This window comes from Conexibacter sp. CPCC 205762 (assembly GCF_030646155.1).
Lineage (GTDB): Bacteria > Actinomycetota > Thermoleophilia > Solirubrobacterales > Solirubrobacteraceae > Conexibacter.
The window spans coordinates 1-115343 of sequence record NZ_JAUTDN010000004.1 but is presented as its reverse complement, the minus strand read 5'-3'; the positions used below and the strand labels follow the sequence as shown (position 1 = coordinate 115343).

At 72.9% G+C, this 115343-nt stretch carries 95 protein-coding genes and 1 pseudogene (1 of these 96 running past the window's edge); 42 read left to right on the top strand and 54 right to left on the bottom strand.

Annotated elements, in window-relative coordinates:
* Together Q7L73_RS05840 and Q7L73_RS05835 are read right to left on the bottom strand one after the other, a co-directional pair.
* A protein-coding gene (locus Q7L73_RS05840) for an alpha/beta fold hydrolase (RefSeq protein ID WP_304686690.1) crosses the window boundary here: on the bottom strand, positions 1-480 show its 5' portion. Its footprint begins 360 nt before the window's first position; 480 of the gene's 840 nt are visible here — the first part of the coding sequence; its start codon is at positions 478-480; the stop codon falls past the left edge of the window.
* Positions 477-878, bottom strand: coding sequence for a hypothetical protein (locus Q7L73_RS05835; RefSeq protein WP_304686688.1), 402 nt, complete (start codon positions 876-878; stop codon positions 477-479). Before Q7L73_RS05835 ends, Q7L73_RS05840 begins: the two co-directional genes overlap by 4 nt.
* Before the next feature lie 189 nt (positions 879-1067).
* On the opposite strand from Q7L73_RS05835, the gene Q7L73_RS05830 reads away from it, so the two are divergent.
* Positions 1068-1316 carry a helix-turn-helix domain-containing protein gene (locus tag Q7L73_RS05830; RefSeq protein ID WP_304686685.1) on the top strand — a complete coding sequence of 83 codons (249 nt, stop codon included), beginning with the start codon at positions 1068-1070 and terminating at the stop codon, positions 1314-1316.
* A 164-nt stretch (positions 1317-1480) separates the two neighbouring features.
* Here Q7L73_RS05830 and Q7L73_RS05825 read toward each other — a convergent pair whose 3' ends face one another.
* Positions 1481-2713, bottom strand: coding sequence for an HD-GYP domain-containing protein (locus tag Q7L73_RS05825; protein WP_304686684.1), 1233 nt, complete (start codon positions 2711-2713; stop codon positions 1481-1483).
* A 385-nt stretch (positions 2714-3098) separates the two neighbouring features.
* Here Q7L73_RS05825 and Q7L73_RS05820 point away from each other — a divergent pair, with 385 nt between their 5' ends.
* From Q7L73_RS05820 to ileS, 4 genes are all read left to right on the top strand, one after another.
* Entirely contained in the window at positions 3099-3989 is an 891-nt protein-coding gene (locus Q7L73_RS05820; RefSeq protein WP_304686683.1) for a MerR family DNA-binding transcriptional regulator, read from the top strand.
* Between the two features lie 33 nt (positions 3990-4022).
* Positions 4023-4523, top strand: coding sequence for a hypothetical protein (locus Q7L73_RS05815; protein ID WP_304686682.1), 501 nt, complete (start codon positions 4023-4025; stop codon positions 4521-4523).
* A gap of 168 nt (positions 4524-4691) precedes the next feature.
* The gene (locus tag Q7L73_RS05810; RefSeq protein WP_304686681.1) at positions 4692-5582 is read left to right on the top strand and encodes a MerR family transcriptional regulator; all 891 of its coding nucleotides are present in this window, start codon (positions 4692-4694) and stop codon (positions 5580-5582) included.
* A gap of 68 nt (positions 5583-5650) precedes the next feature.
* Positions 5651-8830, top strand: a complete 3180-nt coding sequence (ileS, locus tag Q7L73_RS05805; protein ID WP_304686680.1) for an isoleucine--tRNA ligase — start codon at positions 5651-5653, stop codon at positions 8828-8830.
* A 24-nt stretch (positions 8831-8854) separates the two neighbouring features.
* Here ileS and Q7L73_RS05800 read toward each other — a convergent pair whose 3' ends face one another.
* A complete protein-coding gene (locus Q7L73_RS05800) occupies positions 8855-9223 on the bottom strand; it encodes an FCD domain-containing protein (RefSeq protein ID WP_304686679.1) in 369 nt (122 codons plus the stop codon).
* Between Q7L73_RS05800 and Q7L73_RS05795 the strand changes: the two genes are divergently transcribed.
* Positions 9119-9739 (top strand): FadR/GntR family transcriptional regulator, encoded by a 621-nt coding sequence (locus Q7L73_RS05795; RefSeq protein ID WP_304686678.1) that lies wholly within the window; start codon positions 9119-9121, stop codon positions 9737-9739. The two genes, Q7L73_RS05800 and Q7L73_RS05795, sit on opposite strands and share 105 nt — an antisense overlap.
* Before the next feature lie 33 nt (positions 9740-9772).
* Here the strand turns inward: Q7L73_RS05795 and Q7L73_RS05790 are convergent, their stop codons facing one another.
* Positions 9773-10363 carry an ATP-dependent Clp protease proteolytic subunit gene (locus Q7L73_RS05790; RefSeq protein WP_304686677.1) on the bottom strand — a complete coding sequence of 197 codons (591 nt, stop codon included), beginning with the start codon at positions 10361-10363 and terminating at the stop codon, positions 9773-9775.
* Positions 10364-10467: 104 nt separating this feature from the next.
* On the opposite strand from Q7L73_RS05790, the gene Q7L73_RS05785 reads away from it, so the two are divergent.
* On the top strand, positions 10468-10962 hold the full coding sequence (locus tag Q7L73_RS05785; RefSeq protein ID WP_304686676.1) for an SRPBCC domain-containing protein: 495 nt from the start codon (positions 10468-10470) through the stop codon (positions 10960-10962).
* Complete coding sequence (locus Q7L73_RS05780) at positions 10959-11330, top strand: helix-turn-helix transcriptional regulator (protein ID WP_304686675.1); 372 nt, start codon at positions 10959-10961, stop codon at positions 11328-11330. Before Q7L73_RS05785 ends, Q7L73_RS05780 begins: the two co-directional genes overlap by 4 nt.
* On the opposite strand, the gene Q7L73_RS05775 is transcribed toward Q7L73_RS05780, so the two are convergent.
* Together Q7L73_RS05775 and trxA are read right to left on the bottom strand one after the other, a co-directional pair.
* On the bottom strand, positions 11227-12003 hold the full coding sequence (locus tag Q7L73_RS05775) for a 4'-phosphopantetheinyl transferase superfamily protein (RefSeq protein WP_304686674.1): 777 nt from the start codon (positions 12001-12003) through the stop codon (positions 11227-11229). The two genes, Q7L73_RS05780 and Q7L73_RS05775, sit on opposite strands and share 104 nt — an antisense overlap.
* Before the next feature lie 70 nt (positions 12004-12073).
* The gene (trxA, locus tag Q7L73_RS05770; protein WP_304686673.1) at positions 12074-12406 is read right to left on the bottom strand and encodes a thioredoxin; all 333 of its coding nucleotides are present in this window, start codon (positions 12404-12406) and stop codon (positions 12074-12076) included.
* A 111-nt stretch (positions 12407-12517) separates the two neighbouring features.
* Here trxA and polX point away from each other — a divergent pair, with 111 nt between their 5' ends.
* The 4 genes from polX (at position 12518) to Q7L73_RS05750 (ending at position 23606) form a co-directional block, all read left to right on the top strand.
* On the top strand, positions 12518-14284 hold the full coding sequence (gene polX, locus Q7L73_RS05765) for a DNA polymerase/3'-5' exonuclease PolX (protein WP_304686672.1): 1767 nt from the start codon (positions 12518-12520) through the stop codon (positions 14282-14284).
* A 36-nt stretch (positions 14285-14320) separates the two neighbouring features.
* Positions 14321-14869 (top strand): HdeD family acid-resistance protein, encoded by a 549-nt coding sequence (locus Q7L73_RS05760; RefSeq protein WP_304686671.1) that lies wholly within the window; start codon positions 14321-14323, stop codon positions 14867-14869.
* Positions 14870-15062: 193 nt separating this feature from the next.
* Entirely contained in the window at positions 15063-19277 is a 4215-nt protein-coding gene (locus Q7L73_RS05755) for a phosphodiester glycosidase family protein (RefSeq protein ID WP_304686670.1), read from the top strand.
* A 93-nt stretch (positions 19278-19370) separates the two neighbouring features.
* Entirely contained in the window at positions 19371-23606 is a 4236-nt protein-coding gene (locus Q7L73_RS05750) for a phosphodiester glycosidase family protein (RefSeq protein ID WP_304686669.1), read from the top strand.
* Here the strand turns inward: Q7L73_RS05750 and Q7L73_RS05745 are convergent.
* The 5 genes from Q7L73_RS05745 to Q7L73_RS05725 form a co-directional block, all read right to left on the bottom strand.
* Positions 23603-24643: a hypothetical protein gene (locus Q7L73_RS05745; RefSeq protein ID WP_304686668.1), complete on the bottom strand. Its 1041-nt coding sequence runs from the start codon at positions 24641-24643 to the stop codon at positions 23603-23605. The two genes, Q7L73_RS05750 and Q7L73_RS05745, sit on opposite strands and share 4 nt — an antisense overlap.
* Positions 24644-24707: 64 nt before the next feature.
* Positions 24708-25244 carry a hypothetical protein gene (locus tag Q7L73_RS05740; protein WP_304686667.1) on the bottom strand — a complete coding sequence of 179 codons (537 nt, stop codon included), beginning with the start codon at positions 25242-25244 and terminating at the stop codon, positions 24708-24710.
* Positions 25245-25257: 13 nt separating this feature from the next.
* Complete coding sequence (gene otsB / locus Q7L73_RS05735) at positions 25258-26103, bottom strand: trehalose-phosphatase (protein ID WP_304686666.1); 846 nt, start codon at positions 26101-26103, stop codon at positions 25258-25260.
* A gap of 18 nt (positions 26104-26121) precedes the next feature.
* On the bottom strand, positions 26122-26751 hold the full coding sequence (locus Q7L73_RS05730; protein WP_304686665.1) for a CAP domain-containing protein: 630 nt from the start codon (positions 26749-26751) through the stop codon (positions 26122-26124).
* Positions 26752-26878: 127 nt separating this feature from the next.
* Positions 26879-27349, bottom strand: a complete 471-nt coding sequence (locus Q7L73_RS05725) for a winged helix-turn-helix transcriptional regulator (RefSeq protein ID WP_304686664.1) — start codon at positions 27347-27349, stop codon at positions 26879-26881.
* Between the two features lie 100 nt (positions 27350-27449).
* Between Q7L73_RS05725 and Q7L73_RS05720 the strand changes: the two genes are divergently transcribed.
* Both Q7L73_RS05720 and Q7L73_RS05715 read left to right on the top strand, forming a co-directional pair.
* Positions 27450-28865: a DHA2 family efflux MFS transporter permease subunit gene (locus tag Q7L73_RS05720; RefSeq protein WP_304686663.1), complete on the top strand. Its 1416-nt coding sequence runs from the start codon at positions 27450-27452 to the stop codon at positions 28863-28865.
* Positions 28866-28980: 115 nt separating this feature from the next.
* Positions 28981-29718 carry a hypothetical protein gene (locus tag Q7L73_RS05715; protein ID WP_304686662.1) on the top strand — a complete coding sequence of 246 codons (738 nt, stop codon included), beginning with the start codon at positions 28981-28983 and terminating at the stop codon, positions 29716-29718.
* A 3-nt stretch (positions 29719-29721) separates the two neighbouring features.
* Here the strand turns inward: Q7L73_RS05715 and Q7L73_RS05710 are convergent, their stop codons facing one another.
* The gene (locus Q7L73_RS05710; protein WP_304686661.1) at positions 29722-32568 is read right to left on the bottom strand and encodes a LuxR family transcriptional regulator; all 2847 of its coding nucleotides are present in this window, start codon (positions 32566-32568) and stop codon (positions 29722-29724) included.
* 51 nt (positions 32569-32619) lie between these two features.
* The gene (locus tag Q7L73_RS05705) at positions 32620-34404 is read right to left on the bottom strand and encodes a potassium/proton antiporter (RefSeq protein WP_304686660.1); all 1785 of its coding nucleotides are present in this window, start codon (positions 34402-34404) and stop codon (positions 32620-32622) included.
* A 51-nt stretch (positions 34405-34455) separates the two neighbouring features.
* On the opposite strand from Q7L73_RS05705, the gene Q7L73_RS05700 reads away from it, so the two are divergent.
* The gene (locus Q7L73_RS05700) at positions 34456-35004 is read left to right on the top strand and encodes a pentapeptide repeat-containing protein (RefSeq protein ID WP_304686659.1); all 549 of its coding nucleotides are present in this window, start codon (positions 34456-34458) and stop codon (positions 35002-35004) included.
* Between the two features lie 10 nt (positions 35005-35014).
* On the opposite strand, the gene Q7L73_RS05695 is transcribed toward Q7L73_RS05700, so the two are convergent.
* A complete protein-coding gene (locus Q7L73_RS05695; RefSeq protein ID WP_304686658.1) occupies positions 35015-35920 on the bottom strand; it encodes a 3'-5' exoribonuclease YhaM family protein in 906 nt (301 codons plus the stop codon).
* A gap of 27 nt (positions 35921-35947) precedes the next feature.
* Here Q7L73_RS05695 and Q7L73_RS05690 point away from each other — a divergent pair, with 27 nt between their 5' ends.
* Positions 35948-36850, top strand: a complete 903-nt coding sequence (locus tag Q7L73_RS05690) for a PAC2 family protein (RefSeq protein ID WP_304686657.1) — start codon at positions 35948-35950, stop codon at positions 36848-36850.
* 12 nt (positions 36851-36862) lie between these two features.
* On the opposite strand, the gene Q7L73_RS05685 is transcribed toward Q7L73_RS05690, so the two are convergent.
* On the bottom strand, positions 36863-37882 hold the full coding sequence (locus tag Q7L73_RS05685) for a hypothetical protein (RefSeq protein ID WP_304686656.1): 1020 nt from the start codon (positions 37880-37882) through the stop codon (positions 36863-36865).
* Positions 37883-37963: 81 nt separating this feature from the next.
* Positions 37964-41167 (bottom strand): ATP-dependent DNA helicase, encoded by a 3204-nt coding sequence (locus Q7L73_RS05680; RefSeq protein ID WP_304686655.1) that lies wholly within the window; start codon positions 41165-41167, stop codon positions 37964-37966.
* 18 nt (positions 41168-41185) lie between these two features.
* Between Q7L73_RS05680 and Q7L73_RS05675 the strand changes: the two genes are divergently transcribed.
* From Q7L73_RS05675 to Q7L73_RS05655, 5 genes are all read left to right on the top strand, one after another.
* Positions 41186-42034 carry an inositol monophosphatase family protein gene (locus tag Q7L73_RS05675; RefSeq protein WP_304686654.1) on the top strand — a complete coding sequence of 283 codons (849 nt, stop codon included), beginning with the start codon at positions 41186-41188 and terminating at the stop codon, positions 42032-42034.
* Positions 42035-42186: 152 nt separating this feature from the next.
* Entirely contained in the window at positions 42187-45201 is a 3015-nt protein-coding gene (locus Q7L73_RS05670) for an FG-GAP-like repeat-containing protein (protein ID WP_304686653.1), read from the top strand.
* 93 nt (positions 45202-45294) lie between these two features.
* On the top strand, positions 45295-46350 hold the full coding sequence (locus Q7L73_RS05665) for a zinc-dependent metalloprotease (RefSeq protein ID WP_304686652.1): 1056 nt from the start codon (positions 45295-45297) through the stop codon (positions 46348-46350).
* Between the two features lie 97 nt (positions 46351-46447).
* Entirely contained in the window at positions 46448-47194 is a 747-nt protein-coding gene (locus Q7L73_RS05660) for a hypothetical protein (protein ID WP_304686651.1), read from the top strand.
* 183 nt (positions 47195-47377) lie between these two features.
* On the top strand, positions 47378-48547 hold the full coding sequence (locus Q7L73_RS05655; protein WP_370552348.1) for an Mrp/NBP35 family ATP-binding protein: 1170 nt from the start codon (positions 47378-47380) through the stop codon (positions 48545-48547).
* A 51-nt stretch (positions 48548-48598) separates the two neighbouring features.
* Here Q7L73_RS05655 and Q7L73_RS05650 read toward each other — a convergent pair whose 3' ends face one another.
* The 4 genes from Q7L73_RS05650 to Q7L73_RS05635 all read right to left on the bottom strand — a co-directional run bounded on the left by Q7L73_RS05650 (position 48599) and on the right by Q7L73_RS05635 (position 51985).
* Entirely contained in the window at positions 48599-48862 is a 264-nt protein-coding gene (locus Q7L73_RS05650) for a ferredoxin family protein (RefSeq protein ID WP_304686649.1), read from the bottom strand.
* Positions 48863-48945: 83 nt separating this feature from the next.
* Positions 48946-49512 (bottom strand): hypothetical protein, encoded by a 567-nt coding sequence (locus Q7L73_RS05645; RefSeq protein WP_304715503.1) that lies wholly within the window; start codon positions 49510-49512, stop codon positions 48946-48948.
* A complete protein-coding gene (locus tag Q7L73_RS05640) occupies positions 49509-50516 on the bottom strand; it encodes a hypothetical protein (RefSeq protein WP_304686647.1) in 1008 nt (335 codons plus the stop codon). Before Q7L73_RS05640 ends, Q7L73_RS05645 begins: the two co-directional genes overlap by 4 nt.
* Before the next feature lie 41 nt (positions 50517-50557).
* Positions 50558-51985, bottom strand: a complete 1428-nt coding sequence (locus Q7L73_RS05635) for an amidase (RefSeq protein ID WP_304686646.1) — start codon at positions 51983-51985, stop codon at positions 50558-50560.
* A gap of 109 nt (positions 51986-52094) precedes the next feature.
* Between Q7L73_RS05635 and Q7L73_RS05630 the strand changes: the two genes are divergently transcribed.
* The gene (locus Q7L73_RS05630; RefSeq protein ID WP_304686645.1) at positions 52095-53186 is read left to right on the top strand and encodes a citrate synthase 2; all 1092 of its coding nucleotides are present in this window, start codon (positions 52095-52097) and stop codon (positions 53184-53186) included.
* Positions 53187-53208: 22 nt separating this feature from the next.
* Here the strand turns inward: Q7L73_RS05630 and Q7L73_RS05625 are convergent, their stop codons facing one another.
* From Q7L73_RS05625 to Q7L73_RS05590, 8 genes are all read right to left on the bottom strand, one after another.
* The gene (locus Q7L73_RS05625; RefSeq protein ID WP_304686644.1) at positions 53209-54087 is read right to left on the bottom strand and encodes an aldolase; all 879 of its coding nucleotides are present in this window, start codon (positions 54085-54087) and stop codon (positions 53209-53211) included.
* Positions 54087-55595, bottom strand: a complete 1509-nt coding sequence (locus tag Q7L73_RS05620) for a CoA-acylating methylmalonate-semialdehyde dehydrogenase (RefSeq protein WP_304686643.1) — start codon at positions 55593-55595, stop codon at positions 54087-54089. Before Q7L73_RS05620 ends, Q7L73_RS05625 begins: the two co-directional genes overlap by 1 nt.
* A complete protein-coding gene (gene iolB, locus Q7L73_RS05615) occupies positions 55592-56446 on the bottom strand; it encodes a 5-deoxy-glucuronate isomerase (RefSeq protein WP_304686642.1) in 855 nt (284 codons plus the stop codon). The genes Q7L73_RS05620 and iolB overlap by 4 nt, the downstream gene beginning before the upstream one ends.
* On the bottom strand, positions 56436-58373 hold the full coding sequence (iolD, locus tag Q7L73_RS05610) for a 3D-(3,5/4)-trihydroxycyclohexane-1,2-dione acylhydrolase (decyclizing) (protein WP_304686641.1): 1938 nt from the start codon (positions 58371-58373) through the stop codon (positions 56436-56438). Before iolD ends, iolB begins: the two co-directional genes overlap by 11 nt.
* A complete protein-coding gene (gene iolC / locus Q7L73_RS05605) occupies positions 58370-59353 on the bottom strand; it encodes a 5-dehydro-2-deoxygluconokinase (RefSeq protein ID WP_304686640.1) in 984 nt (327 codons plus the stop codon). The genes iolD and iolC overlap by 4 nt, the downstream gene beginning before the upstream one ends.
* Positions 59350-60405: an inositol 2-dehydrogenase gene (iolG, locus tag Q7L73_RS05600; RefSeq protein ID WP_304686639.1), complete on the bottom strand. Its 1056-nt coding sequence runs from the start codon at positions 60403-60405 to the stop codon at positions 59350-59352. Before iolG ends, iolC begins: the two co-directional genes overlap by 4 nt.
* Positions 60402-61376 (bottom strand): sugar phosphate isomerase/epimerase, encoded by a 975-nt coding sequence (locus tag Q7L73_RS05595; RefSeq protein ID WP_304687250.1) that lies wholly within the window; start codon positions 61374-61376, stop codon positions 60402-60404. Before Q7L73_RS05595 ends, iolG begins: the two co-directional genes overlap by 4 nt.
* 216 nt (positions 61377-61592) lie before the next feature.
* A complete protein-coding gene (locus Q7L73_RS05590) occupies positions 61593-62603 on the bottom strand; it encodes a LacI family DNA-binding transcriptional regulator (RefSeq protein ID WP_304686638.1) in 1011 nt (336 codons plus the stop codon).
* A gap of 278 nt (positions 62604-62881) precedes the next feature.
* Here Q7L73_RS05590 and Q7L73_RS05585 point away from each other — a divergent pair, with 278 nt between their 5' ends.
* The 10 genes from Q7L73_RS05585 (at position 62882) to Q7L73_RS05540 (ending at position 76029) form a co-directional block, all read left to right on the top strand.
* A complete protein-coding gene (locus Q7L73_RS05585) occupies positions 62882-63628 on the top strand; it encodes a DeoR/GlpR family DNA-binding transcription regulator (protein WP_304686637.1) in 747 nt (248 codons plus the stop codon).
* On the top strand, positions 63625-64974 hold the full coding sequence (locus Q7L73_RS05580; RefSeq protein ID WP_304686636.1) for a 6-phospho-beta-glucosidase: 1350 nt from the start codon (positions 63625-63627) through the stop codon (positions 64972-64974). Before Q7L73_RS05585 ends, Q7L73_RS05580 begins: the two co-directional genes overlap by 4 nt.
* Positions 64971-65897, top strand: a complete 927-nt coding sequence (locus Q7L73_RS05575; RefSeq protein WP_304686635.1) for a carbohydrate kinase family protein — start codon at positions 64971-64973, stop codon at positions 65895-65897. The genes Q7L73_RS05580 and Q7L73_RS05575 overlap by 4 nt, the downstream gene beginning before the upstream one ends.
* The gene (locus tag Q7L73_RS05570) at positions 65894-67243 is read left to right on the top strand and encodes an extracellular solute-binding protein (protein WP_304686634.1); all 1350 of its coding nucleotides are present in this window, start codon (positions 65894-65896) and stop codon (positions 67241-67243) included. The genes Q7L73_RS05575 and Q7L73_RS05570 overlap by 4 nt, the downstream gene beginning before the upstream one ends.
* A gap of 3 nt (positions 67244-67246) precedes the next feature.
* Positions 67247-68152, top strand: coding sequence for a carbohydrate ABC transporter permease (locus Q7L73_RS05565; RefSeq protein ID WP_304686633.1), 906 nt, complete (start codon positions 67247-67249; stop codon positions 68150-68152).
* A complete protein-coding gene (locus tag Q7L73_RS05560) occupies positions 68149-68967 on the top strand; it encodes a carbohydrate ABC transporter permease (protein ID WP_304686632.1) in 819 nt (272 codons plus the stop codon). Before Q7L73_RS05565 ends, Q7L73_RS05560 begins: the two co-directional genes overlap by 4 nt.
* A 4-nt stretch (positions 68968-68971) precedes the next feature.
* Positions 68972-70069 (top strand): ABC transporter ATP-binding protein, encoded by a 1098-nt coding sequence (locus Q7L73_RS05555; protein WP_304686631.1) that lies wholly within the window; start codon positions 68972-68974, stop codon positions 70067-70069.
* Positions 70066-71115 (top strand): SIS domain-containing protein, encoded by a 1050-nt coding sequence (locus Q7L73_RS05550; protein WP_304686630.1) that lies wholly within the window; start codon positions 70066-70068, stop codon positions 71113-71115. The genes Q7L73_RS05555 and Q7L73_RS05550 overlap by 4 nt, the downstream gene beginning before the upstream one ends.
* Positions 71116-71483: 368 nt before the next feature.
* A complete protein-coding gene (locus Q7L73_RS05545; protein ID WP_304686629.1) occupies positions 71484-75182 on the top strand; it encodes an Ig-like domain repeat protein in 3699 nt (1232 codons plus the stop codon).
* 76 nt (positions 75183-75258) lie between these two features.
* Positions 75259-76029 carry a DeoR/GlpR family DNA-binding transcription regulator gene (locus Q7L73_RS05540; protein ID WP_304686628.1) on the top strand — a complete coding sequence of 257 codons (771 nt, stop codon included), beginning with the start codon at positions 75259-75261 and terminating at the stop codon, positions 76027-76029.
* Between the two features lie 81 nt (positions 76030-76110).
* Here Q7L73_RS05540 and groL read toward each other — a convergent pair whose 3' ends face one another.
* The 10 genes from groL to Q7L73_RS05490 all read right to left on the bottom strand — a co-directional run bounded on the left by groL (position 76111) and on the right by Q7L73_RS05490 (position 84100).
* Positions 76111-77748, bottom strand: coding sequence for a chaperonin GroEL (gene groL, locus Q7L73_RS05535; protein WP_304686627.1), 1638 nt, complete (start codon positions 77746-77748; stop codon positions 76111-76113).
* Positions 77749-77796: 48 nt separating this feature from the next.
* Entirely contained in the window at positions 77797-78093 is a 297-nt protein-coding gene (gene groES / locus Q7L73_RS05530) for a co-chaperone GroES (protein ID WP_304686626.1), read from the bottom strand.
* A gap of 148 nt (positions 78094-78241) precedes the next feature.
* Entirely contained in the window at positions 78242-78640 is a 399-nt protein-coding gene (locus Q7L73_RS05525) for an ASCH domain-containing protein (RefSeq protein ID WP_304686625.1), read from the bottom strand.
* 12 nt (positions 78641-78652) lie between these two features.
* A complete protein-coding gene (locus tag Q7L73_RS05520) occupies positions 78653-79090 on the bottom strand; it encodes an NUDIX hydrolase (RefSeq protein WP_304686624.1) in 438 nt (145 codons plus the stop codon).
* Positions 79080-79775, bottom strand: coding sequence for a Crp/Fnr family transcriptional regulator (locus Q7L73_RS05515; protein ID WP_304686623.1), 696 nt, complete (start codon positions 79773-79775; stop codon positions 79080-79082). The genes Q7L73_RS05520 and Q7L73_RS05515 overlap by 11 nt, the downstream gene beginning before the upstream one ends.
* A gap of 75 nt (positions 79776-79850) precedes the next feature.
* A complete protein-coding gene (locus tag Q7L73_RS05510; protein WP_304686622.1) occupies positions 79851-81071 on the bottom strand; it encodes a DUF4349 domain-containing protein in 1221 nt (406 codons plus the stop codon).
* Positions 81058-81558: an RNA polymerase sigma factor gene (locus Q7L73_RS05505; RefSeq protein ID WP_304686621.1), complete on the bottom strand. Its 501-nt coding sequence runs from the start codon at positions 81556-81558 to the stop codon at positions 81058-81060. Before Q7L73_RS05505 ends, Q7L73_RS05510 begins: the two co-directional genes overlap by 14 nt.
* Before the next feature lie 112 nt (positions 81559-81670).
* Positions 81671-82405 carry a glycerophosphodiester phosphodiesterase gene (locus tag Q7L73_RS05500; protein WP_304686620.1) on the bottom strand — a complete coding sequence of 245 codons (735 nt, stop codon included), beginning with the start codon at positions 82403-82405 and terminating at the stop codon, positions 81671-81673.
* Positions 82393-83181, bottom strand: coding sequence for an Fpg/Nei family DNA glycosylase (locus tag Q7L73_RS05495; RefSeq protein WP_304686619.1), 789 nt, complete (start codon positions 83179-83181; stop codon positions 82393-82395). The genes Q7L73_RS05500 and Q7L73_RS05495 overlap by 13 nt, the downstream gene beginning before the upstream one ends.
* A 70-nt stretch (positions 83182-83251) precedes the next feature.
* Positions 83252-84100 carry an endo alpha-1,4 polygalactosaminidase gene (locus Q7L73_RS05490; protein ID WP_304686618.1) on the bottom strand — a complete coding sequence of 283 codons (849 nt, stop codon included), beginning with the start codon at positions 84098-84100 and terminating at the stop codon, positions 83252-83254.
* Positions 84101-84243: 143 nt separating this feature from the next.
* Here Q7L73_RS05490 and Q7L73_RS05485 point away from each other — a divergent pair, with 143 nt between their 5' ends.
* From Q7L73_RS05485 to Q7L73_RS05460, 6 genes are all read left to right on the top strand, one after another.
* On the top strand, positions 84244-85317 hold the full coding sequence (locus Q7L73_RS05485; protein ID WP_304686617.1) for an amidohydrolase family protein: 1074 nt from the start codon (positions 84244-84246) through the stop codon (positions 85315-85317).
* 58 nt (positions 85318-85375) lie between these two features.
* Positions 85376-86278: an SIS domain-containing protein gene (locus tag Q7L73_RS05480; RefSeq protein WP_304686616.1), complete on the top strand. Its 903-nt coding sequence runs from the start codon at positions 85376-85378 to the stop codon at positions 86276-86278.
* Positions 86279-86343: 65 nt separating this feature from the next.
* Positions 86344-87663, top strand: coding sequence for an ABC transporter substrate-binding protein (locus Q7L73_RS05475; protein ID WP_304686615.1), 1320 nt, complete (start codon positions 86344-86346; stop codon positions 87661-87663).
* A 59-nt stretch (positions 87664-87722) separates the two neighbouring features.
* The gene (locus Q7L73_RS05470) at positions 87723-88643 is read left to right on the top strand and encodes a carbohydrate ABC transporter permease (protein ID WP_304686614.1); all 921 of its coding nucleotides are present in this window, start codon (positions 87723-87725) and stop codon (positions 88641-88643) included.
* Entirely contained in the window at positions 88640-89545 is a 906-nt protein-coding gene (locus Q7L73_RS05465; RefSeq protein ID WP_304686613.1) for a carbohydrate ABC transporter permease, read from the top strand. Before Q7L73_RS05470 ends, Q7L73_RS05465 begins: the two co-directional genes overlap by 4 nt.
* A 37-nt stretch (positions 89546-89582) precedes the next feature.
* Positions 89583-90779 carry an ABC transporter ATP-binding protein gene (locus Q7L73_RS05460; protein ID WP_304686612.1) on the top strand — a complete coding sequence of 399 codons (1197 nt, stop codon included), beginning with the start codon at positions 89583-89585 and terminating at the stop codon, positions 90777-90779.
* Here Q7L73_RS05460 and Q7L73_RS05455 read toward each other — a convergent pair.
* The 4 genes from Q7L73_RS05455 to Q7L73_RS05440 are packed head-to-tail and all read right to left on the bottom strand — an operon-like array spanning position 90776 to position 94819.
* Positions 90776-91534, bottom strand: a complete 759-nt coding sequence (locus Q7L73_RS05455; RefSeq protein WP_304686611.1) for a DeoR/GlpR family DNA-binding transcription regulator — start codon at positions 91532-91534, stop codon at positions 90776-90778. The two genes, Q7L73_RS05460 and Q7L73_RS05455, sit on opposite strands and share 4 nt — an antisense overlap.
* 29 nt (positions 91535-91563) lie before the next feature.
* The gene (locus tag Q7L73_RS05450) at positions 91564-92535 is read right to left on the bottom strand and encodes a 1-phosphofructokinase family hexose kinase (protein ID WP_304686610.1); all 972 of its coding nucleotides are present in this window, start codon (positions 92533-92535) and stop codon (positions 91564-91566) included.
* Positions 92532-93530 (bottom strand): carbohydrate kinase family protein, encoded by a 999-nt coding sequence (locus Q7L73_RS05445; protein WP_304686609.1) that lies wholly within the window; start codon positions 93528-93530, stop codon positions 92532-92534. Before Q7L73_RS05445 ends, Q7L73_RS05450 begins: the two co-directional genes overlap by 4 nt.
* A complete protein-coding gene (locus Q7L73_RS05440; RefSeq protein WP_304686608.1) occupies positions 93527-94819 on the bottom strand; it encodes an alpha-glucosidase/alpha-galactosidase in 1293 nt (430 codons plus the stop codon). Before Q7L73_RS05440 ends, Q7L73_RS05445 begins: the two co-directional genes overlap by 4 nt.
* 110 nt (positions 94820-94929) lie before the next feature.
* Here Q7L73_RS05440 and Q7L73_RS05435 point away from each other — a divergent pair, with 110 nt between their 5' ends.
* On the top strand, positions 94930-95868 hold the full coding sequence (locus Q7L73_RS05435) for a 2-deoxy-5-keto-D-gluconate 6-phosphate aldolase domain-containing protein (RefSeq protein ID WP_304686607.1): 939 nt from the start codon (positions 94930-94932) through the stop codon (positions 95866-95868).
* A gap of 91 nt (positions 95869-95959) precedes the next feature.
* Here Q7L73_RS05435 and Q7L73_RS05430 read toward each other — a convergent pair whose 3' ends face one another.
* The 10 genes from Q7L73_RS05430 to Q7L73_RS05385 form a co-directional block, all read right to left on the bottom strand.
* Positions 95960-100498: a DEAD/DEAH box helicase gene (locus Q7L73_RS05430; protein WP_304686606.1), complete on the bottom strand. Its 4539-nt coding sequence runs from the start codon at positions 100496-100498 to the stop codon at positions 95960-95962.
* 57 nt (positions 100499-100555) lie between these two features.
* Positions 100556-101308, bottom strand: a complete 753-nt coding sequence (locus tag Q7L73_RS05425; protein ID WP_304686605.1) for a uracil-DNA glycosylase — start codon at positions 101306-101308, stop codon at positions 100556-100558.
* A gap of 17 nt (positions 101309-101325) precedes the next feature.
* On the bottom strand, positions 101326-101994 hold the full coding sequence (locus tag Q7L73_RS05420) for a TetR/AcrR family transcriptional regulator (RefSeq protein ID WP_304686604.1): 669 nt from the start codon (positions 101992-101994) through the stop codon (positions 101326-101328).
* 95 nt (positions 101995-102089) lie between these two features.
* Positions 102090-103082 (bottom strand): dTDP-glucose 4,6-dehydratase, encoded by a 993-nt coding sequence (rfbB, locus tag Q7L73_RS05415; RefSeq protein ID WP_304686603.1) that lies wholly within the window; start codon positions 103080-103082, stop codon positions 102090-102092.
* Complete coding sequence (rfbD, locus tag Q7L73_RS05410) at positions 103079-103948, bottom strand: dTDP-4-dehydrorhamnose reductase (protein WP_304686602.1); 870 nt, start codon at positions 103946-103948, stop codon at positions 103079-103081. The genes rfbB and rfbD overlap by 4 nt, the downstream gene beginning before the upstream one ends.
* Positions 103945-105021, bottom strand: coding sequence for a glucose-1-phosphate thymidylyltransferase (locus Q7L73_RS05405; protein WP_304686601.1), 1077 nt, complete (start codon positions 105019-105021; stop codon positions 103945-103947). The genes rfbD and Q7L73_RS05405 overlap by 4 nt, the downstream gene beginning before the upstream one ends.
* Before the next feature lie 67 nt (positions 105022-105088).
* Positions 105089-105556 (bottom strand): pyridoxamine 5'-phosphate oxidase family protein, encoded by a 468-nt coding sequence (locus tag Q7L73_RS05400; protein WP_304686600.1) that lies wholly within the window; start codon positions 105554-105556, stop codon positions 105089-105091.
* Positions 105557-105598: 42 nt separating this feature from the next.
* Positions 105599-107665: a YafY family protein gene (locus tag Q7L73_RS05395; protein ID WP_304686599.1), complete on the bottom strand. Its 2067-nt coding sequence runs from the start codon at positions 107663-107665 to the stop codon at positions 105599-105601.
* Positions 107666-107728: 63 nt separating this feature from the next.
* Positions 107729-108409, bottom strand: coding sequence for an HD domain-containing protein (locus Q7L73_RS05390; RefSeq protein WP_304686598.1), 681 nt, complete (start codon positions 108407-108409; stop codon positions 107729-107731).
* 38 nt (positions 108410-108447) lie between these two features.
* Positions 108448-111348: an AAA family ATPase gene (locus Q7L73_RS05385; RefSeq protein ID WP_304686597.1), complete on the bottom strand. Its 2901-nt coding sequence runs from the start codon at positions 111346-111348 to the stop codon at positions 108448-108450.
* Positions 111349-111823: 475 nt separating this feature from the next.
* On the opposite strand from Q7L73_RS05385, the gene Q7L73_RS05380 reads away from it, so the two are divergent.
* Together Q7L73_RS05380 and Q7L73_RS05375 are read left to right on the top strand one after the other, a co-directional pair.
* A complete protein-coding gene (locus Q7L73_RS05380; protein ID WP_304686596.1) occupies positions 111824-112762 on the top strand; it encodes an alpha/beta fold hydrolase in 939 nt (312 codons plus the stop codon).
* A 73-nt stretch (positions 112763-112835) separates the two neighbouring features.
* The gene (locus Q7L73_RS05375) at positions 112836-113960 is read left to right on the top strand and encodes an alpha/beta fold hydrolase (protein WP_304686595.1); all 1125 of its coding nucleotides are present in this window, start codon (positions 112836-112838) and stop codon (positions 113958-113960) included.
* 4 nt (positions 113961-113964) lie between these two features.
* Here the strand turns inward: Q7L73_RS05375 and Q7L73_RS05370 are convergent, their stop codons facing one another.
* Positions 113965-114705 carry a hypothetical protein gene (locus Q7L73_RS05370; protein ID WP_304686594.1) on the bottom strand — a complete coding sequence of 247 codons (741 nt, stop codon included), beginning with the start codon at positions 114703-114705 and terminating at the stop codon, positions 113965-113967.
* Between the two features lie 68 nt (positions 114706-114773).
* Between Q7L73_RS05370 and Q7L73_RS05365 the strand changes: the two are divergent.
* Positions 114774-115343: pseudogene (locus Q7L73_RS05365) on the top strand (hypothetical protein); the annotation flags it as partial.

Below are 115343 nucleotides of genomic sequence, written 5' to 3'. Positions count from 1 at the left end.
CAGCAGCGTCGCCCCGCGGGCCAGCACGCGGTCGAGCCCCGGCAGCGCGGCCGCCTTGCAGGCGCCCCGCCACAGCGCGCGCTTGCGGGCGTGCTCGTCCGGGCGGTGGAGGCGGTTCGGCATCAGCACCAGCCGGCGTGGCTCCAGCAGCCCGTCGGCGACGGCGCGCAGCAGCAGCTCGGCGCCGACGTCGTGGCCGCCGACGAGCGGCCGCGGCCCCGCCGTCTCGGCGCAGAAGCCGGCGATCACCTGCGCGAACCAGTCGGGGCTGTAGGGATGGCGCGGCCGGTCCTCGCTGTCGCCGTGCAGCGGCAGGTCGGGCAGCACGAGCCGGAAGCGCTCCGACAGCGGCTCGACGACCGGCTCCCATTCGCGGTGCGAGAGGCCGAGCGAGTGCAGCAGCACCAGCGGCGGGCCGGTGCCGGTCTCGCGGTAGGCGACGCGGGTGCCGTCGCGGTGGTGGTAGAGGCGCAGTCTCATCCGTCGGTTCTGCCGGCCGCGATCCCCCGCTCGACCTCGGCCTGCACGGCCGGGGTGACGTTGAACGCGATCGTCTGCTGCAGCCTCTGCACGAGTTCGCCCTGGACGCCGCCGGTCGGCCCCGCGCCGCGTTCGGCGGCGCCGATCAGAAAGCCGAGCTCGTAGGCGGCCCGCGCATCATGACGGCTCCGCGCCACGAGTCTGTCGGCGACCGCGACGAAGACGATGCCGAGGTTCTGCAGCTCCGCGTCGCTCTCGGCACGGTCGACGCACGCCGACAGCGGGGTTCCGCCGCTGAGCGTGGCATCCTCCGGTGCCGCGTGCAGCAGCCTCGCGACCGCGCCGGCATCGGCCTGGAGACAGGCTTGAGGCAGCGGCTCCTCTCCGCATCCTGCCACGATGAGGAGCGTGGAGAGCGCCGTCGCCAGCATGGCCGGATGGGGCCGAACGCGAGCCGGTGGTCGCACTGACACCATCCTCTCAGTTCGTGCCGCTTGCATCACCTTCATGGGCAGAGGTTGTGCAAAAGCTCCGCATCGCTCCGCACGAGGGGCGAAACGGTCACAAATGCATCCATGCCTTTGCAGATGCACGGGATGAACTCGCGTCCACTGGGTCTCTCGACCTCGCAGGCTGCGCGTGAGCTCGGCGTGTCGCTCGGCACCGTTCGTCGCTGGTCGGACATGGGGTATCTCCAGTCCTACCGCACGCCCGGTGGTCAGCGGCGCTTCAGCGTCGAGCACATCGAGCAGTTCGTGCGCTCACTGCAGCAGAACGGCATGGCCTCGCGCAACGAGCGCGACGACCAGACGTTCCAGCAGCGCGCCGCGGGGTAGCGAAACCGCAGCAGGACCGCAGGGTTCAGACCAGACAGGGGAAGTCCATGGTGGCGCGCGCGGCCTCGGGAGGGCAGAGCGCGTCGGCGAAGAGGTGAGATCGGCTGCGCTGCCGCCACGAGGCGGTGGACCGCCGTCGCGCCCGGAGCCGCGTCCGCCGCGACTCAGCTCGCCGCCGCGTCGTTGATGCGGCGCTCGAGGTCGAGCTCGCGGCCGAAGTCGGCTCTGTCCGCGTGGCGGTACGTGATGTCGCTGCCGGCCAGCAGCCTCGCCAGGATCTCGACGTATCTGCCGTCGAGCTGGGTGCCGCTGACGCGACGCAACTCGTTGAGCGCCTCGAACGAGCTGATCGGCGTGCGGTAGGTGTCGTGCGCGGTAAGCGTGTCGTAGACCTCTGCGACGGCGATGATCTTCGCCGCCTCGGGGATCTCGTCGGCCGTCAGCCGGTCCGGGTAGCCGCGGCCATCGATCCGCTCGTGATGGGCGTGGACGATCTCGGCGACCGGGCCGTAGAGGCCGAGGTCGCGCAGCATGTCCGCGCCCAGCTCGGGATGGCGGCGGATCGCCGTCCAGTCCTCGTCGTTCAGCACGCGGCCGCGCTCGGCGACGCGGTCGGAGAGCGCGAACTGGCCGATGTCGTGCAGCAGCCCGGCGGTGTGGACCAGCTCGCACTCCTGGCTCGACATGCCGGAGGCGTGCGCGATGTCGCGCGCGAAGGCGGCGACGGCGGCGGCGTGACGGGCGGCGCGCGGGTCGCGGATGTCGAGCGTCCGCAGCAGGCCGGAGAGCACGCCCCATGAGAGCGAGGCGTACTGCTTGCTGCGGTGGCGGGCGGTCGCGACCAGCTGCGCCATGTAGCCGAACGCGACGAGGCTGATGACCGCGAAGAGGCTGCCGGCGACGCCCAGCTCGAGGCAGAGGCCGGTCGCGGCGAGCGCCAGCGGCACGTTGATCGCGAGCGACACCAGCAGCGGGCGGACGGCGTCGACGACGATCAGGTGGAACGGCACGCCGTCGAGCGGCGACCGCAGCGCGGCGACGATCAGCAGGTTCAGCACCAGCACCAGCACCGCGGCGAGCGCGAGCGCGAGGTAGTAGCCGACGGAGCCGTCGCCGTCGGGACGGATCGCCTCGAAGACGGTGCCGGCGATCAGCATCGGCGCGCCGGCGCCGACGAGGTTGATGAAGAGGCTCGTCGCTCTGTAGCGCTCGACCGCCCAGCTGACGATCTCGCCTATCGCGATCACGGCGAACGCTCCGGCCGGGCCGAACAGCGCGATTGCGATCAGCGCGGCGAGGACCGTTCCGGAGACGGAGACGGATTGCGCCTCGGTGCCGGCGTCGAAGAGGTTCGCGCCGATCGCGCCGAGCGCAAGCACCGCGAACAGCCAATCCAACCGTCCGGGGTCTCCGGCGGCTGCGGCCCACACGAAGCACGCACACGTGCCACCGATGGAGACCCACAGGACGACGTTGGCTTTCCCACGCCACGCGCGTATAGCACGACGCATGGCGAGGACGGTAACGGTCTCAGCGGACCATTACGAGTTTCTGCTCACCCCCGTGAGCTACTTGCTGCGAAAGACCATTGCGACCCTCCTTCAGGTTCGGCTCTGCTGCTACCGGCCGAATGCCCCCCGACTTGAAGTGGCCCGGCCCACTGCGTTGCCCCAAGAACGTTAGAGGACCGATGGAGCTTTTGCAGCATTTGGGCGCCAAAACTTGTGCAATGTTGCGCTGAGCGCATCAGTGTCGGCGTCCGGCAGCCGACCTTGTGTCGTGATGCGCTACCTGAAGACGAGCGAAGCGGCTGCGCTGCTGAACGTCAGCCCCAACACGCTGCGCGCCTGGGAACGCCGTTTCGGCTTCCCGCGCCCGCAGCGCTCGCCAGGGCGCCATCGCCTCTACACGCACGGGGAGATCGCCGCGCTGCGCGACGCGCTCCTCGACGGCCTCTCGATCTCGTCGGCCGTGTCACGTGCACGCGAGGGTCTCGGTGCGGACACGAACGCGCTCGTCGGCGCGCTCAACGCCTTCGACTCCAGCCGCGCCGACGCGGCGCTGGAGGGTGCGCTCGCGCTTCGCTCGCTCGACCGCGCCGTGCAGGAGGTGCTGCTGACCGCGCTCGACGAGGTCGCGCGCCGGCACGGCACCGACTCCGTCCAGTGGGCCTTCTCGGCGCGCTGGGGCAACAGCTGGCTGCGCCGCGCGCAACGGCTCGTCTCGCCGTCGATCCAGTCGGTCTCGGTCGTGCTCGGCGACGCCTCGCGCGACGACCTCGATCCTGACGCCGCCTACATCCGCTCGCTCGAGCTGCTGCTGGCGCGCAGCGGCGCGACCGTGCTCGGCCTGTCCGTGCGCGGCGTCTCGAACATGTCCGAGGCGCTCGCCGCCCACCGCCCCGACGCCGTCGTGATCGCCGGCGGCGCGCTCGCCGACGACGCCGTCGCGCGCTGGGCCTACGCCGTGCGGCTGGCGACCGGCCCGCTCCCGGTCGCCGTCTTCCGCCGCGGCTCGCAGCGCCAGCGCGTGCGCACGACCGGCGCCGCGATCCTGCCGAGCACGCCCGGTGAGGCGGCGCGGCACTTGATGGAGATGGCCAGCCACGCCGTCTCGAATCCTTCGACCACCCGGACCTCGACGACCCCGCGGCTGCTTGCCGACGGTGCGTGATGAGCAGACGTACCGGCAAGGAGGCCTGACCCGATGTCGTCCCCCGATCGCCGCGCGATGCTGCGCCTCGTCCCGCAGACCGCCGAGACGTATGTCCCCTCGCAGTGGTTCTGCGGCCACTGCGGCTCGCCGCCGCCGAACAACGAGACGCCCGCGCCGCCGGCGCGCGTCTGCGGCGACTGCGGGCTCGGGCTGCTGCTGGAGGCGCGCGCCGACGCCGCCCCGCGGCCGAACGACCCCTTCCTGATCGTCGACGGCTCGCTGCACGTCTGCGCCCTCTCGGGCGAGTCCGAGAAGCTGCTCGCGGTTGCTGAGACCGACGTCATCAACCGTCCCGTGACGGAGCTGCTGACTCCGGCCGACGCCGAGGCCGCCGGTGCGGAGAGCCTCGCCGCCGCGATCATGTGGGCGGCGCGCGGGGAGGACGAGCCGAGCCGCGTGATGGTGCGCCCGGCGAACGTCTTCGGCGTGCGGATGCCGCTGCGCGTCGGCGCCTGCGGCCCGCCGCGGGCCGCGCTGCTCGTGCTCGAGTGACGCACGGCCGGCGCCGCCGGCCGCTGCCTGTCCGCTGAGCGTCCTCACCCCTGTCGCCTTCCCGTCTGCGAGCGGTTCGGGCGCGTCGGCGTTGAACGCGAGCGTTTTCGTGCACGTTTCGTTGCGGTTCTTGTATGAAGGAGCGCAATTGGGGATAACGGCTGCGCTATGAGCGGAATTCGCACCAACGCCGCCGCCGTGATGCTGGGCGTCAGCCCCAACACGCTGCGCAGCTGGGAGCGTCGCTTCGGCTATCCCTCGCCGTCGCGTACCTCGGGCGGCCACCGGCAGTACGAGCTGCACGAGATCGAGGCGCTCAAGCAGGCCTTCGAGGAGACGCACAACGTCTCGTCGGCGATCGCGCTGGCCCGCCAGCGCGGCGTCGGCCTCCCGTCGGCCAGCCGCCTCGGCGTCGCGCTGACGCGCTTCGAGGAGGAGAAGGCTGCGCAGCTGCTGGAGGAGAGCATGGCGCTGCGCTCGCTCGAGCGCACGATCGAGGAAGTGCTGCTGCCGGCCGTCGGCGAGCTGCAGATCGACGACGCCGGTCAGCCCGAGTACGAGTTCGCGTGGCGCTTCGCGACCGGCTGGATCTCCGCGCTGCGGCGCGTCGCCCCGCCGGCATCGCGCGACGAGGCGGTGCTGATCTTCGACTCCTCGATTCCCTGCGACCTCGACGCGCTGCGCGTCCAGGGGCTGGAGCTGATGCTGCGCCGCGTCGGCATCAAGACGCTGGTGCTGACCGCGGGGCTCGACCCGGCGCGGCTCGGCCGCGCGCTGCGGGCGCTGCGCCCGAGCGCGCTCGTGCTCGGCGGCAGACGCGCGTCGCTGGACACGATCGGGAGGCTCGTCTACGCCGCGCGCAGCGGCGAGCGGGCGCTCGAGGTGTTCGACTTCGGCGGTGCGCTGCCCGACACCGGCGCGAGCACCGTGCGCAGGCTCGGGGAGTCGCCGATGCTCGCCTGCGAGACGCTGCTGGCACGCGTCGGCGAGCGCCGTCAGGAGCGGGTCGTCGCGGACGCCGATCCGCTCACCGCCAGGCGCGCGCTGCTGTCGATCTGAGGCGCGACCCGCCGCGCCGCGCGAGCGCGCGGCGCGCGGCAGTCGTCGCCACCTACAATCAGCGCTCCATGTCAGCGCCCCATCGCCCCGTCGATCCGCAGCAGTCCTTCCCCGCGCTCGAAGAGCAGGTGCTCGCGCGCTGGAAGCAGGAGAAGATCTTCGAGCGGACGGTCGAGAACCGCCAGGGCGCCAGACGCTGGGTCTTCTACGAGGGCCCGCCGACGGCCAACGGCAGACCGGGCGTCCACCACGTGCTGGCGCGCGTCTTCAAGGACATCTTCCCGCGCTACCGCACGATGACCGGCCACCTGGTCGAGCGCAAGGGCGGCTGGGACACGCACGGCCTGCCGGTGGAGCTGGCGGTCGAGGCCGAGCTGGGCTTCGACAAGAAGGAGGACATCGAGGAGTACGGCATCGCGAGATTCAACGCGATGTGCCGTGACTCGGTCTTCCGCTACCTCGAGGACTGGTCGCGCCTGACCGAGCGGATCGGCTACTGGGTCGACCTCGACGACGCCTATCGCACGCTCGACAACTCCTACATCGAGTCGGTCTGGTGGGCGCTGAAGACGATCTGGGACAAGGGGCTGCTGTTCGAGTCCTACAAGGTCGTCCCGCACTGCCCGCGCGACCAGGTGACGCTCTCCTCGCACGAGCTGGGCCAGCCGGGCGCCTACAGGGACGTGATCGACCCGTCCGTCTACGTCCGCTTCCCGGTGCTGGAGGCGCAGGGCCCGCTGGCGGCCGGCGACGAGCTGCTGGCGTGGACGACGACGCCCTGGACGCTGCCCTCCAACGCCGCCGCCGCCGTCGACCCGGAGCTGCCGTACGTGCGTGCCCGCGGCGGCGAGAAGACCGCCGAGGCCGGCGCCGGCGAGACCGTCTTCGTGCTCGCGCAGGCGCTCGTCGAGCGCGTGCTCGGCGAGGGCGCAGAGATCCTCGCGACCTTCCCCGGCCGTGAGCTGGAGGGCGTCCGCTACGAGCCGCCGTTCCCGTTCATCGCCGGCGACGCCTACGGCGAGCGCGGCCACACCATCCTGCTCGGAGACTTCGTCACCGCCGACGACGGCACCGGCATCGTCCACACCGCGATCGCGTTCGGCGAGGACGACTTCCGCCTCGGCGAGCAGTACGGCTTCACGGTCGTCAACCCGGTCAAGCCGAACGGCAGCTACGACGAGCGCATGGGCCCGTGGGCCGGCCGCAGAGTGAAGGAGGTCGACCGCGACCTCGTCGCCGACCTGCGCGAGCGCGGCCGCCTGCTGCGGTCGGAGGAGTACGAGCATTCGTATCCCCACTGCTGGCGCTGCGGCACGCCGCTGATCTACTACGCGAAGCCCTCCTGGTACATCCGCACCTCGGAGATCCGCGACAGGCTGCTGGCGTCCAACGAGACGGTCAACTGGCATCCGCCGCACGTCAAGCACGGCCGCTTCGGCAACTGGCTGGAGGGCAACGTCGACTGGGCGCTGTCGCGCGAGCGCTACTGGGGCACGCCGCTGCCGATCTGGCGCTGCGCTGAGGGCCACGTGCACGCGATCGGCTCGTTCGACGAGCTGGAGCAGCTGTCGGGCACACGCCTCGACGACGCCCACCGCCCGTTCGTCGACGAGGTCGAGTTCCCCTGCGGCGACTGCGGCGAGCCGATGCGCCGCGTGCCGGAGGTGATCGACGTCTGGTTCGACTCGGGCGCGATGCCGTTCGCGCAGTGGCATGCGCCGCACGAGCACGAGGAGCGCTTCAGAGAGCTGTTCCCGGCCGACTACGTCTGCGAGGCGCTCGACCAGACGCGCGGCTGGTTCTACTCGCTGCTGGCCGTCTCGACGCTGCTGTTCGACCAGTCGTCGTACAAGAACGTCGTCTGCCTCGGCCTGATCCTCGACGGCGAGGGTCAGAAGATGTCGAAGTCGAGAGGCAACGTCGTCGTCCCCGACGAGGTGCTCGACAGATTCGGCGCCGACGCGCTGCGCTGGTACTTCTTCACCTCCAAGCAGCCATGGGACGGCTACCGCTTCTCGCACGAGACGATCGGCGAGATGGTGCGGCAGTTCCTGCTGCAGCTGTGGAACACGTACGGCTTCTACGTCCTCTACGCGAACGCGAACGGGATCACGCCGCCGGCCGGCGCGCCCGATCCGGCGACGCTGAGCAACGAGCTGGACCGCTGGGTGCTGTCACGCCTGTCGGCGACCGTCGAGGTCGTGCGCGACCGCATGGACGACTACGACGCGACGACCGCGGGCCGTGCGATCCAGGCGTTCGTCGACGATCTCTCGAACTGGTACGTGCGCCGCAACCGCCGTCGCTTCTGGGACGGCGACGCCGACGCCTTCGCGACGCTCCACCACGCGCTCGTCTCGGTCGTGCAGCTGCTGGCGCCGTTCACGCCCTTCCTGGTCGACGAGATCTACCGCAACCTCGTGCCGGAGGGCGCGGCTTCGGTCCACTTGACCGACTTCCCGGTTGCCGCCCCGCGCGACGAGGAGCTGGAGTTCGCGATGGGCGTCGCGCGCGAGGCGGTCACGCTCGGCCTCGCCGCGCGCGGCCAGGCGAAGGTCAAGCTGCGCCAGCCGCTGCACGCGGCCGTGATCGTCGCGACCGGCAGAGAGCGCGCGGCGCTGGAGCGGCTCGCCGACGTCGTGCGCGACGAGCTGAACGTCAAGCAGCTGCGCTTCGCCGCCGCCGCCGACGAGCTGGGGCGCGTCGAGGTCAAGCCGAACTATCGCTCGCTCGGGCCGCGCTTCGGCAAGTCGATGCCGCTGGTCGCCGCCGCCGTCGCGGGGCTCGACCCGGCCGGCGTCACCGCCGCGCTGCGCGAGGGCCGCACGGTCGGGATCAGCATCGCGGGCAGGGACCATCAGCTCGAGGCCGAGGACCTGATCACGGCGATGCAGCCGCTGGAGGGCTACCAGCTGGAGCGCGAGGGCTCGCACGCCGTCGCGCTGGAGCTGACGCTCGACGAGGCGCTGCTGCGCGAGGGCACCGCGCGCGAGATCGTCCACGCGATCCAGGCGGCGCGCAAGGCCGGCGGGCTCGACATATCCGATCGCGTCGAACTGCGCCTGACCGGCCCGGAGCCGCTCGAGCAGGCCGTCCGCGAGCACGGCGACTACATCTCGCGTGAGACGCTGGCGGTCGCGGTCGACTTCACCGTCGACGGCGACGTCAACGGCGACGTCAACGGCGACGGGACCGTCTCGATAGACGGCCAGCCGCTGCGGATCGCCGTCAGTCGCGTCGCGGGCTGAGCGCGCCCGGGACGCGCCTGCGCGTCAGGCGCTGCTGCCGACGGCGCGGGCGCCGTTGTGCGCTGTGATGTAGCTCTCGACGGTCGCGAGGTGGGCTGCCATCGCCGCACGCGCGGCCGCCGGATCGCGCGCGAGCACGGCGGCGAAGATCGCGCGGTGCTCGGGCATCGCGCGCTGGAGGCGGTACTCCGGTCTGGCGAGCCAGAAGCGCGTCGTCAGCACGGCGGCGTGGATCGACTCGGTCAGGCTGCAGAGGGCGCGGTTGCGGGTGCCGCCGATCAGTGCCTGGTGGAAGGCGAGCTCGACCTGGTCGAGCGCTTCGGCGTCAGCCGCGGCGTCGTGCGCGAGGGCATCCGCGCGCTCGAGGAGCGCGGCCTGATCTCCGTCAAGCACGGCAAGGGCGCGGTCGTCACCGAGCCCGCCCTCTGGAGCGCGCTCGACGAGGACGTGCTCGACGTGATGATCGCCAGCGGCGCCTCCGATCGCCTCGCCGAGGTGCTCGAGTGCCAGCGCATGTTCGAGGTGCAGGCGGCCGGCCTGGCCGCGACGCGCGCCACCAGCGCCGACCTCGCGCAGCTCGAGGAGGCGATCTTGCAGATGAGCGCGACCGCCGACAGGGTCGCCTCCAACCGCGGCAGCGCCGCCCGCTACCAGGAGGCGCGGCTCGCCTTCCACCGCAGTGTCGTGCGCGCCGCCGGCAACGCGACGCTCGCGCGCCTCAGCGAGCCGCTGCACCGCGTCCTCGCCGCCGTCGGCAGACGCGAGCAGCCGCCGGCCAGACGGGTCGCGGCCGAGATAGAGGAGTACCGCTCGATCAACGCGACGATCGCCGCGCGCGACGCCGCTCAGGCGAGCGAGGCGATGGAGCGCCACCTCGCGGCCGTCGCCGCGGATCTGCTCGCGAACTGAGCTGAGCGGGAGCGCGGCCAGCCGCGCTCCCGCTCACCCCTTGCGCGGCTCGTGGATCTTGTCGATCAGGCCGTACTCGACCGCCTGCTCGGGCGTGAAGTAGCGGTCGCGCTCCATGTCCGCGTGGATCTGCTCCAGCGGCTGGCCGGTGTGGTGGGCGTACAGCTCCTCCATCCGCCGCCGCACGCGCAGCGACTCGGCGGCGTGGATCTGGATGTCGGTCGCCTGACCCTCGTAGCCGCCTGAGGGCTGGTGGTTGAGGATGCGGCTGTTGGGCAGCGCCATCCGCTTCCCGCGCGCGCCGCCGGCCAGCAGGAACGAGCCCATCGACATCGCGATGCCGACGCAGATCGTCGCCACGTCGGGGCGGATCAGCTGCATCGTGTCGTAGATCGCGAGGCCGGCGTAGACGGAGCCGCCGGGCGAGTTGATGTAGAGGTGGACGTCCTTGTCGGGATCGACCGACTCGAGATGCAGCAGCTGCGCGACGACGAGGTTGGCGATCTGGTCGTCGACCTGCTGGCCGAGGAAGATCACGCGCTCGTTCAGCAGGCGCGAGTAGATGTCGAACGAGCGCTCGCCACGCGGGCTCTGCTCGACGACCATCGGGACGAGCGGGGACATGCGGTCTCTCCTTGCGGTCGTATTCCATGCGCAACCTTTTAGTTGCGCATGAGGCTGGCGCTAGACTAGCAACCTGTGAGTTGCATGACCGAGAAGGAGACGCCATGAGCGCCGAGTCCGCCGCCGCCGTCCACCGCGCCGTCGTGCTGCCGATCTCGCGCGAGCAGGCGTGGGCGGCGGTCACCGACCCCGACCAGCTCGCCTGCTGGCTCGCCGACGAGGTCGAGCTGGACCCGCGCGAGGGCGGCGCCGCGCGCTTCGCCTGGGACGACGGCAGCGCCCGCGTCGGCGTCGTCGACGCGATCGCCGAGCGGCGCCGGATCGCCTTCCGCTGGCGCCCGCAGGACGCGGACGGCGGCGAGGGCGCCGGCGACCGCGCGGCCGCCGGCGGCGACCCGGACGACCCCGGCCGCGACGAGTCGCTCGTCGAGCTGACGCTCGACGACGTCGAGGGCGGCACGCGCGTCTCCGTCGTTGAGGTGCGGATCGACGTGCTCGCCGGCGGCGGCGACGTCCCGCTCGCGCCGGCCGGCGTCCCGAGCGCCTGGACCCAGCGGATGGGCGCGCTCTCGGCCTGCTCGCTCTGCGCCTGGTCGTGAGCCCGCACGCGTCACCCGCCGGCGGCGCGGGCCTCCCGCCGGGGGGCGGCGCCGCGTTCGGCCCCGGCGCGGTCTTCGCCGCGCTCGCCGACCCGACCCGCCGCGCGGTCGTGCAGGAGCTGTCGCGCCAGCCGACGACGACGGCGACCGCGCTCGCGGCGCAGCTGCCGATCTCGCGTCAGGCGGTCGCCAAGCACCTCGCGACGCTCGCCGGCGCCGGCCTCGTCACGACCGAGAGAGCCGGCCGCGAGACGCGCTACCGGCTCACGCCCGATCCGCTCGACGACGCGATCCGCTGGATCGCAGAGGTCGGCGGGCAGTGGGATCGCCGGCTGGAGCGGCTGCGGCGGCACGTCGCGGGCGAGTAGCGAGCGTCAGCCGGTAGTCCGACGGACAGGCGAGCCGGTGAACGGCGAAGCGCTCCTCGCGGAAGCGCGCGAGCGTCCGCGCCGGCAGCCGCTCGCGCCCTGGCCGCAGTACGACGGCGACCTCCGACGGCGGCTCCAGCAGCCCGCAGCCGGAGGCCTTCAGGCAGGCCTCCTTCGCCGTCCACAGCTCGAACAGCGCCGCCTTGCGCGCTCGCCGCGGCAGCGATTCGAGCCACGCCCGCTCGTGTGGCGCGCAGGTCAGCTCGACGAAGGCGTGGCGGGCCCGCAGCACGCGCAGGTGCTCGACGTCGATCCCGACGCGCTGGTCGCGCGCGACCGCGCAGGCGACCAGCGCGCCGGCATGGGCGATGTTGAAGTCGAGCGTCTCGCACCCCAGCGCGGGACGGCCGTGAGCGCCGGTCCGCAGCGCGACGGCGGCCGGCGCGATTCCCAGCTGGGTCGCGAGCGCCAGCCGCGCGAGGCCGCGGCCGACGACGAAGCGGTCGCGGTCGGCCGCGTTGCGCAGCCGCCCCGCGCGCGTCAGCTCGTCGGGCGCCAGCAGCGGCTGCAGCCGCCGGCGCGCCGGCTCGTCGGCCGTGACGAGCCAGACGCGCACGCCGGCGAGGTCATGGACTGGCCGGCCCTCGGCCAGCGTGGTCGGCGGCGGGATCATCGCCGCTGACGCTATGGGCGGCGCGCGGCGCCGCCCATCGTCTACGTGGTGGCCTGGGAGGCCAGGTGAGCTAGGCGGCGAGCGCCGGCTCGAGCTCGGCCTCGAGCTTGCGCTTCGGGTAGGCGCCGACGACCTTCTTCGCGATCGTGCCGTTCTTGAACAGGATCAGCGTCGGGATCGAGAGGACCTCGTAGCTCATCGCCGTCTGCTGGTTGTCGTCGACGTTGAGCTTGACGATCTTCAGCGCCTCGCCCCGCTCGCCGGCGATCTCCTCCAGCACGGGGGCGACCATCCGGCACGGGCCGCACCAGGGCGCCCAGAAGTCGACCAGCACGGGGACGTCGGACTCGATGACCTCGGCCTGGAAGTTGTTGTCGTTGACCTCGGTGATGGTGCCAGCCATGAGAGGGGCTCCTTGGGGATTCGGCTTACTTCACAAAGTATAGTGCCCCCAGGAAGGGAGCTGGACGCCCAGGATCGCACGACGAGTGACCCGGAAGCTAGGTTCTCCCCCATGGCCGACCCAACGAACAGCGAGATCGCCGCCGCCTTCGACGAGCTGGGCGACCTCTACGAGCTGGACGGCGCGATCGTCCACCGCGTCGTCGCCTACCGCAACGCCGCCAAGGTCACCCGCGACGCCTCCGTCTCGGTCGCCGCGCTCACGCGCGAGGGCCGCGTCACCGAGCTGCCGGGGATCGGCGCGACGCTGGAGACGAAGCTGGTCGCGCTGGTCGAGACCGGCGAGATCCCGCAGGCCGTCAGACTGCGGGCGAAGTTCCCCGCCGGCCTGCTGGAGATGACGCGCCTGCCGGGGCTCGGGCCCAAGCGCGCCCGCCGCCTCTACGAGGAGCTGGGGATCGACTCGCTGCAGGCGCTGGAGACCGCCGCCAGACAGCAGCGGATTCGCGACCTGAGAGGGTTCGGCGCCAGAGCCGAGCAGAACTTCCTCGAGGCGATCGCGCGCGCGACCGCGGCCGCCGAGGCCGGCGCCGGCGGCCGCTTCGTGCTCGACCGCGCGCTCGCGATCGCCGAGCCGCTGCTGCAGCTGCTGCGCGACCACCCGAGCTCGCACCAGGTCGAGCTGGCCGGCTCCGCCCGCCGCTGGGCCGACTCGGTCAAGGACCTCGACATCATCGCCACCGCCGACGACCCGCGCGCGCTGGCGGAGGCGCTCGTCGCCTCCGAGCTGGTCGAGTCGACCGCCGGCATCGGCGACAACGGCGCCCGCGTGCGCACCCACAACGGCATCGGCGTCGACCTCAAGGTCGTCGCGCCCGATCAGTTCGGCAACGTCCTGCAGCACTTCACCGGCTCCAAGCAGCACAACGTCGCGCTGCGCGAGGCGGCCGTCAAACGCGGCCTGCACGTCTCCGAGTACGGGGTCCTCGACGACGCCAGCGGCGAGACGATCCGCTGCGCGACCGAGCAGGAGGTCTACGCCAAGCTCGGCTACCAGTACATCGAGCCGGAGCTGCGCGAGAACCGCGGCGAGCTGCAGGCGGCCAGGCTCGACGGCGGCAGCGGCCTGCCCGAGCTGGTGACCGAGGCCGACGTCAAGGGCGACCTCCACAGCCACACCGTCGCGTCCGACGGCAAGGCCGAGATCGAGCAGATGGCGGAGGCGGCGCAGGCGCTCGGCTACGAGTACCTCGCGATCACCGACCACTCCGCCTCGCACGGCTTCGGCGACGACGTCTCGCCGGCCCAGCTGGAGGAGCAGATCGAGCGGATCCACGCCGCCAGCGCCGCCTTCCCCGGGATCGAGCTGCTGGCCGGCAGCGAGGTCAACATCCTCCCCGACGGCTCGCTCGACTACCCCGACGAGCTGCTCGCGCGGCTCGACTGGGTGATCGCCTCGGTCCACTCCTCCTTCGGCATCTCGGAAGCCGCGATGACCGAGCGCGTGATCGCGGCGATCGAGCATCCCTCCGTCGACGCGATCGGCCACCTGACCGGCCGCAAGATCGAGGCGCGGCCGCCGTACGGGCTCGACGTCACGCGCGTGATCGAGGCCGCGGCGCGGACCGGCACGATGCTGGAGATCAACGGCGCGCCCGACCGCCGCGACCTCAACGACGTCCACGCGCGCGCGGCCGCCGAGGCCGGCGTGCTGATCCTCGTCAACAGCGACGCCCACCGCACGACGACGCTGGCGAGCAGCCGCCGCTACGGGATCGCGACCGCACGGCGCGCCTGGCTGACGCCGGCGCAGGTCGCCAACACGCGCCCGTGGAGCGAGTTCGCGCCGCTGCGCAAGCGCGTCCGCGCGCAGCAATAAGGTCCTCGCTCCACGAACCGGAGGGGGACGCGCGCGATGCAGAATGAGCTGCTGGACCAGCTGAGACGGAGCCGGCGCTGGCTCAACATCGCCGGCGTGCTGGCCGTCGTCGGCGGGCTGATCGCGATACTCGTGCCGGCCGTCGCCTCCGTCGGCGTCGCGATCTTCATCGGCTGGATGCTCGTCTTCGGCGCCGTCTTCCTGTTCGTCGACGCCTTCGCCGTGCGCGACGTCGGCCGCCTCGTGCTGCGCGCGCTGGTCGCCCTGATCACGCTCGCCGCCGGCCTCTCGCTGCTGCTCGCGCCGCTCAGAGGCACCTACACGCTGACGGTCCTGCTGGTGCTCTACTTCGCGCTCGCCGGCGTCGTGCGGATCGGCGTCGCCGTCTCCGAGCGTGGTCTGCCCGGCGCCGGGATGACAGCTTTCAATGGTGTCGTGACGCTGCTGCTGGCGGTCCTGATCGGCGCCGAGCTGCCCGAGTCCTCGGACTGGGCGATCGGTTTGCTGGTCGGAATCGACTTCATCTTCTTCGGCGTCGCAGCTTTGGCGGCCGCGAGCGCGCTGAAGCGCTCCACTCCGCAGTGAAACCGTTCTTGAGGGCGCTTCACAGCTTTCTCACAGTTTCATGACGGGGCGGTCACGAGTCACCTTCGGCTGAACGGGACAGTCACCGTGAACCGCAGGACGCGGTCACTCCCCACCGTCCCGTCTCCCTCATCGAAGGACCAAATTGACCTCCTTTTCGCCGCGCGCGCGGCGTCGCGGACGCCTGCCCGTGATGCTTGCCGCCGCTGCGCTGTCCGCTGCCGCGCTGCCGTCGGCTGCCTCCGCCGCCGGGCTGAACCTGATCGACGAGAGCGAGTCGCTCGGTCCGGGCATCAGCGTCCACCACCTCAAGACGCTCGAGTCGGGCGGCTGGTTCGACTACCAGCTGCTGACCGCCAGACTCGAGAACGGCCTCGTCACGACCGACCTGCTGTCGGGCGACGCGGTCACCGATGCAGGGCCGATCTCGAGAAAGGCCAACAGAGTCGGCGCGATCGCCGGCGTCAACGGCGACTTCTTCGACATCGACAACACGAGAGCGCCGCAGAACTTCGCGATCAGAGGCGGCGAGCTGCTCAAGAGCGCCAACTACGGCCTCAATTCGCCGCTCACCGGTGTCACCAGAGACGGCATCGGCCAGCTTGTCAGCACCGCGCTTGAGGCGAAGGTCACCTTCGGCGGCGCCGACCACGCCGTCGCGACGATCAACACGCCCGGCGGCGTCCCCGCCGGCGCCTTCCGCGTCTACACCTCCAAGTGGGGCGCCAGCATCTCCCGCGCCGGCGGCAACCCGACCAACGTCGCCGAGGCGCTCGTCACCGACGGCAAGGTCGTCTCCGTCAGCGAGGGCGCGGGCACGGGCGAGATCCCCGCCGGCTCCTTCTACCTCGTCGGCCGCGAGGCCGCCGCGGACGCCGTCCGCGCGCTCAGAGCCGGCGACGAGCTGAGACTCGACTACACGCTCAGCGGCGACGTCGCCAAGCAGCTCCAGTTCGCCGTCGGCGGCAACGAGGTCCTGATCCGCGACGGCAGAGTCGTCGCGACCGACGGCTCGGTCCACCCGCGCACGGCGATCGGCTTCAAGGACGGCGGCAGAACGCTGCTGCTGTTCGTCGCCGACGGCCGTCAGACGCAGACGCTCGGCATGACGACCGTGAAGGTCGCCCAGATCCTCGCCGACGCCGGCGCCGAGTCCGCGATGAACCTCGACGGCGGCGGCTCGACGACGCTCGTCGGGCGCCACCTCGGCGACAGCGCGGTCTCCGTCTTCAACACCCCCTCCGACGGCTACGAGCGCTCCGACCCCAACGGCGTCGGCCTGTTCCTGACGCCGGGCTCCGGCGTCGCCGAGCAGCTCGTCCTGTCGACCCCCGGCCAGGACGACGCGCGCGTCTTCCCGGGCCTGCACCGCACGATCAAGGTCGGCGCGGTCGACGACCACCAGTCGGCCGTCGCGATCCAGCGCGGCGACGTCCGCTGGAGCGCCAACGAGGGCTCCGTCAGCGGCGGCCTGCTGAAGGCCCCCGAGGACGTCTTCGGCCACATCCGCGTCCGCGCGACGACCGACGGCGCCCAGCAGGAGCTGCCGGTCAGAGTGCTCGGCGCGCTCAACTCGCTGGAGCTGTCCTCGCAGCGCCTCTCGTTCTCCGAGACCGGCGCGCAGTTCGCGCAGCAGCTGACGGTCACCGGCCGCGACGCCGAGGGCTTCACCGCCCCGGTCGAGTCGTCGGACCTGGAGCTCGACTACGACGACTCGGTCGTCAAGATCACGCCCTCCGGCAGCGGTCTCAGAATCACCCCGCTGACCAACGCCGGCACGCTGCTGACGATCTCGGTCAACGGCGAGAGCGTGCAGCTGCCGATCTCCGTCGGCGTCCAGACGATCACCGACAGCTACCTGCTGACGAGAAACCCGATCGGCAACGCCCTCTGGAAGTTCACGGGCACCAGCGGCATCATGACGTCGATCACCGACACCGCCGAGGGTGTCAAGGTCGACTACAGAGCCGGCCGCAACATCGGCGTCACCTCCAACGGCACGATCGGCCAGTTCGAGCTGCCGGGCGCGCCGCTGAGAGTCCACGTCAGAGTCAAGTCGACGCAGACGCTGACGCTCTCCTACGGCTCCTTCCGCCAGTCGGACGGCACCTACAAGTCGCTCTACGGCAACCCGGTCAGACCGGGCTGGAACGACATCGTCTTCACGATGCCGGCCGACACGAAGTTCCCGGTCAAGTTCGACACCTTCCAGGCGATCGAGACGACCGTCGCGGCGCAGAGAGATGGCTCGATCGTCGTCGGCGAGGTCTCCGCGGACGTCCCGTCCGAGGTCGAGCTGCCCGAGCAGGCGCCGCTGCGCGCCGACTCGCTGCTGTCGTCCGACGGCAGACTGCAGGAGGGTGAGGACTTCACCTTCGCGACGCTCTCCGACGTGCAGTTCACGCACGTCAACCAGGAGATGGTGCCGGTCGCGATCCAGGCGCTGAGACGGATCCGCGCCACCAGACCGGACCTCGTCGTGCTCAACGGCGACATCGTCGACCTCGGCGCCCCCGAGGACATGACGCTGGCGCGCAGAACGCTGGAGGAGGGCGGCTGCCAGCTCGTCCCGCTCGGCACCGAGGACCTCCCGGAGCCGACCGACAGCACGATCCCCTGCCTCTACGTCCCCGGCAACCACGAGTCCTACGTCGCCGGCGGCCAGGGCACGCTCGACGCGTTCAGAGCCGAGTTCGGCAGAGACTACGGCTACACCGACCACAAGGGCACGCGCTTCATCACGCTGAACTCGTCGTACGGCAACTTCCGCAGCTCGGACTTCGACCAGCTGCCGTACTTCCAGGAGGCGCTCGACGACGCCGCGTCCGACGACGCGATCGACAACGTGATGGTCTTCGCCCATCACCCGGTCGACGACCCGGCCGAGACGAAGTCGAGCCAGCTGACCGAGCGGACCGAGGTCCAGCTCGTCAAGAAGATGCTGTCCGGCTTCCGCGACGACTCCGGCAAGGGCGTCGCGATGGTCGGCTCGCACGCGCAGATCATGAACGTGCACCGCGAGGAGGGCGTCCCCTACATCGTGCTCCCGTCCTCGGGCAAGGCGCCGTACGGCACGCCTGACCGCGGCGGCATCACCGGCTGGGTCCGCTGGGGCGTCGACAGCGACGAGAACGCCGCCGGCCAGTGGCTGGAAGGCGACGTCCACCCGTTCGCGCAGACGATCGACCTGCAGACCCCGGAGACGCTCGAGGTCGGCGGCGCGGCGCAGCTCGGCGGCACGCTCGTGCAGCCCAGCGGCGTCGGCAACGGCACCCGCACGGTGCCGCTGCGCTACCCGCTCTCGCTCCGCTGGAGCGGCAGCGAGAACCTCGCGATCGGCAGTGGCGAGGAGGCCGTCGAGGCCGCCCGTGACGCCGACAAGACCGCGATCCTCGACCCGGCCACGGGCGAGATCACCGCGCTCGCCGAGGGCAGCGTCGACGTCACCGTCGAGGCCGACTCGATGAGAAACGGCGACGACATGGCGCCGATCACGACCACGAAGACGATCGCGGTCGAGCCCTCGACCGCGCCGGGCGCGAAGGCCTGGATCGCCCAGCCGACGTTCCCCGACCAGTTCGCCAACACGATCGGCGCCGCGCAGCCGGTGACGGTCTCCAACACCGGCGACGAGCCGCTGGAGCTGACGCTCAAGGGCGTCAAGGCGGTCGACGGCCCGGCCGGCGACTTCATCGTCGCCGACGACGCCTGCACCACCAAGACGGTCGCCCCGGGCAGCTCCTGCACGCTGCTCGTCCGCTTCGCCCCGTCGCGCGAGAGCGCGACCACGACGGCCAAGCTCGTCTTCGCCGCCAACACCGCCGAGCAGCGCCACACGGTCACGCTGAGCGCGACCTCGACGACGCTGCCGAAGGGCGACAAGGGCGACAGAGGCGAGCAGGGCACGCCCGGCGAGGCCGGTCAGCCCGGCCCGCAGGGTCCGGCCGGCGCTGACGGCAGCAACGGCAGAGACGGCGCGGCCGGGCCGGCTGGCGCCAACGGCGCTGACGGCGCGCAGGGCCCGCAGGGCGTTGCCGGCGCTGACGGCGCCAACGGCAGAGACGGCGCGACCGGCCCGCAGGGCGCGGCCGGTGCCAAGGGCGACAAGGGCGACCAGGGTGCCGCCGGCGCCAAGGGCGACAAGGGCGCCGCCGGCCGCGACGCGCTCGTCACCTGCACCGTCAGAAGCAGCAGAGTGACGTGCAAGGTCACCTACAGCAGCAGAAGCTCGGCGAAGAACGCCACGGTCAAGACGTCGGCCAAGGCGAGCCTCGTCCGCAACGGCCGCACCTACGCGAAGGGCCGCGTCAGCAGCCTCAGAGCGACGCGCAAGATCACGCGCGGCAGCTACGCGCTGAAGGTCGGCAGCGGCAAGAGCGCCACCACCCTCAAGGTGACGATCCGCTAAGCGGCCGCACGCAGCACAGCAGTGAACCCGGTCAGCCGCGTCGTCGATCCCTCACGGCGCGGCTGGCCTTCCTTGCAACAGGAGACCTGAATCTTGACTTCCTCCCGCCGCCTGCGCGCGGCGCTCGCGACCGGCGCGGTGTTCGCACTCGCCGCTCCCGGCGTCGCGCATGCGGATCCGCTCACGCTGCTCGACAGATCGGAGCGCATCGGCCCCGGCATCGAGCTGCGCCACCTCCAGCAGCTCGACACGTTCGGCTGGATCGACGCCCAGGTGCTGTCGGTCGACCTCCAGGAGGAGGCCGTCACGACCGACCTGCTGATGGCCGACCACGTCGGCCAGGCGACCGGCCTCAGCTCGCAGGCGAAGGCCGCCGGCGCGATCGCCGGCGTCAACGGCGACTTCTTCGACATCGGCAACTCCGGCGCGGCGCTGCGACCCGCGATCAGATCCGGAAGAGTCGTCAAGTCGGGCGACCCGACGAGCGTCGTGGGCGTCAGCAACGACCGCCTCGGCCAGCTCACCTCGCTCGCGCTGCAGGCCTCCGCGACCTTCCCCGACGGGCAGACGCACGCCGTCCGCTCGTTCGACGCGCTCGGCGCCGGCGCCGGCTCGATCGCCGCCTTCACCTCCAACTGGGGCCCGTACTCGCGCGCCCTGGCGACCGGCACCAGCAGCGACCGCGCCGAGGCGATCGTGACCGGCGGCGTCGTCGTCTCGGTCGACGCGGCCAACGCCGGCGAGGGCACGCTGCCCGCCGACACGGTCGCGCTCGTCGGCCGCGAGGCCGGCGCGGCGACGATCCGCGCGCTCAGAGTCGGCGACAGCGTCGACTTCAGATACCGCCTCAACGGCGACGGCGTCGACGACCTGCGCTTCGCGATCGGCGGCGCGCAGAACCTGCTGACCGACGGCGTCGTGCAGCCGCAGGGCGACGTCTCCAACGCGCCCCGCACCGCGGTCGGCTTCTCCGCGGACCGCAAGACGATGTACCTCGCGGTCGCCGACGGCCGCCAGACGCAGGTGCTCGGGCCGAGACTGGCCGAGATGGGCGCGCTGATGCGGTCGATCGGCGCCGACGACGCGATCAACCTCGACGGCGGCGGCTCCTCGACGCTCGTCGCGCGCCCGCTCGGCGCGCAGGACGCGACGATCCGCAACACGCCCTCCGACGGCAGCGAGCGCGCGACGCCCAACGGCGTCGGCATCTTCCTCGCGCAGGGCAGCGGCGTCGCCGACGAGCTGGTGATCTCCAGCTCCGGCGCCGAGACGCGCGTCTTCCCGGGGCTGCACCGCAGCTTCGGCGTCAGAGCCGCTGACGAAAACGGCTACCCGGTCTCGCTGCCGCGCGGCGACGTGCGCTGGAGCAGCAACGAGGGCTCCGTCGACGGCGGCATCCTGCAGGCGCCCGAGAACGTCTTCGGGCAGCTGCGGATCCGCGCCACGACCGACACGCTGCGGGCGAGCAGAGTCGTGAGAATCCTCGGCGAGCTGGCCGAGATCGAGCCGTCCCGCCGCCGTCTCTCGTTCACCGACACGAGCAGCGCCGCGTCGGCGATCGACCTCGTCGGCAGAGACGCGGAGGGCTTCGCCGCGGCGATCGACCCGGCCGACGTCGAGTTCGACTACGACCGCTCGGTCGTCACGATCCAGCCGGCGGGCGACCGCCTCAGAATCACCCCGAAGGGCAACGGCGCGACGATCCTGACGCTGAGCGTCGCCGGCAGCTCGGTGCAGATCCCGATCACGGTCGGCTTCGACACCCAGCTCGTCTCCGGCTTCGACGATCCCAGCATCTGGACCTTCCGTCACGACCGCTCGCCCACGGGCGGGATCTCGGTCGTCGACGGCGGCCGCAGCGGCAGAGGCCTCAGAATCGACTACGACTTCACCGAGGCGACCGCGACCCGCTCCGCCGGCGCCCGCGCGCTGACGCAGATCCCGCTGCCGGGCCAGCCGCTGCGCCTGTCGATGTGGGTCAAGAGCGACGGCAAGGGCCAGTGGCCGACGATCTCGCTGCGCGACTCGTCGAGCACGGCCGGCAGAACGCTCGACCTGCGCGGCGACTACCTGACGACCCCGGGCTGGCAGAAGGTGACGGTCTCGCTGCCGACCTCCGGCGTCGTCTACCCGGTCCGCGTCGACAACGTCCGCTTCATCGAGACGGCGGCGGCGAGACTGTACAGAGGCTCGCTGATCGTCGACGACCTCACGGTCGACGTGCCGAGCGAGATCGAGACGCCGGCCGAGCCGGCGCTGCAGGCCGACCGCATCATCGACGCCGACGGCAGACTGCCGACCGGCGGCGACCGCTTCCAGTTCGCGACGCTGTCGGACATCCAGTTCACCGCCGCCAACCAGGAGCTGGTGCCGGTCACCGCCGCCGCGATGAAGCGGATCCGCGCGACCAGACCGGACTTCGTCGTGCTCAACGGCGACATCGTCGACACCGGCTACCAGGCCGACGTCGAGCTCGCCAGAAGAGTCCTGACCGAGGCCGGCTGCAACCTCGTCGAGGCCGGCACGGCCCCGCCGGCGCCGACCGCCAACACGGTCCCCTGCTACTACGTGCCGGGCAACCACGAGTCCTACGGCACCGACAACCTCGACGCCTGGAAGAGCCAGTTCGGCAGACCGTACGGCTGGTTCGACCACAAGGGCACGCGCGTCGTGCTGCTGAACTCGACCCGCGGCTCGTTCCGCGGCTCGGACTACGCGCAGCTGCCGATGCTGCAGGAGGCGCTCACGGAAGCCGCGGCGGACGACTCGATCAACGACGTGATGGTCTTCGCCCACCACCCGACCAACGATCCCGACCCGGCCGACGCCTCGCAGCTCGGCGACCGGCTCGAGGTCTCGCTGATCGAGCGACTGCTGTCCGACTTCCGTGACGAGAGCGGTGGCAAGGGCGTCGCGATGGTCGGCTCCCACGCGCAGATCGTCAACGTCGACCGCGTCGAGGGCGTCCCGTACATCGTGCTCCCGTCGTCGGGCAAGTCGCCGTACGGCACGCCCGACCGCGGCGGCATGACCGGCTGGGTCCGCTGGAGCGTCGACGGCGCCGCGAGCGCCGACGGCGACTGGCTCGACGCCGACGTGCGCCCGTTCGCGCAGTCGATCGCGCTCGACGCGCCGGGCACGCTGGAGGTCGGCGCGAGCGCGCCGATCGGCGGCGAGCTGGTGCAGCCGAGCGGCGTCTCCAACGGCACCCGCAGAGTGCCGCTGCGCTACCCCGCCTCGGTCCGCTGGGGCGGCTCCTCGGAGCTGGCGCTCGGCAGCGGCGAGGACGCGATCGAGGCGGCGCGCGACGCCGGCAAGGTCGCGCTGCTGGACCCGGCGACGGGTCAGCTGACGGCCCTGCGCACGGGCCAGTTCGCGCTCACCGCCGAGGCCGACTCGATGCGCGTCGGGGACGACCTCGCGCCGATCAAGGCGCAGAAGACGATCACGGTGACGGCGTCGACCGCGCCGGGCCCGAAGGCGTGGATCACCGCGCCCTCGTTCCCCGTCCAGCAGGCGACGACGGTCGGCCCGGTGCAGGAGCTGAGAATCGCCAACACCGGCACCGCGCCGCTGCAGATCTCGCTCAAGCGGATCGAGACGCTGACCGGCTCGGTCGGCGACTTCCTCGTCGCGGCCAACAGCTGCAAGGACGTGACGATCGCCCCGGGCGCCGACTGCACGCTGCTCGTGCGCTACGCCCCGGCGACGGTCGACACGACCTCGACGGCGCGGCTCGTCTTCGCCGACAACACCGCCGACGCGCGTCACACGGTGACGATCACGGGCAGCTCGACCGGCTTCCCGAAGGGCGACAAGGGCGATCAGGGCGACCAGGGCGAGACCGGCGCTCCCGGTGCCCCCGGCGCCCCGGGCGCTGACGGCGCGCCCGGCGCCGACGGCAGAGACGGTCCGGCCGGCCCGGCCGGCGCCGACGGCGCCGCCGGTCCGCAGGGCGTCGCGGGCGCTGACGGCGCGGCTGGCGCCAACGGCGCCGACGGCGCGGCCGGCCCGGCCGGCGAGAAGGGCGCCAAGGGCGACGCCGGCGCGACCGGCGCCAAGGGCGCCACCGGCGACAGAGGCCGCGACGCGCTCGTCACCTGCCGCATCACGGGCAGCAGCAGCGTCAGATGCACGGTCACCTACACGAACGCGAGCAAGGCCGCGAAGAAGGCCGTCAAGAAGACGGCCAAGGCCGCGCTCGTGCGCAACGGCCGCACCTACGCCAAGGGCCGCGTCGGCGCGCTGAAGGCGACGCGCACGCTCGCCGCCGGCCGCTACACGCTGGTCGTCGGCAGAACGCGGCTGGCCGTGAAGGTCGGCCGCTAGCGCCCGAGCAGCAGCGGCAGCACCCGCTCCCTGACCGCCGCGTCGAAGCTGGCGCGGCGGTAGGGGAGCAGCAGCTCACGCGCGCGGGCGGCGTAGCCGTCGTCCGCGGCGCCGTCGTCGAGCGCGGCGCGCAGCTGCGCGGCGAGGTCGTCGCCGACGTAGCGCGGGTTCAGCGCGCGCGCCAGGCCGTAGGCCGGGTAGGGGCCGGTCGCCGGCGTGCTGACGAGCCGGCAGCCGTCGGCGAGCGCCTCCAGCTGAGCGATCCCGTGATCCTCGCGCAGCGGCGCGGCGACGAAGACGCGCGCCCGTCGCAGCAGCGCGCGGTACCCCTCCGGCGCGAGCAGGCCGGTGCCCTCGGCGCCTTCGCCGAGCGGGCCGCTCTGGCCGGCGACGAGCAGCGTCTCGCCGGGCCGGCGCGCCTGCGCCCAGGCGGCGAGGATGCGGTCGAGCCCCTTCTTGACGCGGTCGGCCGCGTAGGCGATCGCGGCGACGTCGCGGGCGAGGGACGGCGCGGACGCGGCGTCTGCCGGCGAGGCCGCTTGCGCGGCGTCGGCGAGCACGGCAGCGGGCGCCGACGGCTCGACCGGCACTGGCAGCACGACCGCGGGCGTCGCCGCGCGCACCGCCGCCGGCAGCGGCGCGAGGCTCTGCTCGCTCATCGGCAGCAGCAGCGGCGCGGCGGTCATGCGGCGGCGCTCGACGGGCCGCTGCCAGAGGCCGTCGCGGCCGCGGCGGTTGCCGGCGGCGGGTGCGTCGAACCAGATCGCGCCCGCGCGCGGCGCCAGCAGCGCGGCGGTCGAGGAGGCGTAGATCAGCCCGCGCGGCGCGTGCTCCGCGATCCCGCGCAGCGCGGCGGCGCGACAGGCGCGCGCCTGCACGAGATCGGTCGCCATGAACGTCCGCACCTGCGGCACCGGCCCGGCGGCGACGGTCGCGACGGTCGCCCCGGCGCGCTCGATCGCGGCCGCGAGCTGCGCGTCGGCGCCGCGCCAGCCGGCGGTCGTGCCGAGCGAGACGAGCAGGATGTCGGTCGCCATCGTCGGCGAGCGTAGCGGGACGGGAGCCGGCGCGGCGGCGCCGGCGCGCCGCGCGCCGGGCGCGTCAGTGCGCCGTCCGCTCCTCCTCCAGCTGCTCCCACGCGCTCGTGCGGAAGCCGGGCGTGCGCAGCAGCCGGATCGCGCTCATCGGCGAGGTGCGCTCGACGTAGTAGCGCACGCCGTCGCGGCCCTCGATCGCCGTCACGGCGGCGTCCTGGCGCCGCCACGAGAGCGCCCAGATGATCGCGAAGCCGGCCGCGATCGCCGCGATCTGCGGGAGCCACAGCGCCGCCGCGCCGGCCGCGACGGTGCAGACGAGCAGCGGCCAGAGGCGGTTGAGCAGCACGCGTGCGGGCGAGACCTCCGGCAGCGAGTTGGTCGATCTGGCGTCGGCCAGCAAGCGCGCGATCGGCGGCGAGGTGTCGGCGCGGCGGCCGAGCAGCACGCCGATGCCGCCGGCCGCGACCCACCAGGCGGCGGAGAACGGCACCAGCAGCGTGTCGTCGGCGCGGCCGGCGGCGAAGCCGGTCAGGACGGCGAGCACGGTCGCGGCGGCGGCGCTCGTCATCACCGTCGCCTTGAGGAAGTCGGTGAAGCGCATCGGCCGGCCCGCCTCAGGCGGCCGGCGCGGCGTCGCCGAGCAGCAGCTCGAGCAGGTGCCTGACCCCGTCGGTCCCGTCGACGAGCAGGTCGGCCTCCTCGGCCAGCTCGCTCGGGCCCTCGTCGGAGGCGACGCCGACGCGCAGCGCGGTTCTGATCCGCCCCTCGGCGAGCAGCTCGCCGAGCGCACGGAAGGCGTCGAGGTCGGTCACGTCGTCGCCGACGTAGATCGCCGCGTCCAGCTCGGCGTGCTCGAGGAAGCTGAGGATGCCGGCGCCCTTGTCCATCCGCACCGGCGGACGGACCTCGAGCACCTTGCGGCCCCAGTGGGTCCGCAGCCCGCTCTGCTCGGCGCGGCCGGCGATCGCGTCGATCGCGCCGCGCGCCGCCTCCTCGTCGGGCGCGCCGCGCCAGTGGAAGGCGACGATCGAGCCCTTGTCCTCGATCCGCACCCGCAGCCGCCGCAGCTCGGCGCTGTCGGCCTCGCGCCCGAACGCCTGGATCCGCCTGCCCCAGTCGCGCACCGCCGGGTCGACGACGGTCTCGATGCCGCCCGCTCTCAGCAGCTCGGTGCCGTGCGAGCCGATGTAGCTGATCGTCCCGATCGAGACGATCCGGCGCGCGTCGGAGGCGCGGCGGCCGCTGACGCAGGCGACGACGCCGTAGCGGCGGGCGATCTCGATCAGCAGCGAACGCGTCGGCTCGGGCACGTGGGCGTCGTCGGCGTAGCGGACGATCGGCGCGAGCGTGCCGTCGATGTCGAGCAGCACGGCCGTCCGCGACGGGTCGGCGCGCAGTGGCGCGAGCGCCTCGGCGAGGCGCGCGTCGGATGCTTCCGCCGAAGGTCTGGCGGGGGTCACCCGACCTAGTATGGCGACTCAGCCGCAGCGGCCGCGTCCGCCGTCGTGGATGCCGAAGTCGGCCGCCCAGGTCGCGCGCGGCCCGTCGGCGTCGACCGGCGCGCCCGCGACCGCCGCCAGGCCGACGTCGCGGAAGCTCGCTCGCAGCAGGTTGGCACGGTGGTCGCGGCTGTTCATCCAGGCGTCCATCACCCAGGCGGCGTCGCCGGCCGGCGCGGAGCCCCAGGCGAGGTTCTCGCCGACCGTCCAGCGCGCGTCGGGCGGCGCGTAGCCGGTCGCGAGGATCCGCTCGGCGAAGCCGGTCCCGTCGCGCGAGTCGTGCTCGAAGTAGTGCTCGCGGACCATGTCGCGAGCGTGCGCGTCGGCCGCTCGCGCGAGGCAGCGGTTGGCCCGCAGCGGGCGCATGCCGGCGCGCGCCCGCTCGCGGTTGACGAGGCACAGCAGCGCTCGCTCGGAGCGCTCGTCCGAGACCGACGCGACCGGCATCGCGTCGCTTGCCGGGCAGGCGGCGACGTCCGCCTTCGAGGCGCCGACCGCGCCTTGCGCGCCGCCGGGGGCGACGATCGCCACGACGACCGCCGCCGCGAGCACGAGCGCGGCGCCGATGCGGCGTCGCCGCGTGCTGCCGTCGTCCTGACCCGGTCCCATCGTGGACGCTCGCCTCCGTTGCGATCGCCGGCCATCCGATCGCAATCGAGATTCCCTGATCGCTCGAACTCAGCAGAGCGGAGCGGCTTTGCACGGGAATGCGCAGGTTTTCGAGCTGCGAGGACGCTCAGCCGCGCGCGGCGAGCTGCTCGCGCTGGCGCTCGTTCGCGCCCGGTCCGGCGCGCAGCGTCAGGTCGCGCGGGCCGATCGTCTCGCCGCAGTGGGCGCAGACCTGCTGCGGGTGGGCGTCGTGGCCGCAGCCCTTGTGCACCTGCACGACCGGCGGGCCGTCCTCGCCGGCGGTGTATCTGTCGCCCCAGCGCATCAGCGCCGTCAGCACCGGCTGCAGATCGCGGCCCTTGTCGGTCATGCGATAGCGGGGCGGGTCGTCGAGGCGTTCGAGGATCCCGTGGTCGGTCAGCGTCTGAAGCCGGTCCGCGAGGATGTTGCTGGCGACGCCCAGCTCGCGTCTGATCTCCTCGAAGCGCCGTCGCCCGAGCGCTATCTCGCGCAGCACCAGCAGCGTCCAGCGCTCGCCGACGATCGCCAGCGTGCGGGCGATCGAGCAGTTCTGGTCGTCGAAGGATCGGTAGGGCATCGCAGAGATCATCCTACTCCCTGCTCCTTGCAAAACGCAATCGATGCGCGTACGGTCTGCGATCGAGTCAGTTGCAAATCGCAAGGGAGGCCGTTCCGCCATGCCAACCGCGCAGCGCCCAGGGCGCGTGCTCGCCGTCGTCTCGCTCGCCGTCTTCATGGCGAACCTCGACCTCTTCATCGTCAACGTCGCGATGCCGGACCTCGTGCGCGACTTCTCCGGCAGCTCGCTCGGCGGCCTCTCGTGGGTGCTGAACGCGTACGCGATCGTCTTCGCCGCGCTGCTCGTGCCGGCCGGCCGGATCGCCGACCGCGTCGGCCGGCGGCGCGCCTTCAGCGGCGGCATCGCGCTGTTCACGGTCGCCTCGGCGCTGTGCGGGCTGGCGCCGTCGGTGCCGGCGCTCGTCGCCGCCCGCGTCGTGCAGGCGATCGGCGCCGCCTTCCTGATGCCGACCTCGCTGGCGCTGCTGCTGCCGGCCTTCCCGCCCGCGCGGCGGCCGGTCGCGATCGGCGTCTGGGCCGCGATCGGCGGCGTCGCCGCTGCCGCCGGGCCGCCGCTCGGCGGGCTGCTGACGGAGGTCTCGTGGCGGCTCGTCTTCCTCGTCAACGTGCCGGTCGGGATCCTCGCCGTGGTCGCCGCCGGCCGCGTCCTGACGGAGGCGCGCGACCCGTCCGCCAGACGGCCCGACCTCGCCGGCACCGTCCTGCTCGTCGCCGCGATCGCGCTGCTGTCGCTCGGGCTCGTGCAGGCGCCCGAATGGGGCTGGAGCGATCCGCGCACGGTCGCGGCGCTGGTCGCCTCGGCGGTCGGCCTCGCCGGCTTCGTCGCCCACTGCGCCCGCTCGTCGGCGCCGGTCGTCGAGCTGTCGATGCTGCGCGTCCGCTCCTACGCGCTCGCGAACCTGGCGGTGCTGCTGTTCACCGTCGCCTTCGCCGCGACGCTGCTGGCGAACGTCCTCTTCCTGACCGACGTCTGGGGCTGGTCGGTGCTGCGCTCCGGCCTCGCGCTCGCGCCCGGCCCGCTGTTCGCCGCCGGCACCGCGGTGCTCGGCGGCAGACTGGCCGCGCGCGTCGGCCAGCGCTGGGTCGCCGCGGCCGGCTCGGGCCTGTTCGCGCTCGCCGCCGCCTGGTGCGCGCTGCGGATGCAGGCCCACCCGGTCTACGCCTCCGTACTGCTGCCGGCCTGGTGCGTCGGCGGCGTCGGCGTCGGCCTCACGCTCGCCCCGCTCTCCAGCGCGGCCGCCGCCTCGCTGCCGCCGGCCCGCTTCGCCACCGGCACGGCGGTCTTCACGATGTCGCGCCAGGTCGGCTCCGTGCTCGGCGTCGCCGTGCTCGTCGCGATCCTCGGCAGCCCCGCCCCCGCCGACGCGCTCGCCACCTTCCAGCACGGCTGGTGGTTCATCGCCGCGGCCGCCGCCGCCGGCGCGCTCGTCGCGCTCATGCTCGGCCCCGTCACCCACCACGCCCCGGCGCCGGCGAGCCCGCCGGCCGCGACGGAGGTGGCCGCCGCCGCCTGAGGCGCTCCTCAGGGTCGACTTGAGGGTCGGGTCCCCGTAGCGCGGCTGCCTCGCGGCGACGGATAGTGGCGGCGATGAACGTCTGCTCTGTCTCCAACCGTCAGCAGGTGCGCGCATGTCCCTCCCCTCTCGTCTGTCGTGCGGCGCCGGGCTGGCCGCGGCGGGCGCGGCGCTGCTCGCCGCAGCGCCGGCCGCGGTCGCGACCAGAGCGACCGTCACCGCGAAGGTGACGCCGCAGAACGCCCCGCCCGGCAAGCCGCTCACGCTCGCCGTCAGAGCGACGCTGGCGCCCGACCGCCCCGGCCAGTCGATGACGCTGGCGGAGGCCGACGTGCGCTTCCCCGCCGACGTGACGCTCAACAGACGGCTCTTCCCTGTCTGCAGCGCCGCGACGATCAACGCCGCGAACGGGAGCTTCAAGCGCTGCCCGGCCGGCTCGCGGGTCGGCTCCGGCACGTTCCGCGCTGACGTGCCGGCCGCGGACGCCTTCAACGTGCCGGGCAGACTCACGCTCTTCAACGGCGGCGAAGGAGAGGTCACCGTGCACGCCTTCGCGGAGAACCCGGTGCTCGTCAGCGAGGCGTTCGAGACCCGGCTCGTGAGAACGAGCGGCAGATTCGGCTACAGACTGATCATCCAGGTCCCGTACAGACTGCAGGAGATCGCCGAGGACTGGTTCGTCGAGCTGCGGACGATCAGCTTCAGCGCTGGCGCGACGACCACGGTCAGAGGCAGGACGCGCGGCTTGATAGAGGCCGGCAGATGGAGCGGCGTCGTGCCGTTCGCGGCCTCGTTCAGCTTCCTGAGAGAGAGCGCGCCGGTGACCGTGAACGGGCTGCTCGACTGGAGGTGAGCGTCAGCCGGCGTCGGCGGCCGGCCGCGCCGGCTCGCCGAGCGCCGCCGGCAGCTGCCGGCGCGAGCGGATCCCGAGCTTGTCGTAGACGGAGCTGAGGTGCGTCTCGATCGTCTTGACGGTCAGGAAGCGCGTCTGCGCGATCTGCCGGTTCGTCATTCCGCCGGCGGCGAGCTCGGCGACGCGGCGCTCGCTCGGGGTCAGCGACTCGACGCCGATCGGCGTGTAGCGACGCACCTTCTCGCCGGTCGCCGCCAGCTCGTCGTGCGCGCGACGGGCGAGCTCGGCGGCGCCGCAGCGGCGCGCCAGCTCAAGCGCGTCGCGCAGCGGCGCGCGCGCGTCGGCGCGGCGCCGCGCGCGGCGCAGCGCGGCGCCGAGGTCGGTGAGCGCCTCCGCCCGCGCGAGCCGTGCGGGCGAGCGATCGAGCACCGTCACCGCCTCCGCGAGCGTCCCGATGCGGCCCTCGTCGTCGAGCGTCGCCGCCTGCGCGCGCAGCGCCGAGGAGATCAGCGGCGGGGCGCCCCACCGCCGCGCGCGGGCGAGCGCGGCGTCCGCCAGCGCGCGGGCGCGCTCGCGATCGCCGAGCGCCGTCGCGACGTGCGCGACCAGCAGGTACACCGGCGGCGCGGGCGCGCCGATCACGCCCCAGCCGACGGCGAAGCGCTCCAGCGTCTCGAAGTCGGCGGCAGCCTCCTCGAACCGTCCCTGCGCGAAGCGCAGCTGGCCGCGCGCGAACAGCCACAGGATCAGCACGAAGGCGTTCGGCATCCCCGTGCCGATGCCGCTGGCGTCGAGCTCGGTCTCGGCCGCCGCCAGCTCACCGCGCGCGACGAGCAGGCTCGTGAGCGTCGCGCGCAGCGGCAGCTCGGCGTAGCGCAGCCGTCCGAGCCGCGCGACCGCGAGCGCCTGGCGGATGTCCGCATCGGCCGCCGGAAGGTCGCCGCGGGCCCACGCGACCCCGGAGCTCATCCACCACGAGGCGGCCAGCTCGGGCGTCGCGCCGCGCTCGCGCGCGATCGCCAGCGCACGGGCGACGGCGCGCTCGGCCAGCGGCACCTCGTCGGCCAGCAGCAGCGCGAGCACCGGCCTGCCGGGGGCGAAGAACTCCGGTTGCTCGACGAAGATGCGGCAGTCGTGGGCGAGCGCGCGCCGGGCCGCCTCCGTCGCGTCGTCGGCGGTCCCGTCGAACGCGTGCCATTCGCACTCGTACGCGGCGAGCAGCCGCCCGCCGCCGCTGTCGGACGGGATCTCGGCGAGGTAGCGCGTCAGCTGCGCGCGCGTCTGCGGCAGCGTGCGCGGTCTGACCAGGCTCAGCTGCGCCTCCAGGCGGAAGGCGCGCTCGGCGTCGCCCTGCATGTCGGCGACCTCGATCGCGCGCTCCAGCAGCGGCGCCGCGTCCTCGACGCGGCCGTTGAGCGTCATCCACACGCTGACCTTCACGCCCCACCGCGGCCGCAGGCTCGGATCGCGCTCCAGCTGCGCGAGCACCTCGGGCAGCAGCGCTTCGAACAGCTCGCGGTCGGGCGAGCGGATGCTCGCGACCATCAGCGCGCTCAGCAGCGGGGCGCGCAGGTCGTCCGGCGCCGGCTCGTTCAGCGCGCGCATCAGATAGGCCGCCGCCGAACGCGGCGCACCGCTCGCGAGCGCCGCTCGGGCCGCCTCCAGCAGCGTCTCCGTCGTCGCGCGCAGCCCGCGCGCGTCGGTCGCCAGCAGGTGCGCCGCGAGCTGCTGCGCGCCGGCGCCGCGTGCCCGCAGCAGCTCGACCGCGCGCATGTGCGCCGCCGCGCGCTCACCCGCCGGCAGCTCGACGTCGAGCGCCGTGCGGACCAGCGGGTGGAGGAACCGCGGCGTCGCGTCGCGGTCGAGGATCGCCGCCGCGCGCAGCTCGTCGGCCGCCTGCGCGGCCGCCGCCTCGCCGAGCCCGGCCAGCTCGGCCACGAGCGCGCTGTCGGCGCCGTCGCCGAGCACGACGACGGCGCGCGCGACCGCCTGCGCGTCGGCGGAGAGGCGGCCGAGGCGCACGAGCACGGTCCGCGTGACGCGCTCGGGCGCCAGCTCGCGCACGCGCGACGCCGGCGCGGCGGCAGGATCGATCCGCTCGGTCGCGATCGTCCGCGCCAGCTCGCCCAGCAGGAACGGGTTGCCGCCGCTGACCTCGTGACAGGCCGCGGCGAACGTCTCCTCCGGCTGGTGGTCGAGCGCGTCGGCGAGCAGCGCCGTCGTCGCGCGCGGACTGAGCGGGCGGGGGATGAGCCGCTGCGCCAGCGAGTCGGTCGCGAGCCGCGCGAGCCCGCGCTCGGCCCCGGGCTCGTCGCGACGGCAGGCGACGACGAGCAGCAGCGGCAGCTCCTCCAGCCGCGGCAGCAGGAACGAGAGGAAGTCGAGCGATGCCGCGTCGGACCAGTGCGCGTCGTCGACCGCGAGCAGCAGCGGCCGCTGCTCGGCGAACGCGGCCGTCAGCCAGTAGAGGCCGTGCAGCACCGCGAAGGCGCCGCCCGCCGGCTCGGCCGCCGGCGCGCCGGGGCCGGACGGCGCGACCACGCCGCGCGCCGCGCCGGCGGCGCCCTCGAACAGCGCCTCGCGCGCCGGCGCCGCGAGCGACGCGAGCGCCGGCTCGAACAGCTGGCGCGCGAGCGCGAACGGGAAGTCGCGCTCCAGCTCCGTGGCGCGCGCGGTCAGCACCAGCATCTCCGCCGCACGGCCGCGGTCGCGCGCGGCGAGCAGCAGGCGGGTCTTGCCGAGCCCGGCGGCCGCCTCGACCACCGCGAGGCGCCCGTTGCCGGCGCATGCGTCCGCGACCAGCGCGTCAAGCTCGGCGAGCTCGCGCTCACGCTCGAACAGCCCGCTCACGCGAGCAGCGTGCCACGAACCGGTCGATCGGGGCGCCGGTCCGGCCGCCGCCTACAGCGCGAGCGCGCCGAGCACTTCCTCCCACCAGGAGCGCTCGGCGTCGGTGGGGGCGGCGCGGGCCTTGCGGCGGACCCACTGCGAGAGCAGCTGCTCGCGGCCGAGCGCGAGCACGGGGCCGGTGACGGCGAAGTAGCCGTCGTCGAGCAGCACGAGCGCGCCGGGGACGTCGCGGCGGGTGCGGAGGCGGTCGACGACCATGCGGCCGGCGACGGTCTCGGCCCTGTTGGGGTCGCCGTCGTCGGCGCTGCTCCAGGGGCGGACGTGGAAGACCGGCGCATGGCCCTCGGGGATCCGCTTCGGGCGCGGTCTGGGGCCGATCGGGCCGCTGTGCCAGCGGTCGGTCAGCTCGCGCATCACCGGCAGCGCCTCGCGGCGGATCAGCACGTGCAGCATGTCGCCGGCGCGGACTCTCGTCGAGCCGCGCGGCGGGACCGCCTGCTCGTCGCGCACGATCAGGTTCACGACCGCCGCGCGCGGCAGCTCGAGGTCGCGGATCCGCAGGCCGACGATCGCGTCGTCGTGCGCGACCGCGTACTCGACCGAGTCGGCGCCGAGCGAGCGGATCGTGCCGGTCTCCGACAGCGCGCTCGTCGTCAGCGACGGCGCCGCCGCGGTCGCGCCCAGCCGCCGCGCGAGCGCCTCGAACGAGGAGCCCTGCAGGACCGTCGACAGCAGCACGGCGAAGAAGACGATGTCGAAGAAGTCCGAGCTGTTGTGGACGCCGGCCAGCACCGGGAAGGTCGCCAGCACGACCGGCACCGCGCCGCGCAGGCCGGCCCAGCCGAGCACGGTCCGGTCGGCGAAGCTGAAGCCCGGCCCGGCGGCGACGTAGGCCGCGATCGGGCGCGCGACGAACGCCAGCACCAGCGCCAGCACGGTCCCCTCCAGCCAGATGTCGCCGAACTGGCTCGGGAAGACGAGCAGGCCGAGCACGAGGAACATCGTCAGCTGCGCGACCCACGCCAGCCCCTGGTGGAACGAGGTGATCGTGTGCTTGGCGGGGATGTGGGCGCTGCCGAGCGCGAGGCCGGTCAGGTAGACGGCGAGGAAGCCGGAGCCGTGCAGCGCGTCGGCGGCGCCGAACGAGAGCGCGGCGGCGGCGATCGAGGCGACCGGGTAGAGGCCGGGGGTCGCGAGCTGCGCGCGCTGGAACAGCTGGACCGCGCCGAGGCCGACGGCGGCGCCGATCGCGACGCCGATCCCGACCTCGGTCACGAACAGCCAGAGCATGTCGACGATGCCGTAGTCGGGCTTCTCGATCCAGTCGATGAAGCCGACCACGAGCAGGACCGCGATCGGGTCGTTCATGCCGGCCTCGCCCTCGAGCGTGCGGCCGAGCTTTCTCTTCAGCGACGAGCCGCGCAGCAGCGCGAAGATCGCGGCGCCGTCGGTCGAGGAGACGATCGCGCCCAGCAGCAGGCCCTCCAGCAGCGTGAAGCCGAACAGCCAGCTCGCCGCCAGGCCGCAGATCGCGGCCGTGATCAGCGTGCCGAACAGCGCCAGGCTGACGACGTTCCTGAGCACCGGGCGGATCTCGCCGAAGCCGGCGGTGAGGCCGCCCTCGAACAGGATCAGCGCGAGCGCGATGATGCCGATCTCGCGCGCCATCTCGTAGTTGCTGAAGTCGACCCAGCCGAGACCGTCGGAGCCGACGGCCATGCCGATGCCGAGGAACAGCACGAGCGAGGGCAGCCGCAGCCGACCCGCCAGCAGCGAGGCGGCGATGCCGGCGAACAGCAGCGCACCCGCGATCAGGATGAGGTGACCGTCCGCCACGGACGCAACCCTTTCATGCTACGCGCGGTTTTGCCTTTAGCCTCCCGGCGGATGCCTGCCTCCCCGCTTCCTCCCAGAGCACCTCGACAGCCGCCGAACCAGCTCGATCCCGAGCTGATCGACGACGCGCTGCTGGAGACCGACGGCCTGATCGACGTCGTGCTCGACCACGCCAACCTCGCGAATCTGCGCGCGCGCCGGGCGTTTCTCCAGCGCGTCGAGCTGAAGGCCTGTCGCATGACCGGCATCCAGCTGGCCGAGTCGACGGTCCGCGACGTCGTGATCGAGAACTGCCGCGTCGACCTCGCCGCCTTCCGCGCGACGACCTTCGAGCGGGTCGTCTTCCGCGGCTGCCAGCTGCAGGAGCTGGACGTCGCCGAGGCCGTCTTCAGCGCGGTCGTCTTCGACGGCTGCGACCTCAGCAAGGCCGACTTCTCGCACGCCAGATTCCGCCTCAGCGAGATGCGCGGCTGCAGACTCGACGGCGTGATCGCGGCCGAGCGGCTGGCCGGCGTCGGGATGCCGTGGCCGGACGTCGTCGGGATCGCCGGCGAGCTGGCGGCGGCGATCGGGATCCGCGTGCTCGGCGAGGGGGAGTAGCGGCCCCGCCTCAGCCGGCCGGCGGGCCGCCGAAGCCGGGGTTGAGCCCGTGCTCCAGCGCGCCCTTGATCGCCGCGTCGAGCGCGTTGATGCGCGCGAGCGCGAGCGCCTCGGCCGTCCCGAAGCGGCGGCCGGGCGCCTGGTCGGGCCCGTGGTGCGCGAGCACGCAGTGCAGCAGCGCCAGCAGCCGCGGCTCGGTCAGCTCGGGGATCCGCGCCGCGCGCTGCTCCAGCAGCCGCACGCCGAGCTGGACGTGGCCGAGCAGCCGCCCCTCCTCGCTGATGCCGAACTCGGCGCCGTAGGTGAACTCGCGCGTCTTGCCGATGTCGTGCACGAGCGCGGCGGTGATCAGCAGGTCGGAGTCGAGTCTGACGTGCAGCAGGCAGGTCTCCTGCGCGAGCGTGCCGACCGCGACCGTGTGCTCCAGCAGCCCGCCGAGGTAGGCGTGGTGGCCGTTGCGGGTGCAGGGCGCGCGGCGCCACTGCGCGCGCAGCTCGGCGTCGCCGAGCAGGTCGGCGAGCAGCGCCTTGCAGCCCGGCTCGTAGACCTCGCGCGCGAGGTGCTCGAGGAAGCCGTCGAGCTCGTCGAGGTCGCGGTAGGCGCTCGGCAGGAAGGCGGCCGGGTCGGCCTGGGACGGGTCGGCTCTGGCGATCGCCGCGATCTCCAGCTGCAGCTCGTCGCGGAAGCGCTCGACGCGGCCGGCGACGCGCACGAGGTCGCCGCGCTCGAAGCGGCCGGCGAGCAGGTCGGCGTCTCTGAAGGCGCGCGCGGTCAGCGAGCCGGTGCGATCGCGCAGCTCCAGCGCCAGGTAGGGGGTGCCGGCGCGGCTCAGCAGCCGGTCCTTGCGGGTGCAGGCGAAGATCCCGTCGATCTGCGTTCCGGGGCGCAGTGCGCTGACGGTGAGCGGGTCGGTCACCCGCCCATCATGTACTACTTTGAGTTGATGCAGCCACTGCAATGGGAACGCCGGCCGGACGGGCTCCGCGCCCCCGCCCTCGTCTGTGCGTTCAAGGGCTGGAACGACGCGGGCGACGCCGCCACGACCGCGCTCCAGTTCGTCGGAACCGCACTCGGCGCAACACGCTTCGCGACGATCGACCCGGAGGAGTTCTTCGACTTCCAGGCGACGCGTCCTCACGTCAAGCTGGTCGAGGGGCTGACGCGCACGATCGAATGGCCGGAGGTCGAGATCTTCGAGGCGCGCGTGCCGCGCGCCCCGCGCGACCTGATCCTGCTGACCGGCAGCGAGCCGTCGATGCGCTGGCGCACCTTCTGCCAGCTGATCCTCGACCTCGCCGAGGCGCTCGGCGTGCAGATGGTCGTCTCGCTCGGCGCGCTGCTGGCCGACGTCGCCCACTCGCGCCCGATCGGCATCAGCGGCCTCTCCTCCGATCCCGGCCTGGTCGAGCGGCTGCAGTTGACGCCGACCTCCTACGAGGGCCCGACCGGCATCGTCGGCGTGCTGCAGGCGGCCTGCCAGAACGCCGCGATCCCGTCCGCGAGCCTGTGGGCGTCGGTCCCGCACTACATCGCCTCGGCGCCGAACCCGAAGGCTGCGCTCGCGCTCGTGCGCAAGCTGGAGGGCCTCGTCGGCGTCTCCGTCGACGCCTCCGAGCTGGAGAGCGCCGCCGGCGACTACGAGCGGCAGGTCAACCTCGCGGTCCAGTCGGACCCGGACGTGCAGGCGTTCGTCGAGCGGCTGGAGAAGGCCGCCGACGAGGAGGACGAGCCGCTGGACCCGACCGAGCTGCCCTCCGGCGACAGGCTCGCGTCCGACTTCATGCGCTTCCTCAGACAGCGCGGCAACGAGGGCGCCGGGCCGGGCCCCGGCGGTCCCGGCCGCTGAGGCGCGCCGCCTTCAGCCGCTGACGATCGCGGTGCCGACGGTGAATCTCGCCGTCACGACACCCGGCGTCACCAGTCTGTTGCCGCGGTAGGTGAAGCGCAGCTTGTAGACGCCGGCCGTTCTGGCGGTGAAGAGCGCGCCGAAGGCGCCGTCGCCGTTGATGCGCGCGCGGCCGAGGCCGCGGAAGGGGCCGCGCGGGCCGGCGATCGCGACCGAGACGACGCCGGTCGCGTCGCCGCCCTCGCGGATCTGCGCGAAGACGCGGAAGCGCGGGCCGGAGCGGTCCGGGTATCTGATCGAGCTGAGGTCGAACGGCGCGACGACGCGGATTCTGACCGGCGCGCTCCACGGCGTCTGCACCCCGTCGGCCGCGTCGCGCGCGACGACGGTGTAGGTGCCGGGGCCGGGGAAGCGCAGCACGGCCGCGCCGTTGGCGTAGCCGGCGGCGGTCGATCTGCCCTTCAGCGCGCCGCCGCGTCTGACGCTGCCGTTGAGCTTGAAGCGGATCTCGCGCGACTGCGAGCCGGGGTCGGCGTTGACCGGCAGCGACAGCGCTCTGCGCGTCGGGCTTCCCGGCGTCCGCAGCAGGAAGCGGCCGGCGCTGCCGAGCACGACTCTGCCGGCGATCGTGAACGGGTAGCTGGTCGCCGGGCCGAGCGGCGCGGCGCAGGCGGTGTCGGTGCCGGCGTAGCTCGTCAGCGCGACGCCGTAGGCGCCGTTGCCGCGGTAGGAGACCTGCACCGTCGCGGGCTGCGCGGCGTCGGCGCAGGTGACGGCCGGCGCCGCCGCTCTGCCGTCCGGCCCGGTCACGGCGACGGAGTAGCGCGTGCCGGGGTCGGGCGTGACGACCGCCTGCGGCCGCAGGTTGCGCAGCGCCGGCGGCGAGCCGGGCGAGATCGCGACCGGCGCGCCGTCGTCGCCGGTGACGGTGACCCCGGCGGCGCCGGCTCCGGCGGCAGCGATCGCGCTCGCGCCGGTTGCGAGCGCCGCTGCGAAGAGGGCGGGAGTGACGTGGCGGCGGCTCGGGCGCATCGGGCTCCTCCGGAGGGACAGGTTGAGGGGTGCGCCACTCACCTGCCCCGTGCGGCCCCGGAGGATGCGCGCTTCGCCCGGCTACCGCTCCGCCGCCGGGCAGACGAGGCGGTAGTCGCACCAGGAGCAGGCGGCGAACGAGGGGGTCGGCTCGAAGCCCTGCGAGAGGATCCCCTCGGCGACTTCGGTCGCGATCTCCTCGATCCACTCGCGGTCGCCGTCGCAGCGCTCGACCGGCACCTTCGCGTCGTCGAGCACGTAGTAGTAGGCGCCGCGGGCGGCCTCGAACTCCCACGCCTCCCTCGCCGCGACGGCGTAGAGCGACAGCTGCACGTCCTGCTCCAGCTGGGCGCGCGTCTTCGGCGGGCCGGTCTTGTAGTCGATCAGCTCGAAGCCGCCCTCGGGCAGCTTGTCGACGCGGTCGACGCGGCCGCGCAGCAGGTGCGGGCCGAGTCTGAACGAGAACGATCTCTCGAACGCGACCGGCTGCGCCGGCTCCTCCTGGAAGCGCTCGTAGTAGCGCGTCAGCGCGGAGGTCGCCTTGCCGCGCAGCTGGATCTCCTGCTCGGAGCCGCCGAAGCCGCCGCGCCGCCAGCCGGCCTCCAGCAGGCCCATCATCTCGGGCAGCGTGTTCGTCGCGCCGTCGGAGTGGAAGCGCTCCAGCACCTGGTGGACGAGGATCCCGAAGCGCTGGTTGAGCGTCGGCTCCTGCGGGATCCGGAAGACGCGCGCGAACTTGTACTTCAGCGGGCAGGTGCGGTACGTGTCGATGTCGGAGGCGCTCAGCATCACGCCGTCGCCGCGGCGCGGCAGGAACGGCTCCAGCGTCGGCTCCTCGCGTGCGGCGATCGCGGCCGCGCGGCGTCTGTCGTCGCGGTCGGCGTCGAGCAGCCACTCGTCCAGCGGCGAGGTCTGGAGGATGTCGCGCTGCTCGCCTGTGACCGCCGAGGCGAGCCGCGCGTTGACCTCGGCGAGCGCGTCGGCGAGCGGCTCCTCGCGCGCCCGCTCGATCAGCGCCGCCAGCTTGACGACCTCGAGGTAGCGGACGATCGCGTGCGAGACGTCGAGGTCGGTGTCGAAGCGCAGCTCGCCGATCCGCCCGCCGGTCCGCTTGATCGTCTCCAGCAGCTCGTCGCGCAGGATCCGGTAGGTCGAGTGGAGCGACTCGGCCGGCCCGAACAGCTCCTCGGCGCGCTCCTCCCAGTGGCCGTCGACCGCCAGCCGCGCTTCCTCGGCGAACGGCGACGGCGGCTGCGCGGCGCCGCGCTCGCTCGCCTGCGGGTGGACGAGCACGAGCCGTCCGCGCGTGCGCGTCATCGCGACGTGCAGCAGCCGCCGCATCTCGGCGACGTGGGCGGCGTCGTCGTCCTGCGACAGCGTCTCCTTCAGCAGCGCCGGGTCGATCGGCTCCAGCGTGCGCGTGTGCGCGCCCGGCATGCCGGCGGCGTGGAGGCCGAGCACGTAGACGTGGTCGAACTCGACGCCCGGCGCGGCGTCCATCGCCAGCACCTGCACGCCGCGCGCCGCGATCGGCGTCGGCTCCTCCTGCTCGCGCAGCCCGGCCTCGGCGGCGGCGGCGATCGAGCGCGCGAACTCGCGCGGCGTCGCCTGCGGCCGCCGCTGCGTGAAGGCCGTCGCCAGCTCGCCGAAGCGGGCCAGCCCGCGCAGCCGCTCGACGACCTCCGCCTGGGCGCTGAAGAGCTGCTGGCGGCGCAGCCCGAGCCGCTCGATCAGGCGGTGGACGAAGAGGTCCGGGCGCATCGTGTCGAGCGCCGCGACGGCCGATCTGTAGAGGCCGAGGAACATGCGGATGCGGTCGCGCGCCTCCGGCGGGATCTGCGGCGACTCCAGCGCCGCCCCCAGCGCGGAGACCATGTCGAGCTTGCGCCGGCGGGCGATCTGGGTGCAGCGCGCGAGGTCGACCTGGCGCAGCTCGATCGGCGGCCGAGCAAGCGCTCGGACAACCGCGGGGGCGTCGCCCGGATCGACCAGCAGCCGCAGCCAGGCGAGCAGGTCGCGCACCTCGGCGCGCTGGAAGAAGGCGGCGTCGCCGACCAGCCGGTGGCCGACCGCGCGCTCCTCCAGCGCGACCGCGACCGCCTGGCCCTCGCGCGCGATCGAGCGCACCAGCACTGCGATCCGCTCCGGCGGCACGCCCTCGCGCGCGATCAGCCGCTCGACGTCGGCCGCGACCGCCTGCGCCTGCGCGCGCTCGTTGGCCGCGCGCCAGAAGCTGACCTCGCCGCCGAGCGGGCCGTCGAGCCGCTTCTCGATCCGGTCCTGCAGCGGCGCGACGACCGCGGCGGCGGCGTCGATCACCCGCTGCGGGCAGCGGAAGGAGTGCTCCAGCCGCACGACCGTCGCGTCCGGCAATTCGGCCTGGAAGTCGCGCAGGTTCTTCGTCGCGGCGGCGCGGAAGCGCCTGATCGCCTGGTCGTCGTCGCCGGCCGCGGTCAGGTTCCCGTGCTCGGAGGCGAGCAGTCGCAGCAGCAGGCCGTGGGCGAAGTTCGGCTCCTGCACGTCGTCGACGAGCAGGTGGCGGTAGCGCCTGGCGACGCGGGCGCGCACGTGCGGGTGCTCGCGCAGCAGTCTCAGCGCGCCGATCACGAGGTCGCCGCTGTCGAGCGCGCCCTGCTCGGCGAGCATCCGGTCGTGCGCTTGGTAGATCGACGCGAACTCGCGCTCGCGGGCGCCGCGGGAGCGGTCCGCGTCGCTGATCGCGCGCTCGCCGCCCTGCGCCATGTAGTCGTCGCCCGCGGTCGGCGGGCTGTCCTCGCCGCCGAGCGTCGCGGCCCAGGCGGCGTACTCGTCGGCGCCGATCAGCTCGTCCTTGAGGCGGTCGATCCGGCGCACGAAGCCGGCGACGAGCGCCGCCGCGTTGCCGCGGAAGTCGTGGCGGCGGATCGTCAGCTCGTCGATCCGCTCCAGCAGCATCGCGAGCCGGTCGGCGCGGCCGACCGCGACGGCGAACGGGTCGAGCCCGCCGGCCAGCGCCTCCTCGCGCAGCAGCCGCGCGCAGAAGGCGTGGACGGTCGTCACCGCCAGCTCCTCGTAGGGCTGCTGGACGGCGTCCTCGACGTGGCGGCGGAGCGCGTCGGCGGCGCGCTCGGAGCGGGCCAGCGCGAGCACCGCCTCGGGTGCCTCGCCCTGCTCGACCAGCCACGCGAAGCGGGCGACGAGCGTGCGCGTCTTGCCGCTGCCGGCGCCGCCGACGATCAGCAGCGGCCCGCCGGCGTGGGTGACGGCCGCTGTTTGCGCGGAGGACAGGCCATCAAGCACGGACACCCTGCAAGTATGCCGTCGATGGGATCCACTGGCACGGCGCTCGACGCCGACTGGCTCGGGGCCGCGCGCGTCGCGGCGGACGCGCTGCGCCGGATCCTGCGCGAGACGCCGCGCACGCGCGAGCGCGCCGTCGAGACCGGCCAGCGCGGCGAGGGCGGCGACCGCACGCTCGTGATCGACCAGGCCGCCGAGGACGCCGTCTTCGCCCAGCTCGACCTGCTGCACGCCGCCGGGCACCGCTTCACCGCCGTCTCGGAGGAGCGCGGCGAGGTCGACTACGGCGGCGACGGCGTGCGCGTCGTGATCGACCCGATCGACGGCTCGCTCAACGCGAAGCGGCTGCTGCCGTCGGCGGCGCTGTCGATCGCCGTCGCCGACGGGCCGACGATGGCGGACGTGGCCTTCGGCTTCGTGCACGACTACGGCACCGGCGAAGAGTGGACGGCCGTCCGCAACGGCGGCGCGTTCCTCGACGGCGTGGCGCTCGACCCGTCGCTGCCGGAGCGGCGCGGGCGCAGCGGCAAGCTGGAGGTGCTCGGCGTCGAGGTCGCCGACCCGCGCTGGATCGCGCGTTCGATCGACGGCCTGCAGCAGGAGACCGAGCGCCTGCGCGTGCTCGGCGCGATGGCGCTGACGATCTGCCAGGTCGCCGCCGCCCGCCTCGACGGGATGATCTCGCTCAGACGCTGCCGCGCCGTCGACGCCGCCGCCGCGCAGCTGATCGTGCGCGAGGCCGGCGGCCACGTCGCCTTCCCGCTCTGCGGCGGCGACGGCCTCGCCGCCCCGCTCGACGTCGAGCCGCACTCGCCGATCGTCTGCGCGCGCTCACCCGCGTCGCTCGCCGCGCTCGCGCGCGTCGTCGCCTGATCGCCTCGCACGTTCGCTCGGATGGTTGGCCAGGAGCGTTGACGCGCCAGTCAGCGCTGGTAGAAGTCCCACAGCGGCGCTGCGGGGAAGGCGCAGCGCGCTGCCGGCTGCGGGACCGCCGGGCTGGCGATCCGACTCCGAAGGGGACATCGATGATCGGGACGGGACTGGGGGCGCGTCGCGCGACGCGCCAGGGCGTCGGCGCGGCTGTTGCCGCGCTTGCGGCGCTCGCGGCGGCGGTGCCTGCCGCCCACGCGGCACGACCGCCGTTGGACGGCGACATCGCACGGCCGCCAGAGCTGAGCAATCCCGGGGCGCGACTGCTCGGGCCGCAGGCGCTCGCACCCCCGGCGATACCTCCGGGCCCGCTGGTCGGCGACGGCTTCACGACGTTTGACGGCCGCTACCGGGATCGGCCGGCGTACACGCTGCGGCTCGTCGCCACCGGAGAGGGGAACGTCGAGCTGCTGCGGTCCTACGTCACGCAGGTCGTCGGCGATGTCGCGGCCAATGGCGGGCCGGCGATCACGGTCGCGGCGGGGACGGTGCCCGACGTCACCCCGGACCGTGAACCGGACGCGGGCGAGATCCTCGTCTCGGTCGATTCGACGTCGCCATGCAGCGGGAGCTGGGCCGGCTGCGCAGGGCCTCGCAACTCGACCTACGAGCCGGCCTCCGGCGCCTGGGTGATCAACGGCGGCCGTGTCTGGATCCACCCGTCGATGCTGACGAACCCGGCGTACAACACCGCGTACAACCACCGTCACGTGCTCGCGCACGAGGTCGGGCACGCGCTCGGCCTCGACCATCACGAGCCCACCTACGGCGGCCAGCTCCAGGTCATGCACCCGTCGAGCTACGACGCGCCGACGTACCGCGCCGGCGACGCCAACGGCCTCACGTATCTGTCGCCGAGACTCGCGGACGTCGACACGCAGGCGGCGAGCGGCGTCGCGTTCGAGAGCGCGACGCTGAACGGGGCCGCCAACCCCAACGGCAATCCGACCAACCTCTCCTTCGAGTGGGGGACGACCACCGCCTACGGCAGCTCGTCGGCCGATGAGAGCGCCGGCAGCGGCACCGCCGCGGTCGCGGTCAGCCATCGGCTGGAGAACCTCTCACCGGGGACGACCTACCACTACCGCCTCGTCGCCGCCAGCCGCGCGGGAGTCAGCTACGGCGCCGATCGCACCTTCCGCGTCCCGGTCTACAGACAGATCGTCGGCCGCACCGGCGGCGTCGGGGTCGCGAACGCGAACTACGTCCTCAGCGGGCTCGGCACGCAGGAGCTGGTCGCCGTCGGCGACCTGACGGGCGATGGCAGGGACGACGTGATCGCCGTCGAGGACTCCGGCGTCCTCAGCGGAGGCGGCAGATACCGCTACATGCTGGGGACGAGCAACGGCGCGGGGATCGCCAGCTGGAACCCGATCCTGTCCGGGATGGCGAAGCCGGCGGCGATCGCGGTCGGTGACGTCAACGGTGACGGCAGGGCCGACATCGTCGCGGTCGAGGACGCGGGCGTGTCGTCCGGGAACGGCAGATACCGCTACATGTACGGCATCTCCAACGGCGGCGGGATCGCGACCTGGTCGTCGGTCCTGAGCGGGATGATGCTGCCCGACAGAGTCGCCGTCGGTGACGTGAACGGTGACGGCAAGGCGGACATCGTCGCCGTCGAGGACAACAGAGTGTCGTCTGGCGATGGCAGATACCGGTACATGTACGGGATCAGCAACGGCCCGGGTGTCGCGACGTGGAGTTCGGTGCTGAGCGGGATGATGCTGCCGGAGCTGATCGCGGTCGGTGATGTCAGCGGCGACGGCAAGGCGGACATCGTCGCCGTCGAGGACGACAGAGTGTCGTCCGGCAATGGCAGATACCGCTACATGTACGGGATCTCCAATGGCCCCGGCGTGGCCACGTGGTCATCGGTGCTGACCGGCCGAGCGCTGCCGAGCCGGCTCGGCGTCGGCGACGTCAACGCTGACGGCAAGGCCGACGTCGTCGCCGCAGAGCCGCAGCACAACGGCCGCACGCGCGTCCTCTACGGCCTCAGCAACGGCTCCGGCGTCGCCAGTCTGAGCACCGTGCTGAGTGACTTCAACCCCTCGCTCGCATTCGCGGCGGCGGACGTCAGCGGCGACGGCAAGGCTGACGTCGTCTCGCTGGAGAGCGACGGCAGCGGGAGATACCGCTACCTGTTCGGCCTCACCGGCGGCGTCACGATCACCGACTGGAACTACGTGCCGGGGGACCGCAGAGGCGCGGTCGCGTACGCCGTCGGCGATCTGACGGGTGACGGCAAGGCGGACATCCTCACCGTCGAGGACTCCGGCGTCGCGAGCGGCAACGGCAGATATCAGTACGTCCTCGGCACGAGCAACGGCAGCGGAATCGCGAGATGGGAGGCGATCCTGAGAGGGATGATGCGACCGGAGGCGATCGCGGTCGGTGACGTGAACGGCGACGGGAAGGCGGACATCGTCGCGGTCGAGGACTCGGGCGTGTCGTCCGGGAACGGCAGATACCGCTACATGTACGGCATCTCCAACGGCCCCGGGATCGCGACGTGGGAGCCGGTGCTGAGAGGCATGGCGCTGCCCGACAGAGTCGCGGTCGGTGACGTGAACGGGGATGGCAGGGCTGACATCGTGGCGGTCGAGGACGCGGGCGTGTCGTCCGGGAACGGCAGATACCGCTACATGTACGGGATCAGCAATGGCCCGGGCGTGGCGTCGTGGTCGTCGGTGCTGAGCGGGATGATGCTGCCGGAGGCGATCGCGGTCGGCGACGTCAGCGGCGACGGGAAGGCCGACATCGTCGCCGTCGAGGACGACAGAGTGGTGACCGGCGGTGGCAGATACCGCTACATGTACGGGATCTCCAACGGCCCCGGAGTGGCGACCTGGTCAACGGTGTCGAGAGGTCGCGTGAGACCGGCGGCGCTCGGCGCAGGCGACGTCAACGGTGACGGCAAGGCCGACGTCGTCAGCGTCGAGCCGCAGGGCGACGGGCTCTTCCGCGCGCTCTACGGAACGAGCAACGGCGCCGGGATCGGAAGCCTGCTGACGGTGCTGAGCGACATCAACCCGCCGGTCCAGTTCGGCGTCGGTGACGTCGACGGCGACGGAAAGGCCGACGTCGTCTCGACCGAGGCGCTCTGACGTGCGGCGGCGGGGGCGGAGCGGTCGCGCTTCGTCCCCGCCCGACGGTTCCCCCGGCAGCCGGGGTGCCGACGCTGCCATGATGGACACCTGATGATCGACTGGCCGCTCGTCCAACGGCTGGCGGCGCACGTCGCCGGCAGACCGGAACACACCCCGCTCAGAGCCGACCTCGGCGAGCTGACGCGCGACAGCGCCGAGCGCGTGATCGCCTACACCGGGCTGACGCCGCAGGCGGCGCTGCCGGAGGCCGAGCCGGTGCCGCGGGCGGAGTGGATCAGAGCGAACATCGCCTCGATGAGCCGGCTGCTGGACCCGGCGCTGAGACAGGTCGGCAGAAGAGTCGCCAAGCCCGCCAGACCGATCGTGCAGCTCGCCGCGGGCGCCGTCATGACGGCCGAGGTCGGCGTGATGCTCGGCTACCTCGCTCAGCGCGTGCTCGGCCAGTACGAGCTGGTGCTGCTGGAGGCGACGCCCGACGACGCGCCGCCGCGGCTGCTCTACGTCGTCCCCAACCTCGCCAAGTCGATCAGAACGTTCGAGGCCGACGAGGAGGAGTTCCTCCGCTGGGTCGCGATCCACGAGGTCACGCACGCGGTCCAGTTCGCCGGCGTCCCGTGGCTGCAGCCGCACATGGCGGCGATGGTGCAGGAGCTGCTCGACAGCGCCCAGCTGCGGATCGACACCAGACGCGCGCTGCGCCTGCCGCGCACCGACGACGTCAAGAGAATCGTCGAGGTCGTCCGCTCCGGCGACCTCGTCACGCTCGTCGCCAGCCCCGGCGAGAAGCGCACGATCGACACGATGCAGGCGACGATGGCCGTCGTCGAGGGCTACGCCGAGCATGTCATGGACGCCGTCGGCGAGCCGCTGCTGCCGGGCCTGCCGAGATTGCGCAGAGCGCTCGACGCGCGCCGCAAGACGCAGTCGACGCCGTCGCGGCTGATGATGAAGCTGCTCGGCATGGAGATGAAGATGCGCCAGTACCAGCAGGGGAAGGTCTTCTGCGACACGGTCGTGCGCGAGGGCGGGATCGAGGCGCTCAACCGCGTCTGGCGCAGCGCCGCGGACATGCCGACGCTGCCAGAGGTCGAGGAGCCGCTCGCCTGGCTGCGCCGAACGGACGTTCCACCGGCGCTGACGGCCTGAACGTCCGTTCGCACACATCGGTGGTGTAACGCCGGGGCCGTTCCGGTTTACAAACGGGTGTTCGCCCGCACACCTGATCGCAAGGAGCCGTTCCTCGATGGCCACGAACGACACGACCGCGAGACCGACCGCGACCGCCACCGCCACCCCCGCCGCTGCTGCGAGAGCGCCGGCCGCCAGAGCGCCGAGAGCCGCCGCCAGACCGCGCAGAGCCGCGAGAGCACGCAGAGCGCCGAGAGCGAGAGCACGCAGAGCGCCGAGAGCGCGAGCGAGAAGAGCCGCCAGACGCTCGACCAGAACGACCGTCGGCACGACCCGCGAGCCGGTCGCCACGACGCCGATCGCGCAGGCGCAGCAGCTCGCCGAGCGCGTCGTGCTGATCCCGATCGGCGTCGCGCTGGAGGCGCGTGACCTCGTCGTCGACGCCGTCGACACGCTCGTCTCCAACTCGACCGGCGCGCTCGACGGCTTCCGCGCCGCGACCAGCTCGCCGAGAGCGCTCGACAGACAGCTGAAGAGATTCGAGCGGCGCGGCGGCAGAGCCCGCACCGAGATCGAGCGCGACCTGCGCAGAACCCGCAGCCGCCTCGAGCGCGAGGTGCGCCACTCGCGCGTGCGCGCCGAGAGACAGGCGAGAGAGGCCCGTCGCGGCTTCGAGCACCAGCGGGCCGAGGCGCGCAGAGTGCTCGACGGCCGCGTCGGCGAGCTGCAGGATCGCGTCAAGCCGCTGCGTCAGCGCGTCGAGCCGGTGCGCGATCGCGTCGAGAATGTGGTTCAGAACCGCGTCGAGGCGGGCAAGAGACTCGTGGGGAGCGTGCAGGAGCGCCTCAACAAGGTCGCCTGAGCCCCCGATCGACTTCATCCGCAGATGTCTGGGAGGGCATCAGCGGCAGGGGTTCGCCGGACCACCACCGGCGGATGACGCACCCTCTCCTCCCTCAACCGCCCGGGGCGCTTAACGGCGCCCCGGCGGCTGTCCGGGGGCAGACGTGCCACGCCGCCAGTCCAGGCGCACAAGCCTGTCACAATGGTGGTCATGCCGACCAGAGATCAGATCCGCGAGGCGCTCCGCGCCGTCATCGACCCGGAGCTGCGCAAGGACATCGTGGAGCTGGAGATGGTCCGCTCGATCGACGTCCACGACAACGGCGTCGTCGACGTGATGGTGTCGCTCACCACGCCCGGCTGCCCGATCCGCAGCCACTTCCAGACCGGCGTCGCGAACGCGGTCAAGGCGCTCGACGGGGTCGCCGGCGTCAACGTCAGCTTCGACGTCCTCTCCGACGAGGAGAAGGGCAACCTGCAGCGCAAGCTCGGCCGCGGCGGCCCGCTGCCCTCCGGTGCGCTCGCGCAGGTCGAGAACGTGATCTGCGTCGGCTCCGGCAAGGGCGGCGTCGGCAAGTCGTCGGTGACCGCCAACCTCGCCGCCGCGCTGGCGGCCGAGGGCAAGAAGGTCGGCGTCCTCGACGCCGACGTGTGGGGCTACTCGCAGCCGCGCATGTTCGGCCTCGGCGCGACCCGCCCGAAGGTCAACGGCGAGCGCAGAATCGTCCCGCCCGAGGCGCACGAGGGCATCAAGGTGATGTCGATCGGCTTCTTCATCGAGGAGGACGCCGCCGTCGTCTGGCGCGGCCCGATGCTGCACAAGGCGCTGCAGCAGTTCCTCGAGGACGTCGACTGGGGCGCGCTCGACTACCTGCTGGTCGACCTGCCGCCCGGCACCGGCGATGTCGGCATGACGCTCGCCCAGCTGCTGCCGGACGCGAGATTCCTGCTCGTCACGACGCCGCAGCCGGTCGCCCAGAAGGTCGCTCGTCGCTCGGCCGAGATGGCCGGCAAGGTCAGACTCGAGATCGCCGGCGTGGTCGAGAACATGTCCGGCTTCGTCACCCCCGGCGCCGAGCGGTTCGAGATCTTCGGCGCGGGCGGCGGTCAGCTGCTCGCCGACGAGCTCGGCGTCCCGCTGCTCGGCCAGGTCCCGCTGACGATGCCGCTGCGCGAGCAGGCCGACGCCGGCACCCCGCTCGTCGTCGCCGACCCCGAGGACCCGGCCGCCAAGGCCGTCCGCGAGGTCGCCCGCGGCCTGATCGCCCTGACCCCGGTCGCGCTGCCGGTGATGCAGACGGTCGCCCCCTCGCTCCCGTCGCTGGACGTCATCCCGCCGAGACCCGTCGGAATGTCCCTCCCGATGGCCTAGCAGCGGCTTCGGCGCGCCCCGCGCGGGGCGCGCCACCTGCGCCGGGAAGGCCTACTTGCCGGCGTAATATCTGGCGTTGAGGTCCGCGAAGTGGGACCACTCTTCAGGCAGCTGGTCCTCCGCGAAGCACGCGTCCACGGGGCACGCCTCGACGCAGGCGTCGCAGTCGATGCACTCTTCCGGATCGATGAAGAGCATCTCGGCTCTGTCGTAGTCGGGCTCGTCCGGAGTGGGGTGGATGCAGTCGACCGGGCAGACCTCGACGCAGGACGTGTCCTTTGCGCCGATGCACGGCTCGGCGATCACATAGGCCATGAGCGGTTCCCTCTTTGCGACGTGGGTTGAAGCATGAAGCCGAGTGATCATACGGCCGCGCGCGGGCGGCCGGCGCGGCTCGCCTATCTGCCTCTCGGGCTCCCGCCCGCTCTGCGCTGCGCCTCGGGCAGCTGCGACAGCAGCTCCGCGAGCTGGCCGAAGCCCTGCTTGGTCAGGTCGACGCTGAGGCCGGCGGGGATCGGCGTGCCGGCCGCGAACCCTCTCGGGGCGTCCGGCCGCCGGCCGGTCCCGATCATCCCGAAGATGAGGATGATCGGGCCGATCGACAGCAGCACGCTCCCGACGATGATGCCGGCCGTCTCGATGTTCGACGCGGTCGGGGCGCGGATCCCGGCGTAGAGCCCGGCGCCGCCGGCGGCGCAGAGCGCGAGGCCGAGCGCGAGCGCGCCGAGCGGCGTGCCGCGCGGGTTCGAGCGCAGCATGAAGATCGCCGACGCGAACGGGATCACGAGCACGATGCAGACGCCGATCGCGATCGCGAGCGTGCGCGGCTCGGTCGTGCACGCCAGCTCTTGGTTGTCGGACGTGCAGAGGCTGTGCTCGACGAGCGCGCGCGTGCACCAGGCGACGACGGCGACCGCGGCCGAGGCGAGCGCGATCCCGAGCAGCGTGGTGAGCCAGTACCTCACGGCAGGCACCGCCGGATGCGGGCGCCGTCGCCGCCGGCGCGGCGGATGCAGGCGCTGATCCGCTGCGCCTGCGCGCCGCTGATCGTGCGCGTGCGCCCGTTGGTCGTGATTCTCAGCGTCGAGGTCGTCGTCGACTGCTCGCCGGGACGTCTGACGGTGCGCCCGTCGAGGCTCGCGGAGAAGTGGCTGTCGCGCTCTGAGACGCCTCTGAAGAAGATCTGCCAGTCGGCCTTGTCGCCCGCGATGAACGGCGTCGTCATCACCAGGTAGTCGAGCTTGCGGGTGCTGATGCCGGCCTTGGCGGCGGCGTTGCGGGTCGCCAGCGAGGGCGCGAACGCCGAGATCTGCTGAACGGGCATCCCCTTGTGCGAACCGGCCGAGCCGGAGTCCGTGACGCGGGTGCTGAGGTCAGCGGCGACGTCGATCGAGCGCTGGTCGCCGTTGCGCAGGCGCGTGAGCGCGTTGACGCGGTCGCGCGCGACGCGCAGCAGCCAGACCCGCTCGCCGCCGCGCAGTCTGCGCTCGATCAGCGAGAGCGCGGAGCCGAAGCCCGTCGGCTGGACGAGGTCGACGCGCTCGGCCGGCGTGCCGCCGCCCTGCTTCTCGCCGCCCTGCTTCCCGCCGCCGTCCGTTCCCGAGCCGGTCTCGGAACCGCCTTCGCGGAACCAGCCGCGCTCGGAGGCGGTGTCGGCCGGGCTGTCGGAGAGGACGACGAGCGCGCCGGCGGCGGCGACCGAGGCGACGAGCGTCAGCAGCACCAGCGGCCCGTTGCGACGCCGCTTCGGCGTGCCCGGCACCCCGGACGGCGCGCCGTCGCCGGAGCCGCCGAGCACGATCGGCTCCGGTCTCGGGCGCGGCGGGCCGCTGTCGCCCGCGCTCGCACTGCCGCCGCCCGACGGGTCGGCGGGCGCGGGCCCGCCGGTCGAGATCCGCGTCTCGCCGCGCGCGTTGGCCTCCTTGAGCGCGGCGAACGGATCGTCGTCGTCCTGCTTGCGCCGGAACATGGCCGCGATTCAAGCAGTCTCCGCGGGCGGCTGACAGCCGGTTATCCGACAGCCGCCGTGTCGGGGCGCCGATCGGCCCACGGCCGCGCCGCCTCCAGCTGCGCCGCCAGCGCCAGCAGCGGACCCTCCTGCGCCGGCCGCCCGAAGAAGTGGACGCCCGTCGGCAGGCCGTCGTCGCCGTGGCTGAGCGGGACCGAGATCGCCGGCTGGCCGGTGACGTTCGCGATCGAGGTGAACGGCGTGAACTGGCCCGAGCGGCGGAAGGTCGCGGCCGGGTCCGGTCCGCCGCCGAAGAGCGTGCCGATCTCCACCGGCCGCTGCGCCAGCGACGGCGTCAGCACCGCGTCGTAGTCGGCGGTCGCGGCGACGAGCGTGCGCGCGAGCGCCTGCAACTGGCCGATCGCCGCGATGTAGTGAGCCGAGCCGAGTCTCTGCGACTGCTCCCACAGCAGCCACGACAGCGGCTCCATGTCGTCGGGGGTCAGCTCGCGGCCGGCGAGCGTGCCGGCGAAGACGATCGCCGAGGCGACCGCCGGGCCGAAGGCGGCGGCGAACAGGTCGAACAGCCCGTCGACGACCCACGGCGGGTCGATCTCCTCGACCTCGTGGCCGAGCTCGCGCAGCAGCGCGACCGCCTCCTCGACGGCGGCGGCGGCGAGCGGGTCGATCTCGACCGTCGTCAGCGGCGGCGTCAGCGTCACGCCGATCCGCAGCCTGCCGGGCGCCCGCGCGGCCGTCTGCGCGAACGGCTCCGACGGCGCCGGCGCCCATGAGGCGTCGCCCGGCTCAGGACCGGCGAGCAGGTCGAGCACGGCGGCGGTCTCGGCGACGGTGCGCGTCAGCACGCCGTCGTTGACGAGGAACGACTCGCCCTCGACCGGCGCCAGCGTGATGCGGCCGCGCGCCGGCTTGAGCCCGACGAGGCCGCAGCAGGCGGCGGGGATGCGGATCGAGCCGCCGCCGTCGTTGCCGTGCGCGATCGGCACCATCCCGGTCGCGACCGCCGCCGCGGCGCCGCCGGAGGAGCCGCCGGGCGTGCGCGAGAGGTCCCACGGGTTGCGCGTCGGCCCGTTGCGGACCGACTCGGTGCTGGGCAGGATCCCGAACTCCGGCAGCGCGGTCTTGCCGACGATCACGAAGCCGGCGGCGCGCAGCCGCTGCACGAAGACGGCGTCGAACGGCGGCGTCAGGTTCATCAGCTTCGAGCCGAGCGTCAGCGGCATGCCGGCGACCGGGCGGTTGTCCTTGATCGCGATCGGCACGCCCGCGAACGGACGCGGGTCGTCGCGGCCGATCTGCGCGGCCGTCGCGAGCGCGCCCTCGTGGTCGACGTGCGTGAACGCGTTGATCTGGCCGTCGAGCGCGTCGATCCGCTCCAACGAGGCGCCGACCAGCTCTTGCGCGCTCAGCTCGCCGCTGCGGACCAGGGCCGCAAGCTCGTGGATCGGGCGGAAGAGGAGGTCGGACACGGACGGGCTCCTTCGGAACGGGGGCGTGCCCGGCAGCCTATGGGGTCGCGCGCGCTAACGTGACGGTCGCCTCACGGCACCCGGCCCCGAATCGCGAACTGGAGTTGAGATGACCGCTGCCGACACCGACGTCAAGTCCGGCCTCGAGGGGGTCGTCGCGTTCGCGACCGAGATCGCCGAGCCCGACAAGGAGGGCGGCGCGCTCCGCTACCGCGGGGTCGACATCGAGGAGCTGGTCGGCGCGGTCCCGTTCGAGCAGGTCTGGGGCCTGCTCGTCGACGGCAGGTTCAAGCCCGGCCTGCCGCCGGCCGAGCCGCACGGCCTCAGCGTCCGCTCCGGCGATCCGCGCGTCGACGTGCAGTCGGCGCTGGCGATGCTCGCGCCCGAGTGGGGCTTCCAGCCGCTGATCGACGAGACCGACGAGAGAGCGCGCGACCAGCTCGCGCGCGCCTCCGTGATGGCGCTCTCGTTCGTCGCCCAGTCGGCGCGCGGGATCGGCCTGCCGCCGGTCTCGCAGGCGACGATCGACGAGGCGACGACGATCCCGGAGCGGTTCCTGCTGCGCTGGCGCGGCGAGGCCAACCCCGACCACGCGAAGGCGATCGACGCCTACTGGATCTCCGCGGCCGAGCACGGCGTCAACGCCTCGACCTTCACCGCGCGCGTGATCACCTCGACCGGCGCCGACGCGGCTGCCGCGCTGTCGGGCGCCGTCGGCGCGCTGTCGGGCCCGCTGCACGGCGGCGCGCCGAGCCGCGTGCTGCAGATGCTCGACGAGGTCGAGCAGCTCGGCGACGCCGACAAGTGGGTCAAGGCGGCGCTCGACCGCGGCGAGCGGCTGATGGGCTTCGGCCACCGCGTCTACCGCGCCGAGGACCCGCGCGCCCGCGTGCTGCGGCGGACGGCGATGGAGCTGGGCTCGCGCCGCGCCGAGGTCGCCGAGCAGCTGGAGAAGGCGGCGCTTGGGGAGCTGCAGGCACGCAAGCCCGACCGCGTGCTGGCGACCAACGTCGAGTTCTGGTCGGCGGTCGTGCTCGACTACGCGGAGGTGCCGGCGCAGCTGTTCACGCCGCTCTTCACCTGCGCCCGCACGGCCGGCTGGTCGGCGCACATCCTCGAGCAGAAGCGCGAGGGCCGGCTGATCCGGCCCTCCGCCAAGTACGTCGGCCCGGCCCCGCGCTCGCGCGACTCGGTCGAGTAGCGCGAGGCGGGGGAACGGCGGCTCAGCCGGCGACGATCGCGGCCGCCGCGTCGAGCGCGGCGGTGACGTCGTCGTCGGCCGGGAACAGCAGCGAGCGGCCGAGCACGAGGCCGCGCGTCGCCGGCTGCTCGAAGGCGGCCGCCCAGCGCGCGTAGGTCGCCTGCGCGTCGCTGCTGACCTCGCCGCCGAGCAGCAGGCACGGCAGCGTCGTCGCCGCCAGCGCGCGCTCGACGCCCTCGACCCACGGCACCTTCAGCCAGGTGCGGCTGGAGGTCGCGCCGAGGCCGGCGGCGACCGAGATCGCCTTCACCATCGCGTCGGCCGTCAGCTCGTTGACGACGCGGCCGTCGCGGCGGGTCGACAGGAACGGCTCGACCATTGCGATCAGTCCGCGCTCGGCGAGCGCGGAGATCGCCGCGGACGCCTGCTCCAGCGCGCTCGCGGTCGCCGGGTCGTCGTAGTCGATCCGCAGCAGCAGCTTGCCGGCCTCGCAGCCGAGCGCGTCGAGCGACTGCGGCGTGAACGCCGTGTAGCGGTCGTCGATCTCGAACGACGCGCCCTGCAGGCCGCCGCGGTTCATCGAGCCGACCAGCAGCTTGCCGTCGAGCGCGCCCATCAGCAGCAGGTCCTCGAGCACGTCGGGCGTGCCGAGCACGCCGTCGACGCGCGGGTCGGCGAGCACCGCCGCCAGCCGCCGCAGCAGCTCGGCGCGGTCGGCCATTGCCGCGCCGCGGGCGCCGGCGCCGAGCGCGCCGCGGGCCGGATGGTCGGCGGCGACGATCAGCAGCCTGCCGCTCGCCGGCACCAGCGTCTGCGGCCGCACGCGCGCCGCGGCCGCGGCCGCGATCGCGTCGGGGCGGCGCAGCCGCGTCGTCGTCAGGTCTTCGATCGCGACGCTCATCACTGCTCCACGAAGTAGCTGCCGGTGCCCTGCCCGTCGCCGAACCAGCGGCTCGTGACGGTCTTCTTGCGGGTGAAGAAGTCGACCGCGTCGGGTCCGTGCGCGTGCAGGTCGCCGAGGAACGAGTCCTTCCAGCCCGAGAAGGGGAAGAAGGCGACCGGCGCCGCGACGCCGATGTTGACGCCGACCATGCCGGCCTCGACGTCGTGGCGGTAGCGGCGGACGGCCGGGCCGGACTCGGTGAAGATCGAGGTGCCGTTGCCGAAGCGGCTGGCGTTGACGATCGCGATCGCCTCGTCGAGCGTCTCGGCGCGGATCACGGTCAGGACCGGCCCGAACACCTCCTCCTGCGCGATCGGCATCTGCGGCGTGACGCCGTCGAGGATCGTCGGGCCGAGGAAGGAGCCGCCGTCGGGCAGGCCGTCGAGACCCTCGCGGCCGTCCACCACGACCTCTGCTCCCTCCGCGGCGGCGCTGTCGATCCAGCCGGCGATGCGGTCGCGCGCGGCGCACGAGATCACCGGGCCGACGTCGCTCTGCGCGTCGGCGCCGTCGCCGACGGTCAGCGCGCGCGTCGCCGCGACCAGCGGCTCCAGCAGCCGCTCGTGCGCCTCGCCGACGGTGACGACGACCGAGCCCGCCATGCAGCGCTGGCCGGCGGCGCCGAAGGCCGAGCCGATCAGGCCGGAGACGGTCTTGTCGATCACCGCGTCGGGCATCACGACCATGTGGTTCTTCGCGCCGCCGAGCGCCTGCACGCGCTTGCCGGTCTTGGCGGCGCGCTCGTAGACGAGCTTCGCGACCGGCGCCGAGCCGACGAACGAGATCGCGTCGATGCCGGGATGGTCCAGCAGCGCCTCGACGACGTCTCTGCCGCCGTTGACGAGGTTGACGACGCCCGCCGGCAGCTCCAGCTCGTGCAGCAGCTCGAAGACGAGCTGCTGCGTCATCGGCACCTGCTCGGAGGGCTTCAGCACGAACGCGTTGCCGCAGCCGATCGCGAACGGCAGGAACCAGAACGGCACCATCATCGGGAAGTTGAACGGCGCGATCGCGGCGCAGACGCCGACCGGCTGGCGGATCGTCTCGGCGTCGATCCCGCGCGAGACGTCCTCCAGGATCCGCCCCTGCATCGTCGTCGGGATCGCCGTCGCCGCCTCGACCATCTCGATCGCGCGGGCGACCTCGGCGCGCGCGTCGGCGAGCGTCTTGCCCATCTCGGCGGTGACCGAGCGGGCCAGCTCCTCCTGCCGCGCGACGAGCAGCTCCCGCAGCCTGAACAGCCGCCGCGCGCGCTCGATCACGTTGACGTCGCGCCACGCCGGCAGCGCGGCGCGCGCCGCGCTCACCGCGGCGTCGACGTCGGCGGCGGCGCTCAGCGGCACGCGCGCCAGCGGCGCGCCGCTGGCGGGGGCGATCACGTCGAGCGTCTCGCTCACGCTCGCCGGCGTCCAGGCGCCGCCGACGTAGTTGTCGAGCGTGCGCAGCTCGGGGGTGGTGCTCGTCACGAGCGGTGCTCCTTCGGGATCGGGAGGTCGGTGGTGGCGCCGTCGGCGCGCGTCCAGGCCAGCGCCGGGTCGTCCTGGAAGGCCCAGGTGCGGACCGGTCCCGCCATCACGTTGAGGTAGTAGAGGGCGACGCCGGGCGGCGCCGCGACCATGTGGTAGCCGCGCGGCACGAGCACCAGCTCGCGGTCGTGGACGGCGACCGTCTCGTCGAGCGTGCGGTCGTCGCTGTAGACGCGCTGGATGCCGAAGCCGTCGGAGGGCGTGACGCGGTGGTAGTAGGTCTCCTCCAGCAGGCACTCCTCCGGCAGCGCGTCGCGGTCGTGCTTGTGCGGCGGGTAGGACGACCAGTTGCCCGACGGCGTGATCACCTCGGTCACGAGCAGCGACTCGGCCGCGTCGGAGACCATGAGCACGTCGTGGACGATCCGCTCGTGGCGGTCGTAGCCGCGTCTGGTCGCGGGCACGTCGGCGGCGGCGATGCGGCGTGCGGCGACGCCGCCGTTCGGTGCAGGCGCGAAGCAGAGGCCGACCTCGGCGCCGCCGTCGGCGCCGGTCAGCTCCAGCTCGCCGCCGGGCGGCAGGTAGACCGCGTCGGGCGTGCCGGAGAACGGGTCGGGCCGGCCGCCGACGGAGGCCCACTGCTCACCGGCGCCGCGCACGTGCACGTGGCCGGCGATCACGACGACGCAGCACTCGCGCCCGTCGAGCGGCCGGCGGGCGCTCTGGCCGGCGCTCAGCGACAGCGCCTCAAAGCCGACGTACGTCCAGCCGGCGCTCTCCGGCGTGACCGTCATGAAGGTGCCGTCGCGGGCCGGGTCGGCCTGCGGCCGCACGAGGATCTCACTGCTCATCGGTCCCGCCCTCCAGATAGATCCGCTGCCGGCCCCGCTCCTGCTCGTAGCGCTCGCGCGCGGCGCGCACCTCGGCGCGCTCGGAGACCTCCGCCACCGGCACGTCCCACCAGCCGTCGTAGCCGCCGACGTTGCCGTAGCGGGCGACCTCGACGTGGATCGCGACCGGCCCCTTGGCGTCCGCGGCCGCTGCGAGCGCCGCCCGCAGCTGCTCGATCGTCGTCACGCGCGTGACCGGCACGCCGAGCGACGCGACGTTGGCGGCGAGGTCGACCGGCAGCGGGGCGGCGTCGGCGGCCTCGGCGGCGAGCGCGTCGCCGTCGGCGGCGTCGAGCACCGGCGGCGCGTCGTCGGCCTCGGCGCGGTGGTGGGTGCCGAAGCCGGCGATCCCGAGCGAGCGCGAGAGCGCGCCGATCGAGGCGTAGCCGTGGTTCTGCACCAGCACCAGCACGATCGGCGTTCTCTGCGCGACGGCCGTCACCAGCTCGCCCGAGAGCATCAGGTACGAGCCGTCGCCGACGAGCGCGAACACCTGCCGCTCGGGCGCGGCCAGCTTGACGCCGATCGCGCCCGGGATCTCGTAGCCCATGCACGAGTAGCCGTACTCGACGTGGTAGCCCTTCCCGCGCGGGTCGCGGGCGCGCCACAGCTTGTGCAGGTCGCCCGGCAGCGAGCCGGCCGCCTGCACGACGACGCCGCTCTCGCCGGCGGAGTCGTTGACGGCGCCGATCACGGCCGCCTGGTGGAGGCCGCCGCCGGCGCTCGGGGCGACCAGCCGCGCGACCTCCGCGCCCCACGCCTCCCGCTCCTGCTCGGCGCGGGCCGTCCAGGCGCCGTCGGCGCGGTGGCCGGCGAGCGCGCGGGTGAGCGCGTCGAGCGTCACGCGCGCGTCGCCGACGAGCTGCACGCCGGCGTGCTTGGCGGCGTCGAACGCCTGCACGTTGACGTTGACGAAGCGGACGCCGGGATCCTGAAAGGCGCTCTTCGACGAGGTCGTGAAGTCGCTCCAGCGGGTGCCGACGCCGATCACGAGGTCGGCCTCTGCCGCGAGCCGGTTGGCGGCGGCGGAGCCGGTCGCGCCGATCGCCCCGAGCGCGCCCAGGTGGTCGGAGGGGAGCGCCCCGCGGCCGGCGTGGCTCTCGCCGACGGGGATCCCGCTGGCGCTGACGAACTCGCTCAGCGCGGTCGCCGCGCGCGAGTAGATCACGCCGCCGCCGGCCACGATCAGCGGCCGCTTCGCCGCCTTGATCAGCGCGACCGCGCGCGCGACGCCCTCGGGCGCCGGCGGCTGGCGCTGGATCAGCCAGGTGCGCGGCGCCAGGAACGCCGCCGGCACCTCGACCAGCTCGGTCTGCACGTCCTGCGGCAACGCGAGCGTGACGGCGCCGGTCTCGGCCGGGTCGGTCAGCACCCGCATCGCCTCCAGCGCCGCCGGCACGAGCTGCTCCGGCCGCACGATCCGGTCGAAGTAGGCCGAGACGGGGCGCAGCGCGTCGTTGACCGAGACGGTGCCGTCGTCGCGCCGTTCGAGCTGCTGCAGGACCGGGTGCGGCCGGCGCGTCGCGAACGTGTCGCCGGGCAGCAGCAGCACCGGCAGGCGGTTGATCGTCGCCAGCGCCGCGCCGGTCACGAGGTTGGTCGCGCCGGGGCCGACCGAGGTCGTGACGGCGTAGGTCGCGAGCCGGTCGTGCTGGCGCGCGTAGCCGGCGGCGACGTGGACCATCGCCTGCTCGTTGAAGCCGGCGCGGTACGGCAGCTCGCCGCGGCTGGCCAGCAGCGCCTCGCCGAGGCCGGCGACGTTGCCGTGGCCGAAGATGCCGAAGCAGCCGGCGAAGAAGCGCGTGCGCTCGCCGTCGCGCTCGACGTGCTGCGCGGCGAGGAAGCGGACGAGCGCCTGGGCGACGGTGAGGCGGACGGTGGCGCTCATCGGGCGGCCTCTCGCGCGGCGTCGCCGTCGAGCGCGGGCCCGGCGAAGGCGAGCAGCGCGTCGCGGTCCGGCATCGCGTCGGCGCAGGCCAGCCTGCCGGCGACGTAGGCGCCGGCGGCGCTCGCCAACCGCACGCATCTGTCGATCTCCCAGCCGGCCAGCAGCGCGTGGCAGAGCGCGCCGCCGAAGGCGTCGCCGGCGCCGAGGCCGCAGACGACCTCGGTCGGCGTCGGCGGGATCTCCCAGCGCTGCTCGCGCGTGGCCACGAGCGTCCCCTCCGGCCCGCGCTTGACGATCGCGACGCGCACGCCCAGCTCCAGCAGCGCGTCGGCGGCCGCCTGCGGGTCGCGCGTGCCGACGGCGACCTCGACCTCCTCGCGGTTGCCGACCGCGACGGTCGCGTACTGCAGCGCCTCGCGCGCCCAGCGGGTCGCCTCGGCCGGGTCGGCCCAGAACATCGGCCGGTGGTCGAGGTCGTGGATCGTCAGCGCGTCGGCGCTCCCCTCGCGCCGCTCGCGCAGCGCGGTGAGGGTGGTCGAGCGGCTCGGCTCCTGCGACAGGCCGGTGCCCGTCGTCCAGACGATCCGCGCGGCGCGGATCGCCTCCAGGTCGAGGTCGGCCTCGGTCAGCTGCAGGTCGGGCGCGCTCGGCTCGCGGTAGAACAGCAGCGGGAAGTGGTCGGGCGGATGCAGCTCGCAGAAGGTGATCGGCGTGCGCAGTCTCGGGTCGGTGCCGACGAAGCGGTCGTCGACGCCGAAGCCCCACAGCGCTCTGCGCACGTACGGGCCGAACGGGTCGTCGCCGACCTTCGTCACGATCGCGGCGCGATCGCCCAGCCGCGCGCAGGCGACGGCGACGTTCGACGGCGAGCCGCCGAGCGACTTCGCGAACGTCTCGACCTCCGCCAGCCCGACGCCGCTCTGCTGCGGGTAGAGGTCGACGCCGATGCGGCCGAGCGCGATCAGGTCGAACGTGCTCATGCCGCACCGCCGATCGCGGCGCGGTGCTCGTCCTCGATCTCGGCGATCGCGACCGGCCGCCGCTCGCGCAGCGACCTGCCCGCGGCCAGCCCGATCGCCAGCGGCGCGCGGCCGTCGGCGGCGGTCACCGCCGGCGTGCGGCCGTCGCTGACGGCGCTCACGAACGCCTGCCACTGGGCGAGGTACGCGGCCGTGTAGCGGTCGATGAAGAAGTGCGGCAGCGACGGCGCGTGCTCGCCGGCGGCGGTGCGGACGATGCCGGTGTGGGCGCGCGGATCCTCCGAGGCGGCCATCCCGCGCGAGCCGTGGACCTCGACGCGCTGGTCGTAGCCGTAGCTCGCCTGGCGGCTGTTGTCGATCGTCGTCAGGCAGCCGTTGGCGTGCTCGAGCGTCACGACGGCGGTGTCGACGTCGCCGGCCTCGGCGAACTCGGGCCGGATCCGCAGCGCGCCCTGGGCGCTGACGGAGACGACCTCGCTGCCGGTCACGAAGCGCGCCATGTCGAAGTCGTGGATCGTCATGTCGAGGAAGATCCCGCCGCTGCCGCGGACGTAGTCCAGCGGCGGCGGCTCGGGGTCGCGGCTGGAGATGCGGACGATCTGCGGCTCGCCGATCGTGCCGTCGGCGACCGCCTGGCGGACCGACGCGTGGGCCGGGTCGAAGCGGCGGTTGAAGCCGATCTGGAACGGCACGCCGGCCTGCTCGACGGCCGCCAGCGCGGCGTCCATCTCGGCCAGGTCGAGCGAGATCGGCTTCTCGCAGAAGATCGCCTTGCCGGCCTGCGCGGCGGCGACGATCAGCCCGACGTGGGTGTCGGTGCTGGTGCAGATCGCGACCGCGTCGACGTCGGCGGCCGCGAGCAGCTCGTCGCTGGACTCGGCGACCGTGACGCCGCCGCCGAGCGCGCTCGCGAGCGCTCGCGCGGCCGGCTCGTGCAGGTCGTGGACGCGCGTCACGCGCGCGCCCGCGACGCGGCGGTGCAGCAGCTCGGCGTGCATCGTGCCGATGCGGCCGGTGCCGAGCACGCCGACGCGCAGCTCCCCGGCGCTCATCGGATCGCCTCCGCGGTCGCCGCGCTTGCGCCAAGCCCGTCGGCGTCGGCGCCCGACGCGCCCGCGCCGAGCCCGTCGAGGAAGGCGAGGCTGGCGATCACGTCGCCGATCGGGCCGCTGCCGGGGGCCGGCTCGGGGCCGCTGATCGCGGTGTCCTGCTCCAGCACCGCCCAGCCGTCGTAGCCGCGCTCGGCGAGCAGCCGCACGAGCGGCTCGATCCCGGCGTCGCCGCGGCCGAGCGGGCGGAAGAGGCCGGCCTGGACGGCCTGCATCAGCGACAGCTCGCCCGCGTTCAGCCGCGCCGCGACGGCGCGGTCGACGTCCTTCAGGTGGACGTGCGCGACGCGCTCGAAATGGTCGCGCGCGAACGCCAGCGGGTCGACGCCGCCGATCAGCAGGTGGCCGGGGTCCAGGCACCAGCCGGCGCTCGTGGTCGCCAGCAGCGCGTCGACCTGCTCGGCCTGCTCGACGAGCGTGCCGACGTGGGGATGGATGACGGTCTGCAGCCCGAGCGCCGCGGTCAGCTCCGCGACGGCGTCGACGTGGCTGCCGAGCCGCTGCCAGCCGGCACTGTCGAGCGGCCGCTCGGGGAGCGTCCAGTCCTCCGCGCCGACGATCGCGAGCACGAACGTGTCGGCGCCGGCGGCGGCCATCGTCGTCGCGACCTGGCGGGCGCGCGCGAGCGCCGGCGCCGGGTCCTGCTCGTGCAGCACGAGCGGCACGAAGCCGCCGACGAGCGTCAGCGCGTGCGGCGCCAGCGCGGCGCGGATCGCCTCCGCGTCGAGCGGCAGCCAGTCGTCGAGCGGCCCCAGCTCGGTCGCGCCGATGCCGAGCTGCGCCATCTCTGCGAAGACCCGCTCGGGCGGCAGCATCGCGCCCCAGCCGGGCACCTCGCAGACGCCCCACGAGATCGGCGCGCCGGCGACTCTCGCCAGTCCCGCTCGTCCTTTCCCCGCTCCTCCGTCCACCATGCTCACCGCCGGATCCCTTCCGATGCGCTCTGGAATTAGAGCGCTCCAATTTCAACGCTTGCGAAGGCGGCGAGCCGTTGCCGAGCATCGCCGCCGAGCGGTGTGCGGAGCCTCCGAGACCGAATTAGAGCGCTCCAACCGCGCCTTTCACTATGCCCACATCGGGCCGGATGCGTCAAGAGCCGCCGTCGGACGGCGGGGCGGGTGGCGGGCTAGCTAGCGCGCCGGGCCGGTCGTGCGGCGGACGACGAGCGTCGGCTCGATCCGCGTCTGCACCTGCGCCGTCCGGCCGTCGATCCGCTCCAGCAGCAGCTCCAGCGCCAGCCGGCCCATCTCGTGGCGCGGCTGGTCGACGGTCGTCAGCGAGATGTACTCCAGCCCCGCCAGGAAGGTGTTGTCGAAGCCGATCAGCGAGAGGTCGCCCGGGACCTGCACGCCGGCACGCGTGAAGCCGTCGAGCAGGCCGGTCGCCTGCAGGTCGTTGGCGGCGAAGACGGCCGTCGGCAGCGTTCGCTCGCGCAGCAGCGCCGCCGCCGCCTCGACGCCCGACTGCTCGGTGAACTCGCCCGCCAGCACGCGGGCGTGGTCAGCCAGGCCGAGCGCTCTCATCGCCCGCCTGTAGCCGGAGCGGCGGCCGGAGGCGGAGGCGCCGCTGCCGCCGTCGACGTGGACGATCCGCTCGTGGCCGAGCGCGGCCAGGTGCTCGACCGCCAGCCGCGCCCCGAGCGCCTCGTCGGTCGCGACGGAGTCGATCGGCTCGCCGCGCAGGCGGCGGCTGGTGACGACCGTCGGCGCGTCCGCGACGACGTCGGCGATCTCCTTCGAGGGCATCCGCGGGGAGACGATGATGAGGCCGTCGGGGCGGTGCTCCAGCAGCGTCTCCAGCAGCGTCCGCTCGCGCCGCGGGCTGCGGCCGCTGGTCGCCAGCAGCACGCGGTAGCCGGCCTGCGAGGCGAGCGCCTCGATCCCGCCGGCGATGTCGGCGAAGAAGGGGTTGGCGAGGTCGTTCAGCATCACGCCGACCGTCTGCGTGCGGCGCGAGGCGAGCGAGCGCGCCATCGCGTTGGGCCGGTAGCCGATCGCGGCCGCTGCCGCGAGCACGCGCTCGCGCCGTCTCGCGCTCACCTTCGGGCTGTCGCGGAAGACGAGCGAGACGAGCGCGCGGGAGACGCCGGCCTCGCGCGCCACGTCGTCCATCGTCGGTTGGCGCGTCGGTTTGGCCGGCATCGCTGCGGGAACCATAGGCGCTTCCGCGACCGCACCGACGGCCGTCATTTCGCGCTGTCACAGGCCGGAACAAATTCGCACACGAGTGTGTTTGATTCTGTGATAGCTTGTCGCTCGCTGTGAGAGCGCCGGTCCCCCCGGCGGGATGGAGAGCACGTGAGAGCAGGTCGCACAACGCCCGCCGTCACGGCGGAATACTGCTGCGCGCAGAGCGCGGCGCCGCGCCAGGTGAGCGCGTCCGCGTACCACAAGAACGCACATCGGGGCCGCTGAGCACGATGGTCCCCGCTCAGCGTCGACAGGCGATCCTGCAGGCCGTCCGCGCCGGCACCGCGCACGTCTCCGAGCTTGCGCGGCAGTTCGACGTCTCCGAGATGACGGTCCGCCGCGACCTGCGCGCGCTCGCCCGCGAGAGAAAGCTCGAGCGCGTCCACGGCGGCGCCGTCGACAGCGTCCCCGAGCGGCCGTTCGAGGAGATCGCGCAGCGCGGGCAGGGCGTCAAGCAGCGCATCGGCGCCGCCGCGGCCGCGCTCGTCAGCGACGGCCAGACGGTGATGATCGACATCGGCACCACCACGCTGATGGTCGCGCGCCACCTGCGCGGCCGCGACGTCACCGTCGTCACCAGCAGCCTCGCCGTCTACGACGAGCTGCGCGCCGACCCCGACGTCGAGCTGATCCTCTCCGGCGGCCTCGTCCGCCGCAACTACCTGTCGCTGGTCGGCGTGCTGGCGGAGGACTCGATCAGACAGCTCAACGTCGACATGGCCTTCATCGGCACCAGCGGCATCGCCCCCGACCTCTCGGTCTGGGACACGACGATGGTCGAGGTCCCGATCAAGCGGGCGATGATCGCCGCCGCCGCGGAGGTCGTGCTGCTGGCCGACGCAGAGAAGTTCTCGATGAACGGCGCCGTCCGCATCTGCGGCGCCGACGCACTCCACCACATCGTCACCGACGCGGACATCCCGGCAACGAGTCGCGCGGCCATCGAAGACGCCGGAATCGAGGTAACCATCGCATGAAAGTCACGATCGTCGGCGGCGGGGGATTCCGGGTGCCCCTGGTCTACACCGCGCTGCTGGGCCTGCGCGACCGGCTCGGGATCGACGAGCTGGTCCTGCACGACGTCGAGCAGCAGCGGCTCGACCGGATCGCGCCGGTCCTCTCCGGGCTCGCGCTGGAGAAGGGCGTGCAGCTGCCGTTCCGCTCCACGACCGACCTGACCGACGCGATCCAGGGCGCCGACTTCGTGCTGTGCGCGATCCGCGTCGGCCAGCTCGAGGGCCGCGTCGTCGACGAGAGCGTCCCGCTCGGCTTCGGCGTGCTCGGCCAGGAGACGACCGGCCCCGGCGGCCTCTGCTTCGCGCTGCGGACGATCCCGGTGATGATGGAGCTGGCGAGAACGATCGCGCAGCACGCGCCGAACGCCTGGCTGATCAACTTCACCAACCCCGCCGGCATGGTCACCGAGGCCGTCCAGCAGCTGCTCGGCGACCGCGCGATCGGCATCTGCGACTCGCCCGCCGGCCTGCTGCGCCGCGTCGCCCGCGCGCTCGACCGCGAGCCGAAGGACCTCTGGTTCAACTACTTCGGCCTCAACCACCTCGGCTGGCTGCAGGGCGTGCGCGACCACCAGCGCAACCTGCTGCCGGAGCTGCTGGAGAGCGACCAGCGCCTCAGCACCTTCGAGGAGGGCCGCCTGTTCGGCGGCGACTGGCTGCGCTCGCTGGAGATGGTGCCGAACGAGTACCTCTACTACTTCTACTACGCGGCCGACACGGTCAACGCGATCCGCGAGAGCGAGGATTCGCGCGGCACCTTCCTGCTGCGTCAGCAGAGCGCCTTCTACGCCGAGGGCGAGCAGCCGCCGACGCAGGCGCTGGACCAGTGGCGGCAGACCCGCCACGATCGCGAGCGGACCTACATGGCCGAGGCCCGCAGCGCCGCCGGCGACGGGCACGACCACCTCCACGACGAGGACGACAACGGCGGCTACGAGGTCGAGGCGATGGCGGTGCTGGAGGCGATCGCGCTCAACTCGCAGTCGGTCCAGATCCTCAACACGGCCAACCGCTCGGCGCTGCCGTTCCTCGACGAGCGCGCCGTCGTCGAGGTGCCGTGCGTCGTCGGCCGCACCGGCCCGGTGCCGATCGCGGTCGGCGAGGTGCAGCCGCACGCGCGCGCGCTCGTGGAGACGATGAAGGACGTCGAGCGCACGACGATCGACGCCGCCCTCTCCGGCTCGCGCAGACAGGCGATCCGCGCGCTCGCGCTGCACCCGCTCGTCCCCTCGGTGACGACGGCGCGCGAGATATTCGACGGCTACTGCGAGCGGCTCCCGGGCCTGGCGGAGGCGTTCAGAGCGTGAGCGTCGAGCTCGTCTGCGGCGATCCCGCCTTCCTCGACCTGACCTTCGCGGGCCTCGACGGCCTGCCCGGTCCGGGCGAGGAGCGGCATGCCGACGACCTGCTGCGCACCCCCGGCGGCGGCGCGACGGTCGCGATCGGCGCCGCGCGCCTGGGGCTGAAGACGGCCCTCGCGACGCCGCTCGGCGCTGACGCCGAGGGCGACCTGCTGCGCGCCGCGCTGCGCGCCGAGGGCGTCGCCTTCAGCGAGCGCACGGTCGAGCGCACGCCGGTGACGGCGGTGCTGCCGTGGGGCGGCGAGCGGGCGATGGCGACCTTCCAGCCGGACGAGCCGCTGGAGCCCGCCGACATCGCCGCGTTCGCCCCGCAGGCGGTCGTGCTCGGCGGCACGCGGCTGCGCTGCGCCCCGCCCGGCGTCCCGCTCTACGTCACGCTCGGTGACGCCGATGCCCGTGCGCTCGCGCCCAAGGCCGCCAGCGGCGACCTGCCCGCGGCGCTCACGAGCGCCCGCGCGCTGATCGTCAACGCGCGCGAGGCGTCGCTGCTGGCCGGCGCGAGCAACCCCGTCGTCGCCGCTCGCACGCTCGCCAGAAGCATTCCCCGCGTCGTCGTGACGCTCGGCGCCGACGGCGCGCTCGCCGTCGAGGGCGAGACGCTGATCACCGCCGACGGCGTCGCCGTCGAGGCGGTCGACACGACCGGCGCGGGCGACCTCTTCACCGCGACCTACATCTGGTCGGAGCTGCGCGGGGCCGATCCCGCGCAGCGACTGCAGTGGGCCTGCCTCGCGGCGGCCCTGTCAGTGCGCGTCCCCACTGCGGTGGCCGGCGCGCAGACGTTCCCCACGCTCGCACGCGCGGGCACGAAGCGCGGGCTGGCGTTGCCGCCCGATGCGTCCACGGAGATCCTGGGAGGATCGCAATGAAGGCAGCGAGATGGCTGGGCTCACTGGCCGTCGTCGGCGTCGCGACGCTGGCGGTCGGCTGCGGCACGCCGGGCGAGAGCAGCGACAGCGGCTCCACCACCCCGGCGACGACGGCGTCGAGAGCGCCGGACGTCGCGGCCGCGGGTGACGTGACGCTGACCGTCTGGGACCAGGAGGTCCGCGGCGGCCAGGCGGCACAGATCAGAGAGCTGAACAAGCAGTTCATGGCGAAGTACCCGAACGTCAAGATCAGACGCGTCGCGAAGTCGTTCGACGACCTCAACACGACGCTGAAGCTGGCGGTCTCCGGCCCCGACGCGCCTGACGTCGTCGAGGCCAACCAGGGCCTCGGCGTGATGGGCCAGCTGGTCAGAGCGAGACTGCTGCGGCCGATGGACGACTACGCCAGAGTCTATGACTGGGAGTCGCGCTACCCGAGCCTGCTGATCGACCTCAACCGCTTCGAGCCGGACGGCACCACCTTCGGCACGGGCGAGCTGTACGGCCTCTCGCAGATGGGCGAGATCGTCGGCGTCTTCTACAACAAGAGACTCGTCAGAGAGCTGCCGAGAACGCTCGACGAGTTCGAGGCGCAGCTGGAGGAGGCCAAGAGCGCGGGCGAGGTCCCGATCCAGTTCGGCAACCTCGACAAGTGGCCTGGCATCCACGAGTACGAGACCGTGCTCGGCCAGGTCGCCGACAAACAGGAGGTGCGTGACTTCACCTTCCAGAAGGACGGCGCGAGATTCGACAGCGCCGGCTTCACCGACGGCGCCGCGAAGATCCAGGAGTGGGCCAGAAAGGGCTACTTCACGCCTGACTTCAACGGCGTCGGCTACGACCCCGCCTGGCAGCAGTTCGCGAAGGGCAGAGGCCGCTTCCTGATCGCCGGCACGTGGCTGGTCGCCGACCTCGCCAGACAGATGGGCGACGACGTCGGCTTCATGGTCATGCCGGGCAGAGAGGCCGGCGGCGAGCCGGTCGCGCTCGGCGGCGAGTCGCTGCCGTTCACGGTCACGTCGAAGTCGAAGAACCCCGACGTGGCGGCCGCCTACATCGACTTCCTGACCGACGAGAACGCCGCCAGAGTGCTGACGGAGACCGACAACCTCGCCGCGATGAAGCTGCCGACGCCGGCCGCCACCCCCGGGCTGCCGACCGAGGTCGCGGAGGCCTGGAGAGCGCTCGGCGAGGCCGACGGCCTGATCCCGTACCTCGACTACACGACGCCGACGTTCGGCGACGACCTCGGCGGCGCGATCCAGGAGATGCTCGCCGGCAAGCAGTCGCCGGAGCAGTTCACGACCGGCGTCCAGCAGAAGGTCGACGCCTCCAAGGCCGGCTGATCGATGGCGCCGCGGCTCACCAAGGTCGTCGACCGCTCGCCCGGTGAGCCGCGGCGCATCGGCTACCTCTACCTGGCGCCGGCCTTCGTGCTGTTCGCCCTGTTCGTCCTCGCCCCGCTCGGACACAGCTTCTGGCTGTCGCTGTTCGAGTGGGACGGGGTGACGGCGGGCAGATGGGTCGGCTTCGCCAACTACGGCGACGTGCTGTCCGACGAGCAGCTGCGCTCGTCGTTCGTGCACGCGCTGGTCCTGATCGTCTTCTACGCGGTCCTGCCCGTGCTGATCGGCCTGCTCTTGGCGGGCGCGGTCGCGCGCGTGCAGGTGCGCGGCTTCACCTTCTTCCGCGTCGTGCTGTTCCTGCCGCAGGTCGTCGCGATGGTCGTCGTCGCGGTGATGTGGCGGATGATCTACGACCCCGGCAACGGCCCGCTGAACGAGACGCTGCGCGCGATCGGGCTCGGCGGGCTGGCGAAGTCGTGGCTGGGCGACTTCGACGTCGCGCTGCCGGCCGTCGGCCTCGTCGGCACCTGGGTCTGGTACGGCCTCGCGATGGTGCTGCTGACGGCCGGCGTGCAGAAGATCCCGCGCTCGCTCTACGACGCCGCGCGCGTCGACGGCGCCAGCGCGATCCACGAGTTCTTCGCCGTCACGCTGCCCGCGCTGCGGGGTGAGATCGCCGTCGCGCTGACGCTGACGACGATCGCCGCGCTGCGCAACTTCGACCTCATCTACATCACGACGAAGGGCGGGCCGGGCGACTCCACTTCGGTCCCCGCCTTCCAGGTCTACGACCGCGCGTTCCTGACCGGCAAGGTCGGCTCGGCCTCGTCGATCGGGATCACGCTCGTCGCGATCATCTTCGTGATCACGTTCTGCATCAACCGCTTCGCCGACCGAGGTGCCAGATGACCAGCCGCCGCGAACAGGCGACGACGTACACGATCCTCGGCATCTTCTCGCTGATCGCGCTGCTGCCGATCGTCGGGATCGTCTTCACCGCGCTGCAGGACCCGGGCGGCGGCGCCGGCTTCGGCCACTTCGACGGGATCCACCCCGGCAACTTCGCCGACGCCTGGGACCAGGGCAACTTCGGCTCCTACCTGAAGTCGTCGGTGATCGTGGCGGCGGTCGTCGTGAGCGTCTCGTCGCTGCTCTCGATCATGGCCGGATACGCCTTCGGGCTGATGCGCTTCCGCGGCTCGGACACGCTCTTCTACGTGATCCTGCTCGGCCTGATGGTGCCGACCGAGGCGATCGTCGTCCCGCTCTACTACGACTTCCGCGACCTCAGCCTGACGAACACCTACTGGGCGCTGATCCTGCCCCAGATCGGCACCTCGGTCGCGTTCGGCACCTTCTGGATGCGGACCTTCTTCCGCGCCGTGCCGCGCTCGCTCGTGGAGGCCGCGCGGATCGACGGCGCGTCGAGCTGGCTGACGCTGTGGCGCGTGCTGCTGCCGCTCGCCAAGCCGGCCGTCCTGACGATGTGCCTGCTGCTGTTCATGTGGACCTGGAACGAGTTCCTGCTGGCGCTCGTGATGGTCAGTGACGAGGGCCTGCGGACGGCGCCGCTGGGCCTCTCCTTCTTCCAGGGCCGCAACTCCTCGGACCTGTCGCTGCTGGCGGCAGGCGCCGTGATCGTGGCGACCCCGGTCGTCGTCCTCTACGTCTTCCTCCAGCGCCACTTCATCCGGGGCATGGTCTCCGGCGCCGTCAAGGGATAGGGAAATGTCAGCTGTCAGATTCACCGACGTGCAGAAGCGCTACGACGGCGTCGTCGCCGTCAGCAGCCTCTCGCTCGACATCGCCGACGGCGAGTTCATGGTCCTCGTCGGCCCCTCCGGCTCCGGCAAGACGACCGCGCTGCGGATGCTCGCGGGGCTGGAGTCGATCAGCGCCGGCGAGGTGCGGATCGGCGACCGCGTCGTCAACCAGGTCGCGCCCGGCGAGCGCGACATCGCGATGGTCTTCCAGGACTACGCGCTCTATCCGCAGATGACGGTCTACGACAACCTCGCGTTCGGGCTCAAGCGGCGCAAGACGCCGAAGAACGAGATCGACGGGCGCGTCCGCAAGGCGGCCGCCTCGCTCGACATCGAGCGCTACCTCGAGCGCAAGCCGAGTCAGCTGTCGGGCGGCCAGGCGCAGCGCGTCGCGCTCGGCCGCGCGCTCGTGCGCGACCCGCAGGTCTTCCTGATGGACGAGCCGCTGTCGAACCTCGACGCGAAGCTGCGCACGCGCACGCGCGGCGAGATCAAGCGGCTGCAGCAGGAGGTCGGCACGACGACCGTCTACGTCACCCACGACCAGGTCGAGGCGATGACGATGGGCGACCGCATCGCGGTCATGAACGAGGGCGTGCTGGAGCAGGTCGGCACGCCCGAGGAGCTGTACGAGCATCCCGCCAACGTCTTCGTCGGCGGCTTCATCGGCTCGCCCGCGATGAGCTTCTTCACCGCCGCGGCGCAGGCCGAGGGAGACGGCACGCGGCTGCGCTGCGGCGCGATCGACGTGCTGCTGCCGGGCGTCGCCGGGCTGCCGGCGGAGGTCGTCGTCGGCGTGCGGCCGGAGTGCGCGGCGGCGACCGAGGACGGCCGCAACGGCTTCGCCGGGCCGGTCCACGGCGAGGTCGCGTGGGTCGAGGCGCTCGGCCGCGAGACGTTCGTCGGCGTGAACGTCGACGGCGCCGGCGAGGAGCCCTCGCAGGTCGTCGTCCACCACACCGGCCGCGCGACGCTGCTGCCCGGCGACCCGTTCAGCTTCGGGCTGGCGCCGCGCGGGCTGCGCTTCTTCGACGTCGACTCGGGCAAGGCGATCAGACCGTGAGCCCCGCCGAGGTCCTGCGCGCCGAGATCGCGCAGCAGCCGCAGGTCTGGCGCGACCTGCTCGCGCGTGAGGAGGAGATCGCCGCGACGGCGGCGGCGCTGACCGCGCCGCCGCCGACGCTGGTGCGGATCGCCGGCCACGGCACCTCCGACCACGCCGCGATCTACGCCAGCTACGTGCTGCGGATCGTCTGCGGCTGGACGGTCGTGCGCGACTCGATCTCGCTGCCGCTCTACTACGGCCTGCCGGCGGCGCGGCCGGGCGAGCTGGCGATCGGCATATCGCAGTCGGGCGAGACGCCCGACGTCGTCGCCTGGCTGAGAGCGGCGCGCGCCGACGGCGCGACGACGCTCGCGATCACCAACGGCGCCGACTCCTCGCTCGCCGCCGCGGCCGACCACGTGCTGGCGATCGGCGCCGGCGTCGAGCGCTCGATCGCGGCGACGAAGACCTACACCGGCACGCTCGCGCTGTTCGCGCTGCTGGCCGGCCACGTCGCCGGCCGCGGCGCCGCCGTCGCCGACGGGCTGGCCGGCGTCGCGGGCGTCGCCGAGGCGCTGCTGCCGCGGCTCGACGCACAGGTCGAGCCGGTCGCGGCGGCGCTCGCGCCGGCGCAGCGGATGTACCTGTCGGCGCGCGGCCTGGAGCTGGCGACCGCCTACGAGATCGCGCTGAAGCTGACCGAGGTCTGCTACGTCGGCGCGAAGGCGATGTCGGCGACGGCGATGGCCCACGGGCCGGTCGCCGCGCTCGACGCGACGCTGCCGGTCTGGCTCGTCGCGGCCCGCGACGGGACGCTGCCGGCGGTGCGCGAGGCGGCCGCCCGCGCACGTGCGGCCGGTGCGCCGGTCGTCGCCTCCGGCCCGGCCGCCGACGAGCTGGAGGGAGCCGACCACCTGCTGCCCGTGCCGCCGGTCCCGGACGCCTTCCTGGCGCCGCTGCTGTCGGTCCTGCCGGGCCAGTTGTTCGCGGTCGCGCTTGCGCATGCGAAGGGCCTCGATCCGGGCTCTCCGCGCCACCTGCGCAAGGTCACCTCCGCAGCCTGAGGGGCCCTCCTGAACCCCCAGCGCGAACAGCGCGGCTCACATTGCCGCGCTGTTCGTCGTTCATGGATGTTCGAATCTGTGATTTTCTGTTAGCGACGGTCTGACCCTTGTAAACAGCAGATTGAGCGCTTTTCTTGACATGTGTGAGGGTGAGTTCTAAGTTCACATCTCACTAACGTTGTGCGAAGTAGTCCGAAGCTGTGAGATGTGGTTCGGACCCGCGCGGCGTTGCAAGTCTGTCCCCGACAGGAGGAAGTGGTGTGAAGCGCCTTTGGGCTACAGCAGCGGCAGCGGTCTTGGGGGCCGCGGCCCTCACCGCGGGTACGGCGCAGGCCGCGCCCGCGCCGGTCTACAGAGCCGGGAAGGGTGTGAAGATCAACGTCATGGGGGAGTGGGCGCACCCCGACGACGACACCTCGATCATCGGGCCGTGCGGTGTCTGGCACGAGCGCTACGACACCAAGTGCGGGATCATCATGGTCACGCGCGGCGAGGGCGGCGGCAACGGCGCCGGCACCGAGATCGGTCCCGCGCTCGGCCTGCGACGCGAGAACGAGGACCGCGTCGCCCACTACCGCTCCGGCACGGTCGACATCTTCAACCTCGATCGCGTCGACTTCTTCTACAACCTCAGCGCCCCGCTGACGCAGTACTTCTGGAGACAGGACGAGACGCTGCGCCGGATCACGCGGATCATCCGCATGACGCAGCCGGACGTCTACATCGGCTTCAACCCGACGATCCAGGGCGCCGGCCACGGCAACCACCAGCAGGCCGGCCGCTACATCTGGGAGGGCATGCAGGCCGCTGCCGACCCGACGATGTTCCCCGAGCAGCTGACCGGGCCGGGCGCGCTCAGCACCTGGCAGGTCAAGAAGGTCTTCTCCGGCGGCTCGACGACCGGCACCGGCGGCAACGCGCTCGCCGCCAACTGCACCAGCGGCTTCGTCCCCGGCGCGACGAACCTCGACACCGTCAACGGCGTCTGGCTCGGCTACGACTCGCCCTACAAGTGGGCCGAGGGCAACGTCCAGGGCAAGCCCGCGGGCACGCCGAAGTCGTGGGCGCAGGTCGCCTCCGAGGGCCGCCTCGCGTACCCGACGCAGAGCCGCACGATGTTCCAGACCGTCGCCGACCCCTCCTGCTCGCGCTTCGGGCAGACGTTCGCGGCCGTCCCCTTCCAGCCGAACCTGAGAGCCGACGGCACGGCCAACAGCCTCGCCGGCCGTGACGACGCGATCCTCTACGGCGCGACCGTCCAGGATCCCGGCGGCCTGCCGCTGGGCACGACCGAGCGGTTGACCTTCTCGCGCTTCTACAACACGCCCGGCCAGGCGTTCGACGCGACGCTGCGGCTGAAGTCCGGCGGCGCGACGATCCCGGCGGGTGACGTCAGACTGACGGTCCCGTCCGGCTGGACGGTCGACGCGGCGAGCAAGACGCTGCCGGCGACCAACTCGTCCGCCGAGACCGCCGTCACCTTCACGGTCACGCCGGCCGCGGGCGCCACGCTCGGCAACGCGAAGATAAGCGCGCTCGTCAGCTCCGGCTCGGCGACCGGCTACACCGACGGCGTCGTGCAGGTCGTCTCGCCGGTCGAGGGTCGCCTCGAGCGCTGGGGCACCTGGGCCGAGTACGACCAGTGGGCGGAGAGAACCGCGCCGCTGGCGCGCCGCCTCGGCCGCTCGCTCGCGCTGCAGTCGATCGGCGTCGGCGAGACGAAGACGATCAGAGTCGCCGTCCACAACTGGTCGACCGTCGCCCAGACCGGCGACGTGAGACTGACGCTGCCGGCGAACTTCACCTCCCCGCAGGCGACCAAGTCCTACGGCTCGCTCGCCGCCGGCGCCGACACGACGGTCTCGTTCGACGTCACCAACACCGACACGAGCCTGCCGACGAGCCCGCTCGCGAGCGTCAGAATCGACACGACGTACGACCAGCCGAGCGCTGGCACCGGCGCCGAGACGATGACGCTGGCCGTCGTCCCCGTCACGACGATCCCGGAGGAGACGACCGCCCCGGTCGTCGACGGCAGATACAGCGCCGGCGAGTACACGGGCGAGAGACTCGACATCGGCCGCTACTGGGAGGGCGGCAAGAGATGCACGCCCAACGGCGTCGACTGCGGCTCCGAGACGACGGTCCCCGGCTCTGCCAGATCGAGCTGGGCGCAGGTCTCGCACAGAGGTGACGCGCTCTACTTCTGGATCCACGTGCAGGACGACTACCAGGGCTACGCCGTCACTCCGTCGGAGTGCGTCGCGCACTGGCTGGCCGACTCGGTCGAGATCCTGATCGACCCGCGCGGCACCGCCAACGAGTCGAGCTTCGACACCGCCAACACGTTCAAGCTCGGCGTCTTCCCGTACACGAGAGACCCCGAGGGCAGAAACGGCAACGGCGTCAACGGCCCCTGCTGGTCGCGTGACGCCGACAACCACCAGGGCTACTCGACCGGCCCGCTCGCGGACGCGGTCAGAGACGGCCCGAACGCGCCCGGCGTCGAGGTCAAGTCGACCGCCAGATGGATCGGCACGAACGAGACGACCGCCGACCACAGCTACGCGGGCGGCGGCTACGACCTCGAGGTCAAGATCCCGATGGCCGACCTCCCGGCCGCCGTCGATCCGCAGAAGATGGCGCTCAACATCACGCCGTACGACAACGACAACAACGCGGCCGCCGGCACCACCGCGCTGCGCCACATCGACGCCAACCAGACCCGTCTGGCGTGGTCGGCGATCAACGGCGTGCAGGCCGCTCCGTACCGCTGGGGCCACGCGAGAGTGGCGAACTACACGCCGCCGGTCGGCCGTCCGACGACTCCGTCGCTGCCGATCGTCTCCAGCTCCAACCTCGACGGCACCACCTCGCCGCAGACGATCGCGCAGTCGGCCCGGGACGGCGTCCCGATCGCCGGCCGCACGCCCGCCCCGGCGAGCAACAGCATCACGGTCAGCAACGTCAGACTGGGCGCCGACAGCGCCGAGCTCGACGTCACCTCGACCGGCTCGGGCACGGCCCGCGTCTACCTGTGGTCGGGCCTGACCGGCTCGATCCCGGTCTACACCAGCAGCTGCGCGCTGCCGAACGCGGCCTCGTCGCTGCTCGACCTCGCCAGCTACGGCCTCGACGCCTGCACCGTCACCGACGGCGGCTACCCGGTCTGGGGCAGCGACCAGAACGGGCGCGTCGTGGGAGCGCAGGAGATCGCGGTCACCGCCGGCACGCAGCACGTGACGATCCCGCTCGACGCCGCCGGCCGCGCGAAGCTCGCCGCCGACGGCACGGCGCTCGTCTCGTACCTGACGCCGGCCGACGAGGTGCAGGCGCTGGCGCTGCCGCTGGCGCAGGCGAAGCTGACGGTGACGGCGGCTGAGGTCGCCGACGCCGACGGCCCGGCCGAGGTCGAGCTGCGCGCTCGCGTCGCCGGCACGACGCCGTTCCCGGGCGCCGCGACCGGCACGGTGCAGTTCCAGCTCGACGGCGCCGACGTCGGCGCGCCGGTCAAGCTCGACGCGCAGGGTCGCGCCGAGCTGACGGTCGACGCGATCGACACGCCCCGCGGCCACACGGTCACCGCCCGCTACAGCGGCGACGGCGACTACATGGCGCGCGCGGCCAGCTACACGGCCAGAAGCGCCGACGGCGCTCCCGGCCCCGAGGGTCCGCAGGGCCAGCCCGGCCCGCAGGGTCCCGCCGGCCCGGCCGGCTCCACCGGCCCGCAGGGGCCGAAGGGCGACACCGGTCCGAAGGGCGCCAAGGGCGACAAGGTGCTCGTCACCGTCTCCTGCACGCTCGTGAAGGGCCGCACCGTGAAGTGCGTCGTGCGCGAGTCGGGCGCGACGAAGAAGAGCAGCAAGCTGAAGGCGAGCGCCCGTCTCGCCAACAGCAAGAAGCGCGTCACCCGCAGCGCACGCGGCTCGGTGACGCTGTCGTTGAAGACGGCCAAGCGCGTCACGCGCGCGCAGAAGGTCGTCGTCACCGTCAGCAAGGACGGCAAGACGGTCAGCTCGACCGTCTCGGCCAGCGGCAAGCGCACGCTGCCGATCAGCGTCCGCTAGACGGCCACGCCTGACGCGGCGGCCCCGGTCCTTGGTGACCGGGGCCGCGCGTCTTTCTGATACAAGCCTCCGAGCCATGAGCGTCTCGCGCCAGCGCCACACGATCCCCGCGCAGCGACGGCAGGAGATGCTGCGCGCCGTCCGCACCAGCCCGATGCACGTCGCCGACCTCGCCCGCAGCTTCGGCGTCTCGGAGATGACGGTCCGGCGCGACCTCGACGCGCTCGCGCGCGAGGGCTACATCGAGCGCGTCCGCGGCGGCGCCGTCCAGGTCAGCGGCGAGCAGTCGTTCGACGAGATCGTCGTCGTCCGGCTCGACGCCAAGAACCGCATCGGCGCGGCCGCCGCCGCGCTGGTCGAGGACGGCCAGACGCTGATGATCGACATCGGCACGACCACGCTGCAGGCGGCCCGTCACCTGCACGGCAGAAGGATCACGGTCGTGACGACGAGCATGGCCGTCTACGACGAGCTGGTCGGCGACGCCGACATCGAGCTGATCCTGCCCGGCGGCCTGCTGCGCCGCAACTACCGCTCGCTCGTCGGCGTGCTGGCCGAGAGCACGCTGCGCCAGCTGAGAGCCGACCTGCTGTTCCTCGGCACCAGCGGCGTCGACGCCGGCCTCGCGATCTGGGACTCGACGATGGTCGAGGTGCCGATCAAGCGGGCGATGATCGAGGCCTCCGCCGAGGTCGCCCTGCTCGCTGACGCGGAGAAGTTCTCGATGGCCGGCCTCGTCCACGTCTGCGACGCCGTCGCCGTCGACCGCATCGTCACCGACCTCCCGCTGACGGCCCCCGCCGCCTCGATCGCCGACGACACCGGCATCACCGTCACCGTCGCCTAGGACGACGAAGGGCCCGGCGGTTGCCGGGCCCTTCGAGAGACTGCTGGCGGAGCGGCTGCTCCAGAGAGGCCAGGGGCCTCCTTACATCATGCCGCCCATGCCGCCCATGTCGGGCATGCCGCCGCCCATGGCGCCGCCGTCCTTCTCCGGCACCTCGGCGACGATCGCCTCGGTCGTGAGGATGTTCTTGGCGATCGACGCGGCGTTCTGGAGCGCGGAGCGCGTCACCATCGCCGGGTCGATGACGCCGGCGGCGACGAGGTCGACGATCTCGCCGGTCGCGGCGTTGAGGCCGAAGCCCTTCTCAGCCTTGCGGACGTCGTTGACGACGACCGAGCCCTCGAGACCCGCGTTGTGCGAGATCTGACGGAGCGGCTCCTCGAGCGAGCGCAGGATGATGCGCGCGCCGGTCTTCTCGTCCTCGTCGGTGATGCCGTCGAGGTCGATCGCGTCGGCCGACTGCAGCAGCGCGACGCCGCCGCCGGGCACGATGCCCTCCTCGAGGGCGGCGCGCGTGGCCTGCAGCGCGTCCTCGACGCGGTGCTTCTTCTCCTTCATCTCCGTCTCGGTCGCCGCGCCGACCTTCACGACGGCGACGCCGCCGGAGAGCTTGGCGAGACGCTCCTGGAGCTTCTCACGGTCGAAGTCCGAGTCCGTGGTCTCGATCTCCGACTTGATCTGCTTGATGCGGCCCTTGATCGCCTCGGCGTCGCCGGCACCGTCGATGACGGTCGTGTTGTCCTTGGCGACGACGACGCGGCGGGCGCGGCCGAGCTGCGAGATCTGCGTGTTCTCGAGCTTGAGGCCGAGGTCCTCGGTGATGACCTCGCCGCCGGAGAGGATCGCGATGTCCTCGAGCATGCGCTTGCGGCGGTCGCCGAAGCCCGGCGCCTTGACCGCGACGCCCGTGAAGGTGCCGCGCAGCTTGTTGACGACGAGCGTCGCGAGCGCCTCGCCCTCGACGTCCTCGGCGATGATCAGGAGCGGCTTGCCCGACTGGATGACGGCCTCGAGGACCGGCAGCACGTCGCGGACGGAGCCGATCTTGGAGTTCGCGATGAGGATGTAGGGATCCTCGAGCACGGCCTCCATGCGGTCCTGGTCGGTGACCATGTAGGGCGAGATGTAGCCCTTGTCGAACTGCATGCCCTCGGTGAACTCGAGGTCCATGCCGAACGTCTGGCCCTCCTCGACGTTCACGACGCCGTCCTTGCCGACCTTCTCGATCGCGTCGGCGATGACCTCGCCGATCTCCTCGTCGCCGGCCGAGATCGTCGCGACGCGAGCGATCTGCTCCTTGCCGGAGATCTCCTTCGAGAGGCTGCCGATCGAGGCGACGACCTGCTCGACGGCCGTCTCGATGCCGCGCTTGAGGCCGAGCGGGTTGGCGCCGGCGGCGACGTTCTTCAGACCGGTGCGGACGATCGCCTGGGCGAGCACCGTGGCGGTGGTCGTACCATCGCCGGCGATGTCGTTGGTCGCCGTGGCGACCTCGCGGACGAGCTGCGCGCCCTGGTTCTGGAAGACGTCCTCGACCTCGATCTCACGGGCGATCGTGACGCCGTCGTTCGTGATCGTGGGAGCGCCGAACTTCTTGTCGAGCACGACGTAGCGGCCCTTCGGGCCGAGCGTGACCTTGACGGCGTTGGCGACGGCGTCGACGCCGGCCTCGAGCGCCTTGCGGGCGTCGGCGTCGTACTTCAGTTCCTTGTGAGCCATATCTGGTTCGTTATCTCCTGTTGGATCCGCGGAGCGCTGAGAGCGCTGCTACGCCGTGACCTTGGCGAGGACGTCCGACTCGCGCAGGACCAGCAGGTCCTCGCCGTCGATCTTGATCTCGGTGCCGCCGTACTTGCTGTACAGGACCTCGTCGCCCTCGGCGACGTCGAGCGGGATCCGCTTCTCCCCCTCGTCATCCCAGCGACCGTCGCCGACGGCGACGACCTTGCCCTTCTGGGGCTTCTCCTTGGCCGTGTCGGGAAGCACGAGACCGCTTGCGGTGGTCTCCTCCTCCTCGACCGCCTTCACGATCAGACGATCGCCGAGGGGCTTGAGCTTCGACATGTGATGCAACCTCCGGGGTGGGAAGAGCGTTCGCTGTGACGACTTGGCACTCACGGCATGAGAGTGCCAACTGGCGTCCACTATAGCCACCCGCGGACGGAATGGAAAGGAGGATTTGGCACTCCCAACGGGGGAGTGCCAAGAGCGATCAGTTCTGCGCGCCGCCGATGCCGTGCAGGCGGTCGCGGATCGTCGGCGGGCGCTCGATGATCTGCGAGAAGCGCACGACGGTGACCGTGTCGTCGAGCGAGACGGTGCGGTCGTAGATCTGCTCGAGGAAATGGATCATCTCCTCGGTGCGGCGGAACTCCGGGTTGTCGTGCTCGATGTCGCGCGGGCTGAGGTCGCGCACGCGCTTGACCTCGACGGCGTCGATCACGGCATGGAAGATCCGCTCGCGGGGCGAGTACTGGTAGCCGATCGTCACCAGCACGCACTCGTTCTTGTGGTACTTGTGCGACTTGTCGCCGAGGCGGATCGTGGCGGTCTTGCGCCCGTTCCGCAGCTGGTCGGCGAAGACGGCCGAGTAGAAGTTCAGGACTCGCACTGCGACACCACCCTATCGTTCCTGCGCGATCGCGGACAGCGCGCGCTCGACCATCTCGCGCTCGCCTCTGTAGCTGAGCGCTCTGGCCGCCTCCGCCAGCGGCATCCAGCGCGCTTCCTCGACCTCGTCGTCGTGGTCGTCGAGGCTGCCGCGGCGGTAGTCGAAGAGGAAGAAGCGCACCATCTTGAAGATCCGCTGGCCGTCGCGCTGGTAGAAGTAGCGCACGTCGCCGAGCTTGCTGACCAGCTCGGCGTCGACGCCGGCCTCCTCGCGCACCTCGCGCGTCGCCGCCTGCTCGGCGTTTTCGCCCGGGTCGACGTGGCCCTTCGGCAGGCCGAGCACTCTCTGGCCCTGCGCGCCGCGCCGCGTCGGCACGATCACGATCACCTCGTCGCCGCGCACGACGACGCCGCCGGCCGACAGCTCGCGGCCGTCGTTCTCAGTAGACATAGCGCTCGAGCGCCGAGGGGTCATGGACGGTGAGCTTTCCCCGGCCCTGCTCGATCACACCCGCGCGTTCGAGCACGGCGAGGAAGCGGCTGGCCGATTCGCGCGAGGAGCCGGCCAGCTTCGCTATGTCGGCCTGGGTCGCGGAGACGAGCACGTCGCGGTTGCCGGCGCCCTCGTCCTGCGCCTCCTTGACGAGCTGCATCACGACCGTCGCGACGCGGCTCTGGACGGTCTGGAACGACTGGCTGGAGATGCGCTCGTTGGCGGCGCGCAGCCGCCGCCCGAGCGAGATCACGAGCTTGACCGCGATGTCCGGGTGCTCGCGCATCAGCCGCCGCATGTCGGAGCCGAGGATCGCGATCGCCTCGACCTCGTCGAGCGTCTCGACGGTCGCCGAGCGGCGCTCGTCCTCGAACATCGCCAGCTCGCCGAAGATGTCGCCGGGACCGAAGTTGGCGAGCGTGATCGTGCGGCCGTCGGCGTGCTCGCGGATCACGCGCACGTGGCCGCGCTTGAGCACGTAGCAGGTGTCGCTGGCGTCGTTCTCGCGGAAGATCACGCGGCCCGGCTCGTAGCGGCGCGGGACGGCCACTTCCGCCACGCGCGACAGCTCCTCCGGGCCGAGCGCCTCGAACGTCGGCACCCGCGCCAGGAGCGCGACGGTGTCCTCGGTGCTCGTAGCCACCCCAGGTATGTATCAGACGCCGCCCCCTTCGCGGAGGCGGCGGCGTCGTATCTCCCGCGTTTCGGGGGGTTTCCCCTAGGCGCCGTCGAGCGCCTGCTCGCGCCGGCGGCGGCGCGAGGCGCGCGCGAGCGGCCACGCCAGCAGCGCCAGCAGCGCGACCGGCACCAGCGCCGCCGCCGCGATCACGATCACGCCGGCGGTGACGGCGAGCACGCGGCCGGCGTCGCCGAGCGCGCTGCCGGGCGTGAAGCTCGCGCCGCCTCCGCCGCTGCCGTCGTCCGCGGTCGCGCGCACGGTCAGGTCGACGCGGCTGTAGTCGACGCGGCGGTCGAGCGCGCGCTGGCTGCGCTGCAGCGCGGCGATCTGCTGCTCGACGCTGCCGAGGCGCCCCTTCAGGCGGTCGATCTCGTCCGCGTCGCTCGTCTTCGCGAGCGCGCTCAGCAGGCCTCTGCGCTCGGCCTCCGCGCCGTCCAGCTTGCGCGCGACGGAGACGTACGTCTGGTTGACGTCGAGCGTGTCGTCGGTGCGCGACAGCACCTGCGCGTCGGGCAGTCTCGACAGCTGGCCGAGCGCGGCCTGCAGTCTCGCGGCGGGGATCCGCAGCTGGAAGCGCGCCTCGCCGCCGCCCGTGCGGGTGGCGACGGTCGACTCGTCGACGATCCCGCCGGCGCGGTCGACGACGCCGAGCACGCCCTGGGCGACGTCGTCGACCTTGTCGGCCGGCGCCCCCAGCTCGACGGTCGAGGACTGCTCGACCTTGCGGCCGGCCGTCGCGTCGGCCGGGGGCGCGGCGCGGTCGGGCGCGGCGGCGCCCGCGGCGGCGTCGGCATCGGGCGCCGCCGACTCGGGCGCGGTCGCCGGCGCCTCGCCCGGAGCGGACGCGCCCGATCCGGCTGACGAGTCGAGCGCGCTCGAGCTGCCCGCGGAGGAGGCCGGCCGGTCGCCGCTGCTGTCGAGCGAGTTGAACGCCACCAGCAGCGCCAGCACGGCCGTGAGCGCGACCCCGGCGAAGGCCGGGACGAGCGGAAGGCGGCGCACGCGGGCAGGGCGGGTCGGCGCCGCCCCGCGCGCGGCGTCGCGCGCCGCCGCGCCCGCGAATCTGCGCTCCACGCGCGCGTCGAGCGCGGCCGTGAAGGACGACGACGGGCGCGGCGCCTCGGCGACCAGCAGCGTCGCCAGCTCGGCCAGCTCGGCGTCCTCGGGCGCGATCGCACCGTGCGGGTTGCCGAGCAGCGCGGCGTCGATCGCCGCCAGCTCACGCGCGGCGACGGGGTCCAGCTGCTCACGACGGCGCATGGCAGGCCTTCCTCAGCTTGGTCATCGTGCGATGCAGGAGCGTGCCGGCGTTCGACTCGCTGACGCCGATCAGCTTCGCGATCTCGGCGTTGGAGAGGCCGGCGTGGAACTTCAGCGCGACCAGCTCGCGCTCGCGCGCATCGAGCGTCTGCAGCGCGGCGCGGACGGTCGTGCGCGCGAGCGCCGCGTCGGTCGCGTCGTCGGCGACGTCGCTGCGCTCGTCGGCCGGGTCGGCGGCGAGCGTCGCGTGGCGTCTGCGCCTGCGCAGCTCGTCGAGCGCGGCGTTGCGCGCGATCCCGAACAGCCAGGCGCGCTCGTTGCCGCGCCGGCGGTCGAACGTGCGCCGACGGCGGTACGCGCGCTCGAACGCGAGGGCGGTGACGTCCTCGGCCGCCGCCGCGTCGCGCAGCAGCGTCGCGACGTACGCGTACACGTCGTCGCGACTCGCGCGGTAGAGCGCCTCGAAGCGCTCCCAAGAGCTGTCCACGGCCGTCGGCGTGGCGGTCATGGTGGCGTTCACACCGGCACTACGCGCCGGCAGCCGACTCCGTCACAAAGAAATTCGCCCCCACGTCGTCACGCGGGCGCGGCGTGGCGGCTCAGCCGGCGGCCGGGAACAACCGCGGGTCGTTGGTGATGACGCCGGTCACGCCCATCGCCACCAGCTTCGCGATCTGCTCCGCGTCGTCGACCGTCCAGACGTACAGCTCGCCGCCGGCGCGCGCGATCTCGTCGACCAGTCTCTGCGTCACCAGCCGCCAGTGGACCATCAGCGCGTCGCAGCGTCTGGCGCGCAGCGCCTCGACCGCGCGTCTCGGCAGCGCCTGGCGCATCACCAGCACCGCCCCGTAGGCGGGCAGCTTCAACAGCGCCGAGGTCGTGTAGTCGCGCTTGGCGCGCGGCACCGACCAGCCCAGCCGCAGCGCCGGCTCGTAGGCGCGGATGCGCGCGAGCGACTGCGGATAGGTGGTCGAGATCAGCGTCCGCCCGACGAGCCCGTGGGAGCGCAGCGCGTCGACGACGCGCAGCTCGTAGCCGGGGATCTTCAGGTCGACGTCCAGCTCGATCCCGTCGAAGGCGGGCCCGGCGAGGTGGGCGAGGCCGTCGCCGAGGCCGAGCACGTCGGCGCGGGCGGCGTCCTCGTAGTCGTGCGCGAGCAGCAGGCGGCCGCGCGCCGGGTCCGGTCTGCCGTCGGCGCCGAGCCCCGGCAGCACGTCGAACTCGATCATCTCGACGCCGGCCGTACGCGCGGCGTCGAAGCTCGCGAGCGTGTTGCCGGGCGCGATCAGGTCGGCGCCCTTGTGGCCGACGCGCTTGGTCTTCAGTGCTGACATCCCGGGCACCAGTAGGTCGTGCGATTGTCGTCGCCCTGGCCGCGCGCCTTGATCCGCGTGCCGCAGCGCGGGCATGGCATCCCCGTGCGTCTGTAGACGTGGCGGTCGCCGCGCTCGACGCGGCCGCCGCTCGACGGCACGGCGGCGGCGAGCATCCGCGGCCGCGCGTTCTCGACGATCGCGACCGCCTCCTCGTCGCTGACGTCGCGCACGCGCCGCCACGGGTCGATCGCGGCGCCCCAGCAGCCCTCGGCCTTCCAGATGTTGCCGATGCCGGCGACGTTGCGCTGGTCCAGCAGCGCGTCGCCGATGCCGCGCGTCTGGTCGTCGGCGCGCAGTCTGCGCAGGAACCGCTGCGGCTCCCAGTCGTCGGCGAGCAGGTCGGGGCCGAGCGCCCGCAGGCGCGCGTCGAAGCGGGTGCGCGACTCGGTCATCAGCTCCAGCAGCGGCCCGTCGAACTCGACCACCTCCTGGCCCTTGGCGCGCAGCACCAGCCAGGCGCGGCGGGGCGCGCGGCGCCAGCGCGCCCCGACGGGGTGGACGGCCCAGGCGCCGGTCATGCGCAGGTGCGAGTGGAGCGTCAGGTCGCCCTCGAAGCGCAGGAACAGGTGCTTGCCGTAGGGATCGATCGAGAGCACGCGCCGCCCGTCCAGCCGCTCGGGCCAGCGGTCGGCGGCGTGGCGCGGGTGCGGCGTGCGGATCTGCTCCGGGACCTCTCCCTCCAGGACCGGCCGGATCCGCCGCGCGGCACGCAGGATCGTGTCGCCTTCGGGCATCTCCACAGAGTACGAAGCGCCGGGCGGCGCGGGTGAACGATCTGCGAACACCCGCGCCGGGCTCAGCGGCTCAGCACCACTGGTACTCGTAGCCGCTCGTGCTCGGAGCGACGACGTCGCGGTCGCGGTAGACGATCGAGATGCTCGCCCCCCGCGCCGTGCAGGCGCTTCTGAAGAAGCTGATCGGCAGGACCGTTCTGCCGTTCGCGTCCTCGGTGTTGTCGTTGTACTCGATCTCGTACACCTGGTTGCCGTAGGCGTCGGTGTAGTCGCCGCACTCGGTCCACACCTCGCACTCCTCGGCGATCGCGAAGTCGAAGCCGATCGACGCCTTCTGCGACGCCAGCTCGACCGCGTTCTTCTGCGCGATCGCGAGGTTGGCGGTGTGGGCGCGGCTGGCCAGCAGCGTCGCGAACGCTCTGTTGTTGGCCTTCGTGATGAGGCTTCTGGAGCGGGTCCAGGAGTCGAGGTTGTCGGGCTCGACCGCCTGGAAGCCGTCGCTGGCGCATCTGTCGATCCAGGGGCCGACGATCGCCAGCAGCGAGGTGCGCTTGGCTGCGGTCGAGGTGTCGAGGATGTACTCGTCGGGCCAGTCGGGGTCGATCACATATCTGCCGTTCTTTCTGAGGAGCAGATCGGAGTGGTTTCTCGTCCACCAGGTGGCGTCGTCGGGCTGCGTCTGGAAGGCGTTGACGTAGCAGACGTTGTACTTGCCGCTGACGGGCGCGGCGAGGCGGTCGCGGTCGACGATTCTGACCGTCGACACCGGTGTGTAGGCCGCGCCGATCTGGTAGTCGAACTGGCCGTTGGCGGGCGGCAGCGTGTATGCCCCGGACGCTGACGAGCAGGCTGCGAGCAGCGCTGCGAGGACGGCGATCGCGAGCGCGATCGGATGGAGCCGGCGAGTGCGTGAACGCACGTGAATCCCCCTTCTGCCTGCCGACCCCGCCTCGAGCCGGCTGCTCTGGCGTGAATGGGCGCCGGGCTGGTTACCGGCTGGGGGCAGGCGTCGCGCCGAGGATGCCGCGTGAGATTGCGTGCGTCAAGCGGTAGTGTGCGCGAATGAGCACAAAACAGTCACTTTCGCTCATCAGAACCGCACTGAAGGTGCAGGAGACCTTCGTTCCGCGCGCCGCGGTGCCGGCGATCGACGCGCACAACCACCTCGGCAGATGGCTGTCCTCGTGGGTCGGGCGCGACGGCGACTGGTCGATCGCCGACGTGCCGGCGCTGCTGGCGCTGATGGAGATGGTCGACGTCTGCGCGATCGTCAACCTCGACGGTCGCTGGGGCGCGGAGCTGGAGGCCAACCTCGACCGCTACGACCGCGCCCATCCCGGCCGCTTCGCGACCTTCTGCCACGCGCCCTGGGAGGAGCTGGCGGCGCGCCCCGCGGCGGCCGCCTCCGACGCGCTCGTCGCCTCGCTGCGCGCCTCCCACGCCGCCGGCGCGAAGGGGCTGAAGGTCTGGAAGGACCTCGGCCTCGGCGTCAGAGACGGCGACGACCGGCTCGTGATGCCCGACGACGCGCGCCTCTTCGACCTGTTCGAGGCGGCCGGCGAGCTGGGGCTGCCGGTGCTGATCCACACCGCCGATCCCGTCGCCTTCTGGTGGCCGGTGGACGAGGCGAACGAGCGCTGGGACGAGCTCGGCGCTCATCCTGAGTGGGCGTTCGGCAGACCTGGTCTGCCCTCCTACGACGCGCTGATCGACGCGCTGGAGGCGCTCGTCGCCGCCCATCCGCGCACGACCTTCATCGGCGCGCACATGGCCTCCGCCGCCGAGGACCTCGCGCGTGTGGGGAGGATGCTCGACGACCATCCCAACCTCGTCGTCGACGTCTCCGCGCGGATCGCCGAGCTGGGCCGTCAGCCGCGCGCGACGAGACGGCTGCTGGAGCGCCACCCGACGCGCGTCCTGTTCGGCAGCGACGCCTTCCCGCCGCGGCGCGAGATGTACGAGCTGCACTGGCGCTTCGCCGAGAGCGACGACGAGCAGTTCCACTACCACTGGGATCCCGCCGAACCGTGGCCGTCGGGCCGCTGGCGGATCTCCGGCCTCGATCTGGCTCCGGAGCTGCTCGAGCCGTTCTACGCCGGCAACGCCCGCCGCGTCCTCGCAAATGCTGGGATTTGACGATTGCGAACGCATCAGATGCTTGCATTTGATCGTTTACTGAGCTATTCATTCACAAATGAGCATCACATCTGACGAGATCTCGACGCAGCCCGCCGACTGGCGGCGGGCCGTCTCGCTCGCCGAGGGAGCCGCCGAGCTGCTGCCGGCAGCCGGCGAGCGCGTCGCCGTCGTCGGCTGCGGGACGTCGCTCTTCATGGCGCAGGCGTACGCCGCGCTGCGCGAGGGCGCCGGCCTCGGCGAGACCGACGCCTTCGCCGCGTCGGAGCTGCCCGAGGCGCGCTGCTACGACGTGCTCGTCGCGATCACCCGCTCCGGCACGACCAGCGAGGTCACGCGCGTGCTGCAGCGCTCGGCTGCCGCGCGCACCGTCGCGCTGACCGCCGTCGTCGACACGCCTGTCGGCGCCGCCGCCGGCGCCGTCATCGACCTCGGCTTCGCCGACGAGCGGTCGGTCGTGCAGACCCGCTTCGCGACGACCGCGCTGGCGCTGCTGCGCGCGCAGGTCGAGCCCGAGGCGGTGCTCGCCGCCGCCGACGACGCGCAGCGTGCGCTGGAGCTGCCGCTGCCGCTCGATCCCGGCGCCGTCGAGCAGTGGTCGTTCCTCGGCCTCGGCTGGACCGTCGGCCTCGCGCACGAGGCGGCGCTGAAGCTGCGCGAGGCGGCGCAGGCGTGGGCCGAGTCCTACAACGCCTTCGAATACCGGCACGGGCCGATCAGCGTCGCTGCGCCCGGCCGGGTCGTCTGGTCGATGTCCGCGCTCGACGCGGCCATCGTCGAGCAGATCGGCTCCACCGGTGCCAACCTGGTGGTGCCGGAGCTGGACCCGATGGCATCGCTCGTGCTGGCACAGCGGGCGATGCTGGGGATCGCGGAAGCACGGGGCCTCAACCCCGACACGCCGCGGAACCTGACGCGATCGGTGGTCCTCAGCGAGGAGGAGCTCGAGGTCCTGACGTGAGGTACCCGGGTGCGGCCCCTGACGGCCCGGTCATGTCGAGCGGAGAAGAGAGAGGCTGAGTGCAAGTGCGGACACGGAACAGAGCACGCATCGCGGTGATGGCGCTGCTGGCGGCGGTGGTGGCGCTGGTCGTCGCCGGCTGCGGCAGCTCCGACGACGGCGGCGGCAGCGGCGGGGGCGGCGACGGCGGCGGCCCGGTCGAGATCACCTTCTGGCACGGTCAGAACCAGACCGCCAAGCAGACGATCGAGGCGCTCGTGAAGAGATTCAACGCGACGCACAGAGACGTCGTCGTGAAGGCGGAGGTCGGCGCCCCGTCCGACAACCTCTACCAGAAGATGACGGCCGCGCTGGCCGGCGGCAAGTACCCCGACGTCGTCTACCAGTTCGGTCCCAACGTCGCCTCGCTGGCGCGCAGCCCGAAGGCGCTCGACCTGACCGACGCGGTCAGAGACGCCAGCTGGAACTGGGATGACTTCTACCCGCCCGCGCGTGAGGCGGTCACCGTCGACGGCAAGATCCGCGCCGTCCCGGCCGTGATCGACTCGATGGCGGTCGTCTACAACAGAAGACTGTTCAGAGCGGCCGGCATCGCCGAGCCCAGAGCGGGCTGGACGTGGGACGACTACCGCGAGATCGCGCAGAGACTGACCGACAGCGGCAAGGGCCAGTTCGGCACCGGCTGGCCGGCCGTCGGCGACGAGGACACCGTCTGGCGCCTGTGGCCGATGATCTGGCAGCTCGGCGGCGACGTCACCGCCGAGGACAACACGAAGGCCGGCTTCTCCGGCGAGTCGGGCCTGAGAGCGTTCACGACGATCAACGACATGGCCGTCGCCGACAAGTCGGTCTACCTCGACAAGACCGCGGGCAGCGAGAAGATGTACGCGCTGTTCAACAACAACCGCATGGGCATGGTCCCGACCGGCCCGTGGCAGCTGCCCGTGATCGAGCAGGCGAGAGTCGACTACGGCGTCGTGCCGATGCCGAGCTTCTCCGACAGACCGACGACGATCTCCGGTCCCGACACCTGGATGCTGTTCGACAACGGCGACGCCCGCGCGAGAGCCGCGCAGGAGTTCGTCCAGTGGCTGACGCAGCCCGAGCAGGACGCCGAGTGGGACGTCAACGCCGGCTCGCTGCCGCTGCGCAGAAGCACCGCCGAGCAGCCGATATGGAGAAGACTGGCGCAGTCGCGCGTCGGGCTGGACACGTTCGTCGCGGCGCTGGAGGATGCACGTGTGCGGCCGGTGATCCAGGCCTACCCGAAGCTCTCCGAGGCGACCGGCAGCGGCATCGTCGCGGTCCTGCTCGGGACCAAGGATCCGCAGGCCGCGCTCGACGAGGCGGTCAGCGGCGCGGACGAGGCGCTCGCCGGCGACTGACCGTGTCGACGGTCTTCGCACAAGGACCCCGGGGCGACGAGGCACGCCGCGACAGCGGCGTGCCGCCCCACCGCCGGCTGGTCGAGCGCGTCTTCGGCGAGACGCCCTCGGCCTGGCTGTACCTGCTGCCGGCGGTCGTGATCATCGTCGGGCTGGCGATCGTGCCGGTCTTCTGGTCGCTGCTGCTGTCGTTCCAGGACAAGGACCCGATCGCCGAGACGACCTCGTGGGCCGGGTTCGACAACTACAGAGAGCTGTTCCACGACGAGAAGTTCCGCGGCGCGGTCGAGCACACGATCACGTACACCGCGCTGTTCGTGCCGCTGTCGATCCTCGGCGGGCTCGGGCTGGCGCTGCTGCTGAACAAGCGCGTCCGCTTCATCGGCGTCTACCGCACGCTCGCGTTCGTGCCGGTGATCGTCTCCGCGACCGTCCAGGGCGTGCTCTTCTCGGTCATCTTCGACGACCAGGTCGGCGTCGCCAACGGCCTGCTCGACAAGGTCGGGATCGCGCCGCAGCCGTTCTTCTCCGACGGCAGACAGGCGCTGCTGCTGCTCGTGCTCGCGGGCCTCTGGGCCGGCACCAGCTGCATCAGCTTCTGCGCCGTGATCTTCCTCGCCGCGCTGCAGGACATCCCCAGAGAGCTGACCGAGGCGGCGTCGATCGACGGCGCGCGCGCGTGGGGGACGTTCAAGGCGGTGACGGCGCCGGCGCTGGCGCCGGTGACGATCTTCCTGCTGCTGTGGCAGACGGTCCAGGGGATCCAGCTGTTCGACCTCGTCTACGGCTCGACCGCCGGCGGCCCCGGCGACGCGACCGTCGTGGTCGTCTACTTCATCTACCGCTCGATCCGCGAGTCGGCCTACGGCACCGGCGCGGCCGCGTCGTACATCGTCGTCGCCGGCCTGGCGGCCATCGGCCTCGCCTTCTGGCTCGGCAGATTCGCCGTCTCGCGGCGCGGCAGGGGGGCGACGGCATGAGCGCGGTCGCCTCGCGCCGCCGCGGCCGCGAGCAGCTCGACTCGCCGGCCCGCCCGGTCGCCGCCGGGCCGGTCAAGAAGGGCTGGCGCTGGCTGCCGTTCGACCCCTGGCACCTGGCGCTGGCGCCGGCGACGCTGCTGCTGGCGGCGCCGCTGCTGTGGATGCTGCTGGCCTCGTTCATGAGCGCCCAGCAGCTGTACAAGTTCCCGCCGACGATCATCCCCGGCTCGCTCCACCTCGACGGCTATCGCTTCCTGTTCGAGGACACCGAGATCTCGACCTGGTTCCTCAACTCGCTGATCGTCTCGTCGGTCTGCGTCGTCGCGAACGTGCTGTTCTGCTCGATGGCCGGCTACGCGTTCGCGCGGATGAGATTCCGCGGCTCCGGCATCACGCTCGGGATCATGCTCGCGACGATGGTGATCCCGTTCCAGCTGACGCTGATCCCGACCTTCATCATCTTCGAGCACCTCGGCATGATCGACACGCTGTGGTCGCTGATCGTGCCGTCGCTGGTGACGCCGTTCGGCGTCTTCCTGCTGCGGCAGTTCTTCCTGTCGCTGCCGCCGGAGCTGGAGGAGGCGGCCTACATGGACGGCTGCTCGCGCTGGAAGATCCTCTGGACGATCGTGCTGCCGCTGGCGCGGCCTGCGCTGGCGACGGTCGCCGTCGTCACCTTCCTGCTGACCTGGAACGACGTCTCGTGGCCGGCGATCGCGATCTCCAGCGAGGCGCACAACACGCTCCCGCTCGGCGTCGCGTCGTTCAGAAGCCGCTCGGAGCAGAACCCGTCGGCGATCATGGCCGCGAACGTGATCGCGACGCTGCCGGTGCTGCTCGCGTTCCTCGCGGCGCAGAAGACGTTCGTGCGCTCGATCGCCTCGGGCGCGGTGAAGGGGTAGTCATGACGTGCACGTGCACTGAAAGCGGAGTGAACTGATGGGTGCCATCCACCTCAACGGCGTCTCGAAGGTCTACGAGGGCGGCGTGGTCGCCGTCGACGACGTCTCGCTGGAGGTCCGCGACGGCGAGTTCATGGTGCTCGTCGGCCCCTCCGGCTGCGGCAAGTCGACGCTGCTGCGGATGATCGCCGGGCTCGAGCGCGTCTCCGGCGGCCAGGTCGTGATCGGCGACACCGACGTCACGCACGTCGCCCCGCCCGACCGCGACATCGCGATGGTCTTCCAGAACTACGCGCTCTACCCGCACAAGACGGTGCGCGAGAACCTTGCCTTCGGGCTCAAGCAGCGCAAGGCGCCGAAGGCGCTGATCGAGGAGCGCGTCGCCGACGCGGCGCGGATGCTGGGGCTGGAGGAGATGCTGCAGCGCAAGCCGTCGCAGCTCTCCGGCGGCCAGCGCCAGCGCGTCGCGATCGGCCGCGCGATGGTGCGCGAGCCGAGCGCCTTCCTGCTCGACGAGCCGCTCTCCAACCTCGACGCGAAGCTGCGCACGACGATGCGCGGCGAGCTGGCGCGGCTGCACGAGCGGCTCGGCATCACGACCGTCTACGTGACCCACGACCAGGTCGAGGCGATGACGCTCGGCACGCGCGTCGCGGTCCTGCGCGGGGGCGTCGTGCAGCAGTGCGCCTCGCCGCAGGAGCTGTACCGGCGGCCGCGCAACCTGTTCGTCGCGGCCTTCATCGGCTCGCCGGCGATGAACCTGGTCGAGGCGCGGATCGAGGGCGGCTGCGTCCGCTTCGCCGGGCTCGCGATCCCGCTCGCCGACGGCTCGCCGCTGCGCGGCGCCGCGCGCGACGTGATCCTCGGCGTGCGCCCGGCGGCCTTCACCGCAGACGGTCCGCGCGCCGACGAGGCGCTGCCGCGGATCGAGGTCGTGCCCGACCTCGTCGAGCACCTCGGCGACGAGGTCCACGTCAGCTTCGGCCTCGACGCGACGCCGGTCCAGGGCGACGCCGTGCTGGCGGCGGAGGAGGACGTCCACGCCACGCGCCTGCTGGTCGAGGACGCGCCCCGCGCCCGCTTCGTCGCGGTGCTCGACGGCCGCACCGCGCCGGTCGCCAAGCAGCCGATGTCGCTGCGCGTCGACAACGAGCAGCTGTACTTCTTCGACCCCGCCAGCGGCGAGGCGCTCGGGCTCGCCGCCGAGCCGAGCGAGCAGCCGGCCGCTGCCTAGACGGTCTCGACGCTGACGCCGGCGGCCGCGATCGCGCGCAGCTCGTCGGCGTCGGCCTCTCTCGTCGTGATCAGCACGTCGACTCTGGCGAGGTCGTGGATCCGCGCGAGCGCGGTCGCTCCGACCTTCGAGCCGTCGGCGACGACGATCACGCGCGAGGCGCGGTCGATCAGCATCCGGTTGGTGCGCGCCTCGACCTCGCGGTGGGTCGTGAGGCCGGCGCCCGAGCTGATGCCGTCGACGCCGACGAACGCCAGCTCGACGTTGAGCTGCGCGAGCGTGTCGTCGGCGAGCGGGCCGACCAGCTCGTAGGAGGCCGCGCGCGCGACGCCGCCGCTGACGATCAGGCGGATGTTCGGCCGCACCGCCAGCTCGGCGGCGATGTTGATCGCGTTCGTGACGACCGTCAGCTCCTGCAGCTGCACGAGCATGCGGCCGACCTCGGTCGTCGTCGTGCCGCCGGTCAGCGCGACCGTCGCGTTGTCGCTGACGTGCGCGACCGCCGCGCGGGCGATCCGCAGCTTCTGCTCGCGGTTGAGCGAGCCGCGGTAGCGCAGCGGCAGCTCGTAGAGGCCGTTGATCGCGACCGCACCGCCGTGCGTGCGCTCCAGCAGCCGCTGCTCGTGCAGCGTCTGCAGGTCGCGGCGGACGGTCGCGGGCGAGACGCCGAGCGCCTCGACGAGGTCTTCGACGTCGACGCTGCCGCGCTCGGCGAGATGCTCGAGGATGCCGCCGAGGCGTTCTGCGCGATTCATGCTGGAACGAAGCCTAACGTCGGGGGTGGTCAGGAGAGGCGTTGCACCGCGGCCTGCGCGGCGAGCGTGCGGGCGCGGCGCGGGTCGAGCCGGCCGGCGCCGGCGCGCTCGGCGTTCGCGGTCGCCGCGCCGAGCGCCAGCGGCAGAGCCGCCTGCCAGCGCTCGGAGGCGTCGACGAGCGCGTCCGCGCCGCCGTCGAGCGCGACCAGCAGGCCGCCGAGGAAGGAGTCGCCGGAGCCGTTGGGGAACGGGCCGCGGACGTCGAGCGAGCCGCGGAAGAGGCGGCCGTCGGGGGCGATCAGGTAGGCGCCGTCCTCGCCGGCCGTGACGACCGTCGCGGGCGCGTCGAGGCCGAGCGCGTCGCGTCTGGCGGTCAGTCTCTCGTGCAGCGCCTGCACCGCCGCACGCGGCTCCTCGTGGCCGGTCAGGTCGCGCGCCTCGACGGCGTTGACCTTGACGAGGTCGGGCGCCGCGCCGAGCGCCGCCGACAGCGCCGCGCCGGCCTGGTCGACGGCGACGCGCGCGCCGGTCGAGCGGGCGCGCTCGACCAGGTCGGCGCTCGCGCGGGCCGGGATCCCCTGCGGCAGCGAGCCCGAGATCGACGCCCAGCTGGCGCCGGAGAGCGCGCTGACGCGCTCGGCGAAGCGCTCCCACGCGGCCGGGTCGGTCGACTCGCCGCGCTCGTAGAACTCGGTCGGGCGGCCCGACTCGGGGTCGGCGGCGGAGAGCGAGCTGCGCGTCTCGCCGGTCGTCCAGACGACGTCGGCGCGGATCGCGTTGTCGAGCAGCTCGTCGGCGATCCAGCGGCCGGCGTGGCCGGCCAGCAGCGCGATCGCGCGCACGTCGCCGCCGAGGGACGACGCTGCGCGGGCGACGTTCAGCCCCTTGCCGCCGGCGACCTTCACCAGCTCCGAGGGGCGGTGGATCGCGCCGACGCGGACCTGGTCGGCGACCAGGAAGAAGCGGTCGATCGAGGGATTGGGAGCGAGCGCGGCGATCATCTGAGCAGTTCCTTCGCGAGCGTGGCGGCTTCGTCGAGCGTCGCCTGGGCTGCGGTGCCGCCGGCGGCGCGGGTGGAGAGCGTGCCGGCCGCACAGGCGAAGGCGAGCGCATCGCGCAGCGGACGACCGTCGACCAGCGCGCGGACGATACCGGCGTCGAAGCTGTCACCGGCTCCGACCGCGTCCGCGAAGGCGGCGATCCCGCTCGGAACCGCGATCTCGGCGCGGTCGCCGTGCTCGTCGCCGGGGAACGGAAGGCGCGCCCCGCCGAGCGCGAACGCGCCCTGCGCGCCCTGCTTGACGGCGACGAGCGCGCCGCCGGCGGCCAGCTCGGCGGCGGCCGCGGCGAGCGCTGCGCCGGCGTCGTCGCCGGCCGTGGTCGCGTCGCGGCCGGTCAGCCGCAGCGCCTCGGTCGCGTTCGGCAGCAGCGCGTCGGCGCTGGTGAGCCAGGCGGGCAGCTCGAAGCGCTCGTCCGGGTCGAAGTTGGTGTCGACGGAGACGGTCGCCTTGGCCGCGTGCGCGGCGTCGACGATCGCGCCGCCGTCGCGCGCGAGCGCGGGCAGCAGGTAGACGGCGGCGAGGTGGACGTGGCGCGGACGGCGGCGCTCGATCGCGGCCGTCGCGTCGGCGGCGGTCAGCGCGACCATCGCGCCGCGCTCGGTGTAGATCGCGCGGTCGTCGCCCGCGAGCAGGTGGATCGAGAGGCCGGTGCGGCTGCCGGCGACGGTCGTCAGCTCCGTCGTCTCGACGCCGTGCTCGACCAGCATCCGCCGTGCGGCGACGCCGAAGTCGTCGTCGCCGATCGTCGCGCAGAGCGCGGTGCGCAGGCCGATCCGCGCCATCCCGGCGGCCGCGATGCCGGCCGAGCCGCCGAGCACGAGGCGCATCTCGGCGTCGCGCTCGGCCTGGCCCCAGCGCGGCGCGAGGTCCGCGCCGCTGACGAGCAGGTCGGGGTTGAGGTCCCCGACCACGAGCACGTCGAGCTGCTCGGTCAAGCGCGCAGACCCTCCGGCAGCAGATCGCCGTGGGCCGCGATCAGCTCGTCGACGAGCGCGGCGGTCTGGTCGAGGTTGAGCGTCCCCGCGGTCGCCGGGTCGAGCATCGCGGCGTGCAGGACGTGGTCGCGGCGGCCCTCCAGCGCGGCGCGGACGGTCATGTCGGCGACGTTGAGGAAGCTGCGGTTGAGCGCGGCGAGGTGCGACGGGTAGTCGTGCACGGGTGTCGGCCGCACGCCGGTTCTGTCGACCAGGCAGGGGACCTCGACCGCCGAGCGCGCCGGCAGGTCGCCGAGCAGGCCGTTGTTCTGCACCGTGCCGTAGATCACCTGCGGCTTGCCCGTCACCATCGCGTGGACGATCAGCGAGGCGTACTCGAGGCTGCGCTCGAGCGGGAACTGCGCGCCCTCGGCGAGGCCCTTCTTGATCTGCTCGTACTCGGCGAGGTTCTCCTCGCTGCGCTCGATGTAGTCGCCGACCTTGAGGCGGAAGCGGTCGACCAGCTCGTCGTCGCGCAGGAACCACGGCAGGTACTCGGCGCTGTGCTCGCTCGACTCGGTCGGGAAGTAGCCGAGCCGCGTGAACAGCTCCATCCGCACGCGCCGCTGCAGGTCGGGGTCGGCGGCGAGCTTCGCGCGCAGGCGCGGGTAGAGGTCCTCGCCGTCCTGCTCGAAGCGGAGGATGAACGCCTGGTGGTTGACGCCGGCGCCGAGGAAGGTGACGTCCTCGAACGGCACGCCGATCAGTCTCGCCAGCTCCAGCGTGGTGTGCTGGACCGAGTGGCAGAGGCCGACGACCTGCTTGTGCGGCGAGCCCTCCGCGTACGCCTGGCAGAGGATCGACATCGGGTTGGTGTAGTTCAGCAGCCACGCGTTCGGCGCGAGCTCGGCGAGGTCCTCGCCGATCCCGAGCATCACCGGGATCGTCCGCAGCGCGCGGAAGATGCCGCCGATCCCGAGCGTGTCGCCGATCGTCTGGCGGAGGCCGTATCTGGCCGGGATCTCGAAGTCGAGCAGCGTCGAGGCGTGCATGCCGACCTGGACCATGTTGATCGCGAAGTCGGCGCCGTCGAGCGCCTCGCGGCGGTCGCTGTGGGTCGTGATCGTCGCCTTGCCGCCGAGCTGGGCGTCTGTCCAGCGCGCCATCGCCGCCGCCGTCTCCAACCGCTCCGCGTTGATGTCGTAGAGCGCGATGTGGGTGTCGGCCAGCTCCTCGAAGGCGAGCAGGTCGCCGAGCAGCTCCCGCGTGAAGACGACGCTCCCGGCGCCGATGAACGTGATCTTGACCATGGCGGACAGCCTACACTGCGCAATCCTGATCGGCTAGGGTTCAAAACGAGCAAGATCAATCGTTCTGAGCGACCGGCGCTGCTCACGCGCCGTCTCCACGAAGGGAACCCATGGCGATCGACTCTCCCCTCTTCCTGCTCGCCTTCGACCACCGCTCCGGTCTCGTGCGCGGGCTGCTGCCGGGGCAGGAGACGCGCGCAGGCGAGCTGCTGCCGGATGCCAAGCAGGTGATCTACGAGGGCGCCGTCGCCGGGCTCGCGCGCTCGGCGGGCGGTGCGGCGGACGCTGGTGCGGGCGATGCGGTCGCGTCCGCTGCGCGCGGCGTCGCGGGCGTGCTCGTCGACGAGCAGTACGGCGGCGGCGTCGTGCCGCGCGCGAAGGCGGCCGGCCTCGCGACCGCGGTCGCGATCGAGGCGAGCGGCCAGGACGAGTTCGAGCTGGAGTACGGCGACGACGCCGCGGCCCACATCGCGGCGCTCGCGCCGACCTACGCGAAGGTGCTCGTGCGCTGCAACCCCGGCGGTGACGCGACCGCCAACGCGCGCCAGTGCGAGACGCTCGCCGCCGTCTCGGAGCTGGTCGCCGCCGGGCCCTCCGACCTCCTCTTCGAGCTGCTCGTGCCGCCGACGACCGCGCAGCTCGACAGTGTCAACGGCGATCGGGACCGCTACGACGCGGAGCTGCGCACGGAGCTGACGATCGCGACGATTGACGCCTTCCAGCGCGCCGGCGTGCAGGCGCCGCTGTGGAAGCTGGAGGGCTTCGAGACGGTCGCCGAGGCCGAGGCGGTCTCTGCCCAGGCCGGCGTCCCCTGCATCGTGCTCGGCCGCAACGCCCCGCAGCCGCGTGTCGAGCACTGGCTCGCGGTCGCCGCCGCCGCGCGCGGCTGGGAGGGCTTCGCGATCGGCCGCTCGATCTGGTGGAGAGCGATCGGCGCCCTGATCCACGACGGCCTCCCGCGCGACCAGGCGGTCACCGAGATCGCCGACGGCTACGCCCAGGCGATCGACGTCTACCTGGCGGCGGAGGCGAGCGCCGCCGCAGCCTGAGCCCACGGCGCTGCCGTTGGAGCCCCGCGGCCGGGTGTCCGAACCAGCCCCGGTCGATTGCTGTCGTCCATCGACAGCGATCGACCGGGGCTCACGCCGTCAGCGTGAGCCGCCTCGGGCCGGCGCTGAAGCCGACCTCGGCCAGCATCGCCTCCCAGCGGGTGCCCATCACCGACTCGCCGTTGACCTTCTCCAGCGCGATCCGTCTGATGCGGCCGGCGCGGGTGTGGTCGGCGAGCGCCAGCAGCGCGGCCATCACGCGCGCGTCGTCGTCCGCGGACAGCACCTGCAGCGCCTTGCCGCCTCTCTCCAGGTAGACGACCGGCTCGGCGCCGGCGATCACGACCGTCGCCCCAGGCACGCGCGCGGGCCGGCGGGTCTCGCCGTCGCGCTTGGGCCACGGCAGCGCGGCCCCGAACGGCTGCGCCGGGTCGGTCGCCGCCAGCACGATCGGCGCGGACTCCTCCGGCGCTCTCTGTGCGCGCAGCCGCTCGACCGCGCCCGGCAGCGCGAACTGCGCTCCGCCGAGCCCCTCGACGAAGTAGCCGCGGCGCGCGACGCCGAGCGTCTCCAGCTGCGACAGCTCCGGGTAGAGCGCCGAGAAGCCGCCCGGCACGCCCTCGGCCAGCACCAGCTCGCGCGTCACGATCCCGTAGCGCTCCAGCAGCAGCTCGCCGAGCGCGCGCCGCTTCGCGCTCGGGTCGCTCGGCACGCCCGGCGCGGGGCGGAACAGCGGCTCCGTCAGCGACCAGCGTCCCTGCAGCTCAGCCCGGCCGGCGCCGCGTCGTGACGAGAACCGCCCCGGCCGGCCGGCGCGCGCGGCGGCGCGTCGCTGCGCTCTCACCAGCGTCATCCGCGGCGCGCGCAGCGGTGAGAAGGCGTCGTTGGTGACCTCGCCGGCCCAGGCGAGGTCCCACAGCGCCTCCTGGATCTGCTCGGGCGAGACCGACAGGTCGACCAGCAGGTCGGTGAAGAAGCACGAGCCCTGCGCCAGCCGCTCGCGCACCGCGAGATGCTCGGGCAGGTCGAGCGGCGGCGCTCTGCCGGGGATCGGCGGCGGGCCGATCAGCGCCGCGTCGTCGCGGAAGTAGAGCGCGACCTTGCCGTTGGTGCGGCCGAGCGCGCCGGCGCCGACCCAGACCAGCTCGCCGCTCGCGCACAGCTGGTCGATCCAGGTCGTCGAGTAGGCGCCGACGCGCCGCGGCAGCACCTCGTTCTCCCACGCCGACGGCGTCAGCGCAAGCCCCTGCAGCGGCACGAGCTGCTCGCGCAGGCGATCGATGCCGGCACCGCCCGGCGGATGCTTGTCGACGCCCTGCCACGACGGCAGGAAGGTCGCGAAGGCGCGCTGGTCGGCCGGCTCGATCTCTCTGCGCAGCACCGCGAGCGACGCCCGCCGCAGCCGCCGCAGCACGTCAGAGTCGCACCACTCGCGCGTGCCGCTGATCCCGCCCGGCCGCAGCTCGCCGCGGACGATCTCGCCGTCGCGCTCCAGCGCTCTCAGCGCCGGCGTCGGATCGAGCCCGAACCGCGCGCGTGGCTCGTCGGTCGTGAACGGGCCGTGCGTCTGCGCGTAGCGGCGCAGCAGCTTCAGCAGCGCGTCCGGCACGTTCGCGACGAACGCCTCCGGCAGCCCGCCCGGCGGGACGACGCCGAGCGCGTCGCGGTACAGGCCGGCGTCGGCGGCGTCGATCCAGCGCGGCTCGCCGCCGACGCGCACCCGCACCGCACGGCGCTCCCGCTCCAGCTCCGCCAGCCAGGCCTCCGCGGCCGCCGCCGCGTCGCGCCCGTCGTCGCGCGCACCCGCGCCGCTCGTGTCGCGACCGTTCGGCGCGACCCGCTGCGCCGCCTCCGCCGCCGTCAGGTCGCCGACGCGTCGCAGCACGTCGTGCAGCTCGTCCTTCGTCGTCGCGCGCGTCCGCTCGGAACGCTGCTGCAGGTCGTCCTCGACCTGGTCGAGCGCGTCGGCGTCGATCAGGTCGCGCAGCTCCTCCTGGCCGAGCAGCTCGCGCAGCAGGTCGCGGTCGAGCGAGAGCGCGGCGGCGCGCCGCTCGGCGTTGGGCGTGTCGCCCTCGTACATGTACGTCGCGACGTAGTCGAACAGCAGCGAGGAGGCGAACGGCGAGGCGGTCTGCGTCTCGACCTCGACCAGGCTCAGCTCGCGCCGCTGCAGCTGCGTCAGCAGCTCGCGCAGGCCCGGCAGGTCGAGCACGTCGCGCAGGCACTCGCGGTAGGTCTCGAGGATGATCGGAAACTCGCCGTAGCGCTTGGCGACCTCCAGCAGGTTCTGCGACTTCAGCCGCTGCTGCCACAGCGGCGTGCGCTTGCCCGGGTACGCCCGCGGGATCAGCAGCGCGCGGCCGGCGTTCTCGCGGAAGCGCGCGCCGAACAGCGCGCTCGACGACAGCTCCGCGACGACCGCGTCCTCCAACGCGTCCGGCTCGATCAGCGCGAACTCCGCGCCGGGCGGCTCGTCGGCGTCGGGCAGGTGGACGATGATCCCGTCGTCGGACCAGATCGCGTCGGCCTCCAGACCCAGCTCGTCGCGGATCTTCGCGCTCAGCGCCAGTCCCCAGGCGGCGTGGATGCGGCCGCCGTAGGGGGAGAGGATGCACAGCCGCCAGTCGCCGATCTCGTCGCGGAAGCGCTCGACGACGATCGTGCGATCGGACGGGATCACGCGCGTCGCCTCCTGCTGCTCGCGCAGGAAGTCGAGCAGGTTGCGCGCCGCTCTCGGGTCGAGGTCGTGGCTGGCCGCCAGTCTCTCGGCCGACTGCTCGACGGCCCAGCGGCTGAAGGCGCCGATCGCCTCGCCCAGCTCCTTCGGCCGCCCGATCCCGTCGCCCTTCCAGAACGGGACCGCACCCGGCACGCCCGGTGCCGGCGTCACGATCACGCGGTCGCGGCCGATCTCCTCGATCCGCCAGCTCGACGCGCCCAGCAGGAAGACCTGGCCCGGCCGCGCCTCGTAGACCATCTCCTCGTCCAGCTCGCCGACGCGGCGGCCGTCCGGCAGCGTGACCATGTAGAGGCCGCGGTCGGGGATCGTTCCGGCGTTCGTGACGGCGAGCTGGCGGGCGCCTCTGCGCGGCCGCACGACGCCGGCGATGCGGTCCCAGACGATCCGCGGCCGCAGCTCCGCGAACTCGCTCGACGGGTAGCGGCCGTCGAGCATGTCGAGCACGTTCTCCAGCTGCTGGCGGCCCAGCTCGCCGTAGGAGTGGGTGCGCGTGACGCGCGCGTACAGCTCGTCGACGTTCAGCTCCTCCTCGGCGGCCGCCATCGCGACGACCTGCTGCGCGAGCACGTCGAGCGGGTTGCGCGGCACGACCGTCGGCTCGATCGCGCCCTCGCGCATCCGCTGCGCGACGACCGCGCATTCGAGCAGGTCGGCGCGGAACTTCGGGAAGATGCGGCCCTTGCTGGTGTCGCCGACGTTGTGGCCGGCGCGGCCGATCCGCTGCAGGCCGGCCGCGACCGACTTCGGCGACTCGACTTGCAGCACGAGGTCGACGGCGCCCATGTCGATCCCCAGCTCCAGCGAGGAGGTCGCGACGATGCAGGGGATCGCGCCGGCCTTCAGCTGCTCCTCGACGACCAGCCGCTCCTCGCGCGCGAGCGAGCCGTGGTGCGCCCGCGCTATCTCCAGCACGGCCCGGCGCGCGTCCTCACCCTCGGCGTCCTCGCCCTCCGGCGGCTCGTTCGCCAGCTCGTTCAGCCGCAGCGCCAGCCGCTCGGCCGAGCGGCGGTTGTTGACGAAGATGATCGTCGAGCGGTGCTCCTGGACCAGCCGCAGCAGCTCCGGGTAGATCGCCGGCCAGATCGAGCGCCGCGTCGCCTCCCCGCCGGCGACCGGGTCGAGCGGGTCGACGTCGGGCGTCTGCTCCGGCTCGACCATCGATTCGACGGGGACGTGGATCTGCAGGTCCAGCGGCTTGCGCACGCCGGTGTCGACGATCCGGCATCTGCGCCGCGGGCCGACCATGAAGCGGCCGACCTCCTCCAGCGGGTTCTGCGTCGCCGACAGCCCGATCCGCTGCACCCCCGCGCGGCCCTCCGCCTCCCCGACGAGCGCGTCGAGCCGCTCCAGCGTCAGCGCCATGTGCGCTCCCCGCTTGGTCCCGGCGACGGCGTGGATCTCGTCGAGGATCACCCATTCGGCACCGGTCAGGATCTCGCGCGCTCTGCTCGTCAGCATCAGGTAGAGCGATTCCGGCGTGGTGATCAGCACGTCGGGCGGGTTGCGCACCATCGCCGCCCGCTCTCTCTGCGGCGTGTCGCCGGTGCGGATCGCGACGCTGATCCCGCCGTCGGGCGCGATCCCCTGCAATGGCGCGCGCAGGTTGCGCTCGATGTCGTAGGAGAGCGCCTTCAGCGGCGAGACGTAGATCAGCCGCGTCCGTCTCTCACCCTCCGGCAGCGGCGAGGCAGCCAGCCGGTCGAGCGCCCACAGGAACGCGGCAAGCGTCTTGCCGGAGCCGGTCGGCGCCGATATCAGCACGTGCTCCCCGGTCGCGATCGCCGGCCACGCCTGCGCCTGCGCCTCCGTCGGCGTCGCGAACGCACGCATGAACCACTCCCGCACGGCGGGCGTGAACGATCTCAGCGCTGTTCTCGCGGAGGAGGCCATCGACTCGGATACGAGCCTAGCGACCGGACGGCTCGCTGGCGAACAGATGTTCGAGCGCTACGCCGGGCCCGGGGCGCCGAGGCCGGCCAGCTCGCGGGCGCGGAGCATGACGGCGTCGGTCATCGGCTCGGTCAGGCGGCCGGTGAAGGTGTTCTGCTGGCTCGGGTGGTAGCAGCCGATCAGGGCGAAGCGCTCGCCGAGCAGCTCGGCGCCGTGGCCGAATCTCGGCTTCGGACGTGGGATCGGGTCGCCGAGGGCGGCGCGCAGGCGCAGGGCCACATCCCAGGCGAAGCCGCCGAGGCAGAGGATCGTGTCGACGCCGCCCAGCAGCTTCAGCTCCCGCTCCAGGTACGGGAAGCAGTTGTCGCGCTCGGACGGCTGCGGCTTGTTGGCTGGAGGGGCGCAGCGGACGGCCGCGACGACGTAGGCGCCGTGCAGCGTCAGGCCGTCGTCGCGCGAGACGGACTGCGGCTGGTTGGCGAGGCCGCAGCGCCACATCGCGGCGAACAGCCAGTCGCCCGAGCGGTCGCCGGTGAAGATCCGACCGGTGCGGTTGGCGCCGTGGGCGGCTGGGGCGAGGCCGAGCACGAGGATGCGCGCATCGGGATCGCCGAAGCCGGGCGCCGGGCGGCCCCAGTACTCCTGGTCGCGGAAGGCCGCGCGCTTGACCTCCGCCACCTCCTCGCGCCAGGCCACCAGCCGTGGGCAGAGCCGGCACTCGACGACCTCGGCCGTCAGCGCCGCGAGGCCGGCGACGTCGCCGCCGGGGCCGGCCGCGTTGCCGCACGGGGCGGCGGCGTCAGCGTTCACGCCGTCATTGTCGCCGCTCACGCGGCGGGCGGCGGCAGCTGACCGCCGAGCAGGCCGGTCGCGAACCGTTCGATCACCGGCTGCAGGTCGAGCGGGTGCGCCGGCTGGCCGAGCCGCACCTGCCGCGACGCCAGCTCGACGATCGCGCCGACGATCGCGAACGCGTCGTCGGGGGTGGAGAAGCGCGGCAGCCCGGTCGTGCGCGCCATCCGCTCGTTCTCGCGATCGACCACGCGCGCGAACCGCTCGAGGATCTCGTCGCGTCTGCGGGCCGCGGCCGGCCCCGCGCCGATGATTTCGACCAGCAGCGTCTGCGCCTCGTTGGGGAACTCGACGAGAGCCATCAGGAACGCTCTCATCCCCTCGCGCTGACGCTGCAGCGGATCGTCGCCGGCCGCCGTCGCCGCCTGCACGATCCGTGCGATCAGCACGTCCCAGGCGTAGTCGAACAGCGCGATGATGCACTCCTCCTTGTTGGCGAAGTGCTCGTAGAAGGTCGCCTTCGACATGCCGGCGGCGCGGCTGATCGACTCGGCGCTGGCGTCGGCGTAGCCGGTTTCGGCGAAGACGGCCGCGGCTGCCTCGAACAGGCGCTCGCGCTGGAGGTTGAGTCGGACTTCGAGTGGAGGGGCGTGCCGCCCGCGCGGAATGGCGCTGCGGCGGCTGGTGCGATCGGAACTGGCCATCCTGGGATCGACATCAGTCTAACTCGGCGAGGCAAACGAACGCACTCGCGCGAACGCGAGCGCGCCAGATAAGTCAGGAAAAGTCGAGTGGTGGGCTATCCGAGCGCGCGGCCGTACTGGCGCTCGTAGTACTCGCGGTAGTCGCCGGAGCGGATCGGCTCCCACCACCAGGTGTTCTCGCGGTACCAGTCGACCGTCTGCTGGAGGCCCTCGGCGAAGTGCACGCGCGCCTCCCAGCCGAGCCCTCTCAGCTTCTCGGACGAGAGCGAGTAGCGGCGGTCGTGGCCGGGGCGGTCGGTGACGTACTCGATCAGCGACTCGTCGTTGCCGGTCGCGGAGACGATCCGCTTGACGACCTCGATGTTCGGGCACTCGTCGGGTCCGCCGACGTTGTAGACCTCGCCCGCTCTGCCCTGCTCCAGCACCTGGCCGATGCCGCGGCCGAAGTCGGTCACGTAGAGCCAGTTGCGGACCTGCATGCCGTCGCCGTAGACCGGCAGCTTGTCGCCGTGGAGCGCGTTCAGCACCATCAGCGGGATCAGCTTCTCCGGGTACTGGTACGGACCGTAGTTGTTGGAGCCGCGCGCGATCAGCGTCTCCAGCCCGTAGGTGTGGAAGTAGCTGAGCACGAGCAGGTCGGCGCCGGTCTTCGTCGCGCTGTAGGGCGAGGACGGCTGCAGCGGCGACTCCTCCGTGAAGGAGCCCTCCTCGATCGAGCCGTAGACCTCGTCAGTCGACACCTGCACGTAGCGGATGCCGGCCTTGCGGGCGGCCTCCAGCAGCACGTAGGTGCCCTGGCCGTTGGTCGTGACGAAGGCGTCGGGCTCGGCGATCGAGCGGTCGACGTGCGTCTCGGCGGCGAAGTTGACGATCGCGTCGACGCCCTCGATCGCGTCGGCGACGGCGGCCGGGTCCTCGATCGCCCCGTGGACGAAGCGGACGTCGTCGATCACGTCGTGCAGGTTCTCCCTGCGGCCGGCGTAGGTCAGCTTGTCGAGCACGACGACCTGATCGCCGTGCTCACGAACGCGGATGCGGACGAAGTTGGAGCCGATGAAGCCGGCTCCGCCGCAGACGAGCAGCTTCACGCGTGCACCTCTCGTGCGTGGAGATAGTGGGCAAGGCCCTGCTGCCACGGCGGCAGCAGGGGGGTCTCGGCGCGCTCGCTGAGGAGCGCGCTGAAGGCGGGGCGCGGCGCCGGCCGCGGCATCTCCGCGGTCGTGCACGGCAGCACGCGGCAGTCGACGCCGGCCTGGCGGAAGATCTCGCGCGCGAAGCCGTTCCACGAGACCGGCTCGCCGCCGCCCGCGAGGTGGAAGACGCCGTCGGCGCGCGCGGCCGAGCCGACCGCCAGCGCCACCAGCGCCGGCGCGAGGTCGGCGGTCGCGGTCGGGAAGCCGATCTGGTCGTCGACGACCGTCAGCTCGTCGCGCTCCCCAGCCAGCCGCAGCATCGTCGCCGCGAAGTTCGGGCCGTGGACGCCGAACAGCCACGAGGTGCGTGCGATCGCATGCGAGCCGCCGGCGGCGGCGATCGCGCGCTCGCCGTCGAGCTTGGTCGCGCCGTAGACGCTGCGCGGGCCGGTCGCGTCGGACTCGACGTAGGGCGCGGCGCCGGGCGCGCGGTCGCCGGCGAAGACGTAGTCGGTCGAGACGTGGACGAGCCGCACGCCGGCCGCGGCGGCGGCCTGCGCGAGCAGGCCGGGCGCGGTCGCGTTGACGGCCGCGGCGCCGTCGCGGTCGCGCTCGGCGCCGTCGACGTCGGTCCAGGCGGCGCAGTTGACGATCGCGTCGGGAGCGGTCCGCTGCACCGCCGCCGCGATCGCCGCCGGATCGGTCACGTCCAGCTCCGCGCGCGGCAGCGCGAGCGGCTCGTGACCGGCGGCGCGGGCGGCGTCCGCGACGTCCCGTCCCAGCATCCCCGCCGCCCCCGTGATGAGGAGGCGTGCGCTCAAAGGATCCCGATCTCCGAGTTGTCGCCGACCATGAAGCGGAAGGCGCGCGGCTGACGCGGCGCCGGATGGATGCGCACGTTGCGGCCGAGCAGCGACGACTCCATCCGCCCGTCGAGGTTGCGGACGGAGCTGCCGGCGAGCAGGATCGAGTGCTCGATCTCTGCGTTCTGGATCTCGACGTCGGCGTCGATCGCCGTGTACGGGCCGATGTAGCAGTCGGTCAGCCTCGCGCCGGCGCCGATCACGGCCGGGCCGCGGACGGTCGCGCGGATCAGCGTCGCGCCCTCCTCGACGATCACGCGCCCCTCGACGGTCGAGTCGACGAGGTCGCCGTCGATGCGCGGCTCGAGCGCGTCGAGGATCAGCCGGTTGGCTTCGAGCATGTCGTCGAGCCGGCCGGTGTCCTTCCACCAGCCGCGCACGACATGCGGCTCGACCCGCTGGCCGGTGTCGACCAGGTGCTGGATCGCGTCGGTGATCTCCAGCTCGCCGCGCGGCGACGGCTCGATCGCGCGCGCCGCGTCATGGATCCCGGGCGTGAACATGTAGACGCCGACGAGCGCGAGGTCGGTCGCCGGCTCCTTCGGCTTCTCGACCAGGCGCGTGACGGTGTTGTCGCCGTCCAGCTCCGCGACGCCGTAGTTCTCGGGGTCGTCGACCTGCGTCAGCAGGATCAGCGCATCGGGCTCGTTGGCGCGGAAGGCGCTGACGAGGTCCTCGATCCCGCCCTGCAGCAGGTTGTCGCCGAGGTACATCACGAACGGGTGGTCGCCGAGGAACGGCTCGGCCGTCAGCACCGCGTGCGCCAGCCCGAGCGGCTCGGCCTGCGGGATGTAGGTGATCTCGACGCCGAACTGTGAGCCGTCGCCGGCGACCTCGCGGATCTCGTCACCGGTCTCGGGGGCGATGATGATGCCGATCTGACGGATGCCGGCGGAGGCCATCGCCTCGATGCCGTAGAACAGCACCGGCTTGTTCGCGACCGGCACGAGCTGCTTGGCGCTCGTGTGCGTGATCGGCCGCAGCCGGGTGCCTTTGCCCCCGGACAGGATCAGTCCCCGTAGTTCGTTCATCGCTCTCCCAGCCTAACGGCCGGGAGATTTCAACGTTGCGAGGAAGCTCCTGTGCAGGAGCGCCCGCTCAGTAGACGCCGGCGAGCTTGCGGTGGTCCCAGGTGACCGGCGGCTCGGCCGCGACGAACTGCAGCGCGACCCGCTTCGGCGCCTGCGCGCGCACCATCGCCTCGACTTCGGGCGCCGGCTCGCCGCCGTCGCCGTAGCGGCTGAACAGCTCCAGCCCGAAGGCGGTGACGAGCTCGGGGTCGTGGTGCAGCCGCACGTTCGCCTTCACCATCACGCCGCGCAGCTGGTCGTAGGTCGTGCCGTCCTCGACCTGCAGCGTGACGCGGTCGTCGCGCTCGAGGTTCTTGACCTTCTGCGATCTGGCGTACGTCCACGCCCACAGCTCACCGTCGCGGACGGTGTACCAGAGCGGCATCAGGTGGGGCCAGCCGTCGCGCCCGACGGTGGCGACGACGACGGTGCGCTGCTCGTCGAGGAAGGCGGCCAGCTCCTCCTCGCTCATGCGGATCAGGTCGCGGCGGCTCATGGCCGGCGAGCCTAGTCGATCGCGACCGACCGTCAGGTCGGTTCAGACCCTCGTGAGGCGCCCGGCGGCGGCGCGGACGGCGTCGCGCGCGTCCTGCGGCTCGAGCACGGCGGCGTCGCCGGCCTCCTTCAGCACCTCGCGCACGAGCCAGTCGACGCCGGCGAAGCTCAGCTCGACGACGACCGCCCCGTCGGCCAGCTCCTCGACGACGGCGCGCTCCTCGCGCGCCCAGCGGGCCCGCTCGGGCGAGATCCACACGCGCGCTCGCCTCGACGCCTCGACCTCGCCGGTGCGGGGCCAGCCCTCGACGTCGCGCGAGGGGTCGACCTCGGGCCGCGGCGCGAAGGTCGCCTCCTCGACGGTCGCCTGCTTGACGCGGTCGAGGCGGAAGTGGCGGACGCCGCCTCTGGCCGGGTCGTAAGCGGCGACGTACCAGCCCTCGCGGCCGTTGATCAGCGCATACGGCTCGACCGTGCGCTCGGAGAAGAGGTCCTCGTTCTCCTTGTAGTACTCGATCGTCAGCAGCCGCCGCTCGTGCACGGCGGTCGAGACGCTGCGGGCGATGCCGGCGTCGCCGCCGCCGACTCTGGCGACCTGGAGGCCCTCTCTGACCGGGTCCTCGCCGAGCGCCGCGACGACCTTCTCGCGGACCGACGCGAGCGAGCCCTCGGGGATGTGCTCGCCGATCAGGTCGATCGCGGCGACGAGCGCCTTCGCCTCGACCGGCAGCAGCCGCGCCGGGCGCGCGAACGAATCGCCGTACGCCTCCGGGTCGGCCTCGATCATGCCGTCCTCCTGCACCTCCGCGTAGAGGACGTAGGAGCCGGCGCCGAAGTTGACGACGTTCAGCACGCCGATGTCCTCGTTCAGCTCCTGCTCGCTGATCTGCAGCCGCTCGCAGACCTCCGCGGCGGGGATCCGCTGGCCGGCGCGGCCGGCGGTGATCAGGATCGAGGCGAGCGTCACCAGCCGCGCGAACCGCTCGGGGCGGATCGCGGCGGCGTCGCGGCGGCCGTTGCCGTTGCCGTTGGTCTCGGCGGCGCGCTCGACCGGCGCGACCGCCGGCGCCAGCTCAGGGCCGTCCGCGGAATGCCGTTCGAGCAGCAGCGCGAGGCGCGTGTCCAGCTCCTCGACCAGCTCGGAGGGGGAGAGGATGCGCGCGTTCTCGCCCAGCCCGAGCACCCATGCGACGAGCTGGCGGGCGTTGGCGTAGTCGGTCACGAAGACGCGGTCGTCGCCGTCGCCCTCGCCCGCCTGCGGCGCGCGGAAGCCGCCGTGGCGGCCGAAGTGGCGTTCGATCTGCCAGGCGATGCGGCCGGCGATCCAGACCTCGGCGGTGCCGACCGTCTCGCCGAACTGCCACGGCACGCGATTGGCGTAGGTGCGCGGGTCGAAGTCGTCGGGGCGCTGGAAGTCGTGCTCGGCCTTGGAGGCGTAGGCGACCTTGCCGCGGATCCGCGAGAGGCGGAAGACGCGGATCGCGTCGCGCTCGTGCGCGCGGCCGAGCAGGTAGAACTGCCCGCCCTCGAACAGCAGCTGATACGGATCGACCTTGCGCGTGCCGAGCTCGTCGCGCTGCATCGTGTAGTAGTCGAAGACGATCGTCTTGCGGCGGAAGATCGCCGTCTCGATCTTCGCCAGCCGCTGCGACAGGTCGTGGCCGCCGGCGGAGGCGGTGATCCCGAGCGCGATCGTGCTCTGCTCGGCGGTCGCGAGCGGGCTCGGCCGGCCCCACGAGATCTGCTGCAGCGCGAGCCGCAGCGGCTCGGCGTAGGCGAACTCGCCGTCGAGCAGGCTGAGCGCGGTGTGCAGCCCGGCCAGCTCCTCGTTCGTGAACTCGATCGCCGGCAGGTGGAAGTTCTCCGGCGGCAGCGAGTAGTTCTCCTGCTCCGCGAGGCCCTCGACCGGCTTGTCGACCGACAGCTGGATCCCGAGTGCCTCCAGCTCCGAGCGGTCGGCGTAGAAGCGCCGCGCGAAGGCGTCCTCGTTCATCGCGCTGTAGCCCTCGACGTCACGCCGGATCTCGGGCGCGGTGACGGGCCGCCGCTCCGCCATCAGGTAGCTGATGAGGGAGAGCTGGCGGATCAGCTTCTCGGTGTCCTTCGCCATGTGGTCGCGACACTGTAGTCAGCGGCGCTTCGCCGCCTTCCTGATGGTGCCGTATGTCGCGCGCTATTTGCGGCTTTTTGTGGGTGGGAACCAGGCGCTGGAGCCGATCGCCCGGTCCCACCCCGACCATCGCTCACCGTCGGGCAGCTCCTGCTCGAGCCGATCGAAGCTGCCGAGCTTGCCGCCGATGTTGTCGACCATGTGGACGAGCGTCGCCTCGCGCGTGACCGGCACGACCGGGCTGCCGTGGGCGAGCGTGCCGTGGTGGCTGAGGACGATGTGCAGCAGCTGCTCGGCACGCTCGGGCGGGAATCCCGGCCGCGCGCCGATCGCGGCGCGCACGCGTTCGCTGCCGAGCACGATCTCGCCCTGCAGGCGGCCGGCGTCGGTCAGCTCGATCGTCTCGCGCTCGCCCTCCTCGCCGGCCTGCGTGACGACGACGTAGGTGTCGAGCTTGCCGACGTCGTGCAGCAGGGCGCCGGTCAGCGCGAGGTCGCGGTCGATGCGGGGGAAGATCGCCGCCAGCGCGGCGACCCCCTGCGCGACCAGCAGCGAGTGCTCCAGCAGGCCGTGGCGCCGCGCGTGGTGGAGGCGCTTCGCCGCCGGCGCGTCGCGGAAGCGCGGCCAGGTCGGGCTGGCGGGGCCGAGCAGGTCGTCGAGCAGGCCGGCGAGGTCGCGGTCGGCGACGGTCGCCAGCAGTTCTCGCAGCTGCTGCTCCAGTTCCTGCGCGTCGGGCAACGTCATCGGTCGGCTCGACATTAGCCCCGGCTGCGGACGCGGCCCTACGCGCGCTCGGCGTCCTCGGCGAGCGCGGGGCGCAGCTCCCGCCGCGAGCGGATCCGCAGCTTCAGGTACGCGTTGCGGAGATGGAACTCGACCGTCTTGGTCGAGACGAACAGCGCCTGCGCGATCTCGCGGTTGGTCAGCCCGCCGGCGGCGAGGTCGCTGACGCGGCGCTCGCTCGGCGTCAGCGCCTGGACGCCCTCCAGCGCGGGCCGGCGCGGCCGCGCGCCGGCCGCGATCAGCTCCGCGCGGGCGTTGGCGGCGAGCCCGTCGGCGCCGCAGCGGTAGGCGGCGTCGAGCCCCAGCCGCAGCGTGTCGCGCGCCGCCGACTGCTGGCGCGCGCGCCGCTGCGCGGCGCCGAGGTCGATCAGCACGCGTGCCCGCTCCAGCTTCGCCGGCGAGCGGTCGAGCGCCTCGACCGCCTCCTCCAGCAGCGCCATCCCGGGAGTTCCGCCGGCGACCAGGCCGGCGGCGCGCAGGGCGGTGCCGAGCGCGCGCGGCGCGCCCGAGATGCGCGCCCGCCGCAGCTCCTCGTGCGCCAGCTCGTGCGCCTCGCCGTCGCGCGCCAGTCTCAGCGCCGCGATCGCCGCCTCCGAGCGCCACGGCAGCACGCACGGCGACGAGGCCGGGATCGCCTCCAGCCGCCGGCCGCACTCCAGCAGCACTCTCAGCGCCGCCTCCGGATCGCCCGCCTGTAGCGCGACCCGTCCGCGCGCGAACAGCATCCAGTTGTAGGTGAAGGCCGCCGTCATCTGTCTGTCGGGCGCATGCGCGAGCTGCTCGGCGGCGCGCTCCGGCTCGCCGCGGTCGAGCAGCGCGAGCGCCGTGTAGCCGTGCGCGAACGGCCGCACGACCGCCATGATCGGCAGCCGCTCCAGCCCGCCTTCGAGGTCGGCGAGCGCGCCGACGACGTCGCCGCGCAGGTAGCGGGAGGTGCCGCGCAGCGTCGACATCGCGGCGAAGCCGACGACCGAGCCGCGCGTGCGCGCGTCGTCGAGCCCGGCCGCCGCCGCCGCGTCGGCCTCCTCCTCCCAGTCGGCGAAGTGGAGGCCGGCGACGGCCGCGACGTAGGCGGTGCCGTCGGCGGTCACGTCGGTCAGCAGCCCGCCGTCGAGCGCGCGCACGATCAGCTCCCGCACGCGCGCGTGCGGGACGTCGCCGAGCATCGCGTGCTCCGCCCCGCGCTGCGCCAGCAGCGCCCGCTGCGCCGGCGTTCTCGCCTCCTCGGAGATCGACAGCAGGTCTCTGAAGCGGGTCGCGGCGTCGGGGTGGTCGCGGTATTCGAGTCGCGCGGCGCTGATGTAGCCGGCCGCCAGCTCCTCCTCCAGCAGCGGGTCGGCGCCGTCGAGCAGGCCGAGCCCCTCGTCGAACGCCTTCGCGGCGCCGTCGTTGTCGCCGGCCGCGTAGAGCGCCTCGCCGAGCTGGGCGAGCGCACGGGCGCGCGCCTGCGGCTGGTCGAGCAGCGCGATCGCCTCGCGCAGCCGCTGCGGGCCGGTCGACCTGCCGGCGAGCGCGTCGGCACGGCCGAGGTCGATCAGCAGCTCGGCGCGCAGCGGGCGCTGCGGCGCCTCGTCGAGCGCGCGTTTCAGATACCCGGCGGCGACCTCGGGCGAGCCGCCGCGGAGCGCGCGCCGGCCGGCGCTGTGGAGGCAGTCGACGACCCACGGCTCGCCGGTCGGGAGCGTCTTCAGCAGGTGCGGCGCGGCCCGCTCGGGCTCGCCGTCGACGCGCCGCAGCAGGTTCGCCGCCTCGTGGTGGAGCTGGGCCCGCTCCGCCGCCGGTATGCCGAGGTAGACCGCCTGCGCGACGATCGGGTGGACGAAGCCGAGCTGCGCGGCCGGTCTCAGCACGTCGGCGCCGGCCAGCTCGTCGGCGGCGGCACGCGCCTGCGCCGGCGAGAGGCCGGCGAGCGCGGCCGCCTGCGCCAGCGGCGCGTCGTCGCCGAGCACCGCGACGGCGCGCGCCAGCGGCGCCGCGCCGGGCGCCAGCCGCTCCAGCCGCCCGGCCGTCGCGCGTTCGATCGTCGTCGGGCCGAGGTCGGCGAGCGCGTCCGCGTTGGCGGCGATCGGCGCCAGCTGCGACAGCTCCAGCTCGGCGATCAGCTCGCGCGTGAAGAACGGATTGCCCTGCGTCTGCGCCCAGCAGGCGGCGGAGAAGCCGTCGTCGGCCTGCGGCAGCGTCTCGCGCACGAGCGTCGCCGTCGCCTCGGCGCTGAGCGGCAGCAGCTGGCGCCGCACGGACGAATGCGTCTCCAGCGTCGCGAGCGCGTCGCCGCCGCTCTGCCGCGGCCGCGTCGTGACGACGATCAGCAGCGGCAGGTCCTCGCTCCGCTGGGCGGTGTACAGCAGCGCTCGCATCGAGGCGTCGTCGGCGGCGTGGGCGTCGTCGACGGCGAGCATCAGCGGCCGCTGCTCGGCGATGTTGGCGGCGACCCAGTGGAGGCCGTGCAGGAGCGGGAACTCGGGCGGCCCGGAGGCGTCCTGCAGCCGCACTCTGCCGCTCAGCGCCGCCTCGGCGTGGGCGGCGGCGCCGGCCAGCACGCGTCTGCGCTCGCGCGGGGTAGCGGTCGTCAGGTACGGCTCGAACAGCTGCAGCGCGACGCCGAACGGGTACTGCCGCTCCAGCTCGCCGCCGCGGGCGCGCAGCACGACCATCCCCTGGTCGTGGGCGTGGCGGGTGGCGTGCGTCAGCAGGTGGGTCTTGCCGAGGCCGGGCGCGCCCTCCAGCACGACGACGCGGCCGACGCTGGCGCAGGCGGCATCGATCGCCTCGCGCAGCGCCCCCAGCTCCCATTCGCGCTCCAGCGGCACCTGGTCGCGCGAGTGCGCGGTGGTGCGTCGGCGGGGCAGCGCCGCGGCGAGATCGTCCGGTTCGCCCTGTCGAACCTGTGGCACGCTCACAGGCCCACCTTATAGCTCTCACAGCTCGCTCGAAACGCAGTCACGACCGGCATCTGCCCCCTCCCCAGGGTCCACTTTCCCAAAGTCTAGGGGGATGAGCCTGGTGCGTGGGACAGTTTATCGGCGTTACGGTCTGCCACGGCAGAGGACGAGGCAGGGGAGAAGCACGAGACAACCAGCGCGGATCCACCTTCCAGCTCGCTCGACCTGTCAGCGATCCAGGTCGAGTGCAGCGGGTGGCAGCGCCGCTTCTCTCACTACTTGTCTTTCGTGCGCGACCGCCGGACACGGTGACACCCCCTCGAACCGTGCCGGCACGGGATCGGACCCGCCTGTACGCCCTGACGACTCGGCGGCGGGCGGGTCCTCCCGCGTGCTCCGTCGCGCGAACTCGGCGCGAACCCGCTCGTCTTAGTGTGACGTCTGTCACAATCTGTCGTGGAGAGTCCGTCCACGGCGGGTAGGAGGAGGCGTCATGGAACCGTTGTTCGAGCACCGCATGGAGTTCGCGGGGATCGAGACGCGCGTGCTCGAGCTGGAGGGCTCGGGCGAGCCGTTCGTGCTCTTCCACGGCTGGTCCGACAGCGCCGACACCTGGCGCCACGTGCTCGACCTGCTGGCGCGCCACGACCGCCGCGCGATCGCCGTCGACCTGCCGGGCTTCGGCACCGCCGGCCCGCTCGCGGCCGGGCCGATGCTGCCGCAGCTCGACGCCTTCGGCGCGGAGGCGATCGCGTATGCGGCCGCCGACATCCGCCCGGCGCGCGGTCGCGCTCGCGCCAGACGCGCCGCCGCCAGACGCGGTCGCGCCGGTCGCGCCCGCGCCCGCCGCGCGGTCGTCGTCGGCAACTCGCTCGGCGGCTGCCTCGCGCTGCGGCTCGCGCAGCGCGGCAGCGTGCGCGGGGTCGAGGTCGCGCGCGTCGTCGCGCTCGCGCCGGCCGGCCTCGAGATGGCGCCGTGGTTCCGCATCATCGAGCACGACCCGGTGCTGCGCGGCCTGCTGGCGCTGCCGGTGCCGCTGCCGGGGCGGGCGGTGCAGGAGGTCGTCGGGCGCGTCTACGAGGCGCTCGCGTTCGCGCACCCGCGCGCGATCGAGCCGGGCGTCGTGCGCGCGTTCGCACGCCACCATCCCGACCGCGCGGCGCTCGCGCGGCTGCTCTCCAGCGGCCGCAAGCTGCTGCCGGAGCTGCGCGACTGCCTCGACCTCGCGGCGATCGACTGCCCGCTGCAGCTGATCTGGGGCGACCGCGACCGGATGGTCTACGCCAGCGGCGCCGAGCGGGTGCTGCGCGAGGTCCCCGGCGCGCGCCTGGAGCTGCTGGAGGACACCGGCCACTGCCCGCAGATCGAGCGGCCGCAGCAGGTCGTCGAGCTGCTGCTGGGCGACGCCGCGGTCGCCGCCCGCGCCGCCTGAGACAGCGCCGCCGCGCGCCCGCGCGGCGGCGATCTTCGCGTTCGCGGCGGCTGCCTGCCAGACTTTCCGCGCGATGGACCCGATTCCCACGCCGGAGCAGCTCAGCGCCGCGGCCGCCAACGTCTTCGACCGCGTCATGCGCGGCGGGCTGGCCGACCTGCGGCCGCTGCCGTCGGCGATCGTCGACGAGGGCCCGCAGCGGACCGTGCGCCGCTTCCTGCGTCCGGGCGAGCCGGCCGGCGGTGCCGCCGCCGAGGCGTCGAGGCCGCCGGTCCTGCTGGTGCCGCCGCTGGCCGCGCCCGCGACCTGCTTCGACCTGCGCCGCGGCTGCAGCGTCGCCGAGCACCTGCTCGCGGCCGGTCACCGCCCGTACCTCGTCGACTACGGCTCGATCCACTTCGGCGACCGCAACCTCGGCATCGAGCACTGGATCGACGAGGTGATCCCGCAGGCGATCGACGCCGTCCGCCGCGATGCCGGCGCCGACGAGGTCCAGCTCGTCGGCTGGTGCCTCGGCGGGATCATGTCGCTGCTGGTCGCGGCCGAGACGCCCGGCCGCGTGCGCTCGATCGCGATGGTCGCGAGCCCCTTCGACACCAGCGCGGTGCCGTTGGTGGCGCCGCTGCGGCCGCTCGTCAACCTCGCCGGCGGCTCGGTCGGCACGGCCGCCTACAAGCTGCTCGGCGGCGCGCCCGCGCCGCTCGTCAAGCGCGTCTACCAGCTGGCCGGCTTCGACAAGTACGTGATGAAGCCGTTCACGCTCGCGACCAACCTCGACGATCGCGACTTCCTCGCGCAGGTCGAGGCGGTCGACCGCTTCATGGGCGGGATGCTCGCCTATCCCGGCCGCACCTTCGGCCAGATCTACCACCGCCTGCTGCGCCGCAACGACCTCGCGCAGGGACGGATCGTGCTCGGCGACCGCACGATCGAGCTGTCGGCGGTGACGGCGCCGGTGCTGTCGATCGCCGGCGAGGGCGACGGGATCGCGCCGGCGAAGGCCGTCCACCGCGTCGCGCAGCTGCTGCCGAACGCGCCGAGCGTGAAGATCGCGAGCGCGCCCGGCGGCCATCTCGGCGTGCTGACCGGCCGTGCCGCGCGGCGCACGACCTGGCCGCTGATCGACGACTTCCTCGACGCGACCGCGGCCGCCGACGGCGACGGCAGAGCCCGCCGCCACCTGCGCGCCGTCGCGTAGCGCCTTACAGCCCGACCGGGTGGCGGACGGCGAAGCCGGCGCCGCTGCGCGGGTCGGCCTGCCAGCGCGAGCCGGTCACGCGCAGGCCGCTGGTGTCGAAGCGCAGCCCGGCGACGTACATGTAGACGTGGCCGCCGTTGGCGTAGATCGTGATCCATCTGCCCGGCCCCGCCTCGCCCCACTGCGCGAGGTCGCCGGAGACGAGCGGCCGGTCGAGCAGCCCGGCGGCGGCGAAGGCGAAGCTGATCGACGCCGAGCAGTCGTAGGCGGTGTCGGTCCAGGTCCCGTGGCCGCCGCCGTAGCGGTACGGCAGCCGCGCGATCGTGTTGGCGGCCGAGATGATCGAGCGGACGACGTCGGGCGCGCCCAGCGGCGCGACCGCGAGGCCGTCCGGCGTCAGCGCGGCGCGATCGCCCGAGGGGATCCCGCTTCTCTCCAGCTCGGCGCGGATCTGCGCGTCGGTGAGCGGCTTCGCCAGCTTCGCCGGGTCGGACTCGTGCGCGCCCTCGTTGGGGTCGAAGTTCGTGCGCACGCCGGCGTCCGGGTCGACCGCCGTCGGGTTGCGCTGGAGCTGGTCGACCGCCTGCTCCTCGTACTGCGGCTGCTGCGGCGCGGCCGTCGTCCGCGGCGCGAGCTGGGCGCCGGTCGCGTCGCTCTCGCCGCTGGCGCCGCAGCCGCTGACGACGGCGACCCCGGGCACGGCGAGCGCGAGCAGGGCGGCGATGACGGGCACGCGCGGCTTCACCCATCGAGTATTGCAAGCCGGATAGCCCGGCCCGTCAGCAGCGTCTGAAGCGGTACCGTTGGCGGCCGATGTCGGCCCCGTTCCACCGTTATCGCGGCATGGCGCTGCTGCCGCTGGCCGCGCTCGCGGTCCACCAGCTGCGCTATGCGCTCGCGTTCGGTGCCGACGCCTCGCAGCGGCTGGCGGAGCAGGGCCACGCTTACCTCGGCTCGGTCGAGGCGGTCGCGGTGATGCTGTGCGCGGTCACGCTCGGCTCGTTCCTGACGCGCCTCGCCAGCGCCTGGACGAGCGGCGCTGCCGCCTCCGGCCCGGCCGCGGCCCGGCACGGGCTGCTGAAGCTGTGGGCGGTCGCCGCGCTCGTGCTGGCGGCGGTCTACTCGGGCCAGGAGCTGCTTGAGGGGATGCTGACCGCCGGCCATCCGCCCGGCCTCGAGGGCGTCCTCGGCAACGGCGGCTGGCTGATGGTGCCGCTGTCGGTCGCCGTCGGCGGCCTGCTGGCGCTGCTGCTGCGCGGCGCCCAGGCGGCGCTCGCGCTCGTGCGCGGCGTGCGCGCAGCGCGTCCTGCCGCGTCGCCGGCCGCGCCGGCCGTGCCGCGCCCGGCCACCGTCGCGCCACGCCGTCCGCGCGCGCTCGCGGGC

Coding starts and splice junctions, on each gene's coding strand:
- Q7L73_RS05830 (WP_304686685.1), top strand. CDS start 1,068: ATGCACGGGATGAACTCGCGTCCACTGGGTCTCTCGACCTCGCAGGCT.
- Q7L73_RS05820 (WP_304686683.1), top strand. CDS start 3,099: ATGCGCTACCTGAAGACGAGCGAAGCGGCTGCGCTGCTGAACGTCAGC.
- Q7L73_RS05815 (WP_304686682.1), top strand. CDS start 4,023: ATGTCGTCCCCCGATCGCCGCGCGATGCTGCGCCTCGTCCCGCAGACC.
- Q7L73_RS05810 (WP_304686681.1), top strand. CDS start 4,692: ATGAGCGGAATTCGCACCAACGCCGCCGCCGTGATGCTGGGCGTCAGC.
- ileS (WP_304686680.1), top strand. CDS start 5,651: ATGTCAGCGCCCCATCGCCCCGTCGATCCGCAGCAGTCCTTCCCCGCG.
- Q7L73_RS05790 (WP_304686677.1), bottom strand. CDS start 10,363: ATGTCCCCGCTCGTCCCGATGGTCGTCGAGCAGAGCCCGCGTGGCGAG.
- Q7L73_RS05785 (WP_304686676.1), top strand. CDS start 10,468: ATGAGCGCCGAGTCCGCCGCCGCCGTCCACCGCGCCGTCGTGCTGCCG.
- Q7L73_RS05775 (WP_304686674.1), bottom strand. CDS start 12,003: ATGATCCCGCCGCCGACCACGCTGGCCGAGGGCCGGCCAGTCCATGAC.
- trxA (WP_304686673.1), bottom strand. CDS start 12,406: ATGGCTGGCACCATCACCGAGGTCAACGACAACAACTTCCAGGCCGAG.
- polX (WP_304686672.1), top strand. CDS start 12,518: ATGGCCGACCCAACGAACAGCGAGATCGCCGCCGCCTTCGACGAGCTG.
- Q7L73_RS05760 (WP_304686671.1), top strand. CDS start 14,321: ATGCAGAATGAGCTGCTGGACCAGCTGAGACGGAGCCGGCGCTGGCTC.
- Q7L73_RS05755 (WP_304686670.1), top strand. CDS start 15,063: ATGCTTGCCGCCGCTGCGCTGTCCGCTGCCGCGCTGCCGTCGGCTGCC.
- Q7L73_RS05745 (WP_304686668.1), bottom strand. CDS start 24,643: ATGGCGACCGACATCCTGCTCGTCTCGCTCGGCACGACCGCCGGCTGG.
- Q7L73_RS05740 (WP_304686667.1), bottom strand. CDS start 25,244: ATGCGCTTCACCGACTTCCTCAAGGCGACGGTGATGACGAGCGCCGCC.
- Q7L73_RS05730 (WP_304686665.1), bottom strand. CDS start 26,751: ATGGGACCGGGTCAGGACGACGGCAGCACGCGGCGACGCCGCATCGGC.
- Q7L73_RS05725 (WP_304686664.1), bottom strand. CDS start 27,349: ATGCCCTACCGATCCTTCGACGACCAGAACTGCTCGATCGCCCGCACG.
- Q7L73_RS05720 (WP_304686663.1), top strand. CDS start 27,450: ATGCCAACCGCGCAGCGCCCAGGGCGCGTGCTCGCCGTCGTCTCGCTC.
- Q7L73_RS05715 (WP_304686662.1), top strand. CDS start 28,981: ATGTCCCTCCCCTCTCGTCTGTCGTGCGGCGCCGGGCTGGCCGCGGCG.
- Q7L73_RS05700 (WP_304686659.1), top strand. CDS start 34,456: ATGCCTGCCTCCCCGCTTCCTCCCAGAGCACCTCGACAGCCGCCGAAC.
- Q7L73_RS05690 (WP_304686657.1), top strand. CDS start 35,948: ATGCAGCCACTGCAATGGGAACGCCGGCCGGACGGGCTCCGCGCCCCC.
- Q7L73_RS05685 (WP_304686656.1), bottom strand. CDS start 37,882: ATGCGCCCGAGCCGCCGCCACGTCACTCCCGCCCTCTTCGCAGCGGCG.
- Q7L73_RS05675 (WP_304686654.1), top strand. CDS start 41,186: ATGGGATCCACTGGCACGGCGCTCGACGCCGACTGGCTCGGGGCCGCG.
- Q7L73_RS05670 (WP_304686653.1), top strand. CDS start 42,187: ATGATCGGGACGGGACTGGGGGCGCGTCGCGCGACGCGCCAGGGCGTC.
- Q7L73_RS05665 (WP_304686652.1), top strand. CDS start 45,295: ATGATCGACTGGCCGCTCGTCCAACGGCTGGCGGCGCACGTCGCCGGC.
- Q7L73_RS05660 (WP_304686651.1), top strand. CDS start 46,448: ATGGCCACGAACGACACGACCGCGAGACCGACCGCGACCGCCACCGCC.
- Q7L73_RS05655 (WP_370552348.1), top strand. CDS start 47,378: ATGGTGGTCATGCCGACCAGAGATCAGATCCGCGAGGCGCTCCGCGCC.
- Q7L73_RS05650 (WP_304686649.1), bottom strand. CDS start 48,862: ATGGCCTATGTGATCGCCGAGCCGTGCATCGGCGCAAAGGACACGTCC.
- Q7L73_RS05640 (WP_304686647.1), bottom strand. CDS start 50,516: ATGTTCCGGCGCAAGCAGGACGACGACGATCCGTTCGCCGCGCTCAAG.
- Q7L73_RS05630 (WP_304686645.1), top strand. CDS start 52,095: ATGACCGCTGCCGACACCGACGTCAAGTCCGGCCTCGAGGGGGTCGTC.
- Q7L73_RS05625 (WP_304686644.1), bottom strand. CDS start 54,087: ATGAGCGTCGCGATCGAAGACCTGACGACGACGCGGCTGCGCCGCCCC.
- iolB (WP_304686642.1), bottom strand. CDS start 56,446: ATGAGCAGTGAGATCCTCGTGCGGCCGCAGGCCGACCCGGCCCGCGAC.
- iolD (WP_304686641.1), bottom strand. CDS start 58,373: ATGAGCGCCACCGTCCGCCTCACCGTCGCCCAGGCGCTCGTCCGCTTC.
- iolC (WP_304686640.1), bottom strand. CDS start 59,353: ATGAGCACGTTCGACCTGATCGCGCTCGGCCGCATCGGCGTCGACCTC.
- iolG (WP_304686639.1), bottom strand. CDS start 60,405: ATGAGCGCCGGGGAGCTGCGCGTCGGCGTGCTCGGCACCGGCCGCATC.
- Q7L73_RS05595 (WP_304687250.1), bottom strand. CDS start 61,376: ATGGTGGACGGAGGAGCGGGGAAAGGACGAGCGGGACTGGCGAGAGTC.
- Q7L73_RS05590 (WP_304686638.1), bottom strand. CDS start 62,603: ATGCCGGCCAAACCGACGCGCCAACCGACGATGGACGACGTGGCGCGC.
- Q7L73_RS05585 (WP_304686637.1), top strand. CDS start 62,882: ATGGTCCCCGCTCAGCGTCGACAGGCGATCCTGCAGGCCGTCCGCGCC.
- Q7L73_RS05580 (WP_304686636.1), top strand. CDS start 63,625: ATGAAAGTCACGATCGTCGGCGGCGGGGGATTCCGGGTGCCCCTGGTC.
- Q7L73_RS05570 (WP_304686634.1), top strand. CDS start 65,894: ATGAAGGCAGCGAGATGGCTGGGCTCACTGGCCGTCGTCGGCGTCGCG.
- Q7L73_RS05565 (WP_304686633.1), top strand. CDS start 67,247: ATGGCGCCGCGGCTCACCAAGGTCGTCGACCGCTCGCCCGGTGAGCCG.
- Q7L73_RS05560 (WP_304686632.1), top strand. CDS start 68,149: ATGACCAGCCGCCGCGAACAGGCGACGACGTACACGATCCTCGGCATC.
- Q7L73_RS05555 (WP_304686631.1), top strand. CDS start 68,972: ATGTCAGCTGTCAGATTCACCGACGTGCAGAAGCGCTACGACGGCGTC.
- Q7L73_RS05540 (WP_304686628.1), top strand. CDS start 75,259: ATGAGCGTCTCGCGCCAGCGCCACACGATCCCCGCGCAGCGACGGCAG.
- groL (WP_304686627.1), bottom strand. CDS start 77,748: ATGGCTCACAAGGAACTGAAGTACGACGCCGACGCCCGCAAGGCGCTC.
- groES (WP_304686626.1), bottom strand. CDS start 78,093: ATGTCGAAGCTCAAGCCCCTCGGCGATCGTCTGATCGTGAAGGCGGTC.
- Q7L73_RS05520 (WP_304686624.1), bottom strand. CDS start 79,090: ATGTCTACTGAGAACGACGGCCGCGAGCTGTCGGCCGGCGGCGTCGTC.
- Q7L73_RS05510 (WP_304686622.1), bottom strand. CDS start 81,071: ATGCGCCGTCGTGAGCAGCTGGACCCCGTCGCCGCGCGTGAGCTGGCG.
- Q7L73_RS05500 (WP_304686620.1), bottom strand. CDS start 82,405: ATGTCAGCACTGAAGACCAAGCGCGTCGGCCACAAGGGCGCCGACCTG.
- Q7L73_RS05495 (WP_304686619.1), bottom strand. CDS start 83,181: ATGCCCGAAGGCGACACGATCCTGCGTGCCGCGCGGCGGATCCGGCCG.
- Q7L73_RS05485 (WP_304686617.1), top strand. CDS start 84,244: ATGAGCACAAAACAGTCACTTTCGCTCATCAGAACCGCACTGAAGGTG.
- Q7L73_RS05480 (WP_304686616.1), top strand. CDS start 85,376: ATGAGCATCACATCTGACGAGATCTCGACGCAGCCCGCCGACTGGCGG.
- Q7L73_RS05465 (WP_304686613.1), top strand. CDS start 88,640: ATGAGCGCGGTCGCCTCGCGCCGCCGCGGCCGCGAGCAGCTCGACTCG.
- Q7L73_RS05460 (WP_304686612.1), top strand. CDS start 89,583: ATGGGTGCCATCCACCTCAACGGCGTCTCGAAGGTCTACGAGGGCGGC.
- Q7L73_RS05455 (WP_304686611.1), bottom strand. CDS start 91,534: ATGAATCGCGCAGAACGCCTCGGCGGCATCCTCGAGCATCTCGCCGAG.
- Q7L73_RS05450 (WP_304686610.1), bottom strand. CDS start 92,535: ATGATCGCCGCGCTCGCTCCCAATCCCTCGATCGACCGCTTCTTCCTG.
- Q7L73_RS05440 (WP_304686608.1), bottom strand. CDS start 94,819: ATGGTCAAGATCACGTTCATCGGCGCCGGGAGCGTCGTCTTCACGCGG.
- Q7L73_RS05435 (WP_304686607.1), top strand. CDS start 94,930: ATGGCGATCGACTCTCCCCTCTTCCTGCTCGCCTTCGACCACCGCTCC.
- Q7L73_RS05430 (WP_304686606.1), bottom strand. CDS start 100,498: ATGGCCTCCTCCGCGAGAACAGCGCTGAGATCGTTCACGCCCGCCGTG.
- Q7L73_RS05420 (WP_304686604.1), bottom strand. CDS start 101,994: ATGGCCAGTTCCGATCGCACCAGCCGCCGCAGCGCCATTCCGCGCGGG.
- Q7L73_RS05405 (WP_304686601.1), bottom strand. CDS start 105,021: ATGAACGAACTACGGGGACTGATCCTGTCCGGGGGCAAAGGCACCCGG.
- Q7L73_RS05400 (WP_304686600.1), bottom strand. CDS start 105,556: ATGAGCCGCCGCGACCTGATCCGCATGAGCGAGGAGGAGCTGGCCGCC.
- Q7L73_RS05395 (WP_304686599.1), bottom strand. CDS start 107,665: ATGGCGAAGGACACCGAGAAGCTGATCCGCCAGCTCTCCCTCATCAGC.
- Q7L73_RS05390 (WP_304686598.1), bottom strand. CDS start 108,409: ATGACGTTGCCCGACGCGCAGGAACTGGAGCAGCAGCTGCGAGAACTG.
- Q7L73_RS05380 (WP_304686596.1), top strand. CDS start 111,824: ATGGAACCGTTGTTCGAGCACCGCATGGAGTTCGCGGGGATCGAGACG.
- Q7L73_RS05375 (WP_304686595.1), top strand. CDS start 112,836: ATGGACCCGATTCCCACGCCGGAGCAGCTCAGCGCCGCGGCCGCCAAC.